The following is a 115,343-nucleotide window of genomic DNA, read 5'->3' as shown; positions in this document are numbered from 1 at the left end:
GAGGTCGAGGATCTTGAGAGTTCAATGGATGAATGGAAAGTATGGGGGCTAGTTCCTGCTTCATCAGTTGAAAAATTTCCAATCTTATACGACAAAGCGAGGAAAACATCAATTGTTAGTGATGGTGAACAATTTTACAGAAAACCAGTGAGTATAAGCGTAGAGCAGACAATTTCAGTATCGGCCGTATAAGGGGGAATACAATATGATGCCATTACAAGTAGAACTGCAACGGAACGTGAAGGCCACGAAAGACGAAGCAATGACCGTCGAGCAGGCGGCCGAGCTTTTAAAAGTTCACCCGGATTACATCCCGACGCTGGTCGCTCGGTCTGATGATCTGAAAATGATCGGCGACCATACCATTATCGCTAAACGGGATAAAACTAATATCTGGCTGGTCGGGGCATGCGTGGCGCTCTTCTTCGTCACTATCTCTGTCCTGCCGAATTTGATCGGGGGTTAAGGTATGGGATTCCCGCGGATTTTACACTATCCGGGCAGTAAATGGTCAATGACAGACTGGATCATCAGCCATATGCCCGAGCATAAAACTTACGTTGAACCTTTCTTTGGATCCGGAGCATTGTTTTTTAACAAACAGCCCTCGACCATCGAAACAATCAATGATCTGGATAGCAGCGTGGTCAATCTTTTCAAAGTCATTCGGGATCAGCCGGAAGAGCTTGCGAGATTAATTGAATGGACGCCGTTATCCCGTGAAGAATATTACGCATCCTATGATTCTGAATCAGGCAATGAATTAGAGGACGCCCGTCGTTTTCTTATTCGTTGCTGGCAGGCCATAGGAGCAAAAACAAGTGACCGGACAGGCTGGCGGAGCTTGATCAGTAGTAACGGCCCTGACACGGCTAAAGAGTGGGGCAAACTGTCGGCAAAGATATTGTTAGTCGCCAAGCGACTGAAAGAAGCACAAATCGAACACCAGCCAGCTGTCCAGCTGCTTGAAAGATATAAACGGAAAGAAGTGCTTGTTTACGCAGACCCGCCTTACATCATCGAAACGCGGACCAAACGGCATTACAAACATGAAATGACGATTGATGATCATGTTGAGTTGCTTGAGACATTAGACAAGCATCCTGGACCCGTACTCTTGTCCGGCTACGCTCATCCACTTTATGATGACCGACTCAAGCACTGGAAAAGAGAGATACGGGAAGTATCAGCGGAAGCCGGGGCCAAACGCCAAGAAGTGTTATGGATTAACCCGGTAGCTGCTGAACAAAGCTACTTTCAGCAATCATTGTTCAGTTTGGAGGCCCGGCCATGATCGAATACCATTGCCCGGACTGCGATTATAAAAAACTTGATTTAGAAATCCGCGCAGGTGCCTGCTGCCCGCATTGTGGCCGCGTCATGGGCGCTGAGGAGGAAATAGCGTGAAACAGGATTACAGGCAGGCTTTCGAACAAGCATTGACTGTCTTCCGTGAAAAGCACGGACCGGAAAAAGGCGGCATGCTGCTTATGTGTCATGTGCATGAATTTCTACAAAATACCGTCGGCGGGCGGAAATAGGGGGAACAGAAAATGAAAATCAACTTAAAACAACCTGCAATGAAACTGTCTGAACTACCTGGCGAAATGGAGATCGCTGCTTCTAACAACCTTTCGCTTCTCTATACAGTAGACGAAGTGAAAGCTGAAATTGAAGGTGGAGAACCACATCATGAGGACAGATGGTTCATTATTGAGCGCCGGGAATGGAAGCCAAACGTTGATCTGATGATTGACAGGTATCTCGACGATGTGGACGAGGATATGTATGAAGGCTTTTACGAAAAAGCAAAAGCCAATATATCAGACGATGTCATACAAAAAATTCAATTGATTTTAGAGGGCGCACTGAACAAACCAAATATCACGGATTACTGGACTTTGGAGGAAGAAGTGAACATTGATATTTTTCCAGGGGAGGAAGCGGAATGAATCTACAAAAAATGTTCGAAATGCAAAAGGAGCTTGATGATCGGATCATCAAAGAAAAGGGGCTTGAGGGGCAGGACTTGGTACCAAACACTTATGTCGCTCTGGATACTGAATTAGCTGAATTTGCGAATGAAGGACGCTGGTTCAAGCATTGGAGTAATGACCGGGAGCCAAGAAATCACTGCAAATTGTGCCAATTAATCGAGACACCGCACATTTGCCAGAACCCACTTCTTGAAGAATACGTGGACTGCCTACACTTTTTCCTTTCAATAGCCGTTAAAAAAGGCTGGGAAGACGCTATGAGTCTACCAGAAGAAGCCTTTAATGAAATGAAGAAAAATGGATTTGAAGGCGGTTTGTCAGGTGTGTTTTTAGAAATGAAATGGGTGCTATTAAATTCTTATATGACCAAAGACAAAAGACACAAAAAGACCAGTTTCATGGTGGCATGGGGCTTGTTCTTGAGTATTGGAACTATTGGTTTCGGATTCACTTTGGAACAGATTGAAGCAGCTTACATGGACAAAAACGCCGTCAATCATCAGCGGCAGCAGGAGGGGTATTGATGAACCATACAGAAGCGAAAATTACAATCAAACAAAGCGATAAGGTGGAAGTCACGAAGGCACAGGCGTGGGCGATTGAGGAGGGGATGAAACATTATTTGAAAATGGCTGATGCCGACCCCGCAAGAGTGGAGAAGTTAACCAAGGGAGACAAGAAGGAATTTGCGCGACTTCTATTTTTGGGGACACATTTTGTTATTAAAATAGGCGATCTGACACCATGGGACGGACTTTTTGAGCCACTCAACAGCATGTCCGCTGATGAATTGAATAGAGCGATTTTAAAGGATTATGTTGTGAAGGAGGGCGGCGCCGAATGAGTAAAAGACTCCCTGTGAAGTTAAGCAATAAACAAATTCAACTTTGTAAACTTTTGGATGATTTGAGCGAGCAGGTGAATGTCGTCATGCACGACGCAGTGATTTTCAGGAAACCGAACAGGCTCAATGTGATAGATCAAGGCGCAAAAGAGGCTGAAAGGCTTTCCAAAGAGATTCAAACGCTTGTGAATTCGATGAGGCGGAAGAAGGAGGGTGCGAAGTGTGAAATATGTGATTCTGCTAGAAAATATGATTGACGATAATGAACTGGTTATTTTTGACGCTGGCATACCCTATGCAATTGAAAACAACGTAATAAGAAATGAAAATACAATGACGATTCCATTAAAAGATATTTGGGTTGAGTTTGAAATTGTTGAGAAAAACGCCATTTAACAAAACGTACATTGATGTTGGATGATTCAAAAATTATAAGGGGGATGAATAATTATGAAAAAACTATTCAAATCAATCATTCTATCAGCAGTATTACTTACGGGAGCCGCGGCCGTTGCACCGTCGGCTTCCGCAGCATGGTCCGGCTGGCAAAATGAATCCGGGTACAGCGCCCGGGTGTTTACGGACGCCACAACTTATACGGCCAACGCCTCGACTGTGGACTGGAAAGCCGAGAAGAAAGGATCAAGCACTCTTTACTACACGGCTGGGGTTTACAAAAAGCGCAGCGGCGGCGGGCTGACTGATACGAATCTGGTACAGCGGGGCAGCTTCAAAACGGCAACGCCTTTGAAATCATTCAACGTGAAAACGATCAGGAATAAGACCGGGAAGGGAACCTATGTCATCCAGCTTGACTGCTATTCTGATTCCGGCAAGCGGAACTATATCGGTACGTTTGAATCAGCGAAATTTTATATTAAATAGGGGGATTCGATGGCGCTGAGAATAGTTTTTCTGCTGATAGGGTTAGGATTCTGGTTTTATTTCCAGTACGATTACCGCCCAGACATGAAAGCGAACATCACGTTAATAGGAGCAATCATTGCATTCACGGCTGCGGCGTTTTTTCAAGATATTGATAAGTATATGGAGAAGAGGGAAGACGAGTGTTAATAGCTTTTAAAATAGTTCTGCTGCTGGTTCTTATAGTCTCTCTTATGGGCGTTGTAGGAGAAGAAAAGGATTCACAGCTGAGAAATCACTTAACTGCAATTTGTATCGCAGCAATCATCGGCAACATTGCTACATATGTGCTGCTTTAACTGAATAAGTCCAAGACGGAAAGCCTGCGGACACTGATCATTGCACAGAATTACTGTGCTCTGATTGGTGTCCGTTTTTTATTTGAACGGAGGGATGACATGAAGCAGGAAAAGAAAAAGCCCAATAAAAACACGCAGGAGCGATCTGAACGCTTTTGGCGGCAAATGATGGGGCAAGACATGCAAAGACTTAAACGAGGCAAGGGCGGCGCATTTAAGCGCAAATAAAGGGAGGAATCAGAATGCAAGATTTAATCATTGAATACAAACGGGCTTTAAGAGAAACAAGAAAAATGTATCGGCTCTACAAAGATACAGCGGAAGTCAATCTGACGGCTGAACAGATCAACGACAAAAAGATTATCAGTAGCATGATCAGTGACATCCAGTACACTCTTGAATGGTTGCAGAACGGAAGACAGCCCGGCGCCCGCCGAGGTGCTGACAGAAGAGACGCATACCAAAGGACGATTCTTGCTGATCCGCGCTTAATTGATGCGCTGCCGGAAGAATATGCAATCATTCAAGAAGCTGAGGGAGAGGTAAGTGATTGGGATAAGGAAAGAATCGCTGATGCCCTTTCTGCCCTTACTGAAAGAGAGAAGGACATTTTCATCATGCACACTGTGCAAAACATGTCTTTCGAAGAGATCGCCCAGCTGCTGGATATAAAAAAAGGAACAGTTCAAAAGAATATTGAACGTTCCCGATTGAAAATGAAAAATAGAGCAGAACACAGCCTATTCTGTTTAGCGTGAATAGGCTTTTTCTTATGATGATTTTTTATTCAGACCAAGGCGTTCACGTAAGGCGAATTGAAGAAGCTGCGAAAAGTTTACGCCTTCTTTCTCTGCTGCCTCGGCAAGCCATTTAGGCACAGTTAAAGTCTTTTTGACAGCTTTGTTCTCCATTTCATCACGCACGATGTCAGTCCACGCGTGTACCATGACAACAAAACCGGTCTTCGGTACATCAAGCTCACTTGGATTGGATGGTGAAGGGATTTCTTCCCCGTCTTCTTCCATGCCGTACAAAAAGCCCTCAAGCACATCTTTAGCCATGCTCATTGCATTTTCTAAGTCATCGCCTTCAGAAATACAGCCAGGTAGATCCGGAAATGTAATCGTATAGCCTTCGCTTCCGTCTTCACCTGAATCAAAAATCGCTGGAAATAGATATTTCCCCATATATATAAAACCTCCTTACAAGAGGGGCTATTTAAGCCCCGCCTGTTTAAGTATTGAATTTAATGTTCCGGGTTTGAAGTCCTTTTTGGGATGTGGGACTGTTACTGTTCCCGGTTTAGTTGGGTGTTGGAAGTGATGATGACTCCCGACTACTCGTTTTAAGTACCACCCATCTTTGGTAAGTATCTTTATGATTTCTCTTGAAGACTTCATGTTTCCCTCCCTTCAATAATATTATAACACGTATAAATAATACGTACAATAGTTAAAAGCGAAAAAATCAATATTTTCGTCTTACGGTTGCCACCTATTTATGAAAGACACTTTCGTTCGACAATTCACGGGGGCGCTTTTTATGTTCTCTGTAAACCGGGTCCAGTGAATCTCAGATAAAACAATTGGCGGCTGACAGCCTCTGAGTGTGGGCTTGGTTTAGAGAGAATATTTGAGGAGGTGCAGGTGATATGCTATGAAATTGACAGAGAAACAGAAGCGCTTTGCCGACTTTTATATTGAGCTTGGTAATGCGACGGAAGCGGCTAGAAAAGCGGGTTACAGCCAAAAGACAGCTAAATCAATTGGTCAAGAGAACCTGACGAAACCTGACATCAAATCCTATATTAAAGAGCGGCTTGCTGAAAAGGATGCGGAAAGGGTAGCTTCACAAGACGAGATTCTTGAATTCTTAACGGCAGTGATGCGGGGTGAGAAGACTGAGCAGATTCCCGTTGGCATTGGAGAAGGTGCTCAGGAATTAGAGGATAAAGACCCGTATCTAAAGGATCGGGTGAAAGCGGCTGAACTGCTCGGTAAACGGCACGGTATGTGGACTGAGAAAGTCGATATGACGGGCGAATTTGCTGTTCAGTTCATTGATGATTCAGGTGATGTCGAAGAATGAAGCAAATAAAGTTCTCAGAGATATTTACGCCTCATTTCTTGGCAGCTTGGCGGGAAATCAAAAAGGGTGACAAATTGAAATACGTCTTTAAAGGCGGCCGGGGTTCAGCTAAATCAACGCACATTGCCATGTGGATCATTCTTTTAATGATGATGATGCCGATTACATTCCTGGTCATCCGGCGTGTGTACAGAACGATAGAGGAATCAGTTTTTGAACAACTGAAAGAAGCTATCGACATGCTTGAAGTCGGCCACCTCTGGAAAGTGAGTAAATCGCCATTAAAGCTGACGTATATTCCAAGAGGAAACAGCATCATTTTCCGCGGGGGCGACGATGTAACCAAAATCAAATCATTGAAGGTGAGCAAGTTTCCTGTTGCTGGCATGTGGATAGAAGAACTGGCCGAATTTAAAACAGAAGAGGAAATTTCCATTATTGAAAAGTCAGTTCTCCGTGCTGAATTACCGAAAGGCTCCCGATACATTTTCTTTTATTCGTACAACCCGCCGAAAAGAAAACAGAGCTGGGTAAATAAAATTTTTAATTCAAGCAGCCTGCCGAAGAACACATATGTAAATCATTCGACTTATAAAGACAACCCGTTTTTATCGAAGGACTTCATAGACGAGGCTGAGGAAGTAAAACGGAAGAATGAAAACAAATATCGCCATGAGTATCTCGGCGAAGCGTTAGGGAGTGGTGTTGTGCCATTTGATAATTTGAAAATCGAAAACGGCTGTATTACTGATGAAATGGTTCGCTCGTTCGACAACATCCGGCAGGGCGTTGACTTTGGATATGGTCCTGATCCTCTCGCTTATGTCAGGTGGCACTATGACAAGAAGCGTAACAGCATCTATGCGATTGATGAGCTTTATGATCAAAAGGTTTCCAATAGAGAGCTGGCAAAATGGATCAGATCAAAAGGATATGAGAGTCAAGAGATTACTGCTGACAGTGCCGAACCTAAAAGTATTGATGAATTAAAAATAGATCATGGCATCCGGCGCATTACAGGCGCTAAAAAAGGTCCTGACTCAGTTGAATATGGCGAGGAATGGCTTGATGATTTAGACGCCATTATCATTGATCCATTGAGAACGCCTAATATTGCTCGCGAGTTCGAAAATATTGACTATCAGACTGATAGAGACGGCAATCCAAAAGCGCGGCTTGAGGACGCTGACAACCACACTATAGACGCTACTCGTTATGCTTTTGAGCGGGATATGAAGCGACCGGGCGTACGGGTCATGACAAGATGAAAGGAAAGGAGCTGATTTCCATTGTATCCAATGACACCAACACACACAGAAGAGCTGCTGAAAATCATTGAGGACAGTTCAGAAACATCAGATACTCTGCCGGACACTACTGTTATTCAGAAGATGATTGACAAACACGAATTAGAGCGTGACCGGATGCTTGAGGGTGTCGCATATTATATGAATCAGGCTGATATAAAAAAGAAACTGCGCTATTTTTATGAAAAAGGTGTCCGCAAAATAGATACGGAAAAGCCTAATAACCGTATTTCTCATAACTGGCACAAGCTGCTGGTCCAACAGAAAGTGCAATACCTGGTCGGGAAGCCCATCACTTTTAATGCTGAAGATTCAAAGTTCTTGGAGCTGGTCAACGACTTTGTAAACGAAGATTTTGATGACGTAATGAATGAGCTTTTGAAAAACGCTAGTAATAAGGGCAGTGAATGGCTCCATCCGTTTGTTGATGAAGACGGGAAATTTGATTTTATACGGATTCCTGCTGAAGAAGTCATCGCGGTATACGATACCACGAAAAAGCGGAAGCTCCTATATGCTATCAGGTATTACGATGTCAAAAACATTGATGATGAATACACTCGTAAGGTCGAAGTGTATACAGATCAGCAGACGTTCTACTACGTCATGTACGATGGCGCTCTTATCCTTGATTTTGACTACGAACGAAACCCGGAGAGTCATTTTTATTTAGGGAATGCCGGATATGGATGGGGAAAAGTACCCTTAATCGAGTTCAAGAACAATGAAGAAGGCGTCAGCGATCTCGTTTTTTACAAGGATTTAATTGATCAGTACAACAGCAACATTTCAAACAACGCAAATACCTTTGATGAAATGCAAGATATTATTTACGAACTGATAAATTATTCAGATGATTTATCTGAGTTTGTGACAAACATACGCCATTATAAAGCAGTTGCCGTTGGTGAAGGTGGCGGATTCAACATGAAAACTGCTGAAATTCCGATGGATAGTGCCAATTCTCACCTTGACCGACTTGAGGAAAATATATACCGTTTCGGGCAGGGAGTTAATAATAACCCTGACAAGGTAGGTAGTTCTCCGACGAACGTTGCAATTAAAAACCTATATTCCTTACTTGATCTGAAGGCAAATGAAGCTGAGAGGAAATTCCGTCCGGCTTTGCATGCCTTCTTTTGGTTTTTTACTGAATATTTGAGGATGACTGACCAAGGAGAATACGATCACACGCTTTTACAAATGACATTTAATCGCTCACGTATGACCAATGAACTTGAAGAGGTGCAGATGGGCAACCAGAGCAACGATATAAGCAAAGAAACACGATTGGCTCACCATCCTTGGGTTGATGATGTAGAAGCTGAAATGAAGAGGATAAAAGATGAGGAAGAGGAGTACAGAAAAAGCATGCCACCGTTGAGAGATATTCCAACGGATACAACAGGCGGTGACGACGAAGATGAACCAAAATGATATTGATAAGTATCTGGATGACATGATCACTGAGGATGCGAAAAAGATCGATGTCGTTTTTGCTCAGCGCCTGAAAGAAATAAATGAACAAATCGCGGTTCTATATGCGAAATACAGCAGAGACGGTCAGTTATCCATGGCTGATATGAATAAATACAATCGGTTCAAAAAAGAAATGGTGCGTATGACTGAGGAATCCAGTAAAGCATTCAAAACCATTCTCACAATCGTTGAGGCATTGGCGGCTAAACAATTCCTTGAGAATTACATGCGCTCTTCCTATTTGTATGAGATGGAAGCTGCAGTTGATTTAGGGTTCAGTATTCCTACAGCCGAAGTAATCAAACAGGCCATATTAAACCCAATAGCTGAATTAACTCTCTCGGCCTTGTATAAGCGCCACAGGGATGACTATGTCCGGCAAATACAGATTTCAATTGCTCAAGGTATTCAGGCTGGGGAGGATTTTTCAAAGATTGCCCGCCGCATTGAAAGAGCGACCGAATTTGCGCGCAGGAAAGCCCGTGACGTGGCGAGGACAGAAGCTCATAGGGTACAAGTCTCGGCGAGAATGGAAAGCGCTGAGAAGGCCTCAAAACGGAGCAACCTTGAAAAGATGTGGAATGCTACCCTTGATCTTAAAACACGATCCGGTCACAGGAAGCTGGACGGGAAAACAATAGAACGCAATGGGCTGTTCAAATCAATTTACGGCGGTGTCGGCCCGGCTCCGGGGCATATGAATAATGCGAAAGACGACATAAACTGCCGTTGCACAATTGCGTTTAAAGTGAACGGCGTCCTACCGGATACGAGAAGGGCAAGGGAAGGCGGCAGCGGGGCAGGCCAGACAATCCCATATCAAACATATGAAGAATGGTACAAATCCATTGAGGAAAAGGGGAAATGATGAGTGGCTAAACTTGAAATCAAGCTAAATGAAGAGGGAAGAAAAAAGCTTGAATCTCCTTCTATGCATTCGCTAAAGATCAGTGATTATGACATATTGATTGATGGCCAAGAACCTAGCTTAATAACAGACTTATCGCTGCATATGTCAACGGAAAAATTTAATGAATGCACAATTAGTTTTACAACTGAACATATCGACATTGATGCTGAAACTCTTGCTTCTTTAGAATTAATTGCTGAAGAAAAACAGACGGTTATTAATTTGGATGCAGATACTGTTTCTGAATGAATTGCAAAACGGTTTATAACTGATCCCGGCATCACAACTACTAAAATCAACAACTCAACAAAAGGGTAACTCGTTTGATTTCTATTTGTCCTGAGCATGACGTTAAAAGGCTTTTTTGTCTGCTCGTTTTAAAGGTTTAGAGCAAAAACAAACGCAAATCCTGTGCGTGAGGTGGACACGCAAAAAAACATCAAAGGAGAGAATGAAATGAGTTTAAAAGAATTGCTCGGAGACGATTTATACGCTCAGGTGATCGAAAAAGCCGGAGATCAAAAGATTGATATTGTCAGTAACGGCCAATGGTTTCCAAAGGAGCGTTTTGATGCAGTCAACAATGAGAAGAAGGACTTGAAAAGCCAGCTTGACGAGCGGGACCAGCAATTGAACACTTTGCAGAAACAGGCTAAAGGTAACGAAGAGCTTCAGGCGGCAATTGAAAGTCTCCAAGAAGAAAACCAGAAGACTGCTGCTGAATACCAGCAAAAATTAGATCAGCAGGCTTTTGATTTCGCGATTGAATCAGCATTGCGTGATGCGAAGTCAAAAAACATCAAGGCTGTTAAAGCCAATTTAAATCTTGATGGCTTGAAATTAACTGACGGCAAGGTAATTGGTCTTGATGAACAGCTAACGGCTCTCAGGGAAAGCGACAGCTATCTTTTTGAGGAAGATCAAAAAAGCACTCCGTCTTTAGCAGGTAGGCAGCCGCATGTATCCGGTCAATCCGGAACGCAGACGCCTGCAAATCCTTTTAAGAAAGAAACGTTGAACCTGACTGAGCAAGGGCGCCTTTTTAGAGAAAATCCAGAATTAGCGATGCGTTTGCAAAAAGAGGCGCAGTAATGGAGGTGTGAAGGTATGAAAAAACGCATTCCGCGTTTTCTTCGCAATGTGAATCTGCCAGCGGGAGAAAGAGGCCCTAAAGGTGATAGAGGCCCAGCAGGTCCGCAGGGGCCAAAAGGAGATACAGGACCACAAGGCCCGGCGGGTCCTCAAGGTCCAAAAGGTGACAAAGGCGATCCGGGAACATCAGCTTAATTTAAAATAAAGGAGAAATGACAATGGCAACAACTAAAATAGCGGACGTTATCGTTCCAGAGGTTTTTAACCCATATGTAATTCAAAGGACAGCCGAATTATCGGCATTACAACAGAGCGGAATTATCTCAAATAATCCGGAATTGGATCGTTTAGCCTCTTCAGGCGGTACAACTATTCAAATGCCTTTTTGGGATGATTTAGAAGGGGAAGACGAAGTTTTATCAGATAAAACACCTCTTACACCTGAAAAAATCACATCAGATTTTGATGAGGCGGTGCTTTTGCTTCGTGGTAAAGCATGGGGAGCAAATGAATTGGCAAAATCATTGGCTGGTAGTGATCCAATGGCCGCGATCGCTGCGCTTGTGGCAAGCTATTGGGCACGACGCAGACAAGCAACACTTTTAGCAGAGTTGAAAGGCGTGTTCGCTTCACCAACGATGAAAGACAATATTCTTGATATTTCTACTTTGTCAGATGGTGTTTTCAATGGTGAAACATTCATTGATGCAACCCATGTGATGGGAGATGCTGAGAATAAATTGACTGCAATCGGCGTTCACTCAAATACTTATGCGGAAATGAAGAAGCAGAACCTTATTGAATTTGTGAAGGATTCAGAGGCGGCTGCAAAAATTCCATTCTACCAAGAAAAGCGGGTTATTGTGGATGACAGCATGCCTGTTGAAACCCTTGAAGAAGGTGGAAAAGTATATACTTCGTATTTATTTGGTGCGGGAGCAATCGGTCTCGGGAACGGAGCGGCACCAACACCTACCGAAGTAGACCGCGACAGTTTGCAAGGTGAAGACATTCTCATTAATCGTCAACACTTCCTTTTGCATCCACGCGGCGTGCGCTTCGTAAAAAACAATGTTGCTGGACTTGCACCAACGAATGCGGAATTAGCCGATCCGTCCAACTGGAAACGTGTTTACGAGCCTAAAAACATCCGGATGGTTGCATTCAAACACAAGCTGTAAGGGGGCTGGTCTTCATGGGTCTGGCTTCTTTTAATAGAATGCGACGGTTGAAAAAAATGAATTACGAGAGCATGTCTTTAGATCAGCTTAAACAACAAGCAAAAGAAAAAAGGATTCCTGGCTATTTCAACATGAAACGGGAAACACTTCTCGAAAAATTGAAAGGGTGATCCAATGGACATCCAACAAGTAAAACGAATGATAGGGATAACCACTGATAAGCATGACGCTTATTTATCAGAGATTGTCCCTATTTTAATTGAGGTTGCCGCAGACAAATGCAAAAATACTTTTGATCCAAAAGCGCTGCCCGCTGGTGTGAAAATGTTTGTTGCGGAAGCGACTGAATACAATATGACGCCGTCTGGTCTGTCTGGGAGAAGTATGGGGGATGTATCATATTCGTATAACACGGAATTCCCGCAAGACATAATTAAGAACCTGTACCCATACAGAAAGGCATTCCGATGATCTATGAAGAATTCCCGCATGTCGTCACGTTTCAGCGGTTGGAAAAGGTGTCGGACGGCGGTGGGGGCTATGTTGAAAAATTTACTGATTACATCACGACAGCGGCCTTTGTCGGCGGGGTTACGTCCCGGGAATATTATCAGGCTCAGCAGCTTCAGAACCCGGTTGATTGCAATGTGTATTTCCCGTATCGCAATGATATTGAGAAGACAATGCGGATCATCTACGAAAACAAGGTGCTGACTCTCAAATCAGATCCGATCGACCAGGGCGGCATGCATGAGATTATGAATTTGAAATGTCAGGTTACGGGGGTGCTGAAGGGCAATGGCTGAGGTGAGCGGTAGATGGGTCAGGCAGATGCAAAGAGCCACGAGCGAGTTCAGAAATCGGGTCATAGACGATATTAAGCAGCTTGTCACAGACACGGCCGAGCTGATTTACAGCCATGCTGTTCTGAATGCTCCGACCGCCGCGATAGACGGGGGGAACCTGAAAAATTCAATTGAAATCGACTACCAAGAGGGCGGCCTACGGGCCGTTATTTCTGTTGGTGCCGATTATGCCGTATATGTGGAATATGGAACTGGAATCTATGCAGAGGAAGGCGGCGGCCGGCAGACACCGTGGGTTTATTATGACACCAAGCTTAATAGATGGGTGGTCACCCGAGGAATGCGGGCGCAGCCGTTCTGGAATCCAGCGGTGGATGAAGGTATGCGGTATTTCGCCAGTCAAATGTGATAGAAAGGAGCTGTCATCATGCGATCTGCCCTGTGGCCGTTGCAGGCTGCTTTATTTAAGAGGCTATCAACAGATGAAGAGCTGAACGGGCGCGTCACGGGCGTCTTTGATGCAGTCCCGAAAGATCAGCAGAAGCCTTATGTGACAATGGGCGATGATGATGTATCCCCATTTGAAACCAAGACGTCCAACGGTGAAGAAATCAACGTCGTTTTACACTGTTGGTCAGGATACAACGGCAAGAAAGAAGCAATGGAGATTCTGAGCCTCATGCTTCAAGCATTGACAAACAGGCCCCTAGAAATAGAGGGCTTTTTATTATGCCGTTCTGAAATGCGCAGCATGCAGGTGATTACCGACATAGACGGGTACACGCGTCACGGCATTCTCAGAATGCGCTTCACAATAAACAATTGAGAGGATGAAGGAAATGCCGGAATTATTGAATGGTAAAGATGAGATTTATTTCGTACAGCCGATTGATGCAAAAGGGACAAATGGGCTGTTCATCGCCTTCCAAACAGAAGGGTCACATACAAAAGAACAGGATACGCTGGATGAATCTACAAAATCAGGACGTATTGTCGGTTACGGCACAAAAAATGAAAGCTTTGAGCTGACTTATTATGCTGCTGTGACAGATCCGGGACAGGAAGCGATTGAAGAGGCTTATGATAACGAAAAGGCAATTAAGGTCTGGAAAGCCAATAAAAACAAAAATAAAAATGATAAGCATGATGCTGTCTATGGTCATGCAATTATTGAAAGCTTGGAATTCAGTCAGCCGCAGGATGGGTTTGTTGAAGTATCAATAACTCTGCCTGTGCTCGGGAAAACATTCAAAGGCGAGTTGCCGCCTCTGCCGGACGATGTGTTGAAAGCCATTGAATCCTCCGCAGGTGCTACTAAATTTGAGGAATTCGGCGGTACGACTACGCCCTAAGGCGCCCCAAAATCTATCGTTCACGGCTACGGCTGACAGCGTGACTGTGAAATGGGATGCGGTAGATGGGGCAACTTCTTATAAGGTCTACAGGGGAGCGAGCAAGCAACTGGACGCAACTGTCACAGGCACATCCCACACCTTGACAGGAATTGCGGCCGATACAAAACTGACGGTCAACGTCTCTGCTGTGAACGATGCGGGCGAGTCTTCAATGACTGAGATTGTCACACAAACACAAGCAGTTACGCCCTAAAGTACCCCGCAATATAACTGCGAAAAGCGTCACATCAAATCAAGTGAGTTTTACATGGGATGCGGTGAAAGGGGCGACCTCTTACAACATTTACAGGTTTTATGCAAAAATAGCGACTGTCTCAAAGAACTCGTATACGTCGAACCCTAACCTGAACCCGGATACTGCCTACATTTTTAATGTGTCGGCAGTGAATTCGGCTGGGGAATCGGACAGATCGGCTAATTTTACGATTCGAACAGAAAAGCAAACATAGGGTCCGGGTTTCCCGGGCTCTTTTTAACATACAAAAATAATCGGAGGTTTTATAAATGGCTTACTTAACTATCGGAGATAAAGAATACAAATCACGCTGCGACTTTGCTTTTGACAGATTGGCGAATGAAAAATACTCAACTGATGAAGAAAATGGCAAAGGCGGCACAATGAACATTTATATGAGTCTGCTGAATGAAGAGGCTTCTTATCTTTCTGCTTTTTGGGATTGTGCGTTGGCTTACTTGAAGAAAGAAAAGCCATCAACTGAGGCTATTGAAGAAGCAATCATGAAAATCATTGATGAAGACGAAACAGGCGATGCAATTGACAAGATGATCAATGAAGCATTCACGACACTGGACTCAGCGGGTTTTTTCAAAGGCGTGATCCGTCAACGATGGAAGATGATGGAGAAAATGAACAAAGGGAAGAAACCAGCGCCGAACGAAACACCGGAGATGGAAGCGAAACGGCTGGAGGACGAAGAGAACGGCAAGGAAGTCCTGAAGATGATGAAAGATGCGTACAAAGAGAGAACGGGATCGACTATGACCAAATAATTACGAATTCCGCACATTGGCTTGGGGTTTATGATGTGGATTTAATCATGTCATGGACTCCTAACGAGTACAAACTTTTACTCAAAGGGGCCAAGTTGCGAGAAATAGACGAATTGGAGCTCATGGCAAGAAACGCCATGTTCCACCGTTACGCCATGAATGAGAAGCGCCCCAAAGAAACGAAAATGTTTGATGCGAGGAAGGCCAGACGCCAATTGGAGCGCAATATTACTGGTGATAATGACAAATGGCGCAAGTCAGACGTAAACAAGCTCGGCAAACGAGCCGAAGGGGTTCAGCGGTTTAATGATACAATCCGCAACCACTTTGCAAAATTTGGTCAAGGAATGGGGTGAGGGAATGATCGAAAGACTGACAGCTATAGTTGAAGCACAGACACGAAAATTCAATCGCAGTATGGATCGTGTCAACGATATAATGCGCCGGATGGCTGATCATCACACAGTAGAGATTGACGCTGAAATTGCAAGCTTTCAGGCAAGAGTACGGCAGGCATCACAACAAATAGACAACTTCGTCCATCGGCACGAACGCACGCGGGTTGATTTAGATGCCGATTCAGACCCTTTAAAACGGGCTATCAATTGGGCGAAGCAAAGATTACGGCAGATTCCCCAAACCGTAACAACTGAATTAATGGGAAATATTCGTCCGTTATCTTCGGCACTGGCGCGTGCTAAAGCAGGGCTGTCGGCCGTTGCAAACAGGATCACAACGACGATAGACGGGAATCCTACTCCTTTAGGGCGCGCTGTCGCTGTAGCGAGATCAGCAATATCTTCTGTCTCTCATAACGTGACTACTACATTTAATGCGGCAACGTCTCCCGTCATCCGTGGCGTTGCTGCTGTACGTTCAGCCCTGGCTTCGCTACCAAACAGAATTACTACAGTCATAAACGGAAACACGGCTGCTTTAATGCGTTCCGTAGCAACTGCACGTGCGGCGCTTTCATCTTTACCGCGTAAAGTATGGATTAGTATAGAGGCCCGGATTGATCGGTTTGAAACGTCAATGAACAGGCTTGCCAAAATTACTAATTCTGTTTCTACTGTAATCGGTCATTCAATTGCCGGGGCACTAACGGCCTTACTTCCTGCAATCTCGCCAGCACTTGCAAGTATCGTCGGGGCAATCGGCTCATTGGGCCCTATGCTCGGAGTGGCAGCCGGCGGGGTTATGGGGTTAACCAGTGCATTTGCAACAGCGGGAACAGGTGCGGCGGCATTCGGCGCCCTTGCTATCACTTCAATAAGCGGTGTATTCAAAGCATCCGAAGACCTTTCAAAGCTGCAGGAGAAGCTGGACAATGCAACAAGCGCAAAAGAGCGCGCTAAAATCATGAAACAGATCAATAATCTGCAAAAATCTCTTGGAAAAGAAGAGAGAGAGGCTTTAAAGAACCTCGAAGACTTTAAAGACAATTGGCGGGACATCGGTACGATGGTTCAAAAGCCGATCTTAAAAACATTCGGTATGTCTCTAAATACGTTCAAACTCGCGCTTAACTCACTCATTCCAATGTTTGACGGACTGGCGAAAGAGGGCGTGGGACTGGCGAAAAGCATGGACAAGGCTTTTAAAGCTCCGGACATGCAGAGATTCATTTCCTATCTGAACAAAGAAGCTCCAGGGGCGTTTGCTTCATTCAGCCGATCTGCCGGGAACGTCTTACGGACAGTTTTCAATCTGATCGTAGCATTCGGGCCGGCTGGAAAGAGCATGACAAAATCCATCGAAGGAATGACCCAATCATGGGTGAAATGGTCAGCGAACTTGGGTTCTTCAAAGAAATTTCAGGCTTTCGTGGAGTATACAAAAACCAACGGCCCGAAACTGCTGCAGATTATCAGAAACTTTTCGGGCGGCCTGACAAAGCTGTTTACTGGATTCGCTCCTATGTCTCAAGACATGATGACATCGCTGGTAGGTATGACAAAGCGGTTTAATGAGTGGGCTGGCAGCGTTACGAAAACAAAAGAATTTCAATCGTTCATTGACTATATCAAAACCAACGGCCCTACAGTATGGAGCACATTGGGGCAGATCGCGAAGACTATCATTAATCTGCTTGTCGGCATGGCTCCACTTGGTAAAACGATACTGGAAAACGTAAACGGATTTCTGAAATTTACTAATGCGGCCATGGAAGCAAACCCGGCAATCGGGAAATTCATTGCAGCAGGGATTTCATTAATCGGTGCTTTAAGGGCTATCGTTCCGGCAATAGTGGCGGTCAGCGCTGTAACAAACGGTCTTAAAGATTTTATGACTGCAGCTCAATATTTGCGCAGCTTTGGTTCTGCGGTATCCGGGATCAGAACTGTCGGGTTGATTACCCAATTAAAATCAGCAATTGTCACTATGGGGCAATTCATTGCGAAATACACAGTTATGGCAGCCCAATCCACTGCAAATGCTGTGAAAATGGCGGCATCATGGACGGCCATGAAAATATCGGCGTTTATTTCTGCTCTGAAGCGCGGCATTGTTCAAATGGGTTTATGGATCAAGAATATGGCCGTAATGGCGGCCCAATCAATTGCGAGTGCTACCCGTACAGCAGCCGCATGGACTGCGATGAAAATTAGCTCTTTCATTACAATGCTGACAAACGGCATTAAGCAGATGGGTCTTTTCATTGCAAGAATGACCGTTTTAGCAGCACAGTCTGTTGCTCAGGCGACCCGCATGGCAGCGGCATGGACTGCGGCTAAAATCAGTTCATTTGTGACGATGTTAGCGGCCGGAATTAAGCAAATGATCTTATTCGGGAAACGTCTTGTCATCCTCGCGGCTCAAGCGGCGGCAAATGCGGCGCGTATGGCAGCATCATGGATCATTGCAATGGGGCCTATCGCTTGGATTTCTGCGGCTGTTATTGCCTTGGTTGTCCTCATTATTGCCAATTGGGACAAGGTCAAGCAGTATACCCTTCAAGTTTGGGGCGTCATATCTCAGTGGCTCCAATCTGTATGGGAAGGCATCAAAACAGCGGCAACAGCAACATGGAACGCAATAACGTCGTTCTTCTCTACCGTATGGAATGGGATTGTATCGGCGGCAAAAACCATCTGGACCGGCCTGTCTGCTTTCTTCAAATGGGAATTCAATCTTTACAAAACCATTTTCACTACGGTCTGGAATGCGATAAAATCCTTCGCCTCAACTGTGTGGAACGGAATTATTAGTGTAGGTAAATCCACTTGGAATGGCTTGAAAACATTCTTTACATCAGTCTGGAATGGGATGAAAACTGCATTCACAACGGTTTGGAATGGCATTAAGTCATTTGCTACTTCAACATGGAACGGCATTGTATCAGTCGGAAAATCTGTCTGGAATGGATTAAAAAAATTCTTTACCAGTCTCCTTAACGGATTGAAAAAAGTCTTTACAACGGTTTGGAATGGAATTAAAACAGCAGTGACATCTGTCTGGAACGCTTTAAAAAGTGCTGCTGTAACAACCTTCAACTACATGCGGGCACAAATCGTCAATAGAATTGTAGCGACGAGAGACAGAGTGATAAGCCTTTGGAATACAGTGAAGAGCAGAGTGATGTCCATATGGAACGGCATAAAAAGCGCGGCTTCTACAGCGTTCAGCTACATGAAAGCGCAGATCGTAAACCGTATCCAAGCAACTAAAGAACGCATCGTCAGCATTTGGAATGGTGTCATGAAGTTTTTTAGAGGAATCAACCTCAAGTCCATTGGCCGCAACATCATCCAAGGATTAATAAATGGCATCAGCGGCATGGCGGGGGCATTAGCGAGCAAAGTGAAATCAATGGCAAATGCTATTCCTAACGGCATGAAAAAACTTCTGGGAATCCATTCCCCGTCAAGGGTAATGCGTGACCAAGTTGGTTATCATGTCGGCACTGGTATGGCGGCTGGTATTGATAAATCGCAGGCCAAAGTAAAAGCGGCCGCAGCGAAAGCAGCAAAAGCGGCTCAAAAAGCTGCTGAAGTAAAGGTATCCAACAAAATTAAGAACGCTGAAGTGAAGTATGACACCAAGAAAATGGGCGCTGATACGTACATCAAAACATTGCAAAAGATTCAGAAGCAAAACAAGCTGACCAGTGAGCAAAACCGAAAAATCCAGCGTGAGATATATCAGGCATCCAAAAGTGCCTCTGATAAACAGAAGAAGCTTCTGAAAGAGCAGCAGCGCAAGGAAGCGAAGGCGAAACTGGCGTACACCAAGAAAGTATCAGATCAGATTAAGAAAGCCGAGACGAAATACGATACAGGGAAAATCAGCGGGAATACCTATGTTAAAACGCTTCAAAAAATCAATAAGAAGAACAAGCTGACTTCGGACCAGCAAATAAAGGTTCAACGGGAAATCTATCAGACACAAAAAGCGATGGCTGATAAGGCCAGAAAGCAGAAGGAAGCTGAAAAGAAAGCGGCTGACAAGCTTAACAAGGGAGTTCTTTCCGCGAATAACACTTATCTTTCAAAATTTAAAAAAGTGAATGATAAACTGACTGCCGATATTAAGGCGGCCAACGATGCCTATAAAAAGGAACTGCAAGACCGAACGGACGCGATTTACAACGCTATCGGTCTATTTGATAATGTTTCAAGTGAAAAAGTGAACGGCTCCAAGCTGACTGCAAATCTAAAAAAACAGCTGGACAAAATCAAAACGTTCAACACTGACATTTCAAAAATAGCCAGCCGGGCACCGAAGGCATTCACAGATGAATTGAGAGAAATGGGTGTCGGATCAGCTGATCAGATTAATGCGATTTCCCGCATGACAGACTCGGAATTAAGCGAGTATGTCCGTCTGTGGAAAGAGAAACACAAGCTTGCCAGCGACCAGGCTGCTCAAGAATTAACCGGGCTGAAGAACGAGACAACGAAGAAAATAAGTGAATTGCGATCGGCTGCAAATAAAGAACTGGCGCTTTTGAAAAATGACTATCTCCGCAAAATTGGGGAGCTTACAGTGGATGTGAAACAGCTTGGTTCTCTGAAGAAAAGCGGGAAAGCCATCGGGTCAAATACAATGGCTGGCATTATTTCCGGAATGAAAAACATGAAGGGCGAGCTTGCGAAAGAAGCAAATTCCATCGCCTCAACAATTGAGAAAACCATTAAGAAGAAATTGAAAATCCATTCCCCGTCCAGATTGATGCGGGATCAGGTCGGTATCATGGTTCCTGCTGGTATCGCTGTCGGGATTCAGAACGGTATCGGCACTGTCCAGAAAGCCATGGGAGCCGTCAGTGATGCTATGACTATTCAGCAAGAGGATATGAATTTTGAATATGACACTTCCATTTCTAGCGGTGAACTTGGCACTGTTAGAAAAGAATTGAGCGCGGACATCCGGAACCTTGAATTGCCTGACAGAATGATTGTGGTTGAGATGGACAGCAAGAAGGTCGGTCAAGGAGTAGAAAAGCCAGTCACAGACGCACAAAGAAGATCGAACGCAAGGAGGGTGAGATTTAATTGATTAATTATCAGGAACTGCTGCCTAACCAATGGAAAATCACGTTTGATAGCATTGATATATCACCCTTCTTTTATGTGAAGTCCACGGGCGGCCGGGGAGTGACAGGAAGAGAAGTGAATACAGCCACTATCGGGAATCGCCCCGGCGGTTTCCTGCGCAACACAAGAATTCCTGTAAGAGTCATAACCATTGAGGTCCTTTTCGCCTTCAGCAGTGAAGAAGAGCTGAAGAAAAAGCAGGAGGAATTGACTTTTATTCTGCACACTGAAGAGCCTAAGCCGTTAATTTTTCACGATGAGCCTGACAGAGTCTATAATGCTGTCTTTGAAAGCATTTCAGAAGGCGAAGAGCAGGGAGGCTTTCAGACTGCAACATTGACTTTTATCTGTCCTGATCCAAAAAAATACGGTCCGGCAAAGGATTTTGAATTTAATTCAGGAATTCAAACTATCACCAATCCGGGTTATGCAGCCATAGAGCCAATAATCGAATGCGTTTTTGATGAGAAAGCCACTTCCTACGAGGTGGCTCTTTTAAATGCTGATGGGTCTGTATCGAAAACAATCAAGCTGCTGTATGATTTCATCGCTGGCGACACTCTCATAATTGATTCAGCGAAAAGAAAGGTAACATGTAGCGGTAAGTTGATCATGCCAGCACTTCAAATTCAATCGGATTGGTTTCAGCTGCCGCCCAAGACGCCAGTGAAAATCAAATTCAGTCATAAGAGCAATATCAAATTTAATGAGGCATATTTGTAAGGAGGTCCGGCCATGGCTGACATGTATATACTTTCACCCGATGATGAATTATTGACAGTGCTGTCCAGCCACGGACAAGAAACCTGCATGTTCTGGGATGCAAAATATAAAGAAGAACTTAACAAGGGTTCTTCTTTTTCTTTTGTAGCAGATGCTTCCCATCCTGACGCAAGATTCCTTTTTCAAGAGAATCAAGTAGTGTTCAAGGATAAGGATGGCATCTTGCGTCTGTTTGTCATCAAGGAATTGGATGATACAGACGAAGAAGGGGAAACAAACACTCTGGTTACGTGTGAAGCGGCCATGATGGAGCTTGCTGAAACCAGAGTCAAAGATTTCCGCCCCACTAACAAAACTGCGCAGTTTGTACTGGATAATGTCCTTTCCCGGTCAAGGTGGGTGGCTGAGGTAAAAGTTGAACTTGGAGTAAATTCAACTACCTTTTATAAGAAATCAGCGCTGGATTGTATTGCTGACGTAATCAATATATGGGGCGGCGAGCTTCAGGACACTATAGAATTTGACGGGAATAAGGTCACGAGAAGAATCATAAAAATACTTCCTCGACGTGGTAAGGACAGCGGCAAGCGCTTTGAGATTGACAAGGATACGATAAATATTCGTCGAACTGTCATCAGCTATCCAGTAACAGCCCTTTGGGGATACGGGGCATCTATTGCATCTACTGATGATGACGGAGAAGAAACGGGCGGTTATTCCCGTTTTATTGACTTTGCGGAAGTAGAATGGAAAAAATCAAAAGGTGATCCGGTCGACAAGCCTTTAGGCCAGGAATGGGTTGGTGATCCGGATTTATTAAAACAGCTGGGCCGGCTTAAAAATGACGTTTTAATACACAGAGAAGGCGAATACAACAACGAGGATATAACAGACCCAGAAGAGCTTTTAAAAGCAACATATGACTACTTAATAACCACAGCATCAAAAATAGAAGTTAATTATGAGTTGTCGGTCCAACTGCTTCAAAACATTCCGGGATATGAACATGAGCATGTGGAATTGGGAGATACTACGATAGCAATTGATCGAAACTTCGCTATCCCAATTGAGACATCGCAGCGGGTTATTTCGATGGAATACGACATAACTGATCCAGATAATACCTGTGTAGTGGAAATCGGGCAATTTCTTTCTGCTTATGAACCAGACACGCGGCTGGATAAAATTGAAGACTCCTTAAATAATATTGGTAAAAATATAATAATAACCGATGAAAATTTCCCAGACATAAAACCACCTGTTCCGACAAATGTTCAAGCGAAAGGGCTTTTTTCAAAAGTAGCTCTTTCATGGGATTTCGAACCTTACTCTTACATTGCTGCATACGAAGTTTATGCGTCTCAGATGAATGGTTTTGTTCCGTCTAGCGCTACTTTGATATGGCGAGGAAAAGACGGTGGTTGCGTTCATGACGCCGAGGTTGATCAGGTTTGGTATTATCGCATTCGAGCTTTGAATACTAAAGGTACACCGAGTGATTTCACTAACCAGTATTCAGCGGCCACAGTTCGTATTGGTACGAATCATATAGAGGATTTATCAATTACAAATGCAAAAATTGGTACTGCTGCTATTGATACATTGAATGTGGCGAACGGAGCTATCACGAATGCAAAAATTAATAGTCTGGTAGCCGACAAGATCAAAGGTGGTATTCTCTCAGGTGTCATCGTTCGAAGTGAAAATGATTCCGGGGATACGATCGAGCTGAAAGACGGCACTATTACGTCTGAATTAAACGGCAGAAAAACGATACAAATGTATAACTATAATCTATTGTTTTACGATCCAGGTACTGATGACCTTAAACCTAACTACGATATAATAGGCTCTTTGACGCCTGTTTGGAAGTCTGGCAATACATCAAAACGGGGAATTGGGTTAATGGGGTCGAAGGATTATCTGACATTAGCGAAACAAATAAGTGGAACTGACAGCGCCCCTTTCTTAAATGCAGATTTTGTAGATAGAAAAACAATTATAGGTGGATCACCTAATGCTGATGGAAAGTGGGACGGGAGATTAGAATTAAGATCGACCTATTTTGCAAATTGGTCAGGAGCAACACCAAACGATACAAATGTGCCTAAAATTGTTGTGGAAAACTCGAATGATAGCACTACGAAATGGGGAAATGTTGCAATATTTACCGGGAGGGGTCCGGATAAGGCTGGTTCTGAGAATGAACGCTTTGGGTTTGAAGTGTGGCAATATCAAGGGGATGCCACTGCAAAGCAAATGTTCAAAATTGACAGAGATGATACCTTACCCGGCGATGGAAATTATATGGGTTATTACGGCGATTCGGTGTATTTGCCTTATAACGTTCGTTTGCAGGCTGGGAATGAACTGAAACTATCTTCCCAAGCTCTTGGCTTGACCCTCAGCAGCGCTGTAACTGATGTAAGGGGAGGCTTACAAAGCAATGCGATCCTCAGGGTTCATTATTGGGACAATTTCAATATAAATAAAGGCAGCGGGAGCACTGCTTATGGTGATGGAACTCTAAGTATTGGAACAGATGTTGAAAACATTTTTTTCGCTACAGTACAAGCTTACGGGAGTTATTCAGACTGCGTGACATGCGGTGTGCCCAGCATGACCTTAAATGGAGATAAATCAGCAACTATCTCTTTTAGAGTTCGTGGCACTGGAACGGTTAATGTAGAAGGTCAGAGTGTCGGTAGGTTAATGATTCTGTATATTTACGAACCAAGGTAGGGAGGCGCTTCATATGTTGGGTATGGTCAACTATAGAGCTGATGACATAAAAATGAAAGGTTTAAAAATTGAAGAAGATGCCGGGGCGGTAACTGTATCAAACTTCAAATTGATTTTAAATAGTGGACAGGCAAACGAAACTGTTACTCAAATGGATGCGGTTTACTTTTCATTGGAAAGCGAAGATACTCTTTCTCTATATAAATTAATGATATTAGAAGGAGAAGAAAATAAAAGTGATTTTGAGTATTATCTGATCAAGAATATTGAGGGTAATGAAGACGTTGGTATTAATGGTGTCAAACCCGAGAGGCTTTTCTGGACATTGCTCGAATTTTATGTGGAACCAGATGGCAACACGTACGGGGTTTCATTTACTAAAAGTGACGACTTCCCTGTATCAACAAATGAGGATTTAAAAGAGCTGCCTAAATACTTTCAAATACAAATTGCAGAAGGTGCTGCTTCTAATAATGAATATCAATCAGGTGAAAGGGCTGATGAGTTTTGAAAGAATTAACACCCCATATCATAAAGGGATCTTCAGGTGAAGACGATACTAAATCAGATATTGAGTTAACACAAATACTTGTCAATCAACTGTTTGAAGAGCTTGCTTTAAAGGGAGTATTACAAAAATGAATAAAAGCAACTCTTATAAGTATTTTGATAGGTGTTGGGGCAAAGGGACTGTTACGACCAAGCAAATGAATTTGGCAGTATCAGTAGGATGGATTACCCAAGCGGAATATGATGAAATAACAGCCAAACAGAGGGGAGTTTCTATAGAAGATGAACAGTGAATTGAGCTCGGAAAAATTAAAAGAACAGTGTGAGCTTTTGGCGCTAAAATGTAATGCTTTGGGTGGAGATATTGGTGATCTCTATAATAAGTTAGCTGATTCTAAAGCTCTTCATTCATATACGGAAAATAAATTAAAGCAAGCAAATGAAGAAATAACAATTCTAAAAAAAGAACTCGAGAAAGAAAAGACGAAAAATAAATAGAATTTTCATCTGTTAACACCTGAGAGGGTGTTTTTATTTTGCCTCGAAGGAGGTGATAAAATGGAGGGAATACATGTGTGGATGAATTTTGAAAGCTTACAGATCGCAAGAACATATCTTTTCGGGGAGGTGAAATACCTTGATTTACTTCTGATCCTCAGCATCCTGGATGTCATCACCGGCATTATCAAAGCGTGGAAAATGAAGCAACTCCGGAGCCGAAGCGCATGGTTTGGATATGTTCGTAAGATGCTCAGTTTTATGGTGGTCATCGTCGCCAACATTATTGATACGATAACAAATTTGAACGGTGTCCTGACCTTTGGGACCGTTCTTTTTTATATCGCAAACGAGGGCCTTTCTATCACGGAGAATTTGGCGCAGATCGGTGTTAAGATTCCGGCCGTCATCACTGAACGGCTTCACGTAATCGAAAGCGACAACGATCAGACAAAAGAAAAAGACGATCAAGCAGCTGGTTAATCTGGCTGCTTTTTTGAATACAAAAACAGAATAGGAGAGATTTTTCATGACAATTGCAGTTAAAAAGAGATTAGTTCCAAGTGACGAATACAGCCTGAAATGTCCGAACCCGATGACTCCGGAGTATATCACCATTCACAACACGGCAAATGACGCATGCGCCGCCAATGAAATCAGCTTTATGGCGGGAAATCCTGAGTCAACAAGCTATCATTTTGCCGTCGATGATAAAGAAGTTATTCAGGGAATTCCTCTGGACCGTAATGCTTGGCATTCTGGCGACGGTACAAACGGAACCGGGAATCGTAAGTCTATCGGGGTGGAAATCTGCTACAGTAAGTCAGGAGGTCCACGATATAAGGCAGCGGAGGCGTTGGCTATTAAGTTTGTGGCGCAGCTTCTTAAAGAACGCGGATGGGGTATTGATAGAATCAGAAAGCATCAGGACTGGAACGGAAAATACTGCCCGCATCGTATCTTATCAGAAGGACGATGGGATAAAGTAAAGGCGGCCATTGCTGCAGAATTAGAACGTCTCGGCGGTAAAAAAGCATCTTCGCCTGCGAAAACAGATACAAAGGCCAGCGGCACGGCGACGTACACCGTGAAAAAAGGTGATGCTCTTTCTGTAATTGCACAGAAAACAGGCGTAAGCATGGCAACCCTGCAAAGCTTGAACGGCATCCAGAACCCGAACCTGATCAAAGTCGGCCAAGTATTAAAGTTGACTGGATCGGCCGGATCTTCATCCAGCGGCAAGAAATCGTTCCCACTGCCTTCCGGTATTTTTAAAGTCACAAGCCCATTGACCCGAGGGGAGAGAGTAAAACAGATTCAAACGGCGCTGGCGGCTCTTCATTACTACCCGGATAAGAGTGCAAAGAACTTCGGAATTGACGGCGCATATGGCCCGAAAACGGCAAATGCGGTTGAACGATTCCAATTAATGAACGGGTTAACTGCTGATGGCATTTACGGGCCGAAGACGAAAGCAAAACTTGAATCACTCTTAAAATAAATAAAATCCCCCATTTCGGTGGGGGATCAATTAATATATTCTTTCCAATTATCATAGAAACCCATATGATGCATTTCTATTACGTCGCCATACTCTTCTGTTAAAACAAGAAAACTATCAAGAAACCTTCTCCATTCATCAAGAGGTAACATTTTCTTCAAGATATAGAATACAGAAACTAATTTTTTTCGATTCAATTTCACTTCCTTATACAGCTTTACGGAAAAATGAAAGTTTTTATTGTATAATCTCGAATAATGGGCAGATATGTTTCTTATGTTTGTTAAACAATATAACCAGTTTCCTAAATACGAATGATTAACTCCGTAGTAGTTAAGAGATAACTCTCTTTTGTCAGATGTAATCATATTTTTAAAGAATTTTGATAACATGCCCATCGAAAATAATTCAATCGCTACCCACAATGGCAGTTGATTATCATAAGTATTTTTATGATGAAGAACAAATAACTCTTTGCTCTCAGTGATTTTTCTCTCTATAATATCAAGGAATTTTTTGTGCTTCTCCTCATCGTAAAAATTTTTTGAATCTTTGTATCCCAAACCGTCATACTTCTCAGAAAATTTATAAGCTAATTGAGATCTTAATACAATTTCAATATATTCAGTAGCTTTTAAAAGTAATCGTCTTAATTTAGTATCAAATTCATAATGTCTTAAAGCCTTATTAAAAGAAGCATCTTCATAAAATTTGTCCCCGTCTTTCATCGAAAGCATATAACCCGTTAGTCTATAATAATTTATTCTTGTTAGTGTTTTTAAAGCTAGAGGCTCGTCTTCGATAAAAAGACCTCGTTTTTTAAATTTTTCTAATTGCTCACTATGTGTATTGAATACTTTGATCGGTTGAGGTGTTGTCATTATTTTCCATCCTTTAGATATAAAAAAGACTCACCGTGGTCCGCATTGTTAAGAGGCGTGTGAGTTCTGTTAATTTTATTATACTATTTATATATGAAATTGTCAACGTACAGTTAGGAAAATCCACTTTTCTTTTTTCTTATCCCACTTCAAAATGCGCTGTCTCATCAAACTTTTCACAGCAACACGTATTGCCTGTTCGTCTTTCCCGGTTTTCCTTTTCAATTGTTCTATGGAGGGATTTTTCCCGAAGTGGGTCATATTAAAAATAATCCGATACACTTTCCGTTCAAAATCGGTCATTGTGAATCAACTCCTAACGGGAGTATAAACGAACTCAGGTTCTGATTTCAACGAAGAGGCTTGTTCCTGATCAGACGGTTTATTCAATTAGCTATTTTGGTCACACAATTGGTCACACTTTATAAATTCAAATATGAATATTAATGAGAGATATGGGGACAATCGAGCGAAAAAACTAATATCGAATTTCCTAAATGAATAGGAATGTATGTTCTTGAAAGTGATTGATCTATGGGCGGCATGATGTAATCTGCCCCCGAGCCCTTGATATATAGGTATTCAAAAGGTTATGCTAACTTTTACTAGTTTTCATTCTAAGAAGACCTAAAAAGTATCAGAGGTTATAGAGACCTTTCGTAAGTTCACTGAATTTACGGGAGGTCTCTTTTATTTTTGTCATTCTGTCTTATTTGCTGAGTTTTCTTTATGATTTAGAATCCATTTGAATATTTTGTGTAATTCTTTAAAAGTACATAAACATTGTTGACGAACTTTTTTCTGAGTGATATGATCACAAGTGTTATTGAGTAATTTTAAAGAAATACCTTTTTGAAGAGGGCGGGATATGCGACTTGAAGATATTGTAACGGTTAAAATAGGGAGAAACCTTTCTAGAGGCAGCGAGAAAAATGACCTTACATTAATTGCTTATACATATGAGGATTTAATGAATGATTTAAATGGTTCGTTTCTGGACTCACAAGCTAGTTTTGAGGCTGGACAGTCAACTCATAAAGAAAGTTATTTGAGCAGTGCCGGAGATGTTGTTTTCAGCTTTGTCAGTTCCAAGGCTGGGATCGTGAGTGACTTACATCATGGGAAGATCATCAACCAAAACTTTGCAAAACTCATGATTGAACATGATGATTTGGATAGTAGGTATTTATGTTATGCGTTAAATGAATCGCACGCAATGAAAAAGCAAATGGCGATTTCCATGCAAGGAAGTACTGTACCAAAATTGACACCAGCGATATTAAAAGAGTTGGAAATTAAGTTACCAAGTATTGAGAAGCAACGAACGATTGGAAAAGCTTATTTCTTTTTGAGAAAGCGGCAAGCTTTGGCAAAGAAACAAGCGGAACTTGAAGAGCAACTTTATTTAGAAGCATTAAAGAGATTAGACCAACAATAGAAAAAGTGAGGAACACAACATGGCTGAATTACACTCAAAATTATTTAGCGCCGCAGACAACTTGCGAAGCAAAATGGATGCATCAGAATACAAAAACTACTTATTGGGATTGATCTTTTACAAATACTTGTCTGATAAGTTATTAGAAAAAGTAGTTGAAATAGCAGATGAATCGCTAGAAGAATACAACACACAAGAAAAACAAACGCAATTGTACCGGGATTTATTAGCAGATGAAGAGATAAAAAATGACTTGATTGAAACGTTAGTGGATACATTAGGCTATGATATTGAACCAGATCATTTGTTCAATGTATTAGCGAAACAAGCGGCACAAAACACGTTTCAGCTGAATGACTTGAATAAAGCTTTTATCGATTTGTCTACGAAATATGACCAATTCAACGGGTTGTTTGATGATGTGGATTTGACATCAAAAAAACTGGGATCAGATGATCAACAGCGAAACATTACGATAACAGAAGTACTGAAGAAACTAAATGATGTCGATGTAATCAGTCACGATGGAGATGTGATTGGGGATGCCTATGAGTACTTAATTGGTCAATTTGCCTCAGAAGCTGGTAAGAAAGCGGGAGAATTTTACACACCTCATCAAGTATCTGACATGATGGCGCGTATTGCCGCCATCGGTCAAGAAGACAAAAAATTGTTTAGCGTATTTGACCCCACGATGGGATCTGGTTCTTTAATGTTGAATATTCGAAACTATATTCATTATCCAGATAGTGTGAAATATCATGGGCAAGAACTAAACACAACAACTTTTAATCTAGCGAAGATGAACTTAATCTTGCATGGTGTTAATAAAGAAGATATGCGTTTACGCAATGGGGATACATTGAACAAAGATTGGCCGACAGATGAGCCTTATACTTTTGATGCTGTTCTTATGAATCCGCCTTACTCTGCAAAATGGTCTGCAGATGCTACATTCTTAGATGATTCACGTTTCAATCGTTACGGAAAGTTAGCGCCAAAATCAAAAGCAGACTTTGCTTTTCTTTTACATGGGTTCTACCATTTGAAAGATTCGGGAACAATGGCCATCGTTTTACCACATGGAGTTCTGTTCCGTGGAGCGGCAGAAGGTGTAATCCGTAAGAAACTATTAGAAGATGGCAGTATTGATGCCGTAATCGGCATGCCGGCAAACTTATTCTTTGGAACGTCGATTCCAACAACAGTCATCATCTTGAAGAAAAATCGCAGCACTCGTGATGTGTTATTCATTGATGCAAGTAAAGAGTTTGTGAAAGGAAAGAATCAAAATAAACTTTCTAAAGAACACATTGATAGGATTGTCGAAACGTATAAGAAGCGAGAAGATGTCGAGAAATATGCCCACCTCGCTACCTTTGAGGAAATCAAAGAGAATGATTTCAATTTGAATATTCCTCGATATGTAGATACCTTTGAAGAAGAAGAACCTGTGGATATGGCTGCGATTGGCTCAACTATCAAAGACATTCGAAAAGAAAAAGCGGAACTAGAGACTAGCTTGTATGAAATGATTTCTTCATTACAATATGATGAAGAAAATGCTGACTGGATTAAGGGTGCATTAGAGGTGTTTAATCGTGGGAAATAAGCGTACACCAGAGGTGCGGTTTTCAAGGTTTAGTGGAGATTGGGAACAGCGTAAATTGGGGGATTTCACTGAATCTTATTCGGGTGGAACACCAAGTGTAGGAAATAAATTATATTATGGTGGAAGCATTCCTTTTATCAGGTCTGCAGAGATTAATTCAAAAAGCACTGAACTATTCATAACAGAAGATGGATTAAATAACTCATCAGCTAAAATGGTGGAAGAAGGTGACATCCTGTATGCTTTGTATGGTGCAACTAGCGGTGAAGTTGGTATATCAAAAATGCATGGTGCTATTAATCAAGCGATATTAGCAATAAAACCTAAATTCGATGATGATTCATACTTTATTACTCAATGGCTTAAGAAACAAAAAAGTACAATTATTAATACCTATTTGCAAGGTGGACAAGGAAATTTATCAGGTTCTATAGTAAAAGATTTAATCATACCATTACCTACCAATAAAGATGAACAAGTGAAGATAGGGGAATTTTTCAAACAACTAGACGACACGATAGCTCTTCATCAGAAAGAACTAACCACCCTCAAACAAACAAAACAGGGATTCTTGCAAAAAATGTTTCCAAAAGAAGGGGAGTCCGTGCCGGAAGTTCGGTTCCCGGGATTTACTGGAGATTGGGAAGAGCGTAAGTTGAATGAAGTGGCTGAAATTATTGGTGGGGGGACACCGCGTACTAATGTTCCAGAATACTGGGATGGTGATATTGATTGGTATTCGCCTGTAGAAATTGGAAAAAAGACGTATGCTACCGGTAGCCAAAGAAAAATAACTTCACTTGGATTAAAAAAGAGTTCTGCAAAAGTACTGCCTGCGAATAAAACTATTTTATTCACCTCTCGGGCTGGTATAGGAGATATGGCTATCTTAAAGAAAGATGGGGCTACAAATCAAGGTTTTCAATCTTTAGTAATAAATAATGACTATGATATTTATTTTGTTTATTCAATAGGATATAAGATAAAAGAATTTGCATTAAAACATGCATCAGGATCAACTTTTTTAGAAATATCCGGAAAAAGACTAAGGGGAATGGATCTACTTGTACCATCTTTAAAAGAACAATTCAAAATCGGCAACTTCTTCAAAAAACTAGACGACACGATCGCTCTCCATCAACGTGAATTAGATACCTTAAAAGAAACGAAAAAAGCATTCTTGCAAAAGATGTTTGTCTAACGAATAAAGAGGGGGAAAACATGACAACGATACAGCATAAAGATGAAGCTGAAGTAGAACGTCGACTAATCGAAGTGTTAGGGGAAGGGCACAATCAGTGGAATTATCGTCCTGATTTAAAATCTGAAGAAGACCTATGGAAGAACTTGCGCCAAAAAATCACGCAAAATAACTTATCAGAAATTGGGGAACATCCAATTTCTGATAAAGAGTTTGACACGATAAAGACAGAGTTATTATCGAAAACACAGACACCCTTTGATGCTGCTAGATGGCTCAAAGGGGAAAATGGAATTGCTCGGATTACGATTGAACGTGAAGATGTCTCACTAGGTTCCATGTCGTTGGTGCTGTATTCCAATCAAGATATTGGAGGCGGTATCTCTACATACGAAGTCGTTCATCAGATTGCGAAGCAAAAGGCTGATGTTGATGGCCGTGACCGCCGATTTGACGTAACACTTTTAATTAACGGTTTGCCTATTGTTCAAATTGAATTGAAAAAGGCGACTGCCAAAGACGGTGTATTCCAAGCTTATCATCAGATTAAGAAATACGCAGAAGAAGGGATGTTTCGAAATAATATCTTTTCTACTCTTCAGTTATTTGTCATTTCCAACGAACAAACGACACGCTACTTTGCCAATGCAATGCCAAAAGACATGCATAAGAAATTAGTCTTTAGCTGGCGGACGACGGACAATCGAAAAGTAGAAAATCTCTACGAATTTGTGAAACAAGTGTTAAACATTCCGGATGCGCATCGATTGATCGCCAATTATACGATTGTAAGTGAAGACCAGGACAGCAAAGCTTTAGTGGTGTTAAAACCGTATCAAATTCATGCGATTGAAGCCTTGTTTACATCTGCTATGAAACATCAATCCGGCTTTGTTTGGCATGCGACCGGTTCAGGAAAAACGCTGACAAGTTTTGTTTCTACAAAGTTATTAGCGCGCAAACCAGGTATAGATCGTACCATTATGCTCATCGACCGCAAAGACCTTGATAACCAAACGACGACAGAATTCACCAAATTTGCCTCCGAGTATAATACCGGCATTTCTTCTGGCACCGCCAAATCTAACAGTCTGATTGTCGGTACTGGAAGCGCGCAGGAGTTAGGTACTATGCTTCTTTCTGATGCAAATTCTAACACCGTCATCATTACGACTCGGCAAAAATTAGAAAAAGCTTTGGAATATGCACAAAAGCAAGAGGAGCAAAGCGGCACACAGCGCTATAAAAAACTGCTGGGGCAGCATATTGTCTTTGTCGTGGATGAATGCCATCGTGCGTTAAGTGCAGAAGGAATGAAAGAGATGAAACGTTTCTTTCCAAATTCAACTTGGTTTGGGTTCACAGGTACACCGATATTTAATGACAATAAGAAAAAGGCACAAGGTCAATTGGCTCGTACTACTCGTGATCAATATGGAGAACTTTTGCACACTTATACCATTAAAAATGCCTTAGATGATGGGGCTGTTTTAGGGTTCCAAGTAGAACATGAAGATACGATTGATCTAACTTCATTAAATAATCATATTTTCGAACAGCTGAGCCATAATGAAAAATACGCGAATGCTACTGCGGATGAAATAAATAACATCATTGACCAAATGGATGGCATAGAAAAGGAATCATATATTAAAACATCTTCTTATGAAAGTGATGAGCATATTCAAAAAGTCATTCGTAAGATTCTAAGACCGGACAATGCTTATACAAAATTTGATTTTCAAAACGGTCGGCCGCAAAAATCAGCTATTTTAACAACAAATTCGATCGAAATGGCGAAACGCTATTATCGGGCAATTAAGGAAATGACGAAAGAGCCAGAATGGATGACGAAAGAGTTTGCTGAGAATCCAATTCGAACGGGACGCACGATTGAAGATTCGAATTTCCCGAGAATTGCAATCACATATTCAATTCAAGAGAATGATAACAAAGCGGCGCAAAGTCAAGAAGATATGAAAGAGATTATTAGGGATTATAACGAATATTATCATACAGCTTGGTCGCTGGAAGATATTGAACGGTATAACGGCGATATTAATAATCGCTTGGCTCGTAAAAAGGGAGAGTATAAAGAATTTGGAAAACAAATTGATCTGGTCATTGTCGTAGATCGCTTACTGACGGGATTTGATGCACCAACAATTCAAACGTTATTTGTGGATCGAGAATTAACTTATGCCAATTTAATTCAAGCTTTTTCAAGAACCAATCGTACTTATCCCGGAAAAACAAAAGGTTTAATCGTCACATTCCGTAAACCTTCAACAATGGAGCTGCATGTAAAGGATGCTACAAAGCTATATTCACAGGCACAAGAGGAAGTTGATCTCGTTTATCCTACTTATCAGGAATCGAAAAAACGTTTTAAACATGCGCATCAAGATGTGAGAACGCTCGTTCCGAATCCAATTGATATTGATGAGAACTCGCCTCTTGAAGAGCGGATTAAATTTGTGAAGGCGTTCCAAGAGTTAAACAATTCTTATGAAGCGCTAGTGACGTACGATGAATACAATGACGAGATGGAGACATCAAAGGCGCTTCAAGAACAGGTGCAAACTTTGGAAGAATATATAGGGATTTATAACACGATCAAGGGTTCACTTATAACTGAAGAGGACAATGGTGAATCAGAATTAGATTTCTCAGACATTGAGTTCTATGGGGAAAATGCAATTAAAATGTACGATGTTGACTCAACCTATATTGATCGGCTATTGGAAACGTACTCCGCCAATAATCAGAATATCCGTGATGAGATTGAAAGTGTACTTCAAAAGCTGGAAAAATCAGAAATTGTTAAAGGTGTATATCGTGAGATACTAAATGCCATTGATATGGAAAAAGTAGACGCAGATGAAGATATTCTCACAGTGAAAAGGGATTTCTTTACGAAAGAACATAATCAGACGATTAAAGAGTTTGCAAACACTTGGTTTGTAGATGAAGGTGAACTACATATCTCTTCCATTCAATATGTCATCGGAACGGAGACTATTCCGAATATCGGACGAATTATCGACAGTATGGAATTTGAAAAATACAAAGCTGTCAATCCTGATGCAAAGAGGTTGAAATACGGACCCGAAATGAAGCGTCAGTGGAGGAAGGCATTAGATGAAGTCATTGTACCTTTGGGTGACGAGTTGAGATAAATTCGTTTTGGAAGAAACAAAATCTATATAATTATAGGCCAACTGTAAAACTTAAGTTGGCCTATTCTGTATTGTCTAAGGAACAGCGTGAGATTGCTCTTTCTAAGTTAGACCTTGGGGAATATGGTATATGCATACATTACGTATATTCTGCTTAGGATGTCCTTTATTATGCAGACGATTCGGGTGAATAGCTTAACGGGACGAATGATTAATTCTTTGGTGGAACGAACGGTTCTCACAACACCCCGGATGATTTTGGTTTATGTCGGAATTCTTTTATCTATTTCCTGGGCGACGTCGCTTGCGGCTGCCATTGGAGGGGAAAATCAGGCGTTTGGATTCCAGATCTATGCGGCGGTGAGCCTCGTTTTGAATCTAGTTAGTTTCTTTACTGTGCGGGAGCGGATTCGCCTGAAAAGAGAAAAAACAAGGCATTAAAAAGACGTTATCATAAAGAGGACGTTGCGATCCTCCATGAGATCGGAGCTGACATTGTTGCTGTGACACTTGGAAAAAGCGGAACTCTTCTTTCGAATGGAAAAGATAATGAAATCATTCCAAGCATTCCGGTTACATCAATTGACTCAACAGGAGCGGGAGACGCTTTTGTCGGCGAGGCGCTGTATCAACTGGCACATACGGATGAGATTCAAACTGCCGATGCTGATTTTGCGAAGCTGCGTGATTTTGTGTCATTTGCCAATAAGGTGGGAGCTGTTGTATGCACTAAAATTGGAGCGATTAATGCACTGCCCAGTATGAAAGAGGTTGAAGTTTCTTTGTAAAACATTAAGGATGTTTCTTGAAAGTCACTGGACTTTGGGAAGCATCCTCTTTATTTACTTTGAGGGATTTTCATCTGAACCCGTTCTTTTTTACGATATACTTTATAAAGGTATCCATTAAATTGAACCAATGTGAAGTACATCCAATAAACTTTTTATGAGCTGTCAGTAAAACCAAGTTTCCTTTACTGCCGTCATTTATCATATGGCCGGAAAAATGATACATAAGATAACAAACCGTGGAGGATTTCAATGAAAAGTATATTTCTTATCGTGCAATGTGCGTTTTCTGTTTTTTGTTTTTTCTGTCTTGCTGTTGTGAATTGGTATCAGGGGAGTGAGCTTGTTTCTGATTCGTTTGATTGGAATTATACGGCTAAATTTTCAAAGCTGCTGAACGGGACGGATACGATTACAAGTCCTGAACAGATTTCGCAGCTTGATTTCTTTATTTATTCTGCGAAGCATTATCCGTTTGTGAGCGGTTTAATGGTTTGTTTGTTTATTTATATTTTGTTTTCGCTGTTTTTGGTGATGAGGGATGTGCGGCGGCATAAATTGAATAAGTAAGACTATTGTCATATATTTATACATGAATGCAAGAAAAAATGAAACCTTTTCTGAAAAAAACAGTATAAGTAACTGTGAACTTGTTACTATTTATTTGGGAGGAAATGAGAATATGAGTGTTTTGGGGAGATTTAAAGATATCATGTCGAGCAATATCAATGCTTTGTTAGATAAAGCGGAAAACCCTGAAAAAATGGTTGATCAATATTTGCGGAACTTAAACAGCGATTTAGGAAAAGTAAAGGCGGAGACGGCTTCTGTTATGGCTGAGGAGCAGCGGGCGAAAAGAGCATTAACAGAGTGCCAGGCTGATGCGGAGAAGATGGAAAGCTATGCGATGAAGGCTTTACAGGCCGGCAATGAAGCGGATGCGAGGACGTTTCTGGAAAGGAAAACCTCTGTTGAATCAAGACTGTCTGAGCTGCAAACGGCTTATCAGATCGCTTCTTCCAATGCGTCTCAAATGCGGAACATGCATGACAAGCTTGTTTCTGATATCGGTGAGCTTGAGTCGCGCAGAAACGCCATCAAAGCGAAGTGGTCTGTGGCGAAAACACAGGAGAGAATGAATAAACTGGGGGCCTCCGTTTCAAATACGAGCCAATCGATGTCAGCTTTCGGGAGAATGGAAGATAAGGTGAACCGAGCGCTTGATCAGGCAAATGCAATGGCGGAGCTGAATGCGTCTCCGAAAGATGATATTGACGAGCTGACGGCGAAATACGACAGCAATTCCAGCAGTGTGGATGATGAGCTGGCGGCGCTGAAGCAGAAAATGCTTTTTAGTAAAGACCAATAAAGAAAAGGCTGCAGCTTAGCAGGGCTGCAGCTTTGTCCGATATAAAGCGAAAGTGAGAGAAGACAGAGATGATCATTTCTTATAAATGTCCGAACTGCGGCGATGATATGGTCTTTGACAGTACATCAGGCAAGTTAACCTGCCACAGCTGCGGCAGACAGGATCAGATAGAAAGCTTGCCAAAAGAATATATTACGACGAGATTTTCCGAACATGAAGCGAATGAGTATCGCTGTGAGAACTGCGGGGCCGTGTTAATGACGGAGGCGGAAACGACCGCCACAACGTGCGGGTTTTGCGGAGGAGCCGCCGTTCTTGCCGACCGTTTATCGGGAAATCTTGCGCCCACGATGGTCATTCCTTTTACAATCAGCAAGGACGAGGCGATGAGCGCATTTAAAAAATGGTGCAGAAACGGCCGTCTGACGCCGAAAGGTTTTATGTCAGCCGATCGGGTGAAGAATATCACCGGCATGTATGTCCCGTTTTGGATGTTTGACTTAAACAGCAAGGTGCAAGTCAACGCCGTTTGTACGAGAGTGCATCATTATGATGATGGGGAATACCGGGTTACGGAGACGGAGTATTTCAACGCGTTCCGTGATATCAACCTTGATTATCTCAAGATTCCGGTTGACGCTTCAGAAAAAATGAATGATGAATTGATGGACAAATTGGAGCCGTATTCCTATAGTGGGCTGAAGGAGTTCAATACAGCTTATTTAGCAGGGTATATAGCGGAAAAATATAATTATACCGATGACGATCTGTTGCCGCGGGCGAAGGATAAAATCAGCCATTATATTGATTCTTATGTAAGATCCACCTTCTCCGGTTATACAACGGTCGATATTACGGATGAAGATATTGACACAAACAAAATGAACAGCTTTTATGTGCTGCTTCCGGTATGGATGGTCAGTTACGATTATGAGCGGACTGAGCACATTTTTGCGATGAACGGACAGACCGGCAAGGTGGTCGGCAAACCGCCGATCAGCTCCGGAAAAGTGGCTGCGTGGTTCGGCGGAATTGCCGCCGGGACGTTTTTAGCTTTAAGACTCGTCTCACTGATGATAGGAGGCGGTTTTTGATGAGAACATATATCGGAAAAGCGTTTCTCGTTTGCTTCGTTTTTTTGCTGCTTCTCTCTTTTGCAGTACATACATCGGCAGAAGCTTCCGGGCAGAAGCAATATGTCTATGACAATGCTAATCTTTTAACGAAAGAAGAAACCGGGAAGCTTGAGGCATTGGCAGGCAAGCTGGGCGCAAAACGGAAAACTGATTTTATCATCCTCACCGTAAACGGAACGGACGGTAAGGACATTGCGCAATACGCCGGAGATTTTTATGACAGCCATTTTCACGGCAGCGCGGCGATATTGACCATCGATATGAAGGATAGGGAAGTCTTTATCTCCGGGTATCAAAAGGCGGAGAAGTATTTGGACAGCAGCAGGCTGAATACGATCAGGAATACAATTTCCTCGGACATTTCAGCCGGGCATTATGATAAGGCGTTTCAAACGTATATGAAGATGTCCTATAAAGATATGGGGAAAAGCCCCGGAGACCAGTCTGACAGCCTGTTGTTTAAATGGTGGTTTCAGCTGATTGTCGCCGCGGCGGTTGCGGGGATTGCCGTTACTGTGATGGTGTACAATTCCGGCGGCAAGGTCACCGTCACCGGCAGCACGTATATGAATCACGACACGTCTGAAGTGCTGAACCAGCATGACACGTATATCAGAACGACCGTCACAAGAGAAAGAAAGCCGTCTGATAAAGATAATGACAGCAGCGGCGGAGTCACAAGGGGCGGCACCTCTTACAGCGGCAGCAAAGGAAGTTTTTAAATCATACGTAAAGGAATTGATCATACATGGGCTTTTTCAGAAATCAGTTAGCGAATGTTGTGGAATGGGAAGAGTTTAGAGATGATATGGTTTTCTATAAATGGAACAACCGTGAAATCAAAAAGGGGAGCCGGCTGATCATTCGGGCCGGCCAAGATGCCATCTTTTTATATAACGGCAAGATTGAAGGGATCTTCCGTGATGACGGCGATTATGATATTGAATCTGAAATCATCCCGTTTCTATCGACGTTAAAAGGGTTTAAATTTGGTTTTAACAGCGGAATGCGGGCCGAGGTGTTATTTGTCAACACGAAGGAATTCACCGTGAAGTGGGGCACGAAAAACGCCATTAACATTCCGGCGGCGGGAATGCCGGGGGGCATGCCGATCCGGGCAAACGGAACATTTAACTTTAAGGTCATCGATTACATTGGCTTGATTGATAAAATTGCCGGTGTCAAAGACAGCTACTTAGTGGAAGACATTAAAATACGGATAACGTCTATTCTTGATCAGCTTCTGATGAAATGGATCACAAGAGAAGGAAAAGACATGTTTAATCTGCAATCGAATTCCTTTGAGATCGGGAAAGGGATTCAGGAAGACTTGGATATGCAGCTTATCGGAGACGGCATGTCGATCACGGGTTTCAATATTATGAGCTTTAACTATCCGCAGGAAGTTCAGGATATGATAACGAAAAATGCTTCTTACGGCATGGTGGGCGATGTGAATCGGTACCAGCAGATTTCCATGACAGACGGAATGGCGTCCGGAAAAATGAGCGGAAGCGGCGCTGCCTCTGATATGGCCGGTATGATGATGGGAATGAATATGGCGAATCAAATGATGAACCAAATGAACCAAAATCAGCAGAACCAGTCACAGCAAAATCAAAACCAGCAGAATCAGACGGCAGCTCCTTCAAATGGATCGGAAGGTGCGGCTAAGCCGAATTTCTGTCCGAACTGCGGCACAAAAACGGGCGAAGCGAATTTCTGCCCGAATTGCGGCCATAAGCTCGTATAATGGAATACAAAAAAGAGGCTCTTAGAGGGCCTCTTTTTTGGCTGTAATTATTTCATTGCTTGGACGATAAGAGCGGTTAATGCTTCGGCTCCTTTAGGCACCAAATGTACACCGTCAGGAGTGAAATATTCCGGGTGCCGAAGGGCTTCAGAATGCCAATCCACTAACGTAATATTTTGGCGGGCGTTTGCCTGCTGGCGCAATGACTCGTTCACCTTGCTTTCCCACTGCCGCGGCACGCGTGTATTAACGAGGTAGATATGGGCTTTTGAGAAGGAGTTAAGCAGTTCTTCAATTTGGCTGTTTGTGAAATAGCCGTTCGTTCCTAACTCAATGATTACATTTTTACCCAGTTGATTAAATGACGCGTATTCCGATGTCAGCTGAAGCGCTTGGGAGACTTGTCTTCCCACCTTCCCGTCGATCGTGACATGGGGAACAGACTTCCGGAGACTTGCTGCGATGTCCAGCATAACGGAATCTCCTATAGCTAACACTTCTTTATCAGAGTGGGCCGGCTTTTGATTCGCTGCCTGCTGAGATGAGTGCTTCTTTTTTTCTTCGTGCGCGCTTGCATCTGTTTTTCTTTTTGTTTCTTTCTTGTCTTGTGCTGAAGCTGTTTTCGGTTTCTCGTCTTTCTTTTTCTTTTCACCCGCTGCCGGTTTATCATGGTCTTGCGGCTGATCTGAATCCGCGTTTGTTTCTTGGGCGCTTTGCGAATATGTCCATTGCGGCTGTTTTTTTCCCTCGACTAATCCGGACAGTCCGCCCGCAAAAATGAGGATGGCGGCAAGAATGAGGCCCATCGACATCCTGCTGATGACAGAGGCCGTTTTCCATTCCAGAAATCTGTTCAGAAAAACCCGGCGGAAAAATGGCCTGAAGCCGTCCGTGCGAATCGGCTTTTCAAGAAAATGATAGGAAAGCTCGGCCAGTATAAACGTTGCGGCAATCTTAATAGCGTCATGCCAATACACCGGATTTCCGATTTCTTGCACAGGTGTGCTTAACACGATAACGGGATAATGCCAGAGATAAATGCCGTATGATCTCGTTCCGATCCAGCGCAGAGGCTTCCATGAGAGCACATGTCCTAAAAAACTGCTTGGATGGCATACACATGCTATGAGGACGGCTGCGGTGATGCTGATCAAAAGCATGCCGCCCCTGTAAAGGAAGGGCTCATATTCATCAACGGAAACGAAACAAACCAGTAACACGGCAAAAGCGGCAAGCTCGGTGCCGCGCAGGCTATGTTTCAAGCTGCTCGGCAGCCGTTTCGATGACAGTCGTTTCATCGGCCACACAAGGGCTAACGAGCATCCGATGAGCAGCTCAAATGAACGTGTATCGGTCCCGTAGTAGACACGGCTCGGATCTCCGCCCGGCACATACATGATACTCATCATAACGGCTGAGCATAACGCGAGGAACATAACCGCGGCCGCAAGCCGGGCCCGTGTTTTACATATATACATTCCCGCAAGCAGGATGAAAGGCCATATGATATAAAACTGTTCTTCAATGGCCAGTGACCAAAGGTTTTTTAACGGAGAAGGAGAACCGAAGCTGTCAAAATAGGAAAGCTTGTGGAAAATAAACCACCAATTGCTTATGTAAAAGAGAGAGGAGACCGCATCTCCGCGTACTGTATGCAGAAGCTCCTGGTTGAACAATACGACCCATATAACAGTTGTGATGATCATGAGGTAAGCCGCCGGCAGAAGCCGCCGAATCCGGCGCACCCAAAAATCGCGAAAATCCAGGGTGATGTCATTTCCTTGCGCAGGCAATATGATCGATGTAATTAAATAGCCTGATAAAACAAAAAAGATATCAACGCCAATGAAGCCGCCGTCGGCCCAATTGAAGTTTAGATGATAAGCGATAACTGCCAGTACGGCAAAAGCCCGAAGTCCGTCCAGTCCGGGGATATAGCGGCGATGTTGTGTCTTGTCTAACATGGTATTCCTCCAATAATGTGTGCGGTTATTCGCTGTTGTGCGGATGTTCATGGCAGAATTCTGTACAGTTTTCCATTCATTCCGTTAATAGACGCAAACGGGTGGGGATTTTGTTTCAGGAAAAATAAATGAAATGTGTTGAATGTCTTAAACTTTTTTGTCCATGTATAGCGTCTATATAGTGAAAAGGGCCCCCATATCAATTGGCTGTTACCAATGGGGAAAAAGGAGGCCGGACAGAAAAAATCCATGATCTGAGGGAATCATGGATTTTTTCTTTATTACCGGATGTAGCGGTTTCCGACGAGCAGGTTTGAGATAACGGAAGTCGGAATTTCAAACTTTGTAACGCCCATATAGCCGGGTGCCACTTCATATTTGTCAAATGAAATGACGAGTTTGTGATGCTCTGTAATGTAGAAGTTTTGATCAGCATGAATTTTTTTGAAGGGAGCTATATCTTCATCGGTGAACCAATAGGTTTTATCCGGATCCTCCTTCATTTGCTTTTTCATTTGTTCTTTAATATTTTGGCTAATGACTTTAATATACCGGTCATCTTTAAATAAGCTTTTTAATGTAAGCAAGCTTTCATTTTTTTTGTCAATGGTGATATAACGGCTTTGGGTGTTACCGTACAACTGTATAACACGGTGAATTGAAATAAGATCGGGCGTATCTGTCACTGTCTCGTAATTGCTGTAGACGTTGAGATGCCATTTTTCTTTATTTTTTTTGGATGTCGCCTTCATAAATTCCTGATATAGCTGCTTGCTTTCTTTCAAATATTTTTGGTTGATGCTGTTTTCAAGCTCGTGATTGGAAAGGCCGGACAGAGCTGGCGTTTTCACATGAATGCTTGATTGATCTTTTTCTTCTTTTATTTCGACGAATGTGATGGCTTGGACGACTTTGCCGATGACTGGGATCTTTGACATGGCTTGCGCTGCACAAGGATTGATATTGACAATGGCGGTGAATAATACAGCCGCTGCCACTGCCGCGGCTGTCGGCCACATGATGATTCGTTTCTTTTTCGGTCTATGCTGAAGGGCTTTTTCGACAATGCTGTCCAGCTCTTTAGGAATGGGCACATTTTTATACTCTTCTCTTAATTGTTCTAATCTCTTTGCCATTAAGAAAGATCCTCCTTCGTCAAATGAATGCGCATGAGCTTCAGGCCTCTGTATAGGCGTGTTTTGACGGTATTAATGTTTTCCCCCGTAACTTCTGCGATTTCTTCTAATTTCAAGTCTTCAAAGAAACGCAGAATAATGATTGTTTTATATTGGTGCGGCAAATCTTCAAGCGCTTCATGAAGGTCCGTGTCTTTGTAGTGATCTTCCTTTCCGCGGCTTAAAAACTCGATCGTTTCGTCGTGCATCACTTTAAGTTTTTTCTGCTTGCGGAGAAAATCAATGGCAGTACGCACTAAAATTTTATAAAACCAACTTTTAATCGTATCGGGATTTCGGACGGAATCGACAGACGACAGCGCTTTTTGAATCGATTCCTGTACAATATCTAACGCGTCATCTTGATTTTTTACATAACTGTAGGCCAACCGGTAAAAGTCTTCCTTGCGTTCAGTTATGCACGTGACAAGCGACGCTTTGGCTGTTTCGTTGTTCATTGCTATAAAGGGCTCCTTTTTCGAAAATACGTATCATAGGCTGTTACCTTAGGATAGACGGGACAGTGTGAAAAATAGTTTGCCCAGATGGCATCATTTTTAAAAGAAAAACGAAGGAAGCGGGGAGAGATAAAAAAAAAGAGCCTTGAAACGGCTCTTTTGGGTTTTGTCTGTGTATTCGGTTTTGCGGCAGAGCAATTGCTCTTTCATCGTGAGAAAACTCAGTTTGGTTTAACTAAGATTTTCACTTGATTTTTCTCTTTAATTAACGCACCGAAGCCTTCTTCTATCAAATCGTCAAGAACGATTTTTTTAGTAACGAGTTTATCTGCTGAGAAGTAGCCTTCTTTCATGAGAGAAAGGACGGCAGGGAAAATGTCACGGTAGCCGATAATGCCTTTGACGGTCCGCTCTTTTATGACGATATCGTTCGGATGGATTTCCGCTCCTTTTTCCCAGATGCTGACGATGACTGTTTCACCCGCGATGCTTGTTGATTGAATCGCTTGGCGGAGAACAACAGGGACGCCTGTTACTTCATAAGAAACATCAACGCCGCCGTTTGTGCGTTTCGCGATTTCTTCGACGACATCATCCGTTTTTGACGGGTCAATGATGATGGCGCCGAGTTCTTTTGCTTTTTCTTGGCGTTCAGGTGAGAGTTCCACCGCGTAAATATCTGTAGCGCCCGCTGCCTTCAGAGCTTCAATGACAAGCAGCCCGATCGGTCCGCAGCCAAAAACGGCAGCCGTGTCGCCCGCTTTTAATTTACTTTGACGGACGGCGTAAAGGGCAACCGCTGAAGGCTCAACAAGAGCGCCTTGTTCATAAGAAAGTTCTTCAGGAAGCTTAAACAGCAATTCTTCGTCGACGGAGACATATTCAGAAAATCCGCCGCCTCCTCCGGCTAATCCTAAAAAGCCCATTTGCTCATCAAGGTTGTAGGCTCCCTGGTGCCCGTGCGTGGCAAAAATCGGCTCAACGACAACACGGTCGCCGATGCTGTAATTTTTGACGCCCTCTCCGACTTCAACGACTTCACCTGAGAATTCATGGCCCATTGTGACAGGCGCTGTTTCGTTTGTTAATGGATGCGGTTTGCCGACCGGAATAAAGATAGGGCCTCCCAGATATTCATGAAGGTCGCTTCCGCAAATTCCGCACCATTTGACTTTGATTTTGACTTTTCCCGGTTCTGCTTTAGGTTCATCAATGTTTTCGATTCGAATGTCTTTTTGATTGTGCCATCTTGCCGCTTTCATTGATTATCACTCCTAGTCTGATAGAAACGAGTATAGGTACATGATCAATATGAACCGTGATGAATGGAATAAAGTGTTTCCTAAAGCCTGATTTCTCAAAATATATCATATTACGCAAATATCAATAGGCCTTATAAAAGTCCATATTGAATGCAGAAATACTCTAGGAATATTATACCTCTAATGATTTAAATTTTGTAGTATAATTTACCATGGAATTATATAGTGCAGGAAATTGTGTCATATTTGTGTGCCTGACTCCCTTCTAAGCTGTAATGAACATGTAAAGTGATTGAAATATTATAACAGTCTTCTTGGTGTATAATTTTGCCTAGTAGAAAACATGTCAGGAGGACGAAAGCTTGAAGAAGTTATTCTTAGCCATTTTGATTTTAGCAGGAAGTACGCTGGGAGCGATCAGTTACTCCTCTGATGCAAGTGCTAAAAAAGTGAGCGGAAATATTACGTGGTATAATGGAGTCGGCAAAAAAGGATCTTCCGGTAAAAAACTGGGACATTGGGATTGTGCGACAAAATTAGGATTTGACGTTCCGAGAAACGGAACAAAAATCAGAGCTTATGCGAAAGCAAAACCGAAAAAGGTTATTACAGTATATAAAAATGATGTCGGCCGTCTGCCGAATGCCGTATTGGATGTAAGCCCGAAAGCGTTCAAAGCGCTGGGATATCCGTTAAGCAAAGGAAGAGTAGCCGGACATTACAGCTATTAAAATAGACCATCTTAAAAAGCAAGGAGACTGATTCTTGCTTTTTCTGATTGACGGAGAGAATCATAATGAATAAAAAACGATTGATCTGGATCATCGCAGCGGCTGTTGCGGCGGCAGCGGTGATTGCGGCCGTTTTACTGATGAAAGGAAAAAGCGATGGAGGCGGGGCAGCCGTTGTTTCCGGCGGGCATGATAAGCTGCTTGTTTCCATTACAGACACTGATCTGCTGACGAAATATTACGAAGATGACCGAGTGCTGCTCGAGGAAAAACTCTCGGCGTATCCGGCTTTTGCGCTGGATGACGCTCATCAGGTGCTTTATTATGTCGGCAATAATGATCAGAATGAGATGCGTCTGTATAAGCTTGATGTAAAGACGAAACAAAAGAGCACACTGTATAAAGGATCGGCGAGCGCAGACAGTTTGTTTTTATCAAAGGATCTGTCACACATTTATTTCCGGCTGGGCAAAGCGGATGAGGATAACTTTCGCCTCGCGTCTTTTGACTTGAAAACAAAACGTTATGAAAATTTGTTTCCTGCGGCGGATAATAAAGACGACAGTGTCAGCAATTTCTTTTATAACCGCAAGAAAAACTCATTTGCGCTTCTGCATTATTCGGTGGAAGAGGACTATAAAAAAACGGATGAGGCAAATGAAAAGGGGACAGATCCTGAACCGGCCAAGGTGCATGTTGCGGCTGGAACGAGCGGCGCCCTTGAGAATCTGACGAGTCTTGAACAGTTTATCAGTGATGTGGCGATGTCACCTGACGGAAAGAATCTCGTTTTTACATCGTATACACAAAAAGGGACGGAACAAAAAGCGTCCATTCGGCTGATGAACGTCAAAACGAAAAAATATGAAACGATTATTTCAAATGAGAAGGATTTTACGCCGTTAATCGATGCTCAGCCTCAGTTTTCTAAAGACGGCAGCATCATTTATTTCATGGCGGAGGCCAAAGGAGCCAAGCGTCTGAAAGATGAAACCGGACGGAAAGCGAAGGTTCGCACCATTTACGCTTATCATCTGGATACGAAAAAATGCGAAAAAGTCTGGGAGAATGACAACGGCATTATCAACAGCTTTTCTGTCATACAATAACGTAAAAAACACTCAGCGCCAGCTGGGTGTTTTTTAATGAACAAAGCTGGCTGCGGCTGAGGCGAGCCATTTGAAGAATCGGAGAATCGGGACGGCGAAGTTAAGTGTTTCGATGAATGACTGGGCGGCAAGGTTGATTTTTTGCTGGTTTGACCTTTCTTTCAGAGCTTTATGCTGCTGATCGTTTTTCACGTCAATCACCCCTTTTTCTTCACGTTGTACCATAAAAAGGTAATGAAAACACAAAGACCTCTCATATGATGACATGGAGGCCTTCTCTATGTTTGAGAATCGTAAAAGGGAGGTCTAACTTGATGCCGTTTGACTGTTGTTTTGGAGATTCACCAACGAACGGACGCCGTCGATCATTTTACTGCCGCAAAGAGGGCATGTCGGGGTATCACTGGCGGCGGCAAAGTTTTTTCTGCTCCAGCCATTACAGTCCTCTTTCGTGCATTCCCACGTACCTACATCCTCTTTAGGCAGCGGTTCCTGATTACGTTTGTTGTAGTAAGACATAAAGTCACTTCTTCCCTTATGAATTTTAGTGCACACTTTCATTGTCTCATACTTTTCCCTAAACTCCTAATTCCTTTTTCTATCCGTATTTCCATTGAGGGGGACATCGCAACCTCCTGTTATTACAGTATATGCAAAAAAGTGCCATCGTATTTTTCCTTTTTTAAATCAAAAGCACCCTGCTGAAAAAGCGGGTGCTTTTTGCTTATGGCAGATCGGTTATTTCCATCGGCCTCATCATATCGTAATCTTCATGCTCTAAAATATGGCAATGCCAGACGTAGCGTCCGCTGTACGGGCCGAAAACCGCCGCGATTCTGATGACTTCTCCGGCGTGTGCTTGCACGGTGTCTTTCCATCCTTTCTCGCTTGGAGGCGGCGGAATGGCTGGTCCTGTATAGACAATATCGCCGAATTCGTTATACCGATCCATGTCAAATGGCCTTCGGTCAAGCACTTGAAAGGAAACCAAGTGAAGGTGAATCGGATGGGTTCCGCGTGTAGGGTTGATAATCGACCATATTTCTGTTGTCCCGAGTTTCGGCGCTTCTGTGACCGGATCATGCCATCGCTTGTTATTGAGTGTCAGAACCGGCCGGCCGTATTTGTCTTGAGTGTTTGTGAGCTTGAGCGTTCTGATGCGTTGGATTCTTTGGGCTGTCACGTCAGGCATGGCGGCAAGATATTTCGGCTTTCGGCTTGTGTCTTTTCCTTTAAGCGGCTTGGTGACGCGAAATTGCATAACGTTGGCGTCGGTATCCGGATTTACAGCGCCTCCGCAGCCGGTGCCGTTGGTTAAGATCATGTTTTCTCCATTAAAGGCGGAAAAATCGATGAGCACGTCATACCGCTCAGCCGGTGCTAAGCTGATTGACTGCGTTTTGACAGACCGGGGGAGCAGGCCGCCGTCAGAACCGATTTGGATAAAATGGATGCCGTTACTCAGTCCGAGCGTAAATGTTCTTGTATTGGACGCATTAAGGATGCGGAAACGGTATGTTCTCGGTTCCACTTCCATGTACGGCCAAGCTTTGCCGTTGACGAGAATGGTTTCCCCGCAAAGAAACGGAACGATTGAAGGTTTCGGCAGCGTTTCGGAAGGGTGATCCGGTCCGCTCGGATAAAACAGAGAACCGTCGTCATTTAATGTGCGGTCCAGAATCATGAGCGGCACGTCGTATTCTCCTTCAGGAAGCTTCAGCCGCTTTTCTTTTTGTTCGCGGATGATATACATGCCGGCAAGCCCGGCGTACACATTCAGCCTGGTGATCGCCATGGCGTGGTCGTGATACCATAAAAGCGCCCCGCGCTGTTTGTTTGGATAATGATATATTTCCTTCTCAAAATACGGTCCCGTTTCTTCAAAATTCCGGGTAAACCAGGCTTCCGGATAGCCGTCGCTGTCCGGCGGCGTCGCTCCTCCGTGTAAATGGACAACGGTTTTGACATCAGGTTCCGAATGTCCGCTTTCCGAATGGTGGATGGTATGATCTATGGGAAGAAAATGTCTCGGCGGCAGGTTATTCATCCATTTAACATACACGCTTTCATTTTGCTGCACATCGATTGTGGGGCCGGGAAACAACCCGTTGTATCCCCAAAGACGGGTCGGCGGAAGATCGCGGTGCAGCTTGTGATAGCATTCCTTCATGGTAACTTCATAGTAGGTGCTGCCGTTTGATTGCTTCTGAGGCTTTAAGGTTTCGATAATCGGAAGTTCATCTGCAAATTTCTCAAGTGCCATTATTCATCCTGTCCTTATCGTTTATTCAAATCCTGTACTACAGTTAATGCCGCCGGAAACAGGTTGGTTAAAAAAATACCCGCCCTTTTTTCAGGCGGGTGTTTCGGTTTATTGCGCAACACGGCTTTCGGAAGCGCTCTCTTTCGGTTTTTGTTTTTTGCGGAATACGTACGAGACGAGGACAATCAACGTAATAAATCCTGTCAGAAGAAATTCAGACCGCATTGAGCTGATAAACAGCATAGATAATAAAATTCCGCAAATGGCGATGATGGTCAGGTAGGTTAAGTAAGGGTAAAACCACATTTTGATTTTCAAAGACTCAGGGTCGGTCTGTTCGATTTTCTTTCTCATTTTAAGCTGAGAGACTGCGATAACAAGATAAACGAGCAGTGCAATCGCTCCTGATGAATTGACTAAAAATAAGAAGACGGTGTCGGGAGAAAAGTAGTTCATCACAACGGCAATATAAGAGAAAAAGGTGCCGGCGATGATGGCTTGAACGGGTACGCCTCTTTTGCTCAGTTTCATAAAGCGGCGAGGCGCCTCGTTTCGCTCTGCGAGTGAATAAAGCATTCTTGATGTGGTATAAAGCCCTGAGTTCAGGCAGGACAGAACCGCTGTCAGCACGATGAAGTTCATGATTTGGGCGGCTGCGGGAACCCCGATATGCCCCAAAACGGCAACGAAGGGGCTTTCTAAAATATTGGCTGAATTCCATGGAAGCAAAGTCACGACAACTGCAATGGAGCCGACGTAAAAGATGATGATGCGCCAAACGACTGAGCGGGTTGCTTTCATCACAGATTCGACCGGATTTGATGTCTCACCCGCTGCGATCGCAACAATTTCAGAGCCCATAAAAGAAAAAATGACGACGACGATACCCAGCAGGACAGAACTGATGCCTTGCGGGAAAAATCCGCCATTGCCCGTCAGATTGGCCAGTCCGACCGGTTTGCTGCCGGGGGCAATTCCGAAAATAAAAGCAAAGCCCACGATTAAGAAGACAACGATGGTGGCCACCTTAATCAAGGAGAGCCAGTATTCAAATTCACCGAAGGATTTGACTGAATAAATATTTGTCAGCGTTAATAAGACAGTCAGAAGCAGACTCGTCAGCCATAACGGAATGTCAGGGAACCAGTACTGAATGATTCCGGCTCCTGCAATGGCTTCAATGGCAATGACAATGACCCAGAAAAACCAATACAGCCACCCGATCGTATAGCCGGCCCACGGGCCGATGGCATCATGCGCATACTGTGAAAACGAACCGCTTGTCGGGTTGACGGAAGACATTTCCCCGAGCATTCTCATAATAAAAATGACTAAAAGTCCGGCCAATGCGTATGAGACAATGGCTCCCGGTCCTGTCGAATGAATGACTGAGCCGCTTCCTACAAATAAGCCGGCCCCGATCACGCCGGCGATTGAAATCATCGTCATATGCCGGGTTTTTAACCCCTTCGATAAAGAATTAGGCTGGTTCATTCTTTGCCTCCTTTGATTTTATTTATGCTGAATATTCCGACAAGTATTATTCTATCATAAATGAATATGACAAATAGAAATTGTGTGAGGAAATGTAACATTTTTCTTCGTGTGGCAGCTGAACAAGCCTGAAATGCCGGAAGAAAAAAGAAAAAATTTTCTGTCATTGTGACCATTTAAGAGAATTGTATTTTATTCCAAAAAAGGCCGATGGCAAGAAGCCTTGGTACGATTGGTATTAGAATGGTTTTTGCAAAAGAAATTAATTTGCGTTGATCCAAAAAAGTTCTATGCTCACTATTTTTCTGTGGAGAGTGAATCATGTTTCTATAGACCCACTGCGCCATCGCTTTGTATGATGATGAAAGAAAAAATGTGAACGGGAAGGAGGTTTTTTCAGTGGAGAGATATAATGAATTGAAAAAAGGCGAAACCGGAGCGATTGTCAGTATTGCCGCATATGCTGTATTGTCCGCGGTAAAGCTTGTGATCGGTTATTTATTCCACTCTGAGGCGCTTCTTGCCGACGGGTTAAATAACACGACTGATATTGTGGCATCTGCCGCTGTTTTCATCGGTTTGCGCATCTCTCAAAAACCTCCAGACGAAGATCATCCTTACGGGCATTTTCGGGCGGAAACCGTCGCATCGCTCATTGCTTCTATTATTATGATGCTGGTGGGGATGCAGGTGCTGTTCAGCGCCGCGGAATCTATTTTCTCTGTGAAAGAGGAGACGCCTGATATGATCGCCGCATGGACTTCGGCGGGCAGCGCCGCTGTTATGCTGATCGTGCACCGCTATATAAAAACGCTGGCTGAAAAGGTAAACAGCCAGGCGCTGCAAGCCGCCGCGGCTGATAATAAATCCGATGCACTCGTCAGTATCGGCACGTTTGTCGGTATTTCCGCGTCGCAGTTCCAGTTGGCCTGGGTTGATACGGTCACTGCGTTTATCATCGGTTTGATCATTTGTAAAACCGCTTGGGATATTTTCAAGGAGTCCTCACATTCGTTAACGGACGGCTTTGATGTCAAGGATATGTCTGATTATAAAAAAACGATTGAACAGATTGCGGGCGTCAGCCGCTTAAAAGATATTAAAGCAAGGTATTTGGGCAGCTCCGTCCATGTTGACGTGGTGATTGAGGTATCGCCAGATTTGAATATTAAAGAAAGCCATGATATTGCTAATGAGGTAGAAAGAAAAATGAAAGAGGAGCATGCCATTGACCATTCACACGTTCACATGGAGCCTCTGCAGCTTAGTAAATGAATCAGAAAAGCTTCCTTTCACAGGGAAGCTTTTTTACTGTCGGGGACTGGAAAAAATTTGCTGAGAACGTTTTTTTATACTGGATATATTTTGTGGTAAAGTTAGGTTACGATAATTGAAATTTGAGAGATGACTAGGAGGAAAAGAATGGCTTATAAAGAAGAGCTGCATCCGCTGCTGGGTAAAGCCGTTGACCATATTGGAAAAGTAATCATAGGAAAAAGAGACGCCGCCATACTCAGTCTGGCCGCCATTCTTGCTAAAGGACATGTGCTGTTAGAGGATGTGCCGGGAGTCGGGAAAACCATGATGGTCCGTGCTTTGGCTAAATTGATCGGAGCAGACTTTAAAAGAATTCAGTTCACCCCGGATCTGCTGCCGTCAGATGTCACGGGTGTCTCTATTTACAATACGAAAACGATGGAATTCGAATATCGCCCCGGCCCTATTATGGGGAACATCGTGCTGGCCGATGAAATTAACAGAACCTCTCCGAAAACGCAATCTTCTTTGCTTGAGGCAATGGAGGAGGGGAGTGTCACGATAGACGGAAAGACGATGCCGCTGGCTGAGCCGTTTTTCGTGATGGCTACTCAAAACCCGGTCGAATATGAAGGGACATACCCGCTTCCAGAAGCCCAGCTTGATCGGTTTTTATTTAAGCTGAAGATGGGCTATCCGACTGCCGAGGAGGAGCTTGAAGTTTTGTCTTTGCAGGAAGGTCGAAATCCGCTTGAAACAATGGAACCGGTTATTTCTAAAGAACAATTTATCAGCCTGCAAAAAAATTTGGAGCAGGTGCAGGTGGATGACGGCGTTAAAGCATACATCGTCGGCATCACCCAGCAGACACGCCGGCATCCGTCTGTGCATTTAGGCGTAAGCCCGCGGGGTTCCATATCCTTGATGAAAGCGGCGCAGGCTTATGCACTGCTTCACAATCGCGATTATGTCATTCCTGACGATATTCAGTATCTGGCCCCGTACACATTGCCGCACAGGATGATTCTGCATGCTGAGGCGAAATTTAATGAAGTAACGCCGGAAGCGGTTATAAAGGAAATCCTGTCATCGGTGAAAGTTCCTGTTCAAAGGGCGTCGGTCCGCTGATGAAAAAGAAAGTGTATTGGCTGGTATATGGCTGGAAGCTGCTCGTGCTGATCATGCTGATGGCAGCGGTTTTCTCATATGCCATGTTTCAGGGCGGCTTTGTGAGCTGGTTTTTATTTTATGCATTTTTGCCGTTTACAGTGTACGCCGGCTTGCTCGCGCTGTATCCGCTGCGGGCGTTTCAGGTGACGCGTGAAGCATCGGCCGCACAATTAACTGCGGGAGACGAACTTTTCGTGACAGTTACGCTGAAGCGGCGCCTGCCGTTTCCGCTGATGTATATGGTGATTGAAGATGTGATGCCGGAAACGCTTGGTGAAAGGCGTCATGCCAAAAAGCTTATGTTTCCGTGGTTCCGAAAAAAACTGACGCTTCACTATCAATTGTCGCCAGTTCCCCGCGGAGAGCATCATTTACATACCGTAAGAGTGCGGACCGGCGATGTTCTCGGGCTTTTGGAAAAAACGGCGTCCTTTACAATCGCGGATACGATTTTAGTCTATCCGGCGTATTCGCAGCTTCGTTACAAGCCGTATGCAGCCCGGCAGGAAGAAGGAGCGGGTGTGGCTGCGCCGTTTCATATGCACCGCTCCACAGTTGCCGCGAGCGTCAGAAATTATCAGCCGGGCGACCGGTTTTCTGCGGTTGACTGGAAAACATCGGCGCGCCGCAATGAATTAATGACAAAGGAATTTGAACCGCTAACGAGCATGAATCTGGTCCTGTTTTTGGATTGCCAGTCGTCTCCTTCGTTTGAAGCAGCGGTGTCAGCGTCTGCTTCCCTTCTTTATACAGTTTTAATCGGCGGCTCTTTTGCCGGGTTTGTTCCATTGGGTAATGAACGCACTGTCTTTCCGGTTCAGGAAGGTGAGCAGCATTTCAGAAATATACTGCGTTACTTAGCGTCAGCCGCTGATGTGAACACGAATCCGATCAGCCGTCTAGGGGAAGAACTGGCAAACCGGCGCGTGCGGCAGGCCGTGATTGCCGTCGTTACGGGCAGGCTCTCAGAGGAGCTGCTGGCGCAGGCTGAGGCCGGCTCAGCAAGCATGACCGTTTTCGTTGCGAAAGAAACGAATGCCGCGCTTCCGGAATTGGAACGGAAACTCGCTATCCGCTTCGCTCAAAAGAATATCAATGTACAAATGATCAGGGACGGACGGGTGTCTCATGTTGTTTAGAAAGAGAGGTGGCGCGCCGCATGCCGCATGACGAGAACCAGGGAAGCAGGCTGAGCTTGCTGCTGTTTTATTTTCTCGCTTTTTTATTGTTATGGGAATGGCTCAGGCCGCTGCACAATTTTACGGATACAAAACATACAGGTTTTTTCATTGTATTTATCGGCCTGACATTTCTAATGTCATTTTTTCGGATGAGATGGTACGTAACTGTGCCGTCTTGCATCCTGTTTACATTAATCAGCATTCATATTTTGTTTTATAAAGGATCAATTTTGAATCCGGGATGGCTCAGCTCTTTTTTACAGGACGTGATGCTGAATGCCGGGCACATCGGAACCGGAAGATGGAATGAGATGAACCCGTCTTTCCGGACATTGCTGTTTTTTGTGCTTTTATGGCTGCTCGTGTATTTGCTGCATTACTGGGTGATTTATCAGCGGAAAATTTTATTCTTTTTTATCATTACGGTGGCGTATATTACGGTGCTTGATACATTTACGCCTTATGATGCCACATATTCCGTCATCCGGATTGTCTTTATCGGCTTTCTCATGATGGGGCTTTTGTACATGGAGCGCATTCGCCTGACGGAAAACATCGCGTTTAAGAAAAGGTTTATCGCCAAATGGTTTTTCCCTCTGGCGCTTTTCATCTGTGCTTCTGTCGTATTCGGCCTGGCCGCTCCGAAATCAGAACCGAATTGGCCGGATCCCGTCCCGTTTCTCAAAAAAATCACCAATCATCATCAAGTGCCGGCCGCTGAAAGCAAAATCGGCTACGGCAACCATGATGAAACGCTGGGCGGCCCTTTCCAGCAGGATGACACGCCCGTATTCACATGGAAAGGAAAAGAACGGGCGTACTTCCGCGTGGAAACGAAGGATACGTATACGGGAAAAGGCTGGGTGGAAACCGATCAAGGCATGTCCTATAAAATTGACAGGGGAAACGTGGAAGACCTGTGGTTTGACCGGAGTGTACAGACAAAGCGTTATACGGCGCAGGTGTCCATCGACAAAAATTACCTCTATAATCATGTGATGTATCCGATCGGCCTATCCAAGATTAAGCCGAAACAATCCGTCCAGCTTGAAATGAACGGGAACACTGAGCAAATCACACCCGTCAGTGAGCAAGTGGGCAACATTCGGAATATGGGGCGGTATACGCTGACATTTCAGTCGCCGGTCTTTAAACTGAATGAACTCAGAAAGGTGAAAGTAAAGCAAAATCGCGAGCAAAATCAATTTAATGACCGGTATTTACAGCTTCCTGAGAATCTGCCGGAAAGGGTGGAGAAACTCGCAGAGAAGCTGACGCGCGATCATCATAATATGTTTGATAAAGCGAAAGCGATCGAAGATTATTTAGGGTCTTCCGCCTTTTCGTATAACACGCAAGACGTCGCAGTTCCGAAACAGGATCAGGACTATGTCGATCAGTTTCTTTTCGAAACGAAAAGAGGCTATTGCGATAACTTTTCTTCAGCGATGGCCGTGCTGCTGAGATCGGCGGGAATTCCGGCCCGCTGGGTGAAGGGGTATACCTCCGGGGAATATAAAGCAGCCGGGAACCAAAACGGATCGATTTATGAAGTGACCAATAACAACGCCCATTCATGGGTTGAGGTTTATTTTCCGGATCAGGGCTGGGTCACATTTGAGCCGACAAAAGGGTTCACCAATCCGACGGAATTTACGTCAGATATGAAAAGTTCTGCAAAAAACGGCAGCGGCTCATCAGAAAAATCGGAGAAATCTTCCGAGAAGCAGCGTGAAGAAACAAAGCTGAAAAAGGAAGCTGCGCCGAAAGAACAAGAAAAGCGCAAGTTTACGCCGAAACCGGCTTTGCATAAACAAGCGGCGGCACATCTTTGGCCGTATGCCGCGGCTATTATCATTATTGCAGCGGCAGCGGCGCTCGGCTGGATTTTCCGTTCGCGATGGATTCCGTTTGCTGAAGCCGCCAGGATGAACCGTCGTACAGATGAAGATGCGTTTTTTGACGCATATGCCGCATTGCTCCGCCAGCTGAAAAGAAAAGGATACGGCAGGGGTGACGGTGAAACGCTGCGTGATTTCGCCGCGAGAATAGACGCTGCATACGAAACAGAAGATATGTCTGAACTCACGCTCCGCTACGAGCGGGTCTTGTACCGCAATGACAATCCAGCCGAGCTTTGGAATGAATCGAGACAGTTGTGGGAAAATATAATTAAAAGAAGATAGTCTTGACCGCATATGTTCCTGTTGTTAGAATAAATGAATGTTAAATGGGAGCGCGGGGGCGTTAAAACCGGGCTCCGAACAAGCCTTGCCGACAGAGGGCGGAACGTGTGTCCTCCGTTTTTTTCTGTGTCAAAAACTTAGAGGAGATTAGGTGACAACCATGACGAAGTTAGTGAATGAAATGATTCTTGTTCTTGATTTCGGCAGTCAGTATAACCAGCTGATTACCCGCCGGATCCGTGAATTTGGTGTATATAGCGAGCTGCATCCCCATACATTGACAGCTGAAGAAATCAAAGAAATGAATCCAAAAGGAATTATCCTTTCGGGCGGACCGAACAGTGTGTATGATGAAGGATCATTCCGCTGTGACGAAAAAATCTTTGAACTCGATATCCCTGTACTGGGTATCTGCTACGGCATGCAGCTGATGACTCATTACCTCGGAGGTAAAGTGGAAGCAGCCAGCCAGCGTGAATACGGAAAAGCGAACATTCACATTCAAGGCACTCCTGATTTGTTCAAAGAACTTCCTGAAGAGCAAGTGGTATGGATGAGCCACGGCGACTTAGTCGTGAAAGTGCCGGAAGGATTTACAGTAGACGCGACAAGCCATCACTGCCCTAATTCAGCGATGAGTAAAAAAGACAAAAAATGGTACGGTGTTCAGTTCCATCCGGAAGTACGCCATTCAGAATACGGAAATGACCTTCTGAAAAACTTTGTCTTCGACGCTTGTGAATGTAAAGGCGAATGGTCAATGGAAAACTTTATCGAAATCGAAATGCAAAAAATCCGGGAAACAGTCGGAGACAAACAAGTGCTTTGCGCTTTGAGCGGCGGAGTTGACTCTTCTGTCGTAGCCGTTTTGATTCATAAAGCGATCGGCGACCAGCTGACTTGTATCTTCGTTGATCACGGCTTGCTGCGTAAAGGCGAAGCGGAAGGCGTCATGAAAACGTTCAGCGAAGGCTTTAACATGAACGTGATTAAAGTTGACGCGCAAGAGCGTTTCCTGAACAAGCTGAAAGGTGTATCTGATCCGGAGCAAAAACGTAAAATCATCGGTAATGAATTTATTTACGTGTTTGATGATGAAGCGGACAAGCTCAAAGGAATCGATTACCTTGCGCAAGGAACGCTTTACACAGATATTATCGAGAGCGGTACGGCGACTGCCCAAACGATCAAATCACACCACAATGTCGGCGGGCTTCCTGAAGACATGCAGTTTGAATTGATTGAGCCGCTGAATACGCTCTTTAAAGACGAAGTGCGTGCGCTCGGCACGGAACTCGGCATTCCTGATGACATTGTATGGCGCCAGCCGTTCCCTGGACCGGGTCTTGGCATCCGTGTTCTCGGCGAAGTGACCGAGGAAAAACTTGAAATCGTTCGCGAATCAGATGCGATCCTGCGCGAAGAAGTGGCGAACCACGGCCTCGAACGCGACATCTGGCAATACTTCACCGTTCTTCCTGACATCCGCAGCGTCGGCGTCATGGGAGATGCGAGAACGTACGATTACACAATCGGCATCCGCGCCGTGACATCAATCGACGGCATGACATCTGATTGGGCGCGTATTCCTTGGGATGTGCTTGAAGTGATCTCAACACGAATCGTAAATGAAGTCAAACACATTAACCGCGTCGTGTATGACATTACGAGCAAGCCGCCTGCAACGATTGAGTGGGAATAAATAAAGTATCCGAAAAACGTCTCTTACAAAAAGAGACGTTTTTTTTCTTTCTTGTCATCTTTTTGAAACCGTTTTGGTGTGTTTCATATCTAACAACATAGGAGGTGGATAAGGTGAAGGAAGTACGATTGATCACAAAGGCGAAAAAAGGCAATACCGCCGCCTTTGAAAAACTGATCACAGCTCATCAGGAGACTTTATATAAAACAGCTTATCTCTATTTGCATCATAAGGAAGACACGCTGGACGCGGTACAGGAAACGGCCTATAAGGCTTTTCTCAACATCGCGCAGCTGAAAGAACCGAAATATTTTAAAACGTGGCTCATCCGCATTCTTCTCAATACGATTTTCTCGATGAAGAAAAAGCAGGGGGACGTTATCCCGTTTGAACCGCAGCATGATACACGTGCGGAGAACAAGAACGTTGAAGAATACATAGACCTTCGAAATGCCCTGGAAACCCTTGACGAACATATACAGCTGACCATTCAGCTTTATTATTTTCAAGATTTCTCGATTGCAATGATCGCCGAACAGACCGGAATGGCGGAAGGCACTGTAAAAACGCATCTGCACAGGGCGAGAAAAGCATTAAAGCAAGAGCTGGAAAAGGAGGATAAACAAATATGGAAAAGCATCAAATGAAGCAATTGTATCAGGACATTGACGTGCCGAAAGCTGAATTGAAAAACGTGATACACAGCGCGGCTGTCCGTGCCGGAAAAGAAGGCGCCGTCAGACGGAGATGGGGAAGAAAACTGATAAACGGCTTCGCGGTTGCTGCTGCTTTGTTTTTTCTGTATCTGTCCTCAGGCTTGTTCATGCCCTCCGTTAATACGGCTATGGGAAACATCCCTGTTGCCGGACAAATTTACAGTCTGTTTCAGGATAAGGCAGGTTCTGCGCTGTTTAAAAGCAATTTGGTGACAAAATTGAACGAGAAAGCGGAATCACGCGGGATCACGGTGACAGTAAAAAGTGTATATTACGACAGCGGCCAGCTCGTTTATAATTTTATCGTCGATCACCTGAAATCCGATGAAGACTATATTTCATTTCAAGTTGATTATAAGGATGGCCTTCATATTTTAGCTGTAGATTATGACAGCCAGGACTTAAAAAAATTGAAAGATGGACGGTATGGAGGCCAGCTTCGTTTTTTCACAGATGGCTCAAAGTTAAAAGACGGTGACAAGATCCCGCTTGTCATTACACAGATGAAGGACATCCCAGGAAACTGGCGGTTTAACCTACCAGTAAAAAAACAGCATTCAACCTTTTTAGAAGGAACGAAAGATGTGATGGTGAATAACGGATTGTATCGGCTGTTCGATATACGAGCGGAAAACGGAACGATGGGTTCTGCTCTGCAATATACAATTGACTATCACGGCATTGCCAAAAAAGACGCCATTTCCATTTATGACGCAACGGATGATGCAGGAAACCATTATGAAATGACGTTATCCAATATTGAACTGGGGAACAGGAAGAAACTCTCCAACGGGGATGAAAGAGTCCGGGGACAAACCCAATTCAGCAAACCGATTGATCCAAAAGCAAAAAAACTGTTCATTACGGGTCATGTGAAATTTGAAAGGGAAACCAGCGAAATCATACCTCTGCAAACAAAACTGCCGGTCAGCTATAAAACGGAACATCATCACGTCGGTATAAAAATCAATAAAATCAGGCAAGAAGGCAGGCATGTCATTGTCGATTATCAATTCACCGGTATCGATTCGGAAAAAACAGATGAAGATCAGCTGATCAATGTCGGAGAAACGATCGGTCTGGGCGACACGAAAAAGATGAAGGCTTGGTCATCTTCAGATGATTATGAGAAAGACTATTATCTCAAAGGAAATAAGGCGAAAGTCACTAATCTCAAGAAAGGTGAAATGGAATCCGTTTTTGAACTGGATGATTCACACAATAAAGAGTATTCATTACGCCATTTCTCGCTCGGCTCATACGCCCTCTACATTGAAAAAACCAATATGAATCTGCTGGTAAATAACGATCTCACATTCGAAGTGCCGATCCGGCAAATGTCAGAAAAATAAACTCTCTAAAGGCGGCTGTTTTGCCGCCTTCATTTTTGGAATCATTTGGTCAATTAACGAATAAACTAAATTTTTTTACCGTGATTGTTCGTTTTTTATATTGAGTTTTCAAAATTGTATTGATACAATAGACTCAGAAATCAAATATGCAGATATCGTATAATGGCGGGGATATGGCCCGCAAGTTTCTACCAAGCTACCGTAAATGGCTTGACTACGGATCAATCTCAATCGTTTGATATAAATAATCAATTCTTATTTATTCAGACTGAACGTATGTAGTCAAGCGTCCCAATGTATTTGGGGCGTTTTTTATTTGGCGGATAACGGGCAGAATAAATAGGAGAGAAAGAAGGAGGCAATTGGCTTGAAGCAATTTTTTCAGTTTGATGAGCTGGGGACAAGCTATCGTAATGAAATCATCGGCGGTTTAACGACCTTTTTGTCAATGGCGTACATCCTGTTCGTCAATCCGCTGACATTGTCTTTAAACGGTGTGAAGGGATTTCCGGAAGCATTAAAGATTGATCAGGGGGCGGTTTTCACCGCAACTGCTCTTGCGTCCGCGGCCGGCTGTATTTTAATGGGGCTGATAGCAAAGTATCCGATTGCGATCGCGCCGGGTATGGGATTAAACGCGTTTTTTGCTTTCTCTGTCGTTCTCGGCATGGGGATTTCCTGGCAGGCGGCGCTGTCCGGCGTATTGATTTCCGGGATCATTTTCGTGGCGCTTTCTTTAACGGGATTGCGTGAAAAGATCATTAATGCGATTCCGCCGGAGCTGAAATTGGCGGTAGGCGCGGGAATCGGTTTGTTTATCACATTTGTCGGCTTACAGGGCTCCGGCATTATTGAAGCGAACTCATCCACTCTTGTTTCTATCGGCAACATTCACAGCGGGCCTGTGCTGTTAACGATTTTCGGCGTCATTGTGACCGTTATTTTAATGGTGCTTCGCGTGAACGGCGGTGTTTTTATCGGAATGCTTCTGACGGCCATTGCCGGAATGATCTGCGGTTTGATTCCGGTTCCGACACATATTATCGGCAGCGTGCCGAGCCTTGCGCCGACTTTCGGACAGGCGTGGATGCACCTGCCGGACATTTTCTCCGTTCAAATGCTGATTGTCATTTTAACCTTCTTGTTCGTCGGATTCTTTGATACAGCCGGTACGCTTGTGGCTGTAGCGACACAGGCCGGACTGATGAAGGAAAATAAACTTCCGCGCGCGGGAAGAGCGCTTCTTGCAGATTCCACGTCTATCGTCATCGGGGCCGTGCTCGGCACATCGACGACGACGTCATATGTTGAATCAAGCTCAGGCGTTGCTGCGGGAGCGCGTTCGGGATTCGCAGCTGTCGTTACGGGGATTCTCTTTTTGCTTGCGATGTTTTTCTCGCCGCTGCTGTCCGTCGTTACCACAAATGTGACGGCTCCGGCTTTAATTATTGTCGGCGCGCTGATGGTGGCGCCGCTCGGTAAAATCGCCTGGGATAAATTTGAGGTGGCGGTGCCGGCATTCTTGACAATGATTATGATGCCGCTGACGTACAGCATTGCGACAGGGATTGCGATCGGCTTTATTTTCTACCCGATTACAATGATCTGTAAAGGAAAAGGGAAAAGCGTTCATCCGATTATGTACGGGCTGTTCGTCATCTTTATTCTGTACTTTATCTTCTTAAAATAATGGGAAAAACCGGCTGCGTAACCAGCCGGTTTTGTTTTTTATCGTATTTTTTAAAACCATTACATACAATAAAACGTCATGTGGTTGTCCGAATAAAGGAATCACTTGACTGTTTAAGGACGCTTCGGTACCTTATATAAGTGTTTTATTTTCTTGCTTAACAGATTCCGCCGTATTTTTTTGATAGGAGTTGCTGACATGACGGAAGAAAGAAAAGAAACGTTTGAAGAAGAAAAACAGAATCAGAAAATAGATGAAGAACCGCTGTCGAGAATGTCCAGAAATGCGGGACGCCATCAGAAGCAAAAGAAAAAAGAGAAGCAGCGGCGCCCGGCTGCACCTTTTACGGAAAAGCTCGGCACTGTATGGGCTGCGGTAAAGCGGTATTGCCGTTTCGCTTTGCGTATTTTGCAATCACCGGTGAGAATCGTGGGGGAAGACGGATTCTCCCGTTTTAAATATGCTATTATTTCAATGCTTGTGTTCAGTGTCTTTTTTTCAATCGGAAATTGGTTTCAGCTGAAGGCGAGCCAGCAAAGGCCTCTCGGGTTCGGAGAGCGGCATCATACGTTTTTTGACGGATTTACCGTTGTTCTCTTGTACTCGCTCGTCTTTTTAGCCGTTACGGCCGGCGCCATCTGGCTTGTGTCGCGTTATATGATGAAACAAAAAATTACGATGCGTGATGCGGCTGCAGGGTTTGGATCACTGTTGGTTCCCGCGGTTGCCTGTTCTATTGTGTGGATGATTTTCTCCATACTGAATCTGCCGGTGATTACCGTCATTTTTACAGCCCTTATGCTGTTTTTGGCTGTTTCGGCCATGGTGCAGTTTATCCAGATGCTGTACAAAACGGCTGAACGGGCTTCGGTTGACGTGATGTACTGCATTCTTGCGGCCGCGCTTATGATGCTTGTGTTTACAGCCTTGACATGGCCGCTCATTTCGGAGTACTTCACGGCCTCGCTTATCCCGTTATAAGTCGAAACGTGTCTGTCACAATGTTTACAAATATTTCTAATTTCACATGTTGTTTTGCTGAGCTGGCCGATATATGATAGGAGCAACAGAAAATCGTCAGAGGCATCAATCTTTATGATTCGGAAAGGATGATTGAGGATGGCCCCATTGTTGCGCGAAGCCATTAATCGAAAGAAGCAGCTGCTGCAGACGAAGCTGATTCACTCAGGTTTTTATCATGGCCAGGGCCATGAACTGGCCGGCTATACGCTGAGTGAGCTTGAAAAGGAATATGAAGCATTAAAGAGTTTGAAAAAGAAGCCCCGGCTGCACTGATAAGAGAATGGAAGTCTGCCTTTTAAAAGGCGGGCTTTTTTTCTTTTGAAAACGGGCAAAAGAGGGTAAACTATTTTTGTCGAAAGGTTTGTACGGCTGCATCGCTGCCGTTTTCTCGCAGCAGAATATGAGTGCTTCTTGAATCAGAGGGGGGATGATTAATGATGCAAACGATCTTATCAAACAGTATAGGTATGGTTCTCATTATTCTCATTATTAACATCATATATGTATCTTTTTTTACGATCAGAATGATTCTGACGTTAAAGGGACAGCGCTATCTGGCAGCAGGCATCAGTACCATTGAGATTCTTGTGTATGTGACCGGCTTGAGCCTCGTGCTCGGCAATCTGAATCAAATTCAAAACGTCATTGCATACGCTCTCGGCTACGGTCTTGGCGTCATCGTCGGAATGAAAATTGAAGAAAAACTTGCGCTCGGGTATATTACGGTCAATGTCATTACGAAGGAGCTTGATTTAGACCTTCCGAGGCAGCTGCGGGAAAAGGGCTACGGTGTCACAAGCTGGGTAGCGGGCGGACTTGAAGGAGACCGGACCGCCATGCAGATTCTGACACCGAGAAAATATGAGCTTCAGCTGTATGATACGATTAAAACGCTTGACGAAAAAGCGTTTATCATTGCCTTCGAGCCGAAAACCATCCACGGCGGGTTCTGGGTAAAAGCAGTGAAGAAGAGGAGAATTAAGGAATGACAAAGCCAAAAAAGAAACGGTTTGAAGTAACAGAACACGAAACGATTGATACCATTCTCACTTTAATGAAAGAAGAGGGATATATGCCCATCAGGCGCATGGAAGAGCCGATCTTTACAGAAAAGAAAGAAAATGGATCAATTCAAGTCGTTCCTTGCGGGAAAAAAATCGTATTTGAAGGCAAATTGATCTAAACACGAACATTAAAAGAAAGAATTTTTATATCGTTCGATAATGTCGTTGACATTATCCAAGTCCGTTGTTAAGATAAACATGAAATCAAAACACGACCTCATATAATCTTGGGAATATGGCCCATAAGTTTCTACCCGGCTGCCGTAAACGGCCGGACTATGCAGGAAAGTGATAATCAGCTGACATGGATATCGCAGAAGCGAACGACTGACGATACACGCGCCATGCCCGGTTTGTATTGCTTCCTCAGTGCAATGCAAATTGGGCTTTTTTTGTCTGAAAACAACGCATGAAAAGGTGGGAATAGAATGCAGCCGCTAGCAGGAATCATCATGGGAAGCACCTCCGACTGGGAGACAATGAGACATGCATGTGACATACTTGACGAACTTCACATCCCTTACGAAAAACAGGTTGTATCCGCTCACCGGACGCCTGATTTGATGTTTGAATACGCAGCAAGCGCCAGAGACAGAGGCTTAAAAGTCATCATTGCCGGAGCGGGAGGAGCGGCCCATCTTCCGGGAATGACGGCGGCGAAAACGACACTGCCGGTCATTGGCGTGCCGATTCAGTCTAAGGCGCTCAACGGGCTGGATTCACTTCTGTCCATCGTGCAGATGCCTGGCGGCGTGCCGGTCGCGACGACAGCCATCGGAAAAGCGGGCGCGGTGAACGCCGGTCTGTTAGCCGCGCAAATTTTGTCGGCATTTGATGAAGAAATTGCGCAAAGACTAGAGGCGAGAAGAAACACCACTGAACAAGCGGTGCTGGAAAGCAGTGATCAGCTTGTCTAATCATACGATCTACCCGGGTGCCGTAATCGGCATAATCGGCGGCGGGCAGCTTGGAAAAATGATGGCCGTTGCCGCAAAGCAGATGGGATATAAAGTGGCTGTCGTCGATCCTGTGAAAGACTCGCCGTGCGGACAGGTCGCCGATGTGGAAATTACCGCCCCTTATAATGACCGCGGAGCGATTCGGAAGCTGGCCGATATCAGTGACATTATCACTTATGAATTTGAAAATATTGATTACGAAGCGCTGAACTGGCTCAAGGAAAACGCATATCTTCCGCAGGGAAGCGAGCTTCTGCTCATCACCCAGAACCGGGAGACGGAGAAAAAAGCGATCCAATCAGCCGGCTGCCAAGTCGCCCCTTATCGGATCGTCAAAAGCCGGTCGGAGCTGGAGCAGGCCATTCAGTCACTCGGCCTGCCGGCGGTTCTAAAAACCTGCCGCGGCGGCTATGACGGTAAAGGGCAATTTGTCATTAAGGAAGAGGGGCAGGCAGACGAAGCATCCGCACTGTTAGAGAACGGAACCTGCATTCTTGAAAGCTGGGTATCTTTCCGAATGGAGCTGTCTGTCATCGTGACAAGATCAGTGCACGGAGAGATTTCAACTTTTCCGGCAGCTGAAAACATTCACCACAATAATATTTTGTTCCAAAGCATCGTGCCTGCGAGGGTGGATGAAGCGGTTCGAAAGCAGGCAGAGGCGCTCGCCGTTCAGCTCGCCGAAACTTTGGGGCTTGTCGGACTGCTTGCGGTGGAAATGTTTGTGACGGAAGAAGGAGATCTTCTCATAAATGAATTGGCGCCGCGTCCGCACAACTCAGGGCACTATACGCTTGATCTTTGCGAAACGAGCCAATTCGAGCAGCATATCAGAGCGGTTTGCGGCTTGCCGCTTGGCAAAACTGAGCTGTTAAAACCCGGAATGATGGTGAATCTTCTCGGAGATGAAGTGAAACTGGTTGAGGAAAAGACGGAGCTTTTAAAGGAAGCCAAGCTTTACCTGTACGGGAAACACGACATTAAAAAAGGCCGCAAAATGGGACATATCACGTTTTTGCGGGAGCCTGATGACGAATGGATTCAGGACGTGACGAATATATGGATGAATAGAGACGGAGGGCAAGCATAATGATTGAACGTTATTCAAGACCTGAAATGTCCGCGATTTGGACGGACGAGAACAGATATCAAGCATGGCTGGAAGTGGAGATTTTAGCCTGTGAAGCCTGGGCGGAGCTTGGCGTCATTCCGAAAGAAGACGTTAAAGTGATGCGTGAAAACGCGTCTTTCGACATTAACCGTATTTTAGAAATCGAGCAGGATACGCGTCATGACGTCGTAGCTTTTACCCGCGCGGTTTCTGAATCATTAGGCGAAGAAAGAAAATGGGTGCACTACGGCCTGACTTCAACCGACGTCGTGGATACGGCTCTTTCTTACCTATTAAAACAGGCAAACGACATTCTGCTCAAGGACATTGAGAGATTTGTTGACATCATAAAAGAAAAAGCGAAAGAGCATAAATATACGGTAATGATGGGACGCACACACGGCGTACACGCTGAGCCGACAACATTCGGCCTGAAGCTTGCGCTTTGGCATGAAGAGATGAAACGCAATCTTGAACGCTTCAAGCAGGCGAAAGCAGGCATCGAAGTCGGTAAGCTTTCCGGCGCGGTCGGCACATATGCGAACATTGATCCGTTTGTAGAGCAATATGTTTGTGAGAAGCTCGGACTGAAAGCGGCGCCGATTTCGACGCAAACGCTGCAGCGTGACCGCCATGCGGATTACATGGCAGCACTTGCCCTGATCGCGACAAGCATTGAAAAATTCGCAGTTGAAATCCGCGGACTGCAAAAAAGTGAAACGCGCGAAGTGGAAGAGTTTTTCGCAAAAGGACAAAAAGGATCATCGGCCATGCCGCACAAACGGAATCCGATCGGTTCAGAAAATATGACAGGCATGGCGCGCGTCATCCGCGGCTACATGCTGACGGCATATGAAAATGTTCCATTATGGCATGAACGCGATATTTCTCATTCATCAGCAGAACGGATTATTCTTCCGGACGCGACAATTGCACTGAACTACATGCTGAACCGTTTCAGCAATATCGTCAAAAACTTAACGGTATTCCCTGAGAATATGAAACGCAACATGGACCGCACGCTCGGTTTAATCTACTCTCAGCGCGTGCTGCTCGCTTTAATCGACACGGGTCTGCCTCGTGAGGAAGCATATGACACGGTTCAGCCGAAAGCAATGGAAGCGTGGGAAAAACAAGTGCCGTTCCGCCAGCTTGTCGAAGCGGAGGAAAAAATCACTTCCCGACTCACGCCGGAACAAATTGCTGACTGCTTTGACTACAATTATCATTTGAAAAACGTCGACTTGATCTTTGACCGTTTAGGTTTATAGAAGAAGCCAGCCGGAGACGGCTTCTTCAGCCGTCATAGATTGAAAATTCCCAAAATTCGGGTTAGGAGAACTTCCGTGAATATTGTGAAAAATGACCTTCTTTATGAAGGAAAAGCGAAACGAATTTACAAAACTGAAGACGAACAGATACTCTACGTCGTTTACAAGGATTCCGCCACAGCCTTTAATGGTGAGAAAAAAGCGGAGATCAGCGGGAAAGGCCGTTTGAACAACGAAATCTCAAGCCTGATTTTCAAACATCTGCATGCACAAGGAATCGACAACCATTTCGTTGAGCGCATCTCAGAAACGGAACAGCTCATCAAAAAAGTGAGTATCGTGCCGCTTGAAGTCGTCGTCAGAAACGTTGCGGCCGGAAGCATGTCCAAACGCCTCGGCATCCCGGAAGGAACAGAACTTCCTCAGCCGATTATCGAATTTTACTACAAAGATGACGCACTCGGTGATCCGCTCATTACAGAAGATCATATTTGGCTGCTGAAAGCGGCATCGCCTGAACAAGTGGAAACGATCAAATCCATTACAAAACAGGTGAATAAAGAGCTTCAGCACATTTTTGACGGCTGCGGTGTCAGATTAATAGATTTTAAACTTGAATTCGGTGCAGACGCAGAGGGACAGGTGCTGTTAGCAGATGAAATTTCTCCTGATACGTGCCGCCTGTGGGACAAAGACACAAACGAAAAGCTTGATAAAGATTTGTTCAGACGGAATTTAGGTAGCTTAACCGATGCATACGAAGAGATTTTCAAAAGACTGGGAGGCATTTCATAATGTATAAAGTGAAAGTATATGTCAGCTTAAAAGAAAGTGTACTTGATCCGCAAGGGAGCGCGGTGCAGCATGCATTGCACAGTATGACCTACAATGAAGTGCAGGATGTGCGCATCGGAAAATACATGGAGCTGACGATTGAAAAATCTGACCGCGATCTTGACGGGCTTGTGAAAGAAATGTGCGAAAAACTGCTCGCCAATACAGTGATTGAAGACTACCGATATGAAGTTGAGGAGGTTGTCGCACAGTGAAATTTGCGGTGATTGTGTTACCCGGCTCTAACTGCGATATTGATATGTTTCACGCTGTAAAGGACGAACTGGGCGAGGAAGTCGAGTACGTTTGGCACAAGGAAACAAGCCTTGACGGATTTGACGGCGTGCTCATCCCGGGCGGATTCTCTTACGGCGATTATTTAAGATGCGGCGCCATTGCCAGATTCGCAAACATCATGCCGGCTGTCAAAAAAGCGGCGGCCGAAGGAAAACCGGTTCTCGGCGTTTGCAACGGTTTTCAGATTTTACAGGAGCTTGGCCTTCTGCCCGGCGCGATGAGACGAAACAAAGATTTAAAATTTATTTGCCGCCCGGTTGAATTGGCTGTACAAAATGAGAAAACGCTGTTTACCTCTTCCTATGAACAAGGTGCATCAATCACCATTCCGGTGGCCCACGGCGAAGGGAACTTCTACTGTGACGACGAAACGCTTGAAGCATTAAAAGAAAACAATCAAATCGCCTTCACATACGGATCTGATATTAACGGAAGTGTCAGCGGCATCGCGGGTGTCGTGAATGAGAAAGGCAATGTATTAGGCATGATGCCTCACCCTGAACGCGCGGTTGACGAGTTGCTCGGCAGCGCAGACGGTCTTAAATTATTCCAGTCTATTGTGAAAAATTGGAGGGAAACTCATGTCGCTACTGCTTGAACCAAGTAAAGAACAAATTAAAGAAGAGAAACTCTATCAGCAAATGGGTGTCAGTGATGACGAGTTCGCACTCATTGAATCTATTATCGGAAGATTGCCAAACTACACAGAAATCGGAATTTTTTCCGTCATGTGGTCTGAGCATTGCAGCTACAAAAACTCTAAGCCGATTTTACGCAAATTCCCGACGAGCGGCGAACGCGTGCTGCAAGGTCCGGGAGAAGGCGCAGGAATCGTTGACATCGGAGACAATCAGGCGGTTGTGTTTAAAATTGAATCACATAACCACCCGTCAGCGCTTGAGCCTTACCAAGGAGCTGCAACAGGAGTGGGCGGTATCATCCGCGACGTCTTCTCAATGGGCGCCCGTCCGATTGCTGTATTAAACTCTCTTCGATTTGGTGAACTCACTTCACCGCGTGTGAAGTACTTGTTTGAAGAAGTAGTTGCGGGAATCGCGGGATACGGAAACTGTATCGGTATTCCGACGGTCGGAGGAGAAGTGCAATTCGACGCGAGCTATGAAGGCAATCCGCTTGTCAATGCGATGTGCGTCGGTTTAATTGACCATAAGGATATTAAGAAAGGCCAGGCGAAGGGTGTCGGCAATACCGTCATGTATGTCGGTGCAAAAACGGGCCGCGACGGTATTCACGGCGCCACATTCGCCTCGGAAGAAATGTCAGATTCATCTGAAGAAAAACGGTCTGCGGTACAAGTCGGCGACCCTTTCATGGAGAAACTTCTGCTTGAAGCCTGCCTTGAAGTGATCCAATGCGATGCGTTAGTCGGCATTCAGGATATGGGAGCGGCCGGTTTGACGAGTTCAAGCGCGGAAATGGCAAGTAAAGCCGGCTCCGGCATTGAAATGAATCTTGATCTCATTCCACAGCGTGAAACAGGGATGACCGCTTACGAAATGATGCTTTCTGAATCTCAGGAGCGGATGCTTCTCGTCATTGAACGCGGACGTGAGCAGGAAATCGTCGATATTTTTGAAAAGTATGATCTTGAAGCCGTTTCTGTCGGCCATGTAACCGATGATAAAATGCTCCGCCTCCGCCATAACGGAGAGGTCGTTTGCGAACTTCCGGTTGATGCGCTTGCGGAAGAAGCGCCAGTATATCACAAGCCGTCAAGTGAACCTGCATACTATCGTGAGTTTCAGCAAACAGAAGTTTCTGCTCCGGAAGTGAAGGATGCGACAGAAACGCTTATCGCTCTTTTGCAGCAGCCGACGATTGCCAGCAAAGAGTGGGTGTACGACCAATACGATTACATGGTGCGCACCAATACAGTAGTTGCCCCGGGGTCTGACGCCGGTGTGCTCAGAATCCGCGGAACGAAAAAAGCGCTGGCGATGACGACCGATTGTAACGCGCGCTATTTATACCTTGATCCGGAAATCGGCGGAAAAATCGCTGTTGCCGAAGCAGCGCGCAATATCGTTTGTTCCGGTGCTGAGCCGCTTGCGGTCACGGATAACCTGAACTTCGGGAATCCTGAAAAGCCTGAAATCTTCTGGCAGATTGAAAAAGCGGCCGACGGGATCAGCGAGGCGTGCAACGTACTCAGCACACCTGTCATCGGCGGAAACGTATCCCTTTATAATGAATCAAATGGAACGGCTATCTACCCGACACCTGTCATCGGCATGGTCGGTTTAATCGAAGATATCGCTCATATTACGACGCAGCATTTCAAAGCGGCCGGAGACCTGATCTATGTGATCGGCGAAACAAAACCGGAGTTTGCGGGAAGTGAGCTGCAAAAAATGACGGAAGGCAAGATTTACGGCAGAGCGCCGGAAATTGACCTGGCCGTAGAAGAGGCACGCCAAAAAGCGCTTCTGAACGTTATTAAACAAGGATTGATTCAATCAGCCCATGATGTTTCTGAAGGCGGGCTCGGCGTTGCGATTGCGGAAAGCGTCATGACGACAGACAGCCTCGGCGCAAACGTTACGGCATTTGAGGAAGCGGCTCTGTTATTCAGTGAGTCTCAATCACGTTTCGTTGTATCCGTGAAGGAAGAAAACAAGGCGGCGTTTGAAGCGGCTGTGCCAGATGCCGTTCACATCGGTGAAGTGACAGCAGACGGACTTTTGACCATCCAAAGCCAAGACGGACGACAATTGGTTCACGCGCAGACGAAAGAGCTTGAGCGCGCGTGGAAAGGAGCTATTCCATGCTTGCTGAAATCAAAGGCCTAAATGAAGAATGCGGTGTGTTTGGCATCTGGGGGCATGAAGAGGCTCCGCAAATTACGTATTACGGCCTGCACAGCCTGCAGCACAGAGGGCAAGAGGGCGCCGGAATCGTGGCGACCGACGGCAAAAAGCTGACAGCGCACAAAGGCCAAGGTCTCATTACGGAAGTATTTCAAAACGGCGAACTGAGCAAAGTGAAGGGCAAAGGCGCCATCGGCCACGTCCGCTATGCCACGGCGGGCGGCGGGGGATATGAAAATGTCCAGCCGCTCCTGTTCCGCTCGCAAAACAACGGGAGCCTCGCTCTCGCCCATAACGGCAACTTAGTCAACGCCACACAATTGAAGCAGCAGCTTGAAAACCAAGGGAGCATCTTTCAGACTTCCTCCGATACGGAAGTACTGGCTCACCTCATTAAACGCAGCGGCCATTTTACATTAAAAGACCAAATTAAAAATTCTCTGTCGATGCTGAAAGGCGCCTACGCCTTCTTAATCATGACGGAAACAGAAATGATTGTAGCGCTTGACCCGAACGGACTCAGGCCGCTGTCTATCGGAATGTTGGGAGACGCTTATGTCGTTGCATCAGAAACGTGTGCCTTTGATGTCGTCGGTGCGACATATCTTCGTGACGTTGAGCCGGGCGAAATGCTGATAATTAATGACGAAGGCATGCAGACTGAACGTTTCTCCATGAACATTAATCGTTCCATCTGCAGCATGGAGTATATCTATTTCTCAAGACCGGACAGCAATATCGACGGCATTAACGTGCACAGCGCGCGTAAAAACCTTGGGAAAATGCTTGCGCAGGAATCGGCGGTGGAAGCGGATGTCGTTACAGGTGTGCCTGATTCAAGTATTTCAGCGGCAATCGGCTACGCCGAGGCAACGGGAATTCCGTACGAGCTCGGCCTCATTAAAAACCGTTACGTCGGCAGAACCTTTATCCAGCCGTCACAGGCGCTTCGCGAACAAGGAGTCAGAATGAAGCTGTCCGCCGTACGCGGAGTGGTTGAAGGGAAACGCGTCGTTATGGTTGATGATTCCATCGTGCGCGGGACGACAAGCCGCCGGATTGTCACGATGCTCAGAGAAGCGGGGGCGACAGAGGTGCATGTGAAAATCAGTTCACCGCCGATCGCTCATCCGTGCTTCTACGGTATCGATACATCAACGCATGAAGAGCTGATCGCTTCCTCCCATTCGGTTGAAGAAATCCGCCGAATCATTGGTGCCGACACACTTTCTTTCTTAAGCGTAGACGGATTGTTAAAAGGGGTCGGCCGTAAATTTGAAGACACCAACTGCGGACAATGTCTCGCGTGTTTTACGGGCAAATACCCGACAGAAATTTATCAGGATACAGTGCTTCCTCATGTGAAAGAAGCGGTGTTAACAAAATAATTTTTGAAAATGGCATAAAGGCAGCGCGAATTCCGGCTGCCTTTCTCTTTCTGCCTTTTAAGGAGAAACGAATTGACAAGGAGTGATAGGGATGTCTGATGCTTATAAAAACGCCGGCGTTGATATCGAAGCCGGATATGAAGCCGTCAAACGAATGAAAAAACACGTGGAGCGCACGAAAAGGCTGGGCGTGATGGGAAGCCTGGGCGGTTTTGGAGGAATGTTTGATCTGTCAGAGCTGCCGTATCAAAAGCCTGTATTAATTTCAGGAACAGACGGCGTCGGTACAAAGCTGAAGCTTGCATTCTCCATGGATAAGCATGACACGATCGGCGTGGACGCGGTCGCTATGTGTGTAAACGATGTGCTCGCCCCAGGAGCGGAGCCGCTGTTTTTTCTTGATTATTTAGCAGTCGGCAAGGCTGATCCGGTGCAGATTGAGCAGATCGTTCAGGGCGTGGCAGACGGCTGCGAGCAGTCCGGCTCTGCGCTTGTCGGCGGTGAGACGGCGGAAATGCCGGGCTTATACACGGCTGACGAGTATGATATTGCCGGTTTTTCAGTCGGAGTTGTTGAAAAAGACGAAATCGTCACCGGCGAAAAGATCGAAGAAGGACATCTCTTAATCGGACTCACTTCAAGCGGCCTTCACAGCAATGGATTTTCCCTTGTGAGAAAAGTGCTTCTGGATGACGCCCAGCTTGATTTGGATTCTGTATATGAGCCGTTTGTACGTCCTCTCGGAGAAGAGCTGCTTGAACCGACAAAAATTTATGTCAAGCCGGTGCTTGCAGCGGTAAAAAGCGGCAAAATCGACGGCATGGCGCATGTAACGGGCGGCGGCTTTATCGAAAATATTCCGCGGATGCTGCCGGAAGGCCTGAGCGCCGAGATTGATCACGGCTCTTGGCCGATTCCGCCGATTTTTCCGTTTTTGCAGGAGCACGGCAAGCTGAAAGAAGAAGAAATGTTCAACGTCTTTAATATGGGCATCGGTTTTGTCCTGGCTGTGAAAGAAGAGAGCTTGACGGAAGTAATCGAAACGCTTGAAGCGCATGGCGAAAAGGCATATTTAATCGGGCGTGTGAAGCAGGGGCAAGGCGTTGCTTTCGGCGGTGCGGCTCTTTCATGAAAAAGTTCGCGGTATTTGCTTCTGGAAACGGGTCGAACTTCGAGGCCATTGCCAATCGTCTGAAACAAGAAAATTGGGATGCGGAGCTGTCGCTTCTCGTGACAGACAAGCCTCAGGCCAGAGCGGTTGAAAGGGCGGAGGCGCTAAACATCCCGTCATTTGCATTTGAGCCGTCAGCTTATGAAAACAAAGCTGCCTTTGAGCGGGAAATGATCGAACAGCTTCGTCTGCACGGGGCGGAATTGATCGTTCTTGCCGGCTATATGAGGCTGATCGGAGATACTTTGCTCAAAGCATACGGCGGCAAAATTATTAACATTCATCCGTCGCTTCTCCCGGCATTTCCGGGCATCGACGCGGTCGGACAGGCGCATCGGGCTGGTGTGAAGGTTGCCGGCATTACCATTCATTACGTGGACGAAGGAATGGACACCGGGCCGATCATCGCGCAAAAAGCATTTGAAATACAGGAAAATGATACGCTCGAAGACATGGAAAAAACGATACATGAGCTTGAACACAAATGGTATCCGAGCATTATTAAACAGCTGCTGGGACTAAATAACAGAGGTGAAAAGGCATGACAATCAAACGCGCATTAATCAGTGTTTCTGATAAAACAAATCTCGTACCTTTCGTAAAGGAACTGACAGAGCTTGGCGTCGAGGTTATTTCGACAGGCGGAACAAAAAGACTTCTTCAAGAAAACGGTGTGGACGTCATCGGCATTTCAGAAGTGACGGGATTTCCTGAAATTATGGACGGACGGTTAAAAACACTTCATCCTAATATTCACGGCGGGCTTCTTGCCGTAAGAGACAATGCTGAGCATATGGCGCAGATCAATGAACACGGCATTAAGCCTATTGATCTCGTAGTTGTCAACCTTTATCCGTTTAAAGAAACGATTTCAAAAGAAGACGTGACATATGAAGAAGCGATAGAAAACATTGATATCGGCGGGCCGGGAATGCTGCGCGCGGCTTCTAAAAACCATCAGGATGTGACGGTTATCGTAGATCCGGCCGATTACAGCCCCGTCATCAGTGAAATCAAAGAACAAGGCGGCGTCTCCCTTCAGAAAAAACGCGAGCTGGCGGCTAAAGTATTCCGCCATACTGCAGCCTATGATGCATTAATCGCCGAGTATTTAACAAACGAAGCCGGTGAAAAAGACCCTGAGCAATTCACCGTCACATTTGAGAAAAAACAATCGCTTCGCTACGGGGAAAACCCTCACCAAGAAGCTGTTTTCTGCCAAAGCGCACTTCCGGTCAGCGGTTCAATTGCGGCTGCAACACAGCTTCACGGCAAAGAGCTTTCTTACAACAACATTAAAGACGCGGATGCGGCAGTTCAAATCGTCCGTGAATTCACAGAGCCTGCGGCTGTTGCCGTTAAACATATGAACCCGTGCGGAGTCGGTACGGGCGCTTCAATCGAAGAAGCGTTTAACAAAGCGTATGAGGCTGACAAAACATCTATTTTTGGCGGCATTATCGCACTTAACCGCGAAGTCGATAAGGCGACGGCTGGGACCCTTCACGGCATCTTTCTAGAAATCATTATCGCGCCTTCTTTCAGTGAAGAAGCGCTTGAGATATTAACGGCGAAGAAAAACCTCCGCCTGCTGACGCTTGACGTGACGGCTTCAGGGAAGAAAGAAAAACAGCTGACATCCGTTCAGGGCGGACTTTTGATTCAAGATTTAGATGTGCACGGCTTTGATGATGCCGACATCAGCATTCCGACAAAAAGAGAGCCGAACGAGCAAGAGTGGGAAGACCTGAAGCTTGCTTGGAAAGTCGTAAAACACGTGAAATCAAACGCGATCGTTCTTGCGAAAGACCATATGACCGTCGGTGTAGGAGCGGGACAGATGAATCGTGTCGGTTCAGCCAAAATCGCCATCGAACAGGCCGGAGAAAAAGCAAAGGGCAGCGCTCTCGGTTCAGACGCGTTTTTCCCGATGCCGGATACGGTCGAAGAAGCGGCTGAAGCGGGCGTAACGGCCATTATCCAGCCGGGCGGTTCAGTGCGTGATGAAGATTCTATCAAAAAAGCGGATGAATACGGCATTGCCATGGTATTCACAGGCATCAGACACTTCAAACATTAAGGGGATGAACAAAGCGTGAATGTATTGATTATCGGTAAAGGCGGCAGAGAGCATACACTGGCATGGAAAGCGGCGCAAAGTCCACTTGTTGACTCGGTGTACGCCGCGCCCGGAAACGACGGAATGGCAAACAGCGCGACACTTGTCGGCATTGAAGAAAGCGACCATGCCGGTCTCGTTGCGTTTGCGAAAGAACATCATGTCGGCCTGACGATTATCGGTCCTGAAGTCCCTTTAATCGAAGGGCTTGCCGACGAATTTGAAAAATCCGGCCTGCTGGTGTTCGGACCGTCAAAACAAGCGGCGATCATTGAGGGGAGCAAACAGTTTGCAAAAGACTTAATGAAAAAATACGGCATTCCGACAGCCGAGTACGGTACATTTACGTCTTTTGAAGAGGCGAAAACGTACGTTCAGAAAAAAGGCGCGCCGATTGTCATTAAAGCGGACGGTCTTGCTGCCGGCAAAGGCGTAACGGTTGCGATGACAGAGGAAGAAGCGATCGAATGCCTGCACGATTTTCTTGAGGATGAGAAGTTTGGCGAGGCGAGCGCGTCTGTCGTCATTGAAGACTTTCTTGCAGGAGAAGAGTTTTCCTTAATGTCGTTTGTCAAAGGGGAAACCGTCTATCCGATGGTGATCGCCCAAGACCATAAACGCGCGTTTGACGGAGACAAAGGACCGAATACAGGCGGTATGGGCGCCTATTCACCGGTTCCTCACATTTCTGAAGAAATCGTGCAGCACGCCGTCGAAACCATCGTTAAGCCTGCGGCAAAAGCCATGGTGCAAGAAGGCCGCTCCTTTACAGGCGTGCTGTACGCGGGGCTGATTCTGACGGAAAACGGTTCAAAAGTGATTGAATTTAACGCCCGCTTCGGTGATCCGGAAACACAGGTCGTTCTTCCGAGAATGGAATCTGACCTCATTCAAGTGCTTCTTGATCTGCTTCAGGAGAAGGACGTTGACTTGAAATGGAAGGATACGGCCGCGGTCAGCGTCGTCCTTGCTTCCGAGGGCTATCCTGAAAGCTATGCGAAAGGCACGCTGATCGGTTCTCTGGCTGCAAATGAAGCAGGAGTCGCTGTTTTCCACGCCGGCACGAAAAAAGACGGAGACCAATTTGTCACAAACGGCGGCCGGGTAGTAAATGTCACTGCGTTTGCCGATACATTTGAAGCGGCGAGAGAAAAAGTATACAGCGCCGTTTCGAACCTGGCCAAACCCGGCTTGTTTTTCAGAAATGATATCGGCGCCCGCGCGCTGAAAGCTTCTCAACGATAGCGAGCAGAACCCCGCAGCACCCGAGCTGCGGGGTTTTTCTTACGAAAAAGTGCGATGAAAGGCTGAGGAGGATAAGACAACCAAAGTCGTCGGCTTGCCGTGAGCCATACATTCATCGATAAAATCTTCAAGCGTATGGACGGATTCCGTCATGATCTTTGTTATGTAGCTGTACATACCGGTAATTATGTGATTTTCAATCACGTCGGGATGCTTCCCGGCAAAGGCGGCGTAATGCTTGCAGCTTCTCGGCTCCATGAGGATAAAAGCCGTTACCTGTTTATTGAGTTTGTCGGCTGGGAAATGATTACGCCGCTTGCAGAAGAGTTCAAGAATCCGAAAAGGGAAATCCCGATCAGCCTGTTTGCAGCTGCTTCCTGTGTGGCTCTGTTATACATGATGACAGCTTTTGTAACGGGCGGAACACATGCTTATGGGAGCGAGGAAAAGCGGTGTTTACATCACCGCATGTCTGGCGCTGTTCATTACATTCAGCACGATTCATGCCAATATCGCGGGGTTTTCCAGAATGGTGTACGCTATGTCAAGAGAAGGGCACATTCCGCGGTATTTTGCGAGGTTGCATGAAAAAAGCCATACCCCGGTGCGGGTGCTGCTATGGCTGGGCGCCGTGTTTTGTGCGGTGCTTTTGATCCAGTGGGTGTACAAGCTCAATCCTGAAGTGCTCTTGAAGAGGCCGAGCGCCGCGTTTATTGCCTCATATGTCATGACGATGGCAGCCGCGCTCAAATTATTGCGCCGTTTGAGCGCTTGGGCCTGTTGTATACAAGGAGAAAATAAATAACAAGCCGAAAACGACTTGTTATTTTTCTTGATGATCGCTGTCACTTTGGTTAGTCATCCCGGCTTGGAACATATACGTGACCGGACAGAAACGCAGCATACCGGACGCGGCTTTCATAGCGCCCATCATCATACAGAAAAGATGCATTTTACACCAAGGCTTTCTCGTGTATTTTGCTGCTGCAGCTGACAAAATAGTAAGGCCGCAAGTGATTCGGATAACGGCGTTCAGCAGGCTGATATTCGGTTTCATGCTTTCAGCTCCCTTTTAATGAAATTTTCGTGCATCTTCAATAATTTGTAACGATTTAGCCGTGCGATAATCTTGCGGATGTGATACGATGGGTCTAATATAAGCGAAGGAGAGTATGTGAATGTCCGAACGTACCTTTAACTGGAAAAATAAAGACATCAGATCACAGGCGGATGTTGTAGACTCAAAGCTGCTTCCAACGCTACTTTTACGGAATGCTCTCGTCTTAAATCCCTTTTTAAAACAATGGCTGAAAAAAAACATATGGATTTACCAAGACCGAATTGTTTATGTCGGTGATGAGCTTCCTGATGCAGCAGAGCACATTCATACCATAAATTGTGAAGGAAAATACATTGTGCCAGGTTACATTGAACCGCATACACATCCTTTTCAAATATATAATCCCCAAACGCTCGCCGAATATGTGTCTCAATTCGGAACGACGACGTTTGTTAATGATAACTTGTTCTTCCTTTTGCACAGCGGTAAAAAGAAAGCGCTTACTATACTCGAGGAACTGAAAAAACAGCCTGTTCAATATTTCTGGTGGTCAAGATACGACCTGCAAACCGAAGTGCTGAATGAGGACCAGCTTCTTTCGTTTGACGTCCGAAAGCAGTGGATTGAGCACCCCGATGTCATCCAAGGCGGAGAATTAACGGGATGGCCGCGGCTTATGGACGGTGATGATCTTATGCTGCACTGCATGCAGGCGACAAAGAAACAGCGTAAGCGGATCGAAGGGCATTTTCCCGGAGCGTCCGAAAAAACACTTACAAAAATGAAGCTGTTCGGAGCCGATTGCGATCACGAGGCCATGAATGGCGATGAAGTGATGAAACGGCTCGAATTAGGCTACTATGTTTCGCTCAGGCATTCATCCATCCGGCCTGATCTGCGAACGATTTTGCGGGATCTGCATGAAAAAGGCTTCCGCCATTATGACCACTTCTTTTATACAACGGACGGCGCGACGCCTCATTTTTATAGAGGCGGCATGACGAATGAATTGATCAGAATCGCTTTGGAAGAAGGGGTTCCGGCGATTGATGCTTATAATATGGCGTCCTTTAATATTGCGAAGTATTATCAGATTGACGACTATCTCGGCGTAGTCGGGCCGGGAAGGCTGGCATCATTGAATATTCTGGAGGATCCTATGAATCCGAACCCGGTCACCGTTATATCAAAAGGGATCATGCTAAAAGAAGACGGCCAAAATATGAAGGCGTTTACAGAAACAGACTGGAAAAAGGGCGGTCTTGTCCCTCTTGAGCTTTCATATGATATGACGATGGATGATTTACAGTTTTCAATGCCGATGGGAGTGAAAATGCGCAATGCGGTCATTATGGAGCCGTATATGATTGAGATTGATAACTCCGTTGACCAGCTTTCCTTTGAACATGATGAGTGCTTTCTCACTCTTCTCGACAAGCACGGAAAATGGCGGGTCAACACGATGTTGAAAGGCTTTGCCGATCGTGTGCAGGGATTTGTAAGCTCTTATACGACGACCGGCGATATTATCGCCGCCGGAAAAAATAAGGATGATATCCTGCTTGCTTTCTCACGCATGAAGGAAATCGGCGGCGGAATCGTACTGGCTGAGAATGGGAACATTCTGCATGAAATTCCCCTCGCTCTGCACGGCTGCGCTTCCGCGGAAGATTATGAGGCCGTGCTGGAAAAGGAACAAAAGCTGAGAATACTGCTTGAGGAGCGCGGTTATCAATTTTGTGATCCGATCTATACGCTGCTCTTTCTGCAAGGCACACATCTGCCTTATATCCGCATTACTCCCAGAGGAATATTTGACGTGATGAAAAAAACTGTACTCTTTCCATCGATAATGCGTTAAAATATAAAAGAGCAGGGAGCCGACATATGAAGAGATGGATAACCGTTTGTGTGTTATGTTTTGCGTTTTTGCTGCTTGCCGCCTGCCGGCAAAACGATGCCGATCAGGCGCAGACGAAAAAGCCGGAAGCTCCATTAACCGGTTTGAAGACGGAGCGAAAGCTTGCAGAACGCCGTCCGATTGCTGTCGCAGTGAACAACCATCCGAAGGCCAGGCCCCAATCCGGGCTTTCCAAGGCGGATATTGTCATTGAGGCGCTTGCGGAGGGGCCGATCACAAGATTTCTGGCGATTTTCCAAAGCGAGATGCCGGAAACTGTCGGGCCTGTGCGGAGCGCGCGCGAATATTTCGTCACGCTCAGCAGCGGGTTTAACAGCATTTTTGTCCATCATGGCTGGAGCCCCGGTGCGAAAAAGCAGCTGGAATCTGGCGCTTACGATTATATAAACGGCTTGGGTTTTGACGGAAGCCTGTTTTGGAGAGCCGATTTCAGCAAGCCTCCCCACAATTCCTATACGTCTTATGAAAACATAAAAAAGGCTGCGGAACAAAAGGGATATCAGCTGAACGGAGAAACAAAACCGCTCCCTTTTCAAACATCAGATGCAAAACCCGGAAACGAAACCTACAATGTTCGGATAGATTATGGAACACAAAATGTTACAAATCTTGTCGAATACGATTATGATAAAAAAGCTGATGCTTATACAAGAAGCTCTGATGGTGTGAAAGCGACCGACCGGGAGACCGGGAAGCCTTTAGCCATACACAACATTTTTATTGTTGAAGCCGGCCATCGCATTACAGACAAAGATGGAAGGCGGGACATCGATATTCAATCAGGGGGTAAGGGTCTCTTGCTTCAGCACGGCGATGTTATTGAGTCAGACTGGGAAAATAAAGACGGCCGTATTTTGCCCGTAAAAGGCGGTGAGATTCTTCCGTTTGTGCCAGGAAAGACATGGATCAATATCGTGCCTGATCTCGATGCAGTTTCCATTAGTAAAGGAGAAGGTGTGTGACGATGCAAATCGATAAATTACGCGGAAAAGAACTGGACCAGTTATTTCTATCTATTTTATCGCTGAAAGATCTGGAGGAATGCTATCGTTTCTTTGATGATCTTTGTACGATTAATGAAATTCAATCGCTGGCGCAGCGTTTAGAAGTGGCGAGAATGCTCCGCGAAGGAAATACGTATCATAAAATTGAAAGCGAAACGGGGGCTTCGACAGCCACGATTTCCCGTGTGAAACGCTGCTTAAATTACGGAAACGACGCTTATGAAATGGCGCTTGACCGTGTAAACAAAGGAGAATCTTCCTCAGCAACATAAAAAACCGCTCTGCCGATAACGGCAGGCGGTTTTTTTTATGCGTGCTGCTTCATAAGGTCTGGCAGTTCCTTTATTCTGCCGTCTTTTTCCCTGTACACGATATGCTCATTGGTAAAATGTATCGGAGAGCTGATGCCTGCTGCCGCAGCGAGGTGAAACAGCCCTTCGCGCAATGAGAGTACGTAGTTGCAGACGCGGTGCTGTTTGTCTTCGATGCTGAGCGCGCGCTGCAGCTTAGGATCAGTCGTTGCAACACCGACGGGACAATGATTGGTGTGGCAGACTTGGGCGCGGATACACCCGACTGAAAACATCATTCCCCGGGCAATATTGACAAAGTCTGCGCCTAAAGCGAGGGCGACGGCAATTTTATCTGAGGTGAGCAGCTTTCCGGATGCGAAAATTTTCAGCTTATCTCTTATGCCGTACTCCTTCAGCAGCCCGTCAACGAGAGGAAGGCCTGTTAAAATCGGCAACCCGACGGAATCAGCCAGCTCATGGAACGAAGCGCCCGTTCCGCCTTCACTGCCGTCAATCGTAATGAAATCAGGGTGCTTGCCGCTCGAACTCATACAGGAAATCAGCTCCTCCAAATCTTTTCGGCTGCCCGCCACGATTTTGATTCCGACCGGCTTTTGGCCGACGGCCCGCATTTTTTCGATAAAATCAAGCATGACCTGGACGCTTGAGAATTCATTAAACCGATTGGGGCTGTCAATGGATTGTCCCGGTTTTACATTTCTGATGGCGGCAATTTCTTCAGTAACTTTTGAGCCGTCAATATGACCGCCTCTCGCTTTTGCCCCTTGCGCCAGCTTCAGTTCAAATGCTTTAATTTGCTCCAATTGGCTTTTTTTCTTAAACTCTTCCCACGAAAATGCATCGTCTTGGGTGCGAACGCCGAACAGGCCGGGGCCGATTTGGCATATAATATCCGCTCCGCCTTTCAGGTGATGCTCTGACAGTCCCCCTTCACCGGTATTCATCCATGTGCCGCCGGCCTGGTGCAGCCCTTTTGACAGCGCAGTAATCGCCCTGTCACCCAGCGAGCCATAGCTCATCGCCGATTGCCCGATCAAGCCTTTTACGTAAAATGGTTTTTGGCATGTATCTTTGCCGATGACCTGTACATCGTCCGGATGCAGGTAATAAGGATCGGCCTTTATTTTTTCGCGATGCTCATTCCGCTTGAGCAGATTGTCCTTGTCAATGCGGTACACCATCGTTTCGATCTTAGGAGATTGGCCGATACGAAGCTCCTCTCTCTGTTTCGGAAAAAGGGCGTTGCGGATATAATACCCCGGCTGATCAAAATCCCTTTCTGAACCGAAGCCCATCATTCTGCTTTTATACTTTCCGGATATGACCGTCTGCTCGTATTCTCTTCTGGAAAACGGCTGTTCCTCATTATCATTGCTGAATAAATATTGCCGAAGTTCAGGCCCGATTTTCTCAAAGATATAGCGCAGCTTTCCGGCCACGGGATAATTCCGAAGCACTGAGTGTTCTTCCTGCTTTTCGTCCCTTATGTATATCCAAAGCAGCAATGCGGCGGGAACTAAAATAATGAAGATCAATATACAAATCAGAACGATGATTGCTTGTTCCATCTGGATCAGACTCCTTGCCTTTTTACTCTTTGACATTCCACATTTTAACTGCCTTCAAACGTAGGCATCGTACAAACCAATAGGGCATTCATTTTACATTTGCTCAAATCGGGATAAACGGATTGTTTTTTATGTGCAGGAATAAAGCATCTTTTTTCATGAATAACGGGAATGACGTCTTTTTCCGTTTTTCCGCGCGAAATGAATTTGTTATAATGTTTAAATGGCAAGAAACGAATGGAGGAACGAAAACGCATGTACGATGTTAACGAGTGGAAGCACGTTTTTAAACTCGATCCGAATAAAGATTTACCGGATGAACAGCTTGAAATCCTTTGTGAATCAGGGACCGACGCCATTGTGATCGGAGGCAGCGACGGCGTAACAGAAGACAATGTGCTGAGGCTTATGTCAAAGGTGCGGCGTTTTTTAGTGCCGTGCGTCCTTGAAGTGTCAACCATTGATTCGATTGTGCCCGGCTTTGATCTTTATTTCATTCCGAGTGTGCTCAACAGCAAAAATGCGGACTGGATTGTCGGCATGCACCATCAGGCGATGAAGGAATACGGCGAACTGATGTCAATGGAGGAAATTGTGCCGGAGGGCTATTGCATCGTTAACCCGGATTGTAAGGCGGCCGCTTTGACAGACGCGGATACAAATATAGAGACTGAAGATATTCTCGCCTATGCGCGGGTCGCGGAGCATTTGCTTCACCTTCCGATTTTTTACTTGGAATACAGCGGTATGCTGGCGGACATAGACACGGTGAAGAAAACGAAGGCTGTGTTGGACCAGTCCGTCCTATTTTACGGAGGCGGCATTAAAGACGCGGAAACGGCGGAACGATTCGGCCGCCATGCGGATGTCATTGTCGTAGGAAACGCGGTATATGAGGATTTCGATCAGGCGCTCAAAACGGTGAGGGCTGTAAAGGAAAAGTAGCCAAGCGGGCGGAATTGATTTATGATAGAACATATGTTTGATAGGCGGTGAACGGATTTTGAATTATATTAGCAATCAATTATTAAGCGGATTAAACCCTGTTCAGCAGGAAGCGGTGAAGACGACAGACGGGCCGCTGCTTCTCATGGCGGGCGCGGGAAGCGGAAAAACGCGGGTTTTGACGCACAGAATCGCATACTTAATGGCGGAAAAACACGTGGCCCCATGGAACATTCTGGCGATCACATTTACCAATAAAGCGGCCAGAGAAATGAAGGAACGGGTGGAGAGCATCCTCGGACCCGGTGCGGATGATATTTGGATATCCACATTCCACAGCATGTGCGTGCGGATTTTGCGGCGTGATATTGACAGAATCGGGATCAACCGCAATTTCTCCATCCTTGATACGGCCGACCAGCTTTCCGTGATTAAAGGGATTTTGAAGGAGCGGAATATCGATCCGAAAAAATTTGACCCGAGAAGCATCCTCGGCTCAATCAGCAGCGCAAAAAATGAATTGATCGAGCCTGAGGAATTCGCAAAAACGGCCGGAGGCTACTACGATCAAGTCACGAGTGACGTATACACGGATTATCAGAAAAAACTGTTGAAAAACCAATCGCTCGATTTCGATGATTTAATCATGACGACGATTAAGCTTTTTGACCGTGTGCCTGAAGTGCTTGAATTTTATCAGCGCAAATTCCAATACATTCACGTGGATGAGTATCAGGATACGAACAGAGCGCAATATCTGCTTGTCAAACAGCTTGCAGCACGTCTGGAAAATATTTGCGTCGTCGGTGACTCCGACCAGTCGATCTACAGATGGCGGGGGGCGGACATTGCCAACATCCTTTCCTTTGAAAAGGATTACCCGAGCGCAAACGTCATTCTGCTCGAACAAAACTACCGCTCGACAAAGCGGATTTTGAACGCGGCGAATGAAGTCATCAAAAACAACTCAAACCGCAAGCCGAAAAACCTGTGGACGGAAAACGACGAAGGCATCAAGCTTTCTTATTACAGGGGTGACAATGAATTCGGCGAAGGCCAATTTGTCGCCGGAAAAATTCATGAGCTCTACACTTCAGGCAAGCGGAAGCTTTCTGACATCGCGATTTTATACCGGACAAACGCCCAGTCGCGTGTTATAGAGGAAACGCTTCTGAAGTCCGGATTAAATTACAATATCGTCGGCGGAACCAAGTTCTACGACAGGAAAGAAATTAAAGATATTCTCGCGTACCTGCGTCTTGTCTCAAATCCTGATGATGACATCAGCTTTACACGGATCGTCAATGTACCGAAGCGCGGCGTCGGCGCCACATCGCTTGAAAAAATTGCTTCTTATGCGGCGATGAACGGCATGTCGCTGTTTCAGGCGATTAAACAGGTTGATTTCATCGGTGTCAGCGCCAAAGCGGCCAATGCGTTAGACAGCTTCGGCACGATGATTGAACATCTGACGAATATGCAGGACTACCTGTCGATTACAGAGCTGACGGAAGAAATTCTCGATAAAACAGAATACAGAGAAATGCTGAAGGCGGAAAAATCAATCGAAGCCCAAAGCCGGTTGGAAAATATCGACGAGTTTCTTTCTGTCACGAAAAACTTTGAGCAAAAAAGCGAAGACAAAACATTAGTCTCGTTTTTGACAGATCTGGCGCTGATTGCGGATATTGACCAGCTCGACCAGAAAGAAGAGGAATCAGGCGGTAAAGATGCCGTGACGTTAATGACGCTGCACGCCGCAAAGGGCCTGGAATTCCCTGTGGTGTTCTTAATGGGCCTTGAGGAAGGCGTCTTCCCGCACAGCCGCTCCCTGATGGAGGAAGCAGAGATGGAGGAAGAGCGCAGGCTCGCGTATGTGGGCATTACGAGAGCGGAAGAAGAGCTGTATTTAACCAATGCCAAAATGCGCACCTTGTTCGGGCGTACCAATATGAATCCGGAATCACGCTTTATTGGGGAAATACCTGAGGATTTATTGGAGAACCTAAATGAGAAGAAGACAAACCCGCGCACGCAGCCGGGAAGAAAAATGCAGCCAAAACGCGGTCCGGTCTCCCGCCCTGTTTCCTACGCGAATAAAACAGGCGGCGACACGCTCAGCTGGGCTGTCGGTGATAAAGCCGGCCATAAAAAATGGGGCACCGGCACGGTTGTCAGTGTAAAAGGGGAAGGCGAAAGCACGGAACTGGATATCGCATTCCCGAGCCCCGTCGGCGTCAAACGCCTCTTGGCAGCCTTTGCGCCGATTGAAAAGCAGTAACCTGAAGATGAAAGGAAGAACATGATGGACAAAGAAACAGCGAAACACCGGGCAGAAGAATTGCGCCGCACCATCGATCAGTATAGCTATGAATATTACACCTTAGATGAACCGAGCGTGCCGGATTCCGAGTACGACAGGCTGATGCAGGAGCTGATTGCCGTAGAACAAGAGCATCCGGATCTCAGAACGCCCGACTCGCCCACACAGCGGGTCGGGGGAGCTGTGCTGGAATCATTTCAAAAAGTGCAGCACGGCACGCCGATGCTCAGTCTCGGCAACGCGTTTAACGATGATGACCTTCGCGATTTTGACCGCCGTGTCCGTCAGGCTGTCGGTGACGATGTCGCATACAATGTGGAGCTGAAAATAGACGGTCTTGCTGTTTCTCTCCGTTATGAAGACGGCTATTTCGTCAGAGGCGCGACAAGAGGAGACGGAACAACGGGCGAGGATATCACGGAGAATTTAAAAACGATCCGCAATATTCCGCTGAAAATGAAACGGAACCTCTCCATCGAAGTGCGCGGCGAGGCCTTCATGCCGAAACAATCGTTTGAAGCGCTGAATGAAGAGCGGCTGAAAAAAGATGAGGAGCCGTTCGCCAATCCGCGGAATGCAGCTGCCGGCTCACTCAGACAGCTTGATCCGAAAATTGCAGCGAAACGAAATCTCGACATCTTCGTCTACAGTATAGCGGAGCTTGACGGAATGGGTGTGGAAACACAAAGCCAAGGTCTGGATTTTCTCGATGAGATCGGCTTCAAAACAAACCAGGAACGAAAAAAATGCACGACAATAGATGAAGTAATTGACATGATTGAAGAGCTGCAGGCGAAACGAGCCGAGCTGCCGTATGAAATTGACGGCATCGTCATCAAGGTGGATTCGCTTGACCAGCAGGAAGAGCTCGGGTATACGGCAAAAAGCCCGCGCTGGGCGATTGCGTATAAATTCCCGGCTGAGGAGGTCGTTACAAAGCTTCTCGACATTGAGCTGAATGTGGGAAGAACGGGCGTCATTACGCCGACCGCCATCCTTGAACCGGTAAAAGTTGCCGGAACAACGGTCTCAAGAGCATCCCTTCATAACGAAGATTTAATTAAGGAAAAGGATATTCGCATTCTCGATAAAGTCGTCATTAAAAAAGCGGGCGACATCATTCCTGAAGTCGTTAATGTCTTAGTTGAACAGCGGACCGGAGAAGAAAAAGAATTCAATATGCCGACCGCCTGCCCGGAATGCGAAAGTGAGCTTGTGCGCATCGAAGGAGAAGTCGCTTTGCGCTGCATTAATCCCGAATGCCCGGCGCAAATCAGAGAGGGCTTGATTCACTTTGTCTCACGCAATGCGATGAACATTGACGGGCTCGGAGAACGGGTGATTACACAGCTTTTCCGGGAAGACCTCGTCCGCAATGTCGCTGATTTATATAAGCTGACAAAGGAACAGGTTATCCGGCTGGAGCGGATGGGAGAAAAATCAACCGACAATCTGATCAGCTCCATCCAAAAATCAAAAGAGAATTCTTTGGAACGCCTGCTGTTCGGCCTCGGCATCCGTTTTATCGGCGCAAAAGCAGCCAAAACGCTCGCCATGCATTTTGAAAGCCTGGAGAATCTGAAAAAAGCCACGGAAGAAGAGCTGCTTGCAGTGGATGAAATCGGCGAAAAAATGGCTGATGCACTCATCACTTATTTCCGCAAAGAAGAAATGCTAGAGCTTCTGGATGAACTGGAAGAGCTCGGTGTGAACACACTCTACAAAGGCCCGAAAAAAGTAAAAGCAGAGGACAGCGACTCTTATTTTGCCGGCAAGACAATCGTTTTGACAGGAAAGCTTGAAGAGCTGTCCAGAAATGACGCAAAAGCGCAAATCGAAGCGCTCGGCGGAAAGCTGACGGGATCTGTAAGCAAAAACACAGACTTAGTTATCGCCGGAGAAGCGGCGGGAAGCAAGCTGACAAAAGCACAGGAATTAAACATCGAAGTATGGAATGAAACACAGTTATTGGGAGAGCTAAAGAAATAAGAGGAGTGTTTTCTATTGAAAAAGATGTTGGCATTGGCGGCAACGGCGACAGCGGCAGTGTTTATGCTGTCGGCCTGCACGCCGAGTTTTGGGGGGAACAAAGAGGAAGAGATTACGCAAAAAACGGAAAAGTCCTCTGAAAAAGCGATTATACCGAAATATAATATCTCTGATTCCTACTATAAAATGGTGCTGCCGTTCAAAGCCGGAAAAGCCCGCGGTCTGACGGCGGACCGGCTGAATACGAGACTGGATATCGATGAATTCGAGACGGGGCTGATGCGCCTTGCCCAGGACACTTTCCCGACTGATGATTATCTTTATCAGGAAGGCCAGTATTTAGATGAAGACACGGTATTAAACTGGCTTGACCGCAAAAAAGAAGGCAGCGATCTGAAAAAGGCGAAAAAGGATGATGCCAATTTCGAAAACCTCGGCTTAAACCCGGCTTTGCCAAGCTCGGGATCGGCAAAATCAAAAAACGAAAGCAGCCCGATTTACTTAGCGTCTATGCTGGAGCAGGATTACTTAGTGAGAAAAGATAAAAATTCTATTCAGCTTGGCGGCGTCATGATCGGTCTCGCTCTCAACTCTGTGTACTATTACCGCGAAAACACAGGCGATCCGCAGCAAGAAGTAGAACTCAGCGACAAAACGATCCGCAGCCACGGAGAACAAATTGCCCAGGAAGTCATTAACCGCCTTCGCAAAATGGATAATCTGAAAAACGTACCGATTACCATCGCCCTTTATAAACAGGCGCCAAAAACATCGATCGTACCAGGGAATTATATTGCGAAAACGGAAGTCAAAGCCGGCTCAACCGACATTTCAAGCTGGGATGACGTAAAAGAAAAATACGTTTTTTATCCGGCAGATACCGCTACAGCACAAAAATACCCTGACGATTCAGAGGTGTTTAAACGCTTTAAAAATGCCATTGACAGCTACTTCCCGAACTATACAGGAGTGGTCGGAACGGCAATGTATGAAAATGATGAAATGAGAAAAATGAAAATCGAAATTCCGATGCAATTTTACGGAAAGAGCGAAGTTATCGCCTTTACCCAATACTTAACGGGTGAGCTGATGGATTATTATTCAAAAAGCTCAGTCGATGTCGAAATCAACATCACCTCATCAGACGGCCAAGAAGCGCTTATCGTCCGCAATGCGGGCGACAAAGAACCAACCGTCCATATTTACGATTAACTAAGATGTCCTTGTTCATTTAATATGAACAGGGGTTTTTTTATAGTACATATAACAATCAAGTTACATTTGTAATTACTGTTGGAGAGGGTATTTTTTTATGTTATGATGCGGGTAATTGAATAATTGGAAATGAGTAGAGAATATGAAAAATAAATACTTTTATCTGATTTTATAAGAATTATAATATATGGTTTGGTTCCTTCTTTTTCATCTCATGTTGCAAAAGACAAACCATCAGGGAACTATCGAAATATATGAAGAGGGTGAATCAGCATGCATAAAGATATCAAAGCAATTTTTGATGAGGATAACGTGCTGGCTAAGGCCGGTGAGATATATGGCTTTACAAAAGATCAGGTTCATTTTATCGCGGACGCGGAAAACTACGTATACGAATTTGTAAAAGATAAGGAACCTTATATCTTAAAAATTACGCATACGATCCGCAGAACGCCGGAATATATTCTTGGAGAAATGGAATGGCTTCATCATCTGGCAAAGGGAGGGCTTTCAGTAGCAAAGCCGATTCCTTCATTAAATGGCAGAGATGTCGAAGAAGTGCCGGATGGAAAAGGCGGGGCGTTTTTATTAAGAGTCTATGAAAAAGCGCCAGGCCATAAAGTAGAAGAATCAGATTGGAACGGGACTCTGTTTTATGAGCTTGGCAAGTATACGGGGAAAATGCATCGGCTGACGAAAAGCTACCGCCTGAGCGACCCGAAATATAAAAGGCAAGAGTGGGATGAAGAGGAGCAGCTTAAGCTGAGAAAATACGTGCCCGAAGATCAGCATTTCGTATTCGAACGAGCGGATGCTTTAATGGAAGAACTGCGGCAATTGCCGAAGAATCCGGAAAACTACGGCCTTGTGCACGCCGATTTGCACCACGGCAATTTCAACTGGGACAACGGAAAAATCACTACATTTGATTTTGATGATATCGGCTACAATTGGTTTGTGAATGATATCAGTATTTTGCTTTACAACATTTTGTGGTATCCGGTCATCCCGTATGAAGACAAGGCTGCATTTACGGAGGAGTTTATGACTCATTTTATGAAGGGATACAAGGAAGAAAACGATCTTGATCCCGCGTGGCTTGAAAAAATCCCGGATTTCCTCCGTCTGCGCCATATGCTGATTTACGGTTTATTGCATCAGGCGTTTGACCTTGGCTCACTCGGGGATGAAGAGCTGCAGATGCTGAAAGCTATTAGAAACGATATAGAAAAACAAACACCGATTACTGAATTCAATTTCTCTGCCTTAGTATAAGAGGAAAAACGCCGGCTGGTATCAGGCCGGCGTTGTTTAGCAATGTAAACAAACGTCTTCAGGATAGAAGACCTCTATAACGTATCGCACTTCACCCCGACGACACCTTGAATTTCTTTAATATCATAATACACGTCCGTGGTGTAGCGGTTTTTATGGACTCTGATTTTCACTTCCATAATCGGAAATTCCTTTTCATGCAAATCATCAATCCGGACAGAGTGGATACGGATCTGTTTGCTTTTCATTTCCTTTAAAATCTCGGTCATTTTATCCTTGTCAGACAAAGACATCCTCACGCGGATATCTTTTTCCTGCAAGCGGTCGGGGCCGATTTTTCTGATAAGCCACGGCAGGAATTCAACGCTGATCAAGATGAACAAGAGGCTCGCGAATGCCTCTTTATAAAAGCCTGCGCCCGTTGCCAAGCCAAGCCCGGCCGCGCCCCAGATCATGGCCGATGTCGTCAGGCCGGAAATGACATCATTGCTCTTTCGCAAAATCACCCCGGCGCCGATAAAACCGACCCCGGAAATGATTTGTGCGGGGAGGCGGAGCGGGTCCATCATGATGCGGTAATATTTCGGGAAATGATAGGCCGCGTTAATGCTGACAATGGTCAGCATACAAGAGCTGACAGCAATGACGATGCATGTTTTCAGTCCGAGCGGTTTATTTTTTAATTCGCGCTCAAGACCGATAATCATGCCGATCAGCGTGGCAATGCCCAACTTTAATAAAATGTCTGGATCGATAGGCCAGCTCAAACCACAGCACCTCCATATTCTTTTATAGTAAATTGATATGATTTTCTCACAGTATTTATTGCAGGACAAGAGCGGAAGAAAAAAGCCGTCAGGGATAAGTTCTGACGGCTTTCGCTTATTTTTTGCTTTTTAATAGTGTTTCCATCCGGCTGAACAGCTGATAGGAAGCATCCGCCGGTTTTTTCGTTAGCAGGCTGACCGCGATACCGGCAATCAAACTGAGGAAGAACCCGGGAATGATTTGGTAAATGCCGGTTGAAGCGGCAAGGCCCGTCGCAATCCAGATTAAAACGGCTGCGGCTCCGGTAATCATCGCCGCTAGCGCTCCCCACTCATTCATTCGCTTCCAGTACAGACTGAGCAGAAGCGCTGGCCCGATGGCTGAACCAAAGCCTGCCCATGCATATCCGACCAGGTCAAGAATCGTGCTGTTCGGATTCAGGGAAAGCAAGATAGCAATGATGGCCACGATCAATACTGACATGCGGCCGGTCATGACCAATTCTTTATCGCTCGCTTCACGTCTGAAAAAGGCGCGGTATAAATCTTCCGTAATGGCGCTGGCCGTTACTAAAAGCTGCGAGGAGATGGAACTCATAATCGCCGCTAAAATCGCGGACAATAAGAAGCCCGTAATCAGCGGATGGAACAGTATTTTAGAAAATATAATGAAAATCGTTTCCGGATCTTTTACGGCAACTCCGAAGTGATGAGAATACGCAACACCTATTATCCCCGTCAGTAATGAACCGAGAACGGAAATGACCATCCAGCTTATGCCGATTCTGCGGGCCGGTTTTAAATCCTTCACTTCTTTGATCGCCATAAATCGCACGATGATATGAGGCTGGCCGTAATAGCCGAGTCCCCATGCCAAATAAGAAATAATGCTAATGACGCTCGCGCCTTTAAAGATATCCAATAGCTTCGGGTCTACGGCGTTGATCGAATCAATCGTCGTTGAAACGCTCCCGAGCTGGGTAAAAGCAACGATCGGCACAAGCACTAATGCCGCAAACATGATCGCTCCCTGTACAAAGTCAGTCAGACTGACAGCGAGAAAACCGCCAAACAGCGTATAAAGCACAACAACACCGGCCGTTAAAAACAGACCAAATTTGTAATCAGCACCAAATGCCGATTCAAACAACCTGCCCCCGGATACCATTCCGGACGACGTATACAGTGTGAAAAAGATCATGATAATCACGGCGGAAACAATTTTCAGCAGTGATGAAGAATGGCGGAACCGTTTATCAAAGAAATCCGGTATCGTAATTGCATCGTCCGCTGCTTCCGTGTAAGCGCGCAGCCTCGGAGCAAGCAGCAGATAGTTTGAATAAGCGCCGATGGTCAATCCGAGCGCCAGCCATAAGGTTGATAATCCCGTTGCGAACATTGCGCCGGGAACCCCCATCAGCATCCATGCACTCATATCAGCGGCTCCTGCCGACAGCGCCGTTACGAACGGTCCGAGTCCTCTTCCGCCCAGCATATAATCATTGATATTCGTCGTTTTTCTGAAAGCGTACCAGCCGATTAATAGCATGGCAGTAAAGTAAATTCCTAAAGATATCATTAATTCAATACTCACGTTTCTGGACCCTCTCTTCTTTCCTGATAATTTTGACATCACCTCTGCATTTTGATAGTGCCGGAACAAGCGCCGGCGGTAAGCCTTTGTCATCATTACATGCGGTTCGCACGATTTCGTGCAGGCTATGGTTACTTAACCTAACAAAGTATCCCCGATCAATCAACTGCTGAAACTTGGCTCATTCAGGAAAAAATCTCCCGTCAACATAGAACAGCCTAATGATGAAAGCGCTGTCGATAATTTATAAAAGTAAAAATTTTCTGATATATAATTCGTTTCTCTTTCTCCTCATTTTAGGATAAAATAGAGAAGGTTTCATCATGGCTCAGAAGGCGGCGTTCTGTTGCTTTAGAGGGCTTGTTTTTGATATGATCAGTATTATATGACGAAACGGAGAATTATGCGGAGGTGGATCTTATGTCACGAATTTCTATAGAAGAAGTAAAGCATGTCGCTCATTTGGCGAGACTTGCCATTACAGATGAAGAAGCTGAAATGTTCACTGAACAGCTTGGCAGCATCATCTCGTTTGCCGAGGAGCTGAATGAAGTGGATACGGATAACGTGGAGCCGACAACCCACGTGCTGAAAATGAAAAACGTAATGAGAGAAGATGAAGCGGGTAAAGGCCTTCCGATCGAGGATGTTATGAAAAATGCTCCCGATCATAAAGACGGCTATATCCGTGTGCCATCAATTCTGGATTAAAGGAGGGAGACAGTATGTCATTATTTGATCACAAAATCACAGAACTGAAACAAATGATACATAAAAAAGAGATCAAGATTTCTGATCTTGTTGATGAATCTTACAAACGGATCGCATCCGTGGACGATAAGGTGCAGGCGTTTTTACAGCTTGATGAAGAAAAAGCGCGCGCTTACGCAAAAGAGCTCGATGAAGCGGTGGACAGCCGTTCTGAACACGGCCTTCTGTTCGGAATGCCGATCGGCGTCAAGGACAACATCGTGACAAAAGGGCTTCGCACGACATGTTCAAGTAAAATTCTTGAAAACTTTGACCCTATTTACGATGCGACGGTTGTGGAGCGCCTTCAGGCTGCTGAAGCTGTCACAATCGGGAAGCTGAACATGGATGAATTCGCGATGGGATCTTCAACCGAAAACTCCGCGTACAAAGCCACGAAAAATCCTTGGAATCTGGATACGGTTCCCGGCGGTTCAAGCGGCGGCTCCGCGGCTGCGGTTGCAGCGGGCGAAGTGCCGTTTTCACTCGGATCTGACACGGGCGGCTCCATCCGCCAGCCGGCTTCATTCTGCGGCGTCGTCGGATTAAAGCCTACATACGGACGCGTGTCACGTTACGGTTTGGTTGCCTTTGCCTCTTCGTTAGACCAAATCGGACCGATCACAAGAACGGTAGAAGACAACGCATTTTTGCTTCAAGCCATTGCAGGCGTTGACAAAATGGATGCGACGAGCGCAAATGTGGATGTGCCAGATTTTCTTTCTTCATTAACGGGCGATATTAAAGGCTTAAAAATCGCCGTTCCGAAAGAATACCTCGGAGAAGGCGTCGGCAAAGAAGCGAAGGAATCCGTTCTTGCCGCTTTAAAGGTGCTTGAAGATCTCGGCGCGACATGGGAAGAAGTATCTCTTCCGCACAGCAAATACGCGCTTGCAACATATTACCTGCTGTCCTCTTCAGAAGCGTCTGCTAACCTTGCGCGCTTTGACGGCATCCGCTACGGATACCGCACGGAAAATGCGGACAACCTGATCGACCTTTATAAACAAACGCGCTCAGAAGGCTTCGGCAACGAAGTGAAACGCCGTATTATGCTCGGCACATTTGCGCTCAGCTCAGGCTACTATGACGCGTACTACAAAAAAGCGCAAAAAGTGCGCACGCTCATTAAAAAAGACTTTGAAGACGTATTTGAGAAATATGACGTCATCGTCGGACCGACAACGCCGACACCGGCATTTAAAATCGGCGAAAAAACAAGCGATCCGCTGACAATGTACGCCAACGATATTTTAACGATCCCTGTCAACCTTGCGGGTGTTCCGGGAATCAGCGTGCCGTGCGGATTTGCGGACGGGCTGCCGCTCGGGCTGCAAATCATCGGAAAACACTTCGATGAAGGCACTGTGTACCGTGTCGCTCATGCGTTTGAACAGGCAACAGACCATCATAAAGCAAAACCTGAACTGTAAGGGGTGAAATGAAGTGAACTTTGAAACGGTAATCGGACTAGAAGTCCATGTGGAGTTAAAAACAAAATCTAAAATTTTCTCAAGCTCTCCGACGCCATTCGGCGCGGATGCAAATACCCAAACAAGCGTTATCGACCTCGGCTACCCGGGCGTATTGCCTGTGTTAAACAAAGAGGCAGTCGAATTCGCAATGAAAGCCGCAATGGCCTTAAACTGCGAAATCGCGACGGATACGAAGTTTGACCGTAAAAACTATTTCTATCCGGATAACCCGAAGGCGTATCAAATTTCTCAATTTGACAAGCCGATCGGCGAAAACGGCTGGATTGAAATCGAAGTCGGCGGAAAAACGAAAAAAATCGGCATCACCCGTCTTCACCTTGAGGAAGATGCGGGAAAACTGACGCATACAGGCGACGGCTATTCCCTCGTTGACTTCAACCGCCAAGGCACGCCGCTGGTCGAAATCGTGTCTGAGCCGGATATCCGCACACCGGAAGAAGCATACGCATACCTTGAAAAGCTGAAATCGATTATCCAATACACAGGCGTTTCCGACTGTAAAATGGAAGAAGGATCACTGCGCTGTGACGCCAACATTTCCCTCCGCCCGATCGGCCAAGAGAAATTCGGCACAAAAACAGAGCTGAAAAACCTGAACTCCTTCGCGTTCGTTCAAAAAGGGCTTGAGCACGAAGAAAAACGCCAGGAGCAGGTTCTGCTTTCCGGCGGAATCATTCAGCAGGAAACACGCCGTTACGACGAAGCAACGAAAAAAACCATTCTCATGCGGATTAAAGAAGGGTCAGACGATTACCGCTACTTCCCGGAGCCTGACCTTGTCGAGCTTTACATTGATGACGAATGGAAAGAGCGCGTAAAGGCAAGCATTCCTGAGCTTCCGGACGAACGCCGCAAGCGTTATATCGAAGAGCTCGGACTGCCTGCATATGATGCCATGGTATTGACGCTTACAAAAGAAATGGCTGATTTCTTCGAAGAAACCGTCAAAAAAGGCGCCGAAGCAAAGCAGGCATCAAACTGGCTCATGGGCGAAGTGTCAGCTTATCTGAACGCTGAGCAAAAAGAGCTTTCTGATGTGGCGCTGACACCGGAAGGCCTTGCCGGCATGATTCAATTGATTGAAAAAGGAACCATTTCTTCTAAAATCGCGAAGAAGGTCTTCAAAGAATTAATTGAAAAAGGCGGCGACGCTGAAAAAATCGTCAAAGAAAAAGGCCTCGTGCAGATTTCTGACGAAAGTGTGCTTCTCAAGCTCGTCACAGAAGCGCTTGACAGCAACCCGCAGTCCATCGAGGACTTCAAAAACGGGAAAGACCGCGCGATCGGCTTCCTTGTCGGGCAGATTATGAAAGCCTCAAAAGGACAAGCCAACCCGCCGATGGTCAACAAGATTTTACTTGAAGAAATCAAGAAACGATAAAAAAGCAGCCGCCCGGCTGAAGGCGCTGCTGACATTGAGACCGGAAAAGCTCCGGTCTCTTTTTTTATGATCACAAGCTGAAATACGCTTCAATAGAGGAACGCAATTTCTCAATTTGATCATTGCCGCTGCCGGCTAAATTGGAAAGCATTCCTTTAATAATCGGTTTGCGGGGTTCTTCCTTTGAGCATTCCTCTTCCATCACCTCAAGCGACACGATGACATCTTCAGGCAGTCCATGCTGCTCTTTTGCCTCTCGTATTTCCTTTAACAGCTCTTCTATATTCGGCGGAGGCTGGGTGAAAATGTCCTCTGGCAGCAGCGGATCGGGATTCTCCTTAATCAGGCCCATCACAAGATCATCAATCCTGCGGATCAGAAATTCCGCCACCTGTTCCGTCTGAAACACCATGTTCTCATTAAAAATCAAGAAATGAATATAAGAGCTTACAATTCCTTGCGCCATAACGGATGCGTCCGCTAAAAACGGTGTGATGCTTTCTCCGTAAGACGACAGCAAAGCCTCCCGGTAGAGCTTGTTAAATTGAATATTTGCCTCATGAAAGGATTGTTTTACTTTTTGATTTTCAGGAATGATCTTCTCACTCAGCAAGAGAATGATAAAGTCCTTATGCTCTAAGAATTCTTGGAATTGGTAGGCAATCTGTTTTTTGAAAACATCCTTAGGCGGTTTATGTTGATTTTCCGCTTTAATTTTCTTTACTTCTTCCATAGACATGCCGATGTAATATTCACATGCTGACAAAAGAAGGTCTTCTTTCGATTTGAAATGGAGATAAAAAGCTCCTTTTGATATTCCGCATTCAACAGCGATTTCCTGAATGGTTGTGGAAGAAAATCCTTTTTTGGCAAATAAACGAATGCCGGTTTTTATGATTTTCTCTTTTTTTTCGTTCATGACGTGCTTCCCCTTAATCCTTCAAAAATTTAGAAAAATTTACTGGCTTTTTGGTTGACGATGTTGAGTTATACCGTTTAGTATTATATAGAATGACCAGTCAGTCAATAAAAAATAACGGAGGATACGATGAACCACATTATTAACTTTGTACTGAAGAATAAATTCGCGGTTTGGCTGATGACGATTATCGTTACTGTAGCTGGGCTGTATGCCGGTCTGAATATGAAGCAGGAATCCATACCGGACGTAAACATGCCCTACCTCTCAGTAAATACGACTTATCCCGGAGCTGCTCCGAGTCAAGTTGCGGATGAAGTGACGAAACCGATTGAACAGGCCGTGCAAAATTTAGAAGGAGTAAGCGTAGTATCGTCCACTTCCTCTGAAAACGTATCATCGGTCATGATTGAATATGATTATGAAAAGGATATGGACAAGGCGAAAAACGAGGTCTCTGACGCATTGGATAATGTCAGCCTTCCTGATGACGCGAAGAAACCTGACATTTCCCGCTTCAGCGTGAATTCATTCCCGATTTTGACGCTCAGTGTGACAAGCGATAAGAGCTCGCTTGAAGATCTGACCAAAAACGTGGAAAACACTCTTGTCCCTAAACTTGAAGGAATCCAAGGCGTCGCCTCTGTACAAGTTTCAGGACAGCAGGAAGAGCAAGTGGAATTCTCTTTCAAAGACAAAAAAATGAAAGAGTACGGACTTGATGAAGATACCGTCAAGAAAGTGATCCAAGGCTCTGACGTCAACACGCCGCTTGGGCTGTACACGTTTGGCAACAAAGAAAAATCCGTTGTCGTTAACGGCAATATTACGTCAATTAAAGATTTAAAAGATATGAGAATTCCGGTCACGTCAGCTGCAGGCTCATCAAGCAGTGCGGCATCCGGAGCAGGCGCATCGTCAGCAGCAGGCGCGCAGGCAGCACAACAGGCACAGCAAAGCGCGAGCACAGAGGTGCCGACAGTCAAGCTTTCTGACATTGCAGATATTAAAGACGTGAAAAAAGCAGAATCCATTTCCCGCACGAACGGAAAAGACAGCATCGGCATCAACATCGTAAAAGCAAATGATGCCAACACGGTAGAAGTGGCCGATGCGATAAAAGATGAACTGAAGCAATACAAAAAAGACCATAAAGGGTTCAAGTACAGCTCGACGCTTGATATGGCAGAGCCGATTACAGAGTCAGTGGACACGATGTTAAGCAAAGCGATTTTCGGCGCGATCTTTGCGGTCGTGATCATTCTCTTATTCTTAAGAGATATTAAATCAACGCTGATCTCTATCATTTCCATTCCATTATCACTCTTGATCGCACTCCTTGTGCTCAAGCAGCTTGATGTGACATTAAACATTATGACGCTCGGGGCGATGACGGTCGCCATCGGACGGGTGGTCGATGACTCCATTGTCGTCATTGAAAATATTTACCGCCGTATGAGGCTTAAAGATGAACCTTTACGCGGTAAGCAATTGGTTCGTGAAGCGACGAAGGAAATGTTCAAACCGATCATGTCTTCAACGATCGTTACGATTGCCGTATTCCTGCCGCTTGCCATGGTCGGCGGACAGATCGGGCAATTGTTTATGCCGTTTGCATTAACCATCGTCTTTGCGCTTGCCGCATCACTGTTGATTTCGATCACATTGGTGCCGATGCTGGCGCACAGCTTATTCAAAAAATCGCTCACAGGCGCGCCTGTTAAAGCGAAAGAGCATAAGCCCGGCAGACTGGCCAATTTCTATAAAAATGTGCTGAATTGGTCTTTAAGCCATAAATGGATTACATCCATCATCGCGGTTCTGATGCTTGTCGGAAGTTTGTTCCTCGTACCGCTGATCGGCGCGAGCTACCTGCCGTCAGGAGCAGACAAAACGATGCAGCTCACATATACGCCTGAACCGGGCGAAACGAAAAGCGAAGCGGAAAAAGCTGCGCAAAAAGCTGAAGACCTGCTGCTGAAACGCAAACATGTCGATACGGTTCAATATTCATTAGGTTCCCAGAGCCCGCTCGGCGGAAGCTCAAACGGCGCATTGTTCTATGTGAAATACGAGGAGGACACGCCTGATTTTGACAAAGAAAAAGACAATGTCTTAAATGAAATTAAGAAAACATCCAGCCGCGGCGAATGGAAAACACAAAATTTCAGCTCATCGGGCAACAACAATGAATTGACGTATTATGTGTACGGAGATTCAGAGTCTGATATTAAAGGCACGGTTAAGGACATCGAAGACATCATGAAAAAGCAAAAGGATCTGAAAAACGTAAATTCAGGCCTTTCCAGCACATATGATGAGTACACGTTCGTGGCTGACCAGGAGAAGCTCAGCAAGCTCGGCTTAACGGCTTCGCAAATCTCCCAGGCTCTCATGTCACAAACGTCACAGTCGCCGCTCACCACTGTGAAAAAAGACGGCAAAGAGCTTGACGTCAACATTCAGACTGAAAAAGACCAGTATAAGAGTGTGAAAGAATTAGAGGATAAAACGATCACATCGCCTGCAGGCCAAGAAGTAAAAATCGGCGATGTGGCGAAAGTGAAAAACGGCTCGACTTCAGATACAGTCTCCAGACGCGACGGCAAGGTATACGCTGACGTAACGGCAGAGGTCACGTCTGACAACGTAACGAAAGTATCCGCAGCTGTTCAAAAGAAAGTTGACAAGCTGGATCTGCCGGACAATGTATCGATTGATACCGGCGGTGTATCTGCAGATATCGCGGATTCCTTTACGAAACTCGGTTTAGCGATGCTTGCCGCAGTTGCGATCGTTTACCTTGTTCTTGTGATTACCTTCGGCGGAGCATTGGCGCCGTTTGCGATTCTGTTCTCGCTTCCGTTTACGGTCATCGGCGCACTAGTCGGACTGTATGTATCGGGAGAGACGGTCAGTCTGAACGCCATGATCGGTATGCTCATGCTGATCGGGATCGTCGTCACAAATGCGATTGTCTTAATTGACCGCGTCATCCATAAGGAAGCGGAAGGCTTATCAACGAGAGAAGCGCTGCTTGAAGCCGGCTCTACGAGATTGCGTCCGATTCTGATGACGGCGATTGCGACAATCGGCGCCCTGCTTCCATTGGCATTGGGCTTTGAAGGCGGAAGCCAGGTCATCTCTAAAGGACTCGGTGTCACCGTTATCGGCGGTTTAATCAGTTCGACCTTGCTTACCCTTCTGATTGTGCCGATCGTATATGAAGTATTGGCGAAATTCCGTAAGAAAAAACCTGGAACAGAAGAAGAGTAAGACAGCGGGCCTTGGCTCCTTAAACGGAGCCGGGGCCTTTTTTTCTTCTGCCAAATCCTGTACATATTGTTGCGATTTTCTCAACTCATAGTATAATTAAAGGTTGTTAGTGTTAATAATGGATCGGATACTCTTAAGTAGGATGATGAGATAATGAAACGTGCACGCATAATATATAATCCAACTTCTGGACGGGAGCTTTTTAAGAAAAATCTTGCCCAGGTCCTGCAAAAATTTGAACAAGCCGGTTATGAAACCTCCACCCATGCCACCACATGCGCCGGAGACGCGACTCATGCCGCAAAAGAAGCCGCATTGCGGGAGTTTGACCTGATTATCGCCGCCGGCGGAGACGGAACGATTAATGAAGTCGTCAACGGACTGGCGCCTTTAGACAAACGTCCGACACTCGGCATCATCCCGGTCGGCACGACAAATGACTTCGCCAGAGCGCTCGGCATCCCGAGAGAGAACATACTGAACGCCGCTGACACCGTCATTAACGGCGTCGCCCGCCCGATTGACATCGGCCAGGTCAACGGACAATATTTTATCAATATTGCCGGCGGTGGCCGCTTAACGGAGCTGACGTATGATGTGCCAAGCAAACTGAAAACAATGCTCGGCCAGCTTGCTTATTATTTAAAAGGAATGGAGATGCTGCCTTCACTCCGTCCGACAGAGGTCGAGATTGAATATGACGGCAAGCTGTTCCAAGGCGAAATCATGCTGTTTTTAGTGACGCTGACCAACTCGGTCGGCGGATTCGAGAAGCTTGCCCCTGATTCCAGCCTGAATGACGGCATGTTTGATTTAATTATTTTAAAGAAAGCCAATCTCGCCGAATTTATCAGAGTCGCGAGCATGGCGCTCAGAGGCGATCATATTAACGATCAGCACATTATTTATACAAAAGCGAACCGCGTGAAAGTCAATGTGTCAGAAAAGATGCAGCTGAATCTGGACGGCGAGTACGGCGGCATGCTGCCGGGCGAATTCGTGAATCTGTACCGCCACATTCACGTCGTCATGCCGAAGGAAAAAGCGGAACAGCTGGATGATTAAAAAACTTGGCCCTGCACGGCCAAGTTTTTCTTGCTTAACAGAAGAGGTGAACAAACATGAAAATCAAACCGCCAGTGGAAAAAAACGAATACTATGATGTCGTCTTCGAAGACTTGACACACGAAGGAGCAGGCGTCGCAAAAGTCGAAGGATTCCCGATCTTCGTACCGAACGCCCTCCCGGAAGAAAAAGCCCAGATCAAAGTGACACGCGTCAAAAAAGGCTTCGCTTTCGGACGCCTCATGGAGCTGAAAGAAGAAAGCCCGCACAGAACGGACGCCCCGTGCCCGATTTACAAGCAATGCGGCGGCTGCCAGCTTCAGCATATGACATACGAAGGCCAGCTGTTGTTTAAGCAGAAACAAGTTAAAGACGTACTGGAACGCATCGGCAAGCTGGATCTGTCCAACGTTACGGTGCACCCGACACTCGGCATGGAAGACCCGTGGAATTACAGAAACAAAGCACAGGTTCCGGTCGGAGAAAGGGAAGGCGGACTCGTCGCAGGGTTCTATCAGCAAAGAAGCCATGACATCATCGACATGAGCGCCTGCCTCATCCAGCAATCCAAAAACGACGAAGCCGTCCAAGCCGTCAAAGACATTTGCGCAATATACGGCGTCAAAGCCTACAATGAAGAACGCCACAAAGGCTGGCTCCGCCACATCATGGTCAGATACGGTGTCGTCACGGGCGAAATGATGATCGTCTTCATCACCAGAACAAACGACTTCCCGCACAAGGCGAAGATCATCGAAGACATCACGGCCAAATTTCCGCACGTCAAATCCATCGTGCAAAACATCAATCCAAGTAAAACAAACGTGATCTTTGGGAACGAAACAAACGTCATCTGGGGCGAAGAATACATCTACGACCTCATCGGAGACGTCAAATTCGCCATCTCCGCCAGATCGTTCTACCAGGTCAACCCGGAACAGACAAAAGTACTCTACGACAAAGCGCTCGAATACGCCGAGCTGCAAGGAGAAGAAACCGTCATCGACGCCTACTGCGGCATCGGAACCATTTCTCTCTTCTTAGCGAAGCAGGCGAAAAAAGTATACGGCGTAGAAATCGTCCCGGAAGCAATTGAAGACGCCAAACGCAACGCTGAGCTAAACGGCATCACAAACGCCGAATTCGCCGTCGGAGAAGCGGAAACCGTCATTCCGAAATGGTATGAAGAAGGCATCACGGCCGATACGCTTGTCGTCGACCCGCCAAGAAAAGGCTGCGACGAAGCGCTCCTGCGGACGATCATCGAGATGAAGCCGAAGCGGGTGGTGTATGTGTCTTGTAATCCTGGGACGCTTGCGAGGGATTTGCGGGTGCTTGAGGACGGCGGATACACGACGCTTGAAGTGCAGCCGGTGGATATGTTTCCGCATACGAATCATGTGGAGTGTGTGGCGCAGCTGGTTTTAAAAGAAGAAGCAGGGTCCCGATGAGGGATGACCTGCTTCTATTTATACATTCAATAGTCCCTGTTTCATTCCGTTCACAACAGCGCCGACCCTTGAATTGGCTTCCAGCTTCTGAATAATGGAAGAAATGTGACGTTCTACGGTTCTTTTACTAATCGTTAATTCAGTACTGATCTCCATATTTGTTTTATCCTCTGCTATTAGCTTCAACACTTCTCGTTCTTTCTGAGTAAGGCTCTCACCTGCAAGGTTTAAAATGAGCGTAGGGAATATTCGGTTGTCCGCGTAAGATTGTTTTACAGCAGCGACCAGTTCATTAATTGAACTTTCCTTCCTTACATAAGCATTTGCACCTGCTTTATAGGCTGCTGTTATATATTCATCATAATCATATCCTGACAAAACAACTACCTTGAGTTCCGGAAATGTTTCCTTAATTGTTTTTGTTAAAATAATGCCATTGAAAGATTTCATTCTAATATCAATAATCAGGACATTTGGGCGGGTACAGATAATTTTGTTATGAAGATCTGCTGGCTCTGATAAAGCACCAACTACTTCAATATCTTTATCCTGCTCTAATAATTGTTTAATACCCTGTAATACCATTATATGATCATCTAACAGCAATACTTTGATTTTCAATTGATTTACTCCATTCCATAGGCAAAGTAAGATAACAATTGTGTTTATATCAATTTTGAACGATTATTATGTAGTTGTTCGGCTCTTTTGGATTAAATTGAATTCGGTATGAGTCTGAATGCAAAATAAGAGTCTGCCGCATTGAAAATCATACCTTTTACTCAACACTTCTAAGATAGTATATCGTCTTTTCTCCCTTTAATCTAGATATTCTCGAAGAAAAAATGGTGAATTTTTACTAACTGAAACATATTTTTCCCCTGCTGCATTTGTACCTTAATGACTTTAAAAGGTTGATTTTCCTCTCTTGATCAAAGTTTATACATCTTCACTGTTACGACTGTAATCAATAAATCAATAAATTCAGTTGTATAAAAATATTTATATGTTTTTTCGCCAATAAATAGGCGCGATTCCGCCAATTTGTTGGCGGGATATACGGATTTGCTTATGCCTATATTTTGATATTTTTAAGTAGAGAAGAAAATATTGGTTATATTAAGGTAATTTGACCTAATGGAATGATGTTTGCTGAAAAAATAAAATACTGAAAGGTGATTATGAAGAGGATTACATATTCCGAATTCAAAAGATTGTTTCCAAAAGAAGCTATCGCTCTGGACGTAATCAACTGCAAAGTTACAGGTTATTGAGACAGAATCTATGCAGGAACCCATATAATTACCTGAAGGCGTTTACATCTGCTGTTTCTAAGAAAACTAATCATTAGAATATCATGAATCTAAATGCATTGAATGAAGTAACACGCCAGTTGAAAAGTTAAATCCTTTATAGGAGCGGACAGTGTATGAAATAAAACTGCATGTCAGTAAATTAAAAACTTAGAATTTCTTTAACTACTGATAATCGGATTTTTCTGTTTTAATTCTTTATGTCTTATGAAATGGTTCCATTTAACGAATAAGCACCAGAAAACAAACCGCTAAAGGAGGGGAAATTTTGCTAGAAGTTAAAATTTTAGAAACAGAAGAAGAAAAAAATGAACTGTACTCAATGAGATATAAAATTTTTGTAGACCAAGAAAAATCAGTACCTGCTGAAAACTATAAAGACGGTTTACTAAAGGATCAATCTGATGAGCATGCATATCAAATTGGATGTTATGAAGGTCATTTATTAGTAGGATTTATGACCTTAATTGTAAAGCAAGAGGATGAATTATTAGAGGTTGAAAAAACGCACAACTTAGCCCCGAAAGAAGGTGAAAATTGTGCAGAGGTTATGAGATTAGTCGTTTTAGACACTCCTTTTACTAGTACGATCTCTATGAAGGGCAAAGTAATGAATCTCTTATTTGATAAGGTAAAAGATATCATTATCTCTGAAAAAATTACGCATCTCCTCTTACAGAGCAGAGAAAAATCAAAAAAAATATATGAAAAAATAGGGTTTTCACAGATTGGTGATTTCAAACTATATAGAGGGAAATCATATCAGTGTCCTATGAAACTTGATGTGATGAAAGTAAGTGAAAAGGTAGTAAATGTTTCAGAGTATATATAATGAAAGGGATGGATTTAAATGAGTCTGGAAACATTAATAAGCGTAGAGAAAAAAGAAAAATTAATCGGAATGATTGCGGAAATTCTTGAGGTTGAGCCTGAAGAAATAAAAGATGATACCGATCTGGTAGAAGAACTAGATGCTGATTCAATGATGGCTTTGGAGATTTTAGCCAGTGTTGAAAAAGAGTTTCAAATAAAAATATCGGAAGAGGAACTGCAGAAGTTTACAACAGTAAATAATATTATTTTGATTATTGAAGAAAGACTAAAGGAAAAATAACATGAACTTATTGTCGCACGATGATGTTTTAGAGATATTACCGCAAAGATATCCTTTTGTGATGGTAGATAGAGTCATAGAGATTAGTGAAACTAACATAACATCTATAAAAAATGTTACTGGAAATGAGCCGTGTTTCCAAGGGCATTTTCCTAATAAAAAGATCTTCCCAGGAGTATATATAACAGAAGCTATTGCACAAACAGCTATTCTTTTGTTCTCACATAATGATCATTCAAGTGAATCAGATGAAACTCTCCCCCTTCTTTATCACACAAATGTGAAATTTAAGAAGCCTATAGTTCCTGGAGATCAGATGATTATTACTTTAAATATAATAAAGAAAATAAGTAAGGCTGCTATTGTTAAAGCTGAAGTAAAAGTAGACGGTGTTAGGTGTGCATTCGGAGAATTGACCTTTACGCTTGTGGGAGATGAATAATTTGAAAAGAGTTGTAGTAACAGGTACGGGAGCAATTACTTCAATAGGCCTTAATTCTAAAGACTTTTGGGAATCTTGTTTGAGTGGGGAATCTGGTATCACCCCTATTCAAAAAGAGGGACTCCAATTATTAGATCCAAAATTTGGAGGGCAAATCCATGATTTTGATGCTTCTGAATATATCAAAGTCAATGATCATAAGTCTATAGGCAGAGGTTCTCAATTATTAATTGCTAGTATGTATGATGCTATCAAAAGTGCTAACTTGAATCTTGAAACATATAAGAAGGCAGATTTATATGTTGGAACTACAATGGGTGAAATTGCTATTGAAACAACTGACTATAATCGCCATTTGGGAGAGACGAGTTCCCAAAATCTTTTAGACCAAGATTTTTTACATACATTATTGGCTAACGCATGCAGAGAATTCAATTTACAGGGAGAGACAATGCTTGTTGCAAATGCCTGTTCTGCAGGTAATTATGCGATTATTCAAGGTTATGAAAAAATAAGGAGCGGGGAACAATCCATTTGTTTTACAGCAGGAGAAGATCCTTTCTCGACTATCGCTTATTATGGGTTTAACAGATTGAAAGCTATTGCCTCAAAAGAATGTAAACCATTTGATGCTCACAGAGATGGTATGCTAGTTGCTGAAGGGGCAGGGTGCCTAGTGTTAGAGGAATTAGAGCACGCCAAAAATAGAGGAGCCAATATTTTGGCAGAAATTAAAGGTTATGGTGTTTCATGCGATGCCTATCATATTACTGCGCCTCATCCCAATTCAACCGGAATAATACAGGCCATGAAAAAGGCCATAGAAAAAGCTAATATTACGGCTGACGATGTGAATTACATTAGTGCTCATGGGACAGGTACCCAAGCAAATGATAAGGCGGAGTCTTTTGCAGTTAATCAATTATTTAATAAAAAAGTACCGATGAGTTCAATTAAGTCCATGATCGGTCATTCTATGGGAGCTGCAAGTTTATTGGAAGCAATTGTATGTTGTAACGCTGTAAAAGAGGATATTGCACCTCCGACGATAAATTTTGAACTAAAGGATGAAAACTGTGATGTTGATTGCATTCCAAATAGAAAAAGGTCATTTCCTATTGAGTATGCAATGAACAATTCATATGCTTTTGGCGGCGCCAATTCCAGCATCATTTTTAAGAAATTCAGAGACGATTGTTAAAAATGGAGATGAGTATTAAAATGAATATTATTGGAAGAGGTAAAGTTCTTTCTGAAAAAATAAGCGTTGAAAGCATAAAAAATAAAATGGAATTAAAAGGTATATTAGAGCCGGAGAATTTTGACGTAAAAAAGTACATTAAATATAAAGGCCTTCGTTCACTCACAAAAGCAACTAATCTAGCTATTGCTTCAATAAGTGAGGCAATAGCTGATGCAGGGAGTATGTACAGTGAGTATTCTTCAGAAAGAATAGGTGTTTTTGTAGGCAGTACTTTGAATCCCATGGATGCTGCGTATCATTTTATGACAGATGTATATGAAGCCTCTCCAGACTTTGTTAGTCCGGTTAAATTTTCTAGTTCCGTTTTAAATAACATCTCTGGATGGGCTTCCATTGTTTATGGCATAACCGGTTTGAATTCTACTGTGATTTCAGGAAACTTATCTGGAATAGACGCTTTAAAAATGGCAGCTTCTTATATAAACAATGATGTTATTGATGTTGCCATTGTGACAGCTGTTGAGGGAAATGAAGAAGGCTCTATCTACCATTTAGGCAATCTTCAAGAACAGGTTAACGCGGTTACAGGTGCTATTTCGTTTATTATAAAAAAAAGTGAAGATTCTTATTCTAACATTGATAAAATTAACAGCTTCCAACATACCGAAGATAATAGAGACAAGATCATTTTCAACTTAGAAAAAGAATTAAAAGTGGGACAAACAAAAAACCTTATTTATGGGTCAAACAATCGTAATGACAAAATCATTTTTGATTATTTAAAAAGCAGAGATCTTTCTAATGACGTAAATATTTTAAATATTTCTAGAAGTATTGGAACTTCAAATGCATTATCGGGTTTCTTAAAATTAATGGTCTCTCTAGAGTTAAAAGGTGAAACATTAATTATTGAAACAAATGAAGTTGGAAATGATAGTATGATAAAAATAAATTCATTGAATAATTGAGGGTTAAATTATGAAAAAACTAGTCATTATAACGGGTGGCACGGGAGATTTAGGACAATCAATTATTAAAAAATTTCACCAAAATGATTATTTGGTTTACTTTACATATTTGGGGAATGTTGAAAAGGCTAGATTAATTGAAGAAAAATGTCCTACAACAACAGCTGTAAAAGTCGATGTTAGAGATTATACTCAAGTGAAAGAATGTATTGAAAAAATTTATGACACACATGGCCGAATAGACTGTTTGATTAATAATGCAGGAATTAATAAAGATAAAACAATTACATTTATGAATCAAAGGTCCTGGCAAGATGTAATCAATACGAACTTGAATGGCACCTTTAACTGTTGTAAATTTGTCTCAAAATATATGATCAATCAAGGTAATGGCTCAATTATTAATATGTCTTCTGTATCAGGTATGAAAGGTATTGAAGGCCAGACCAATTATAGTGCAGCAAAAGCCGGAATTAATGGACTAACAAAAACTTTGGCGAAAGAGATGGCTAAGTATAATGTAAGAGTCAATGCCATTTGCCCAGGTTTTATAGAATCAGATATGACTAGTAATTTAGATGAAAATCGATTGGTGAACCTGATTCCCATGCAGCATTTAGGCAGCCCAGATGATGTAAGTGAATTAGCTCTTTTTCTTTCAGAAAATGGATCCAAATACATTACTGGACAAATGATTACTGTTGACGGAGGCTTATCAATCTAGCATAATTTAGTAATCTTACTTTCGAGGTGAACAGAATGGGAGAAGAACAAGAAATCATTACAGTAACAGATCTGCGAAAAAAATATGGATCATTTGAAGCAGTTAAAGGGGTATCCTTTTCTGTGAAAAGAGGTGAGCTGTTTGCGTTTCTGGGGACAAACGGTGCAGGGAAATCAACTACGATTGATATCCTCTGTACGTTGATTAAAAAGACATCCGGAAAAGTTGTGATTGACGGTTTTACGCTTGGTGAGGGGAAAGAGAATAATCATATCCGCAAGAAAATCGGGGTTGTTTTTCAAGAGAGTATATTGGACGAACGATTAACTGTTTACGAAAATATTATGAATCGCGGGCAATATTATCATTTAAGCAAAACGCAAGTTCAGGAAAACTATCAGTTTGTCTCGGATTATTTAAAATTAGATGACATTAAAGAGAAAAAATACAGCGATTTATCAGGAGGGCAAAGAAGAAGAGCAGATATCGCCCGAGCTATTATACATAAACCGGCCATTTTATTTTTGGATGAGCCTACCACAGGTCTTGACCCGCAAACAAGGGTATTTGTTTGGAGCGCGATTAAAAGGCTGCAGGAAGAAACAAACATGACCATCTTTTTAACCACGCATTACATGGAGGAAGCCGCTGTAGCTGATCAGGTAGTGGTTATTAAAGAAGGCCGCTTGATTGCAGAAGGCACACCGAGCCAGCTGAAAGATCAATATGCGTTTGACAGTTTGCATATCATTTTTCAACCGGACTTTGATCCGACAGCATGGTTTAAAAATAAACAATTAGCCTACACGGTAAAAAACTCGATTTACTCCCTTCGTTTAGAATCCACTCTCGATGCTTTTGAGATTTTAAAAAGCCTGGAAGGACAAGTAGAATCCTTTGAGGTCATTAAAGGGAATATGGATGATGTCTTTATCAATATTATCGAAGAAAAAGGGAGCACTTTGTCAGAGCAGAAGGGGAGTATCGCGTAAATGAAGTCTTTATCCAGTTTAATCAGCAGAAATATTAAAATCTACTTCCGTGACCGGACCCTTTTACTTCTTTCTCTTTTGTCAGTATTTATCGTCATTCTGTTATACGCGGTATTTTTACAGCAGACACAGCTGGATGCCATAAAAGTATTGGTGGGTTCGACAGATGATTCCAAAGCAATGGTGAATGAGTGGATGGTTGCCGGATTACTATCCATTACAGCTGTAACAACCACACTCGGTGCATTTGGAATCATGGTCAAAGATAAAGAAAGCAAAAGAACGTATGATTTCTTAACAGCTCCTTTATCGAGAGCGACAATTCAATTGAGCTATGTCATTCATTCGTTTGTCATCGGCTTGATCTTTTCTTTCATTGCCTTTTTGGGGTGTGAAATTTTTCTTGTTTCTACAGGCAGCAACATATTGAGCGGTGCCGGCATGCTTGAAGTATTGGGCATCATTATTCTTTCGGTTGCTCTTTCAAGTTCAATTAATTTATTCTTAACTCTTTTTATTCACACACAAAATGCCTTTTCAACACTAAGTACGATTGTCGGAACAGCGATCGGTTTTTTGTGCGGTGTGTATGTGCCGATCGGCGGCGTACCGACGTTTGTACAAAAGATTATTATGTACTTCCCTATCAGCCATACCGCTGTTCTGTTCAGAAAAGCGTTTATGACAGACTCGATTGATAAGGTGTTTAAAAATGCCACCGCAGACCAAATACAAGAATATGAAAAACATTATGGCATTGTCTACAAGTTAAACGGCCATTTTATCAGTACGGCGTCAAGTTTGTGGGTAATTGTCATAACAGCTGTTATCTTTACCGTCATATCTATTTTCATATTTAAAAAACAAAATAAATGACCTCTTTTGTCTATACATAACGATTTAAAAGGCAGCATCTGTTTACTGGATGCTGCCTGTTTTGATGGGGAGGAGTCTAAAAAAGGAGTTTGGGTTTAGTAAATGATTATTTTGTTCGAGATAGTGTGCTAAAAATTCTTTTCTTCTTCTGAAAATTTAAGCCCTTTTTCTGCTCCATTTTGCTAAATTGCTCACTGTATTTAATCTTACCGGCAGTGCAGGTGTTCTTCTTCCTGTGGAGAAAGTTCCGTACGGTTTCGGCAGCACCACTTAGGCGAACGCTTGTAGTGCTTCACTAAACTGCTGCTGTTGACTGCGTTGTAAGGAACTCCTCCCCGCCGATACCACGTCATGGCGAGGATGATAGGGGAGAATATCCTCAAGTGGTCTGTGTTATCATGGCAACAAAAAAGCCCTCAAAAAAGAGAGCCTTCTTTAGTCATTCTGCTATTCATCTTCTTCCCAGTTGTCTTTAGATTCATGAAGCTCTTCAATAAAAAACTCCAAAAAACTATCAGATACAGTACGACCGTACCCATCGTTATTATCCCATAAAACTACTGGACATTCGCCATCTGTCATTTTATTGGTATCAAGACAATAAGAGAATTCATCTACATATTCTATGACAACGAGTCCATCAGCAAGGCCGTAAAATTTTCTATAATCATTGGTCTGCTCGACAACATCAGCTCCACAAGAATCATAACCCAGTATCATAGTTCCAAAAGCTCCACCTGAACCGTAAGTCATTAGAAACCATTTGTAACTTTCAGGGAGTGACACGTTGAGATTCTCTTCTATTTCACTGATTTGATCTTCGGTGACTCCTCCGGTTAGAATCGTATATTCTTTGTTTTCTTCGAAAAATTTTTCTATTTTTGAGTAATTCATATAACACACCTCTTACTCCTGATTTTCAAATTGTTTTGCTCTCCATTTCCAATACCTTTTTCTGAAATTTTTATACTGCGTTTCAAGAATGGGGTCATTTCTAAAACTTTCACCATTTTCTTTTAAACCATGAAGAATGGTATGATATTTTTTATGAAGGCTTTCTGGTATTTCAACCATTGTACCTGGCTCTTCTTGAATTAGATGATGAAGGTTTATTTGTGTACCATCTTTAGCAAAAGGCGCATTCCCGAGTTTCATTAGTTGGAGATTTGTTTGGCCTTTACGGTTTTTTTGATTGATATCAATGTCTTTTAACGTATACACTTTTCGACTAACATCTTTAACTTTCCCTTTAGATTTGACTTTTCCTTCAATCTCAACAGCATTATATTTTTCTTTATTTATCCAGGGGACACTTATGTTTCTTCCGATAAATGGTTTTCTGCTCTCATCAGGTAATCTTTTCGCAGCCATAAACAGTTCATTTTTTAACCCTGCGCTATTTACTACATTATAAGGAACTCCCCCAACGGGAACAACATCGTACCGGGGATTATAAGGCAATAAATCTTTGATTGAGACCTCTTTCAGTTTTTGTCCCGCTTTTCCTACTTTCGCTGTGACTTTCCCTGCTGCATCAGCTTTCATGATAACGCCCGCACCTTTTGTTCCGACGATAGACGTCACAACAGTGCCTATGGCGTATGTCACCCATCTTGACCGTGAATAGGTGTCACCGTTGACCATGTCTTTTTGATACGAATCCTCGATTGCGGCTGAAATGGCTTCATACGTTTTGATAGGGTGAGCCACTGCTCCGGTAATGGCTTCAACGGTTCCGCCCGGATCTGTGATCATATCCCACAGGCCTGTGACCGCGTCTTTGCCTGAATCATAAAGACCGACGGCAACCCCCTTGAAACCGTCAGTGAGTTCACGCGTGTTTTCAATTTGCGTAAAGTATCGCTGCTGTTCTTTTGTGAGGTTTTTGTAACCGATTGTTTTGGCCATTGAGTAGAACTCATCGGCATTCGCATAGTCGCAGTTTTTGAGTCTTTCTTTTAGTTTGTCAATCTCACGCTCTCTCGCTTCTTCCTTCTTCATCGCAAGATAAGCCTGCGAGTGCCTTGCAATCTCATCTTTTTTCTGATGAATGTCGCTTTCCCTGTACGCCTTGGCGTTGTAGTTGATCGGGGTGGCGCTTTTTCCTTTGCCTGTGGCGTTTTGGAGTTGTTGAAAATCTGCTTGAATGAAATGTTCATTTGCTTCGGTTTCTGTGTATTCTGCGGTTAAATCGTGATCGAGCCTGCCGAGTTTATGTATCGTATCGTTTCTTTTTTTGTCAGCCGCCGAAAGCTGGTGATCTGCGTTTTCGGTGGAAAAGAGATCGAGTGAGATGATGTGTTGAATTTCTCCTAAGATGGAGCGCATGTCTTTTTTCTGTTCTTCCATGATCGCTTTTGACTTTTCCAGTGCGTGGGTGAGTTCATGCTCTAAAAAGGATTCTTCCACATATGAATGGGATAGCCCGGCGTCCTCGACTTTTCCGGAAAGGCTTGTGAGAAATGCGATTTTCATGTCGATCAGTTCGAGCCAGCTGTCCGCGATGCCGGCGTGGTCCTGGAAAAAGGCTTTGATGTTGTCGGCACCTTTGCCTGAGAAATCATTGTCGCCGAGGTCAGCCATGCCTTGGAACGATTTTTTCAGGCTGGCCATTTGGCTGCGGAGTTGTTTGTATTCGCCCGCCCGCTGCTTTGCGGCGGAAAGCAGGGTGGTTGCTTCGAAAACGTTCATGACCATATCCTTTCTTTTGTTCGATATCAAAATTTTACCACGTGTTGCCGGATGAGCAGTGTAGGAAATAGGTAATGAAGGTAAAATGAATCTTTTGGCTTGCGACTTAATTCCTGTATGCTGAATTGTTATGTTTTGTACAATACATACAAAAGTCAGAGTTCGGTAATGACACGTTCAGCTCGCTTATTTTCAGGCTGCTCCGCCGTAATTTTGACAAGGGAAAATCTGCTGCCTGCTTTTTCTAACGTCTTACACTCGAAACAACCAAACCACTTGAGGTATAATAGAAAAAGAGTATTTATCATACAGATTCAAATTGTGAAAGAGAGTGGAACAAAATGGGCCGTAAATGGAACAATATTAAAGAAAAGAAAGCGTCAAAAGACGCGAATACCAGCCGGATTTACGCGAAGTTCGGCCGTGAGATTTATGTGGCGGCAAAACAGGGCGAGCCTGATCCGGAGTCAAACCAAGCGTTAAAAGTGGTGCTGGAGCGCGCTAAGACGTACAGCGTGCCGAAAAACATCATTGAACGTGCGATTGAAAAGGCGAAGGGCGGTTCGGAAGAGAATTTTGACGAGCTGCGTTATGAAGGCTTCGGGCCGAACGGGTCAATGATCATCGTTGACGCTTTGACGAATAACGTGAACCGGACGGCGCCTGAAGTGCGGGCTGCGTTTGGGAAAAACGGCGGAAACATGGGTGTCAGCGGGTCTGTTGCTTACATGTTTGATGCGACGGCTGTTATCGGGGTTGAGGGCAAATCGGCAGATGAAGCGCTTGAACTGCTGATGGAAGCTGATGTGGACGTCCGTGATATTTTAGAAGAGGATGACAGTGTCATCGTTTATGCTGAGCCTGACCAGTTCCATGCCGTGCAGGAGGCGTTTAAAAATGCAGGCGTTGAAGAATTCACCGTGGCCGAACTGACGATGCTGGCGCAAAATGAAGTGGAGCTTCCGGAAGAGGCGAAAGCTCAGTTTGAAAAGCTTATTGATGTATTAGAGGATTTGGAAGACGTGCAGCAGGTCTACCACAACGTAGATTTAGGCGAATAAAGTCAGACAGAAGGCCGGAACATGTTCCGGCCTATTTGTTTATTCGGAGAGCCTGTATCACATACCTCTGTACAGCGATTATTTTATTATTTTGTGTAAAATGGGCGGATGCCCAAACGTTTCGCTCCCATTCTCATAAGTTAGACTGTAACCTATGTGAAGGAGCGATTAATTATGAATGAAAGAAGACCGATTTACGGAGGCTACGGAGGGTTTGGCGGCGGCGGCTTTGGAGGCTACCCGGGCTACGGTTACGGGGGCTATGGCGGCTTCGGAGGATATCCGGGCTTCGGTTATGGCGGTTACGGGGGCTTTGGAGGATATCCGGGCTACGGCTACGGCGGTTACGGAGGCTATGGCGGGGGCTATGGCGGTTACGGCGGGGGCTATGGCGGTTATGG

Annotated in this window: 117 protein-coding genes, 6 pseudogenes and 2 riboswitches (1 of these 125 running past the window's edge); of the genes and pseudogenes, 101 read left to right on the top strand and 22 right to left on the bottom strand. The window is 44.6% G+C overall.

Translation table 11 applies throughout. The features are described from left to right. From AXI59_RS12475 to AXI59_RS12430, 12 genes are all read left to right on the top strand, one after another. Positions 1-192: the final stretch of a hypothetical protein gene (locus AXI59_RS12475; protein ID WP_061528401.1), read on the top strand. It extends 204 nt beyond the left edge of the window; 192 of the gene's 396 nt are visible here — the last part of the coding sequence; the start codon falls outside the window, past its left edge; the stop codon is at positions 190-192. A gap of 13 nt (positions 193-205) precedes the next feature. Next, on the top strand, positions 206-466 hold the full coding sequence (locus tag AXI59_RS12470; RefSeq protein ID WP_061528400.1) for a hypothetical protein: 261 nt from the start codon (positions 206-208) through the stop codon (positions 464-466). 3 nt (positions 467-469) lie between these two features. Beyond that, positions 470-1,294: a DNA adenine methylase gene (locus AXI59_RS12465; protein WP_061528399.1), complete on the top strand. Its 825-nt coding sequence runs from the start codon at positions 470-472 to the stop codon at positions 1,292-1,294. 109 nt (positions 1,295-1,403) lie between these two features. Continuing rightward, positions 1,404-1,541, top strand: a complete 138-nt coding sequence (locus AXI59_RS20040; protein ID WP_167348375.1) for a hypothetical protein — start codon at positions 1,404-1,406, stop codon at positions 1,539-1,541. Between the two features lie 12 nt (positions 1,542-1,553). Beyond that, positions 1,554-1,952 (top strand): hypothetical protein, encoded by a 399-nt coding sequence (locus tag AXI59_RS12460; RefSeq protein ID WP_061528398.1) that lies wholly within the window; start codon positions 1,554-1,556, stop codon positions 1,950-1,952. Then, complete coding sequence (locus tag AXI59_RS12455) at positions 1,949-2,521, top strand: dUTP diphosphatase (protein WP_061528397.1); 573 nt, start codon at positions 1,949-1,951, stop codon at positions 2,519-2,521. The genes AXI59_RS12460 and AXI59_RS12455 overlap by 4 nt, the downstream gene beginning before the upstream one ends. Then, positions 2,521-2,841, top strand: a complete 321-nt coding sequence (locus AXI59_RS12450; protein ID WP_061528396.1) for a hypothetical protein — start codon at positions 2,521-2,523, stop codon at positions 2,839-2,841. Before AXI59_RS12455 ends, AXI59_RS12450 begins: the two co-directional genes overlap by 1 nt. Before the next feature lie 222 nt (positions 2,842-3,063). Further along, the gene (locus AXI59_RS19815; protein WP_156476282.1) at positions 3,064-3,237 is read left to right on the top strand and encodes a hypothetical protein; all 174 of its coding nucleotides are present in this window, start codon (positions 3,064-3,066) and stop codon (positions 3,235-3,237) included. Positions 3,238-3,291: 54 nt separating this feature from the next. Continuing rightward, positions 3,292-3,726, top strand: coding sequence for a hypothetical protein (locus AXI59_RS12440; protein WP_061528394.1), 435 nt, complete (start codon positions 3,292-3,294; stop codon positions 3,724-3,726). Positions 3,727-3,735: 9 nt separating this feature from the next. Beyond that, a complete protein-coding gene (locus tag AXI59_RS12435; RefSeq protein ID WP_061528393.1) occupies positions 3,736-3,915 on the top strand; it encodes a hypothetical protein in 180 nt (59 codons plus the stop codon). A 248-nt stretch (positions 3,916-4,163) separates the two neighbouring features. Beyond that, positions 4,164-4,292: a hypothetical protein gene (locus AXI59_RS20650; RefSeq protein ID WP_276203582.1), complete on the top strand. Its 129-nt coding sequence runs from the start codon at positions 4,164-4,166 to the stop codon at positions 4,290-4,292. A gap of 14 nt (positions 4,293-4,306) precedes the next feature. Then, complete coding sequence (locus tag AXI59_RS12430; RefSeq protein WP_061528392.1) at positions 4,307-4,822, top strand: sigma-70 family RNA polymerase sigma factor; 516 nt, start codon at positions 4,307-4,309, stop codon at positions 4,820-4,822. Positions 4,823-4,834: 12 nt separating this feature from the next. Here the strand turns inward: AXI59_RS12430 and AXI59_RS12425 are convergent, their stop codons facing one another. Both AXI59_RS12425 and AXI59_RS12420 read right to left on the bottom strand, forming a co-directional pair. Next, complete coding sequence (locus tag AXI59_RS12425) at positions 4,835-5,251, bottom strand: type II toxin-antitoxin system HicB family antitoxin (protein ID WP_061528391.1); 417 nt, start codon at positions 5,249-5,251, stop codon at positions 4,835-4,837. Between the two features lie 27 nt (positions 5,252-5,278). After that, entirely contained in the window at positions 5,279-5,464 is a 186-nt protein-coding gene (locus tag AXI59_RS12420; RefSeq protein ID WP_017696643.1) for a type II toxin-antitoxin system HicA family toxin, read from the bottom strand. Positions 5,465-5,720: 256 nt separating this feature from the next. Here AXI59_RS12420 and AXI59_RS12415 point away from each other — a divergent pair, with 256 nt between their 5' ends. From AXI59_RS12415 to AXI59_RS12305, 27 genes and pseudogenes are all read left to right on the top strand, one after another. Continuing rightward, entirely contained in the window at positions 5,721-6,152 is a 432-nt protein-coding gene (locus AXI59_RS12415) for a terminase small subunit (protein ID WP_061528390.1), read from the top strand. Next, a complete protein-coding gene (locus tag AXI59_RS12410) occupies positions 6,149-7,420 on the top strand; it encodes a PBSX family phage terminase large subunit (RefSeq protein WP_061528389.1) in 1,272 nt (423 codons plus the stop codon). The genes AXI59_RS12415 and AXI59_RS12410 overlap by 4 nt, the downstream gene beginning before the upstream one ends. Positions 7,421-7,450: 30 nt before the next feature. Further along, a complete protein-coding gene (locus AXI59_RS12405; RefSeq protein ID WP_061528412.1) occupies positions 7,451-8,896 on the top strand; it encodes a phage portal protein in 1,446 nt (481 codons plus the stop codon). Continuing rightward, on the top strand, positions 8,883-9,806 hold the full coding sequence (locus tag AXI59_RS12400; protein WP_061528388.1) for a phage minor head protein: 924 nt from the start codon (positions 8,883-8,885) through the stop codon (positions 9,804-9,806). Before AXI59_RS12405 ends, AXI59_RS12400 begins: the two co-directional genes overlap by 14 nt. 3 nt (positions 9,807-9,809) lie before the next feature. Then, a complete protein-coding gene (locus AXI59_RS12395; protein WP_061528387.1) occupies positions 9,810-10,097 on the top strand; it encodes a hypothetical protein in 288 nt (95 codons plus the stop codon). A gap of 207 nt (positions 10,098-10,304) precedes the next feature. Beyond that, entirely contained in the window at positions 10,305-10,940 is a 636-nt protein-coding gene (locus tag AXI59_RS12390) for a phage scaffolding protein (protein WP_061528386.1), read from the top strand. A gap of 57 nt (positions 10,941-10,997) precedes the next feature. Beyond that, a pseudogene (locus tag AXI59_RS20485) lies at positions 10,998-11,120 on the top strand (collagen-like triple helix repeat-containing protein); the annotation flags it as partial. Between the two features lie 38 nt (positions 11,121-11,158). Further along, positions 11,159-12,121 (top strand): major capsid protein, encoded by a 963-nt coding sequence (locus tag AXI59_RS12380; RefSeq protein WP_061528384.1) that lies wholly within the window; start codon positions 11,159-11,161, stop codon positions 12,119-12,121. Positions 12,122-12,135: 14 nt separating this feature from the next. Further along, a complete protein-coding gene (locus AXI59_RS19805; protein WP_156476280.1) occupies positions 12,136-12,291 on the top strand; it encodes a hypothetical protein in 156 nt (51 codons plus the stop codon). A 4-nt stretch (positions 12,292-12,295) separates the two neighbouring features. Then, entirely contained in the window at positions 12,296-12,592 is a 297-nt protein-coding gene (locus AXI59_RS12375; protein WP_061528383.1) for a phage head-tail connector protein, read from the top strand. Continuing rightward, a complete protein-coding gene (locus AXI59_RS12370; RefSeq protein ID WP_061528382.1) occupies positions 12,589-12,927 on the top strand; it encodes a phage head closure protein in 339 nt (112 codons plus the stop codon). Before AXI59_RS12375 ends, AXI59_RS12370 begins: the two co-directional genes overlap by 4 nt. After that, positions 12,920-13,336 carry an HK97 gp10 family phage protein gene (locus tag AXI59_RS12365; protein WP_007408589.1) on the top strand — a complete coding sequence of 139 codons (417 nt, stop codon included), beginning with the start codon at positions 12,920-12,922 and terminating at the stop codon, positions 13,334-13,336. Before AXI59_RS12370 ends, AXI59_RS12365 begins: the two co-directional genes overlap by 8 nt. Positions 13,337-13,354: 18 nt before the next feature. Further along, positions 13,355-13,753 carry a DUF3168 domain-containing protein gene (locus AXI59_RS12360; protein ID WP_061528381.1) on the top strand — a complete coding sequence of 133 codons (399 nt, stop codon included), beginning with the start codon at positions 13,355-13,357 and terminating at the stop codon, positions 13,751-13,753. A gap of 13 nt (positions 13,754-13,766) precedes the next feature. Next, entirely contained in the window at positions 13,767-14,279 is a 513-nt protein-coding gene (locus tag AXI59_RS12355) for a phage major tail protein, TP901-1 family (protein ID WP_061528380.1), read from the top strand. Next, complete coding sequence (locus AXI59_RS12350; protein ID WP_156476279.1) at positions 14,248-14,535, top strand: fibronectin type III domain-containing protein; 288 nt, start codon at positions 14,248-14,250, stop codon at positions 14,533-14,535. Before AXI59_RS12355 ends, AXI59_RS12350 begins: the two co-directional genes overlap by 32 nt. Next, positions 14,504-14,791 carry a fibronectin type III domain-containing protein gene (locus AXI59_RS19440; protein WP_276203581.1) on the top strand — a complete coding sequence of 96 codons (288 nt, stop codon included), beginning with the start codon at positions 14,504-14,506 and terminating at the stop codon, positions 14,789-14,791. Before AXI59_RS12350 ends, AXI59_RS19440 begins: the two co-directional genes overlap by 32 nt. Before the next feature lie 55 nt (positions 14,792-14,846). Continuing rightward, on the top strand, positions 14,847-15,353 hold the full coding sequence (locus tag AXI59_RS12345) for a tail assembly chaperone (protein WP_061528378.1): 507 nt from the start codon (positions 14,847-14,849) through the stop codon (positions 15,351-15,353). A 47-nt stretch (positions 15,354-15,400) separates the two neighbouring features. Further along, positions 15,401-15,709, top strand: coding sequence for a hypothetical protein (locus tag AXI59_RS12340; protein WP_061528411.1), 309 nt, complete (start codon positions 15,401-15,403; stop codon positions 15,707-15,709). 4 nt (positions 15,710-15,713) lie between these two features. Beyond that, the gene (locus AXI59_RS12335) at positions 15,714-20,855 is read left to right on the top strand and encodes a phage tail protein (RefSeq protein ID WP_061528377.1); all 5,142 of its coding nucleotides are present in this window, start codon (positions 15,714-15,716) and stop codon (positions 20,853-20,855) included. After that, entirely contained in the window at positions 20,852-21,616 is a 765-nt protein-coding gene (locus AXI59_RS12330) for a distal tail protein Dit (RefSeq protein WP_061528376.1), read from the top strand. Before AXI59_RS12335 ends, AXI59_RS12330 begins: the two co-directional genes overlap by 4 nt. Positions 21,617-21,628: 12 nt before the next feature. Further along, a complete protein-coding gene (locus tag AXI59_RS18890; protein ID WP_063668159.1) occupies positions 21,629-24,358 on the top strand; it encodes a phage tail spike protein in 2,730 nt (909 codons plus the stop codon). A gap of 13 nt (positions 24,359-24,371) precedes the next feature. Beyond that, positions 24,372-24,869 (top strand): hypothetical protein, encoded by a 498-nt coding sequence (locus tag AXI59_RS12320; protein ID WP_061528375.1) that lies wholly within the window; start codon positions 24,372-24,374, stop codon positions 24,867-24,869. Beyond that, the gene (locus tag AXI59_RS20645) at positions 24,866-25,000 is read left to right on the top strand and encodes a hypothetical protein (protein ID WP_256994857.1); all 135 of its coding nucleotides are present in this window, start codon (positions 24,866-24,868) and stop codon (positions 24,998-25,000) included. Before AXI59_RS12320 ends, AXI59_RS20645 begins: the two co-directional genes overlap by 4 nt. Next, entirely contained in the window at positions 24,997-25,161 is a 165-nt protein-coding gene (locus tag AXI59_RS19435; protein ID WP_076983166.1) for an XkdX family protein, read from the top strand. Before AXI59_RS20645 ends, AXI59_RS19435 begins: the two co-directional genes overlap by 4 nt. Further along, positions 25,151-25,366: a hypothetical protein gene (locus AXI59_RS12315; RefSeq protein ID WP_061528374.1), complete on the top strand. Its 216-nt coding sequence runs from the start codon at positions 25,151-25,153 to the stop codon at positions 25,364-25,366. The genes AXI59_RS19435 and AXI59_RS12315 overlap by 11 nt, the downstream gene beginning before the upstream one ends. A gap of 60 nt (positions 25,367-25,426) precedes the next feature. Then, the gene (locus AXI59_RS12310) at positions 25,427-25,849 is read left to right on the top strand and encodes a phage holin family protein (RefSeq protein ID WP_061528373.1); all 423 of its coding nucleotides are present in this window, start codon (positions 25,427-25,429) and stop codon (positions 25,847-25,849) included. A gap of 46 nt (positions 25,850-25,895) precedes the next feature. Further along, positions 25,896-26,867, top strand: a complete 972-nt coding sequence (locus AXI59_RS12305; protein ID WP_061528372.1) for an N-acetylmuramoyl-L-alanine amidase — start codon at positions 25,896-25,898, stop codon at positions 26,865-26,867. Between the two features lie 26 nt (positions 26,868-26,893). Here AXI59_RS12305 and AXI59_RS12300 read toward each other — a convergent pair whose 3' ends face one another. Beyond that, positions 26,894-27,748 (bottom strand): Abi family protein, encoded by an 855-nt coding sequence (locus AXI59_RS12300; protein ID WP_061528371.1) that lies wholly within the window; start codon positions 27,746-27,748, stop codon positions 26,894-26,896. A 102-nt stretch (positions 27,749-27,850) separates the two neighbouring features. Continuing rightward, positions 27,851-28,051: a hypothetical protein gene (locus AXI59_RS20480; RefSeq protein WP_061528370.1), complete on the bottom strand. Its 201-nt coding sequence runs from the start codon at positions 28,049-28,051 to the stop codon at positions 27,851-27,853. A 565-nt stretch (positions 28,052-28,616) separates the two neighbouring features. On the opposite strand from AXI59_RS20480, the gene AXI59_RS12290 reads away from it, so the two are divergent. The 11 genes and pseudogenes from AXI59_RS12290 to AXI59_RS12240 all read left to right on the top strand — a co-directional run bounded on the left by AXI59_RS12290 (position 28,617) and on the right by AXI59_RS12240 (position 40,224). Next, entirely contained in the window at positions 28,617-29,186 is a 570-nt protein-coding gene (locus AXI59_RS12290; RefSeq protein WP_061528369.1) for a restriction endonuclease subunit S, read from the top strand. A gap of 19 nt (positions 29,187-29,205) precedes the next feature. Then, a complete protein-coding gene (locus tag AXI59_RS12285) occupies positions 29,206-30,798 on the top strand; it encodes a type I restriction-modification system subunit M (protein WP_061528368.1) in 1,593 nt (530 codons plus the stop codon). Beyond that, positions 30,788-31,999 (top strand): restriction endonuclease subunit S, encoded by a 1,212-nt coding sequence (locus tag AXI59_RS12280; protein WP_061528367.1) that lies wholly within the window; start codon positions 30,788-30,790, stop codon positions 31,997-31,999. Before AXI59_RS12285 ends, AXI59_RS12280 begins: the two co-directional genes overlap by 11 nt. 20 nt (positions 32,000-32,019) lie before the next feature. After that, a complete protein-coding gene (locus AXI59_RS12275; RefSeq protein WP_061528366.1) occupies positions 32,020-35,178 on the top strand; it encodes a type I restriction endonuclease subunit R in 3,159 nt (1,052 codons plus the stop codon). 117 nt (positions 35,179-35,295) lie between these two features. After that, positions 35,296-35,632, top strand: a pseudogene (locus AXI59_RS12270) (MFS transporter); the annotation flags it as partial. Beyond that, positions 35,631-35,966 (top strand): annotated as a pseudogene (locus tag AXI59_RS12265) (PfkB family carbohydrate kinase); the annotation flags it as partial. The pseudogenes AXI59_RS12270 and AXI59_RS12265, both read left to right, overlap by 2 nt. A gap of 252 nt (positions 35,967-36,218) precedes the next feature. Then, positions 36,219-36,536 carry a YjdJ family protein gene (locus tag AXI59_RS12260; protein ID WP_061528364.1) on the top strand — a complete coding sequence of 106 codons (318 nt, stop codon included), beginning with the start codon at positions 36,219-36,221 and terminating at the stop codon, positions 36,534-36,536. A gap of 112 nt (positions 36,537-36,648) precedes the next feature. Further along, entirely contained in the window at positions 36,649-37,335 is a 687-nt protein-coding gene (locus AXI59_RS12255) for a PspA/IM30 family protein (protein WP_061528363.1), read from the top strand. A 68-nt stretch (positions 37,336-37,403) separates the two neighbouring features. Further along, positions 37,404-38,429, top strand: coding sequence for a TFIIB-type zinc ribbon-containing protein (locus tag AXI59_RS12250; RefSeq protein ID WP_061528362.1), 1,026 nt, complete (start codon positions 37,404-37,406; stop codon positions 38,427-38,429). After that, a complete protein-coding gene (locus AXI59_RS12245) occupies positions 38,429-39,193 on the top strand; it encodes a TPM domain-containing protein (RefSeq protein WP_061528361.1) in 765 nt (254 codons plus the stop codon). Before AXI59_RS12250 ends, AXI59_RS12245 begins: the two co-directional genes overlap by 1 nt. 26 nt (positions 39,194-39,219) lie before the next feature. Next, positions 39,220-40,224: an SPFH domain-containing protein gene (locus AXI59_RS12240; protein ID WP_061528360.1), complete on the top strand. Its 1,005-nt coding sequence runs from the start codon at positions 39,220-39,222 to the stop codon at positions 40,222-40,224. 47 nt (positions 40,225-40,271) lie between these two features. Here AXI59_RS12240 and AXI59_RS12235 read toward each other — a convergent pair whose 3' ends face one another. The 4 genes from AXI59_RS12235 to AXI59_RS12220 all read right to left on the bottom strand — a co-directional run bounded on the left by AXI59_RS12235 (position 40,272) and on the right by AXI59_RS12220 (position 45,083). Next, positions 40,272-42,188 carry an acyltransferase family protein gene (locus AXI59_RS12235; RefSeq protein ID WP_061528359.1) on the bottom strand — a complete coding sequence of 639 codons (1,917 nt, stop codon included), beginning with the start codon at positions 42,186-42,188 and terminating at the stop codon, positions 40,272-40,274. 281 nt (positions 42,189-42,469) lie between these two features. Next, the gene (rsiV, locus tag AXI59_RS12230; RefSeq protein WP_061520183.1) at positions 42,470-43,324 is read right to left on the bottom strand and encodes an anti-sigma-V factor RsiV; all 855 of its coding nucleotides are present in this window, start codon (positions 43,322-43,324) and stop codon (positions 42,470-42,472) included. Next, the gene (locus AXI59_RS12225) at positions 43,324-43,821 is read right to left on the bottom strand and encodes an RNA polymerase sigma factor (RefSeq protein ID WP_061520184.1); all 498 of its coding nucleotides are present in this window, start codon (positions 43,819-43,821) and stop codon (positions 43,324-43,326) included. Before AXI59_RS12225 ends, rsiV begins: the two co-directional genes overlap by 1 nt. Positions 43,822-44,042: 221 nt before the next feature. Further along, positions 44,043-45,083: a 2,3-butanediol dehydrogenase gene (locus AXI59_RS12220; protein ID WP_061520185.1), complete on the bottom strand. Its 1,041-nt coding sequence runs from the start codon at positions 45,081-45,083 to the stop codon at positions 44,043-44,045. Positions 45,084-45,445: 362 nt separating this feature from the next. Here AXI59_RS12220 and AXI59_RS12215 point away from each other — a divergent pair, with 362 nt between their 5' ends. Together AXI59_RS12215 and AXI59_RS12210 are read left to right on the top strand one after the other, a co-directional pair. Beyond that, positions 45,446-45,814, top strand: coding sequence for a septal ring lytic transglycosylase RlpA family protein (locus AXI59_RS12215; protein ID WP_061520186.1), 369 nt, complete (start codon positions 45,446-45,448; stop codon positions 45,812-45,814). Positions 45,815-45,879: 65 nt separating this feature from the next. Next, positions 45,880-46,923 carry a PD40 domain-containing protein gene (locus AXI59_RS12210; protein ID WP_061528358.1) on the top strand — a complete coding sequence of 348 codons (1,044 nt, stop codon included), beginning with the start codon at positions 45,880-45,882 and terminating at the stop codon, positions 46,921-46,923. A gap of 33 nt (positions 46,924-46,956) precedes the next feature. Here AXI59_RS12210 and AXI59_RS20035 read toward each other — a convergent pair whose 3' ends face one another. From AXI59_RS20035 to gabP, 4 genes are all read right to left on the bottom strand, one after another. Then, positions 46,957-47,115 (bottom strand): hypothetical protein, encoded by a 159-nt coding sequence (locus AXI59_RS20035; RefSeq protein ID WP_167348374.1) that lies wholly within the window; start codon positions 47,113-47,115, stop codon positions 46,957-46,959. 114 nt (positions 47,116-47,229) lie between these two features. Continuing rightward, on the bottom strand, positions 47,230-47,442 hold the full coding sequence (locus AXI59_RS12200; RefSeq protein ID WP_061520189.1) for a cold-shock protein: 213 nt from the start codon (positions 47,440-47,442) through the stop codon (positions 47,230-47,232). Between the two features lie 205 nt (positions 47,443-47,647). Further along, positions 47,648-49,186: an outer spore coat copper-dependent laccase CotA gene (gene cotA, locus AXI59_RS12195; protein ID WP_061528356.1), complete on the bottom strand. Its 1,539-nt coding sequence runs from the start codon at positions 49,184-49,186 to the stop codon at positions 47,648-47,650. Positions 49,187-49,294: 108 nt separating this feature from the next. Then, positions 49,295-50,680, bottom strand: coding sequence for a GABA permease (gene gabP, locus AXI59_RS12190; RefSeq protein WP_061520191.1), 1,386 nt, complete (start codon positions 50,678-50,680; stop codon positions 49,295-49,297). 399 nt (positions 50,681-51,079) lie between these two features. Here gabP and AXI59_RS12185 point away from each other — a divergent pair, with 399 nt between their 5' ends. From AXI59_RS12185 to purD, 24 genes are all read left to right on the top strand, one after another. After that, positions 51,080-51,955 (top strand): cation diffusion facilitator family transporter, encoded by an 876-nt coding sequence (locus AXI59_RS12185; RefSeq protein WP_061528355.1) that lies wholly within the window; start codon positions 51,080-51,082, stop codon positions 51,953-51,955. A gap of 147 nt (positions 51,956-52,102) precedes the next feature. After that, positions 52,103-53,065, top strand: coding sequence for an AAA family ATPase (locus tag AXI59_RS12180; protein ID WP_061528354.1), 963 nt, complete (start codon positions 52,103-52,105; stop codon positions 53,063-53,065). After that, on the top strand, positions 53,065-54,246 hold the full coding sequence (locus AXI59_RS12175) for a DUF58 domain-containing protein (RefSeq protein ID WP_061528353.1): 1,182 nt from the start codon (positions 53,065-53,067) through the stop codon (positions 54,244-54,246). Before AXI59_RS12180 ends, AXI59_RS12175 begins: the two co-directional genes overlap by 1 nt. 20 nt (positions 54,247-54,266) lie before the next feature. After that, complete coding sequence (locus AXI59_RS12170) at positions 54,267-56,474, top strand: DUF4129 domain-containing transglutaminase family protein (RefSeq protein ID WP_061528352.1); 2,208 nt, start codon at positions 54,267-54,269, stop codon at positions 56,472-56,474. A gap of 160 nt (positions 56,475-56,634) precedes the next feature. Continuing rightward, complete coding sequence (gene guaA, locus AXI59_RS12165; RefSeq protein WP_061528351.1) at positions 56,635-58,176, top strand: glutamine-hydrolyzing GMP synthase; 1,542 nt, start codon at positions 56,635-56,637, stop codon at positions 58,174-58,176. A gap of 113 nt (positions 58,177-58,289) precedes the next feature. Continuing rightward, positions 58,290-58,823: a sigma-70 family RNA polymerase sigma factor gene (locus AXI59_RS12160; RefSeq protein ID WP_061528350.1), complete on the top strand. Its 534-nt coding sequence runs from the start codon at positions 58,290-58,292 to the stop codon at positions 58,821-58,823. Further along, on the top strand, positions 58,805-60,244 hold the full coding sequence (locus tag AXI59_RS12155) for a DUF4179 domain-containing protein (RefSeq protein ID WP_061528349.1): 1,440 nt from the start codon (positions 58,805-58,807) through the stop codon (positions 60,242-60,244). Before AXI59_RS12160 ends, AXI59_RS12155 begins: the two co-directional genes overlap by 19 nt. Before the next feature lie 135 nt (positions 60,245-60,379). Continuing rightward, positions 60,380-60,481, top strand: a riboswitch (purine riboswitch). Positions 60,482-60,611: 130 nt separating this feature from the next. Then, a complete protein-coding gene (locus tag AXI59_RS12150; protein WP_061528348.1) occupies positions 60,612-61,934 on the top strand; it encodes an NCS2 family permease in 1,323 nt (440 codons plus the stop codon). Between the two features lie 198 nt (positions 61,935-62,132). Further along, positions 62,133-62,915, top strand: a complete 783-nt coding sequence (locus AXI59_RS12145; protein WP_061528347.1) for a hypothetical protein — start codon at positions 62,133-62,135, stop codon at positions 62,913-62,915. A gap of 138 nt (positions 62,916-63,053) precedes the next feature. Beyond that, on the top strand, positions 63,054-63,230 hold the full coding sequence (locus AXI59_RS19425) for a Fur-regulated basic protein FbpA (protein ID WP_082791769.1): 177 nt from the start codon (positions 63,054-63,056) through the stop codon (positions 63,228-63,230). Positions 63,231-63,391: 161 nt separating this feature from the next. Next, positions 63,392-63,946, top strand: a complete 555-nt coding sequence (locus tag AXI59_RS12140; RefSeq protein WP_061520202.1) for a DUF2179 domain-containing protein — start codon at positions 63,392-63,394, stop codon at positions 63,944-63,946. Next, complete coding sequence (locus AXI59_RS12135) at positions 63,943-64,140, top strand: NETI motif-containing protein (protein WP_061528346.1); 198 nt, start codon at positions 63,943-63,945, stop codon at positions 64,138-64,140. The genes AXI59_RS12140 and AXI59_RS12135 overlap by 4 nt, the downstream gene beginning before the upstream one ends. A 78-nt stretch (positions 64,141-64,218) precedes the next feature. Continuing rightward, positions 64,219-64,320, top strand: a riboswitch (purine riboswitch). A 129-nt stretch (positions 64,321-64,449) separates the two neighbouring features. Further along, entirely contained in the window at positions 64,450-64,938 is a 489-nt protein-coding gene (gene purE, locus AXI59_RS12130) for a 5-(carboxyamino)imidazole ribonucleotide mutase (RefSeq protein ID WP_061528345.1), read from the top strand. Next, complete coding sequence (gene purK / locus AXI59_RS12125; RefSeq protein ID WP_061528344.1) at positions 64,931-66,070, top strand: 5-(carboxyamino)imidazole ribonucleotide synthase; 1,140 nt, start codon at positions 64,931-64,933, stop codon at positions 66,068-66,070. Before purE ends, purK begins: the two co-directional genes overlap by 8 nt. Then, a complete protein-coding gene (gene purB, locus AXI59_RS12120; protein ID WP_061520206.1) occupies positions 66,070-67,362 on the top strand; it encodes an adenylosuccinate lyase in 1,293 nt (430 codons plus the stop codon). The genes purK and purB overlap by 1 nt, the downstream gene beginning before the upstream one ends. A 75-nt stretch (positions 67,363-67,437) precedes the next feature. Beyond that, on the top strand, positions 67,438-68,157 hold the full coding sequence (gene purC / locus AXI59_RS12115; RefSeq protein ID WP_061528343.1) for a phosphoribosylaminoimidazolesuccinocarboxamide synthase: 720 nt from the start codon (positions 67,438-67,440) through the stop codon (positions 68,155-68,157). After that, positions 68,157-68,411: a phosphoribosylformylglycinamidine synthase subunit PurS gene (purS, locus tag AXI59_RS12110; protein ID WP_061520208.1), complete on the top strand. Its 255-nt coding sequence runs from the start codon at positions 68,157-68,159 to the stop codon at positions 68,409-68,411. The genes purC and purS overlap by 1 nt, the downstream gene beginning before the upstream one ends. After that, entirely contained in the window at positions 68,408-69,091 is a 684-nt protein-coding gene (gene purQ / locus AXI59_RS12105) for a phosphoribosylformylglycinamidine synthase subunit PurQ (protein ID WP_061528342.1), read from the top strand. The genes purS and purQ overlap by 4 nt, the downstream gene beginning before the upstream one ends. After that, on the top strand, positions 69,075-71,303 hold the full coding sequence (purL, locus tag AXI59_RS12100; RefSeq protein WP_061528341.1) for a phosphoribosylformylglycinamidine synthase subunit PurL: 2,229 nt from the start codon (positions 69,075-69,077) through the stop codon (positions 71,301-71,303). The genes purQ and purL overlap by 17 nt, the downstream gene beginning before the upstream one ends. Next, complete coding sequence (gene purF / locus AXI59_RS12095) at positions 71,279-72,709, top strand: amidophosphoribosyltransferase (protein ID WP_061528340.1); 1,431 nt, start codon at positions 71,279-71,281, stop codon at positions 72,707-72,709. The genes purL and purF overlap by 25 nt, the downstream gene beginning before the upstream one ends. Positions 72,710-72,800: 91 nt before the next feature. Beyond that, positions 72,801-73,841 (top strand): phosphoribosylformylglycinamidine cyclo-ligase, encoded by a 1,041-nt coding sequence (purM, locus tag AXI59_RS12090; protein ID WP_061528339.1) that lies wholly within the window; start codon positions 72,801-72,803, stop codon positions 73,839-73,841. Beyond that, positions 73,838-74,425 carry a phosphoribosylglycinamide formyltransferase gene (gene purN, locus AXI59_RS12085; protein WP_061528338.1) on the top strand — a complete coding sequence of 196 codons (588 nt, stop codon included), beginning with the start codon at positions 73,838-73,840 and terminating at the stop codon, positions 74,423-74,425. The genes purM and purN overlap by 4 nt, the downstream gene beginning before the upstream one ends. Next, a complete protein-coding gene (gene purH / locus AXI59_RS12080) occupies positions 74,422-75,960 on the top strand; it encodes a bifunctional phosphoribosylaminoimidazolecarboxamide formyltransferase/IMP cyclohydrolase (RefSeq protein ID WP_061528337.1) in 1,539 nt (512 codons plus the stop codon). Before purN ends, purH begins: the two co-directional genes overlap by 4 nt. A gap of 15 nt (positions 75,961-75,975) precedes the next feature. Further along, positions 75,976-77,244 carry a phosphoribosylamine--glycine ligase gene (gene purD / locus AXI59_RS12075; protein WP_061528336.1) on the top strand — a complete coding sequence of 423 codons (1,269 nt, stop codon included), beginning with the start codon at positions 75,976-75,978 and terminating at the stop codon, positions 77,242-77,244. 39 nt (positions 77,245-77,283) lie between these two features. On the opposite strand, the pseudogene AXI59_RS19420 reads toward purD, so the two are convergent. Beyond that, a pseudogene (locus AXI59_RS19420) lies at positions 77,284-77,538 on the bottom strand (Lrp/AsnC family transcriptional regulator); the annotation flags it as partial. Between AXI59_RS19420 and AXI59_RS12070 the strand changes: the two are divergent. Next, a pseudogene (locus AXI59_RS12070) lies at positions 77,521-78,007 on the top strand (APC family permease); the annotation flags it as partial. The pseudogenes AXI59_RS19420 and AXI59_RS12070 overlap by 18 nt on opposite strands. Positions 78,008-78,067: 60 nt before the next feature. Here the strand turns inward: AXI59_RS12070 and AXI59_RS12065 are convergent. Then, positions 78,068-78,301, bottom strand: coding sequence for a YgaP family membrane protein (locus tag AXI59_RS12065; RefSeq protein ID WP_061520216.1), 234 nt, complete (start codon positions 78,299-78,301; stop codon positions 78,068-78,070). Positions 78,302-78,422: 121 nt separating this feature from the next. On the opposite strand from AXI59_RS12065, the gene AXI59_RS12060 reads away from it, so the two are divergent. The 3 genes from AXI59_RS12060 to AXI59_RS12050 are packed head-to-tail and all read left to right on the top strand — an operon-like array spanning position 78,423 to position 81,501. Beyond that, positions 78,423-80,165: an adenine deaminase gene (locus AXI59_RS12060; protein WP_061528335.1), complete on the top strand. Its 1,743-nt coding sequence runs from the start codon at positions 78,423-78,425 to the stop codon at positions 80,163-80,165. 26 nt (positions 80,166-80,191) lie between these two features. Next, positions 80,192-81,187: a DUF3048 domain-containing protein gene (locus AXI59_RS12055; RefSeq protein WP_061528334.1), complete on the top strand. Its 996-nt coding sequence runs from the start codon at positions 80,192-80,194 to the stop codon at positions 81,185-81,187. Between the two features lie 2 nt (positions 81,188-81,189). After that, positions 81,190-81,501 carry a YerC/YecD family TrpR-related protein gene (locus AXI59_RS12050; protein ID WP_003155745.1) on the top strand — a complete coding sequence of 104 codons (312 nt, stop codon included), beginning with the start codon at positions 81,190-81,192 and terminating at the stop codon, positions 81,499-81,501. Between the two features lie 35 nt (positions 81,502-81,536). Here AXI59_RS12050 and AXI59_RS12045 read toward each other — a convergent pair whose 3' ends face one another. After that, the gene (locus AXI59_RS12045) at positions 81,537-83,111 is read right to left on the bottom strand and encodes an FMN-binding glutamate synthase family protein (protein WP_061528333.1); all 1,575 of its coding nucleotides are present in this window, start codon (positions 83,109-83,111) and stop codon (positions 81,537-81,539) included. Between the two features lie 255 nt (positions 83,112-83,366). Here AXI59_RS12045 and pcrB point away from each other — a divergent pair, with 255 nt between their 5' ends. From pcrB to AXI59_RS12020, 5 genes are all read left to right on the top strand, one after another. Beyond that, on the top strand, positions 83,367-84,056 hold the full coding sequence (gene pcrB, locus AXI59_RS12040) for a heptaprenylglyceryl phosphate synthase (protein ID WP_061520220.1): 690 nt from the start codon (positions 83,367-83,369) through the stop codon (positions 84,054-84,056). A 58-nt stretch (positions 84,057-84,114) separates the two neighbouring features. Continuing rightward, positions 84,115-86,337 (top strand): DNA helicase PcrA, encoded by a 2,223-nt coding sequence (gene pcrA, locus AXI59_RS12035; RefSeq protein WP_061528332.1) that lies wholly within the window; start codon positions 84,115-84,117, stop codon positions 86,335-86,337. 24 nt (positions 86,338-86,361) lie between these two features. Next, entirely contained in the window at positions 86,362-88,368 is a 2,007-nt protein-coding gene (gene ligA, locus AXI59_RS12030; RefSeq protein WP_061528331.1) for an NAD-dependent DNA ligase LigA, read from the top strand. A gap of 15 nt (positions 88,369-88,383) precedes the next feature. Continuing rightward, a complete protein-coding gene (locus AXI59_RS12025) occupies positions 88,384-89,580 on the top strand; it encodes a CamS family sex pheromone protein (protein WP_061520223.1) in 1,197 nt (398 codons plus the stop codon). A 276-nt stretch (positions 89,581-89,856) separates the two neighbouring features. Then, positions 89,857-90,858 carry a phosphotransferase enzyme family protein gene (locus AXI59_RS12020; protein WP_061528330.1) on the top strand — a complete coding sequence of 334 codons (1,002 nt, stop codon included), beginning with the start codon at positions 89,857-89,859 and terminating at the stop codon, positions 90,856-90,858. A gap of 74 nt (positions 90,859-90,932) precedes the next feature. On the opposite strand, the gene AXI59_RS12015 is transcribed toward AXI59_RS12020, so the two are convergent. Next, the gene (locus AXI59_RS12015; protein WP_229977233.1) at positions 90,933-91,565 is read right to left on the bottom strand and encodes an MgtC/SapB family protein; all 633 of its coding nucleotides are present in this window, start codon (positions 91,563-91,565) and stop codon (positions 90,933-90,935) included. 175 nt (positions 91,566-91,740) lie between these two features. Continuing rightward, complete coding sequence (putP, locus tag AXI59_RS12010; RefSeq protein ID WP_061528410.1) at positions 91,741-93,219, bottom strand: sodium/proline symporter PutP; 1,479 nt, start codon at positions 93,217-93,219, stop codon at positions 91,741-91,743. A 420-nt stretch (positions 93,220-93,639) separates the two neighbouring features. Between putP and gatC the strand changes: the two genes are divergently transcribed. Genes gatC through gatB form a run of 3 tightly spaced genes read left to right on the top strand, consistent with a single transcriptional unit; the run spans position 93,640 to position 96,846 of the window. After that, positions 93,640-93,930, top strand: coding sequence for an Asp-tRNA(Asn)/Glu-tRNA(Gln) amidotransferase subunit GatC (gene gatC, locus AXI59_RS12005; RefSeq protein ID WP_061528329.1), 291 nt, complete (start codon positions 93,640-93,642; stop codon positions 93,928-93,930). Between the two features lie 14 nt (positions 93,931-93,944). Continuing rightward, positions 93,945-95,402 (top strand): Asp-tRNA(Asn)/Glu-tRNA(Gln) amidotransferase subunit GatA, encoded by a 1,458-nt coding sequence (gene gatA / locus AXI59_RS12000; protein ID WP_061528328.1) that lies wholly within the window; start codon positions 93,945-93,947, stop codon positions 95,400-95,402. 13 nt (positions 95,403-95,415) lie between these two features. Further along, a complete protein-coding gene (gene gatB, locus AXI59_RS11995) occupies positions 95,416-96,846 on the top strand; it encodes an Asp-tRNA(Asn)/Glu-tRNA(Gln) amidotransferase subunit GatB (RefSeq protein ID WP_061528327.1) in 1,431 nt (476 codons plus the stop codon). A gap of 70 nt (positions 96,847-96,916) precedes the next feature. Here gatB and AXI59_RS11990 read toward each other — a convergent pair whose 3' ends face one another. Next, positions 96,917-97,765 carry a TetR/AcrR family transcriptional regulator gene (locus AXI59_RS11990; RefSeq protein ID WP_061528326.1) on the bottom strand — a complete coding sequence of 283 codons (849 nt, stop codon included), beginning with the start codon at positions 97,763-97,765 and terminating at the stop codon, positions 96,917-96,919. 129 nt (positions 97,766-97,894) lie between these two features. Between AXI59_RS11990 and AXI59_RS11985 the strand changes: the two genes are divergently transcribed. The 3 genes from AXI59_RS11985 to rlmD all read left to right on the top strand — a co-directional run bounded on the left by AXI59_RS11985 (position 97,895) and on the right by rlmD (position 103,557). After that, positions 97,895-101,041, top strand: a complete 3,147-nt coding sequence (locus tag AXI59_RS11985; protein ID WP_061528325.1) for an efflux RND transporter permease subunit — start codon at positions 97,895-97,897, stop codon at positions 101,039-101,041. Positions 101,042-101,194: 153 nt separating this feature from the next. Next, complete coding sequence (locus AXI59_RS11980) at positions 101,195-102,106, top strand: diacylglycerol kinase (RefSeq protein ID WP_061520231.1); 912 nt, start codon at positions 101,195-101,197, stop codon at positions 102,104-102,106. 56 nt (positions 102,107-102,162) lie between these two features. Then, positions 102,163-103,557 (top strand): 23S rRNA (uracil(1939)-C(5))-methyltransferase RlmD, encoded by a 1,395-nt coding sequence (rlmD, locus tag AXI59_RS11975; RefSeq protein WP_061528324.1) that lies wholly within the window; start codon positions 102,163-102,165, stop codon positions 103,555-103,557. A gap of 18 nt (positions 103,558-103,575) precedes the next feature. Here the strand turns inward: rlmD and AXI59_RS11970 are convergent, their stop codons facing one another. Continuing rightward, positions 103,576-104,178: a response regulator gene (locus AXI59_RS11970; RefSeq protein WP_082791767.1), complete on the bottom strand. Its 603-nt coding sequence runs from the start codon at positions 104,176-104,178 to the stop codon at positions 103,576-103,578. 960 nt (positions 104,179-105,138) lie between these two features. Between AXI59_RS11970 and AXI59_RS11965 the strand changes: the two genes are divergently transcribed. The 8 genes from AXI59_RS11965 to AXI59_RS11930 are packed head-to-tail and all read left to right on the top strand — an operon-like array spanning position 105,139 to position 111,190. Next, complete coding sequence (locus AXI59_RS11965; protein ID WP_061520233.1) at positions 105,139-105,702, top strand: N-acyl amino acid synthase FeeM domain-containing protein; 564 nt, start codon at positions 105,139-105,141, stop codon at positions 105,700-105,702. Positions 105,703-105,720: 18 nt separating this feature from the next. After that, positions 105,721-105,984 (top strand): acyl carrier protein, encoded by a 264-nt coding sequence (locus AXI59_RS11960; RefSeq protein ID WP_061528323.1) that lies wholly within the window; start codon positions 105,721-105,723, stop codon positions 105,982-105,984. Between the two features lies 1 nt (position 105,985). Next, the gene (gene fabZ / locus AXI59_RS11955) at positions 105,986-106,426 is read left to right on the top strand and encodes a 3-hydroxyacyl-ACP dehydratase FabZ (RefSeq protein WP_061520235.1); all 441 of its coding nucleotides are present in this window, start codon (positions 105,986-105,988) and stop codon (positions 106,424-106,426) included. Between the two features lies 1 nt (position 106,427). Further along, complete coding sequence (locus AXI59_RS11950) at positions 106,428-107,627, top strand: beta-ketoacyl-[acyl-carrier-protein] synthase family protein (protein WP_061520236.1); 1,200 nt, start codon at positions 106,428-106,430, stop codon at positions 107,625-107,627. 20 nt (positions 107,628-107,647) lie between these two features. Further along, complete coding sequence (locus AXI59_RS11945; RefSeq protein WP_061528409.1) at positions 107,648-108,598, top strand: beta-ketoacyl synthase N-terminal-like domain-containing protein; 951 nt, start codon at positions 107,648-107,650, stop codon at positions 108,596-108,598. 10 nt (positions 108,599-108,608) lie between these two features. After that, entirely contained in the window at positions 108,609-109,322 is a 714-nt protein-coding gene (gene fabG / locus AXI59_RS11940; RefSeq protein ID WP_061528322.1) for a 3-oxoacyl-ACP reductase FabG, read from the top strand. A gap of 35 nt (positions 109,323-109,357) precedes the next feature. After that, entirely contained in the window at positions 109,358-110,314 is a 957-nt protein-coding gene (locus tag AXI59_RS11935) for an ABC transporter ATP-binding protein (protein ID WP_061520239.1), read from the top strand. Beyond that, positions 110,315-111,190 carry an ABC transporter permease gene (locus tag AXI59_RS11930; RefSeq protein WP_061528321.1) on the top strand — a complete coding sequence of 292 codons (876 nt, stop codon included), beginning with the start codon at positions 110,315-110,317 and terminating at the stop codon, positions 111,188-111,190. It begins immediately after the preceding gene. A gap of 162 nt (positions 111,191-111,352) precedes the next feature. Here the strand turns inward: AXI59_RS11930 and AXI59_RS20475 are convergent. The 3 genes and pseudogenes from AXI59_RS20475 to AXI59_RS11920 all read right to left on the bottom strand — a co-directional run. Beyond that, positions 111,353-111,574, bottom strand: a pseudogene (locus AXI59_RS20475) (TIGR01741 family protein); the annotation flags it as partial. Between the two features lie 63 nt (positions 111,575-111,637). Next, positions 111,638-112,084 carry an SMI1/KNR4 family protein gene (locus tag AXI59_RS11925; RefSeq protein ID WP_061528320.1) on the bottom strand — a complete coding sequence of 149 codons (447 nt, stop codon included), beginning with the start codon at positions 112,082-112,084 and terminating at the stop codon, positions 111,638-111,640. A 12-nt stretch (positions 112,085-112,096) separates the two neighbouring features. Further along, entirely contained in the window at positions 112,097-113,881 is a 1,785-nt protein-coding gene (locus AXI59_RS11920; protein WP_061528319.1) for a T7SS effector LXG polymorphic toxin, read from the bottom strand. 341 nt (positions 113,882-114,222) lie between these two features. On the opposite strand from AXI59_RS11920, the gene AXI59_RS11915 reads away from it, so the two are divergent. Together AXI59_RS11915 and AXI59_RS20905 are read left to right on the top strand one after the other, a co-directional pair. Continuing rightward, a complete protein-coding gene (locus AXI59_RS11915; RefSeq protein WP_061520243.1) occupies positions 114,223-114,942 on the top strand; it encodes a YebC/PmpR family DNA-binding transcriptional regulator in 720 nt (239 codons plus the stop codon). A 174-nt stretch (positions 114,943-115,116) separates the two neighbouring features. Continuing rightward, the coding region (locus AXI59_RS20905) for a hypothetical protein (RefSeq protein WP_061528408.1) at positions 115,117-115,343 on the top strand (227 nt) is incomplete at its 3' end.

The sequence above is a fragment of the Bacillus nakamurai genome, from assembly GCF_001584325.1.
GTDB lineage: Bacteria > Bacillota > Bacilli > Bacillales > Bacillaceae > Bacillus > Bacillus nakamurai.
This window is presented reverse-complemented; position numbering and strand designations above follow the sequence as displayed.

What these genes read in the sequence shown, in the direction of transcription:
- AXI59_RS12470 (WP_061528400.1), top strand. Translation starts at nt 206, where the DNA reads ATGATGCCATTACAAGTAGAACTGCAACGGAACGTGAAGGCCACGAAA.
- AXI59_RS12465 (WP_061528399.1), top strand. Translation starts at nt 470, where the DNA reads ATGGGATTCCCGCGGATTTTACACTATCCGGGCAGTAAATGGTCAATG.
- AXI59_RS12460 (WP_061528398.1), top strand. Translation starts at nt 1,554, where the DNA reads ATGAAAATCAACTTAAAACAACCTGCAATGAAACTGTCTGAACTACCT.
- AXI59_RS12455 (WP_061528397.1), top strand. Translation starts at nt 1,949, where the DNA reads ATGAATCTACAAAAAATGTTCGAAATGCAAAAGGAGCTTGATGATCGG.
- AXI59_RS12450 (WP_061528396.1), top strand. Translation starts at nt 2,521, where the DNA reads ATGAACCATACAGAAGCGAAAATTACAATCAAACAAAGCGATAAGGTG.
- AXI59_RS12440 (WP_061528394.1), top strand. Translation starts at nt 3,292, where the DNA reads ATGAAAAAACTATTCAAATCAATCATTCTATCAGCAGTATTACTTACG.
- AXI59_RS12435 (WP_061528393.1), top strand. Translation starts at nt 3,736, where the DNA reads ATGGCGCTGAGAATAGTTTTTCTGCTGATAGGGTTAGGATTCTGGTTT.
- AXI59_RS20650 (WP_276203582.1), top strand. Translation starts at nt 4,164, where the DNA reads ATGAAGCAGGAAAAGAAAAAGCCCAATAAAAACACGCAGGAGCGATCT.
- AXI59_RS12430 (WP_061528392.1), top strand. Translation starts at nt 4,307, where the DNA reads ATGCAAGATTTAATCATTGAATACAAACGGGCTTTAAGAGAAACAAGA.
- AXI59_RS12425 (WP_061528391.1), bottom strand. Translation starts at nt 5,251, where the DNA reads ATGGGGAAATATCTATTTCCAGCGATTTTTGATTCAGGTGAAGACGGA.
- AXI59_RS12420 (WP_017696643.1), bottom strand. Translation starts at nt 5,464, where the DNA reads ATGAAGTCTTCAAGAGAAATCATAAAGATACTTACCAAAGATGGGTGG.
- AXI59_RS12415 (WP_061528390.1), top strand. Translation starts at nt 5,721, where the DNA reads ATGAAATTGACAGAGAAACAGAAGCGCTTTGCCGACTTTTATATTGAG.
- AXI59_RS12410 (WP_061528389.1), top strand. Translation starts at nt 6,149, where the DNA reads ATGAAGCAAATAAAGTTCTCAGAGATATTTACGCCTCATTTCTTGGCA.
- AXI59_RS12405 (WP_061528412.1), top strand. Translation starts at nt 7,451, where the DNA reads ATGACACCAACACACACAGAAGAGCTGCTGAAAATCATTGAGGACAGT.
- AXI59_RS12400 (WP_061528388.1), top strand. Translation starts at nt 8,883, where the DNA reads ATGAACCAAAATGATATTGATAAGTATCTGGATGACATGATCACTGAG.
- AXI59_RS12390 (WP_061528386.1), top strand. Translation starts at nt 10,305, where the DNA reads ATGAGTTTAAAAGAATTGCTCGGAGACGATTTATACGCTCAGGTGATC.
- AXI59_RS12380 (WP_061528384.1), top strand. Translation starts at nt 11,159, where the DNA reads ATGGCAACAACTAAAATAGCGGACGTTATCGTTCCAGAGGTTTTTAAC.
- AXI59_RS19805 (WP_156476280.1), top strand. Translation starts at nt 12,136, where the DNA reads ATGGGTCTGGCTTCTTTTAATAGAATGCGACGGTTGAAAAAAATGAAT.
- AXI59_RS12375 (WP_061528383.1), top strand. Translation starts at nt 12,296, where the DNA reads ATGGACATCCAACAAGTAAAACGAATGATAGGGATAACCACTGATAAG.
- AXI59_RS12370 (WP_061528382.1), top strand. Translation starts at nt 12,589, where the DNA reads ATGATCTATGAAGAATTCCCGCATGTCGTCACGTTTCAGCGGTTGGAA.
- AXI59_RS12365 (WP_007408589.1), top strand. Translation starts at nt 12,920, where the DNA reads ATGGCTGAGGTGAGCGGTAGATGGGTCAGGCAGATGCAAAGAGCCACG.
- AXI59_RS12360 (WP_061528381.1), top strand. Translation starts at nt 13,355, where the DNA reads ATGCGATCTGCCCTGTGGCCGTTGCAGGCTGCTTTATTTAAGAGGCTA.
- AXI59_RS12355 (WP_061528380.1), top strand. Translation starts at nt 13,767, where the DNA reads ATGCCGGAATTATTGAATGGTAAAGATGAGATTTATTTCGTACAGCCG.
- AXI59_RS12345 (WP_061528378.1), top strand. Translation starts at nt 14,847, where the DNA reads ATGGCTTACTTAACTATCGGAGATAAAGAATACAAATCACGCTGCGAC.
- AXI59_RS12340 (WP_061528411.1), top strand. Translation starts at nt 15,401, where the DNA reads ATGTCATGGACTCCTAACGAGTACAAACTTTTACTCAAAGGGGCCAAG.
- AXI59_RS12335 (WP_061528377.1), top strand. Translation starts at nt 15,714, where the DNA reads ATGATCGAAAGACTGACAGCTATAGTTGAAGCACAGACACGAAAATTC.
- AXI59_RS18890 (WP_063668159.1), top strand. Translation starts at nt 21,629, where the DNA reads ATGGCTGACATGTATATACTTTCACCCGATGATGAATTATTGACAGTG.
- AXI59_RS12320 (WP_061528375.1), top strand. Translation starts at nt 24,372, where the DNA reads ATGTTGGGTATGGTCAACTATAGAGCTGATGACATAAAAATGAAAGGT.
- AXI59_RS19435 (WP_076983166.1), top strand. Translation starts at nt 24,997, where the DNA reads ATGAATAAAAGCAACTCTTATAAGTATTTTGATAGGTGTTGGGGCAAA.
- AXI59_RS12315 (WP_061528374.1), top strand. Translation starts at nt 25,151, where the DNA reads ATGAACAGTGAATTGAGCTCGGAAAAATTAAAAGAACAGTGTGAGCTT.
- AXI59_RS12310 (WP_061528373.1), top strand. Translation starts at nt 25,427, where the DNA reads ATGGAGGGAATACATGTGTGGATGAATTTTGAAAGCTTACAGATCGCA.
- AXI59_RS12305 (WP_061528372.1), top strand. Translation starts at nt 25,896, where the DNA reads ATGACAATTGCAGTTAAAAAGAGATTAGTTCCAAGTGACGAATACAGC.
- AXI59_RS12300 (WP_061528371.1), bottom strand. Translation starts at nt 27,748, where the DNA reads ATGACAACACCTCAACCGATCAAAGTATTCAATACACATAGTGAGCAA.
- AXI59_RS20480 (WP_061528370.1), bottom strand. Translation starts at nt 28,051, where the DNA reads ATGACCGATTTTGAACGGAAAGTGTATCGGATTATTTTTAATATGACC.
- AXI59_RS12290 (WP_061528369.1), top strand. Translation starts at nt 28,617, where the DNA reads ATGCGACTTGAAGATATTGTAACGGTTAAAATAGGGAGAAACCTTTCT.
- AXI59_RS12285 (WP_061528368.1), top strand. Translation starts at nt 29,206, where the DNA reads ATGGCTGAATTACACTCAAAATTATTTAGCGCCGCAGACAACTTGCGA.
- AXI59_RS12275 (WP_061528366.1), top strand. Translation starts at nt 32,020, where the DNA reads ATGACAACGATACAGCATAAAGATGAAGCTGAAGTAGAACGTCGACTA.
- AXI59_RS12260 (WP_061528364.1), top strand. Translation starts at nt 36,219, where the DNA reads ATGAAAAGTATATTTCTTATCGTGCAATGTGCGTTTTCTGTTTTTTGT.
- AXI59_RS12255 (WP_061528363.1), top strand. Translation starts at nt 36,649, where the DNA reads ATGAGTGTTTTGGGGAGATTTAAAGATATCATGTCGAGCAATATCAAT.
- AXI59_RS12250 (WP_061528362.1), top strand. Translation starts at nt 37,404, where the DNA reads ATGATCATTTCTTATAAATGTCCGAACTGCGGCGATGATATGGTCTTT.
- AXI59_RS12245 (WP_061528361.1), top strand. Translation starts at nt 38,429, where the DNA reads ATGAGAACATATATCGGAAAAGCGTTTCTCGTTTGCTTCGTTTTTTTG.
- AXI59_RS12240 (WP_061528360.1), top strand. Translation starts at nt 39,220, where the DNA reads ATGGGCTTTTTCAGAAATCAGTTAGCGAATGTTGTGGAATGGGAAGAG.
- AXI59_RS12235 (WP_061528359.1), bottom strand. Translation starts at nt 42,188, where the DNA reads ATGTTAGACAAGACACAACATCGCCGCTATATCCCCGGACTGGACGGA.
- rsiV (WP_061520183.1), bottom strand. Translation starts at nt 43,324, where the DNA reads ATGGCAAAGAGATTAGAACAATTAAGAGAAGAGTATAAAAATGTGCCC.
- AXI59_RS12225 (WP_061520184.1), bottom strand. Translation starts at nt 43,821, where the DNA reads ATGAACAACGAAACAGCCAAAGCGTCGCTTGTCACGTGCATAACTGAA.
- AXI59_RS12220 (WP_061520185.1), bottom strand. Translation starts at nt 45,083, where the DNA reads ATGAAAGCGGCAAGATGGCACAATCAAAAAGACATTCGAATCGAAAAC.
- AXI59_RS12210 (WP_061528358.1), top strand. Translation starts at nt 45,880, where the DNA reads ATGAATAAAAAACGATTGATCTGGATCATCGCAGCGGCTGTTGCGGCG.
- AXI59_RS12200 (WP_061520189.1), bottom strand. Translation starts at nt 47,442, where the DNA reads ATGTCTTACTACAACAAACGTAATCAGGAACCGCTGCCTAAAGAGGAT.
- cotA (WP_061528356.1), bottom strand. Translation starts at nt 49,186, where the DNA reads ATGGCACTTGAGAAATTTGCAGATGAACTTCCGATTATCGAAACCTTA.
- gabP (WP_061520191.1), bottom strand. Translation starts at nt 50,680, where the DNA reads ATGAACCAGCCTAATTCTTTATCGAAGGGGTTAAAAACCCGGCATATG.
- AXI59_RS12180 (WP_061528354.1), top strand. Translation starts at nt 52,103, where the DNA reads ATGGCTTATAAAGAAGAGCTGCATCCGCTGCTGGGTAAAGCCGTTGAC.
- AXI59_RS12175 (WP_061528353.1), top strand. Translation starts at nt 53,065, where the DNA reads ATGAAAAAGAAAGTGTATTGGCTGGTATATGGCTGGAAGCTGCTCGTG.
- AXI59_RS12170 (WP_061528352.1), top strand. Translation starts at nt 54,267, where the DNA reads ATGCCGCATGACGAGAACCAGGGAAGCAGGCTGAGCTTGCTGCTGTTT.
- guaA (WP_061528351.1), top strand. Translation starts at nt 56,635, where the DNA reads ATGACGAAGTTAGTGAATGAAATGATTCTTGTTCTTGATTTCGGCAGT.
- AXI59_RS12155 (WP_061528349.1), top strand. Translation starts at nt 58,805, where the DNA reads ATGGAAAAGCATCAAATGAAGCAATTGTATCAGGACATTGACGTGCCG.
- AXI59_RS12145 (WP_061528347.1), top strand. Translation starts at nt 62,133, where the DNA reads ATGACGGAAGAAAGAAAAGAAACGTTTGAAGAAGAAAAACAGAATCAG.
- AXI59_RS19425 (WP_082791769.1), top strand. Translation starts at nt 63,054, where the DNA reads ATGGCCCCATTGTTGCGCGAAGCCATTAATCGAAAGAAGCAGCTGCTG.
- AXI59_RS12140 (WP_061520202.1), top strand. Translation starts at nt 63,392, where the DNA reads ATGATGCAAACGATCTTATCAAACAGTATAGGTATGGTTCTCATTATT.
- AXI59_RS12135 (WP_061528346.1), top strand. Translation starts at nt 63,943, where the DNA reads ATGACAAAGCCAAAAAAGAAACGGTTTGAAGTAACAGAACACGAAACG.
- purE (WP_061528345.1), top strand. Translation starts at nt 64,450, where the DNA reads ATGCAGCCGCTAGCAGGAATCATCATGGGAAGCACCTCCGACTGGGAG.
- purB (WP_061520206.1), top strand. Translation starts at nt 66,070, where the DNA reads ATGATTGAACGTTATTCAAGACCTGAAATGTCCGCGATTTGGACGGAC.
- purS (WP_061520208.1), top strand. Translation starts at nt 68,157, where the DNA reads ATGTATAAAGTGAAAGTATATGTCAGCTTAAAAGAAAGTGTACTTGAT.
- purL (WP_061528341.1), top strand. Translation starts at nt 69,075, where the DNA reads ATGTCGCTACTGCTTGAACCAAGTAAAGAACAAATTAAAGAAGAGAAA.
- purF (WP_061528340.1), top strand. Translation starts at nt 71,279, where the DNA reads ATGCTTGCTGAAATCAAAGGCCTAAATGAAGAATGCGGTGTGTTTGGC.
- purM (WP_061528339.1), top strand. Translation starts at nt 72,801, where the DNA reads ATGTCTGATGCTTATAAAAACGCCGGCGTTGATATCGAAGCCGGATAT.
- purN (WP_061528338.1), top strand. Translation starts at nt 73,838, where the DNA reads ATGAAAAAGTTCGCGGTATTTGCTTCTGGAAACGGGTCGAACTTCGAG.
- purH (WP_061528337.1), top strand. Translation starts at nt 74,422, where the DNA reads ATGACAATCAAACGCGCATTAATCAGTGTTTCTGATAAAACAAATCTC.
- AXI59_RS12065 (WP_061520216.1), bottom strand. Translation starts at nt 78,301, where the DNA reads ATGAAACCGAATATCAGCCTGCTGAACGCCGTTATCCGAATCACTTGC.
- AXI59_RS12060 (WP_061528335.1), top strand. Translation starts at nt 78,423, where the DNA reads ATGTCCGAACGTACCTTTAACTGGAAAAATAAAGACATCAGATCACAG.
- AXI59_RS12055 (WP_061528334.1), top strand. Translation starts at nt 80,192, where the DNA reads ATGAAGAGATGGATAACCGTTTGTGTGTTATGTTTTGCGTTTTTGCTG.
- AXI59_RS12050 (WP_003155745.1), top strand. Translation starts at nt 81,190, where the DNA reads ATGCAAATCGATAAATTACGCGGAAAAGAACTGGACCAGTTATTTCTA.
- AXI59_RS12045 (WP_061528333.1), bottom strand. Translation starts at nt 83,111, where the DNA reads ATGGAACAAGCAATCATCGTTCTGATTTGTATATTGATCTTCATTATT.
- pcrB (WP_061520220.1), top strand. Translation starts at nt 83,367, where the DNA reads ATGTACGATGTTAACGAGTGGAAGCACGTTTTTAAACTCGATCCGAAT.
- ligA (WP_061528331.1), top strand. Translation starts at nt 86,362, where the DNA reads ATGGACAAAGAAACAGCGAAACACCGGGCAGAAGAATTGCGCCGCACC.
- AXI59_RS12020 (WP_061528330.1), top strand. Translation starts at nt 89,857, where the DNA reads ATGCATAAAGATATCAAAGCAATTTTTGATGAGGATAACGTGCTGGCT.
- AXI59_RS12015 (WP_229977233.1), bottom strand. Translation starts at nt 91,565, where the DNA reads ATGATTATCGGTCTTGAGCGCGAATTAAAAAATAAACCGCTCGGACTG.
- gatC (WP_061528329.1), top strand. Translation starts at nt 93,640, where the DNA reads ATGTCACGAATTTCTATAGAAGAAGTAAAGCATGTCGCTCATTTGGCG.
- gatA (WP_061528328.1), top strand. Translation starts at nt 93,945, where the DNA reads ATGTCATTATTTGATCACAAAATCACAGAACTGAAACAAATGATACAT.
- AXI59_RS11990 (WP_061528326.1), bottom strand. Translation starts at nt 97,765, where the DNA reads ATGAACGAAAAAAAAGAGAAAATCATAAAAACCGGCATTCGTTTATTT.
- AXI59_RS11985 (WP_061528325.1), top strand. Translation starts at nt 97,895, where the DNA reads ATGAACCACATTATTAACTTTGTACTGAAGAATAAATTCGCGGTTTGG.
- AXI59_RS11980 (WP_061520231.1), top strand. Translation starts at nt 101,195, where the DNA reads ATGAAACGTGCACGCATAATATATAATCCAACTTCTGGACGGGAGCTT.
- rlmD (WP_061528324.1), top strand. Translation starts at nt 102,163, where the DNA reads ATGAAAATCAAACCGCCAGTGGAAAAAAACGAATACTATGATGTCGTC.
- AXI59_RS11960 (WP_061528323.1), top strand. Translation starts at nt 105,721, where the DNA reads ATGAGTCTGGAAACATTAATAAGCGTAGAGAAAAAAGAAAAATTAATC.
- fabZ (WP_061520235.1), top strand. Translation starts at nt 105,986, where the DNA reads ATGAACTTATTGTCGCACGATGATGTTTTAGAGATATTACCGCAAAGA.
- AXI59_RS11945 (WP_061528409.1), top strand. Translation starts at nt 107,648, where the DNA reads ATGAATATTATTGGAAGAGGTAAAGTTCTTTCTGAAAAAATAAGCGTT.
- fabG (WP_061528322.1), top strand. Translation starts at nt 108,609, where the DNA reads ATGAAAAAACTAGTCATTATAACGGGTGGCACGGGAGATTTAGGACAA.
- AXI59_RS11935 (WP_061520239.1), top strand. Translation starts at nt 109,358, where the DNA reads ATGGGAGAAGAACAAGAAATCATTACAGTAACAGATCTGCGAAAAAAA.
- AXI59_RS11930 (WP_061528321.1), top strand. Translation starts at nt 110,315, where the DNA reads ATGAAGTCTTTATCCAGTTTAATCAGCAGAAATATTAAAATCTACTTC.
- AXI59_RS11925 (WP_061528320.1), bottom strand. Translation starts at nt 112,084, where the DNA reads ATGAATTACTCAAAAATAGAAAAATTTTTCGAAGAAAACAAAGAATAT.
- AXI59_RS11920 (WP_061528319.1), bottom strand. Translation starts at nt 113,881, where the DNA reads ATGAACGTTTTCGAAGCAACCACCCTGCTTTCCGCCGCAAAGCAGCGG.
- AXI59_RS11915 (WP_061520243.1), top strand. Translation starts at nt 114,223, where the DNA reads ATGGGCCGTAAATGGAACAATATTAAAGAAAAGAAAGCGTCAAAAGAC.